This is a genomic window from Streptomyces sp. NPDC037242 (assembly GCF_055604165.1).
In genome coordinates, this window is record NZ_JBVJUY010000002.1 from 83,314 (window position 1) to 196,369 (window position 113,056).

Sequence of the window (113,056 nt, forward strand, 5' to 3'; positions counted from 1 at the left end):
CCGGCCCACGAACCCCGGCCCCGGTGAGGAGGCTCGGCATGGCACGGGCCAGAGCGAACGGCGTCGACCTCTTCTACGAACTCCACGGGCCCGGTGACGGCGAGGACGGCGGTGACGGCGCCGAGCCCCTGGTGCTGGTGCACGGTTCCTGGATCGACCACCGCACCTGGCGGGACCTCGTCCCGCACCTCGCCCGGTCGTTCCGGGTCCTCGTCTACGACCGGCGGGGCCACGGCCGCAGCGAGAGCCCGCCGGGTCGGGGCAGCCGCAGGCAGGACGAGGACGACCTCGCCGCGCTCATCGAGGCCCTGGACCTCGCCCCGGCCCACGTCGTCGGCAACTCCTTCGGCGCGGCGACCGCGCTGGGCCTCGCCGCCCGCCGCCCCGAGCTGCTGCGCAGCCTCGCGGCGCACGAGCCCCCGCTCGTCGGCGTCGTGCCGGGGCGTGACCTCCACGTGCAGGGCGCCAGGGACAGCCTCGCCGCCGTACGGGCCGCCCTGCGCGCGGGCGAGAGCGAGGCGGCCGCACGGTGCTTCGTGGAGGAAGTGGCCCTCGGGCCGGGCGTCTGGCCCCAGTTGCCGCGGGCCCTGCGGGAGCTGTTCGTCGCCAACGCCCCCACCTTCGCGGACGAACTGGCGGACCCGGACTGGTCCGACCTCGACCTCGCCGCCCTCGCCGGCTACCCCGGCCCCGCCCTACTGACCTCGGGCAGCCTCAGCCCGTCATGGTTCCCCCCGATCATTGCCGAACTCGCACCCGCCCTCGACCGCGCCCGGGTCCGCACCCTGGAGGGCGACGGCCACGACCCCCACGTCGCCCACCCGGCGCGCTACGCCGACACCCTCACCGCCTTCATCCACGACTCCGGCCGCACCACCGCGCCGTAGGAGCCCGGTCGGGTTCATCTCCTGGTCGCCCCCATGCCGATCAGGGCCTGGGTGACGAGGTCGGCCTGGTGGGTGGCGCCCCGCAGGTTGGGGTGCAGGACGGTGCAGGCCTCGCCCCCGGCGGGGATGGACCGGCACGTCTCGGAGGGCGGATCGCTCTGGCCGCCCGGGCCCGTGAGGGTGTCCTTGATGCCGTACATCCAGCGTTGGCCCGCCGGCGCGCACACCCCGTGCCCGGTGCTGGAGGTGTACGTGTCGACATACACCGCGCCGCCCTGCCGCGCCTGCTCGCGCAGGACGGTGTTCACCCGCCGCTCCAGGCTGTCGAGCAGCGGCATGTCCCCCTTGGTGACCGTGCCCAGCTGGTGCCAGGCGCCGAAGTCGCAGCCGGCGCGGTCGTCCACGAGGGCCGGGTATCCGACGACCGCGACCTTGGCGTGCGGGGCTCGCGAGCGGATGTCCTTCAGTGCCGTCGCGAAGTCGGCCTCCAGGGCGCTGAAGCGGGCGTCGAGGCGGGAGGCGGCCTCGCCGCGCGTGTAGTGGGTGGTGCAGGGGCTCCCCAGTCCGAAGGCGCCGAGGCCTTTTCGGACGCAGGTCTCGACGATGTCGGCGAAGCCGACGGAGTTGCCGCCGATCCCGAGCGTGACGAGGTCCGTTCCGGTGGAGAGGGACTCGACCTGCGCCCGCTTGGGGGACCAGCCGCCCGGCGGCGGTACGGAAGGCGGCCCCATCAACTCGGACTGGGGCGCCAGGACCCCGGCTCTGACCTCGGCGGCGGAACAGGTGACATCGGTGAGCCGCACCTTGAGCCGCCGGGCGCTCTGGCGCGGGTAGTTCTGCTCGGAGCGGCCGCACCCGTCCTCGGACCACGGGCGTACGAAGGAGCCGGCGCTGTAGGAGTCGCCGAGGGCGACGTAATCGAGATCGGCGGCCGCGGCCCGGGCGGGCGCGGGGGCGATGGCGGTGGTGGCGACGAGCGCGGCGGTGGCGAGGGCGAAGCGGAACATGGCTGGTCCTTCGGCTCAGGCGCCGGCGGCCTGCCCGACCAGCGCACATCACCAAAAGTAGCCGCGATTGTTACGGAGAGTAGTCGCTCCTGTCCCAAACCCCCGGATCGGGTGAACCCGGACCCCGGACCCCGGACCCGGACCCCGCTACGACTCCTGGTGCGCCTGCGTGATGAGGTCCGTGGCGACCTCCAGGGCCGCCTGCCGGGTCTCCTCCGGGTCGCCCTCCACGTGCTGGAGGAACATCATTCCCGCGTGCAGCGTGAACAGCGCGCTCACGCACCGCACCTGGTCGGCCAGTGGCCCGCCATCCGTGCGGAGCAGGTCCGTCAGGGCGAACAGCCGCTTCTTGACCGTCTCGCCGATGGTCAGCTCGCGCATCGTCGCCTGGTTCTCCTGCATGAAGCGGTACAGGGACGCGCCGCCCGCCATCGCCTCGCTGTAGCGCCGCAGGACCTCGCGCTTCATCTCCAGTGTGCGCGGCTGCTGTTCCGCCCATTCGATCAGCTCGTCGATCGGACGCGTGACGTCGTCGAAGATGCTGATGATGATGTCTTCCTTGGTCTTGAAGTGGTAGTAAAGCGCCGCCTTCGTGACCTCCAACCGCTCCGCGATCTCGCGCAGCGACGTCTTCTCGTACCCCTGCTCGGCGAAGAGCTCCAGCGCGACGTCCTGGATGCGCTGACGCGTGTTGCCACGGCGCTGCTGCGGACTGTTGCTGGACATCGGCTCTCCCAAAAAATACTTACTTGACGCCCGGCTAGTTACGGGTCTACCGTCCCCAGTGTAGTGAACTAGCCGGGCGACAAGTAAGTCCCGGCGCGGTGTGTGCAGGGGAGCGGAAGATGGTCGAGATGACGAAGGCGGCGGAGACCTCGGAGGAGGTGAAGCCGCGCAGCGTACGAGTGGTCCTGATGGCCCTCATGATCGCGATGCTGCTGGCCATGCTCGACAACATGATCATCGGCACCGCGATGCCCACGATCGTCGGCGAGCTCGGCGGTCTGGAGCACCTGTCATGGGTGGTCACCGCCTACACGCTGGCCACCGCGGCCTCGACCCCCATCTGGGGGAAGATCGGCGACATGTACGGGCGGAAGGGCTCCTTCCTCACCTCCATCGTCATCTTCCTGATCGGCTCCGCGCTCAGCGGCATGGCCCAGGACATGGGCCAGCTGATCGGCTTCCGCGCCATCCAGGGCCTCGGCGCCGGCGGTCTGATGGTCGGCGTGATGGCGATCATCGGCGACCTGATCCCGCCCCGTGAGCGCGGCAAGTACCAGGGCATGATGGCCGGCGTGATGGCCCTCGCCATGATCGGCGGACCGCTGGTCGGCGGCACCATCACCGACCACATGGGCTGGCGCTGGTCCTTCTACATCAACCTCCCGCTCGGGGCCGTGGCCCTCGCTATGGTGACGGCCGTTCTGCACCTGCCCAAGAAGAGGGCGCAGGGCAAGATCGACTACCTCGGCGCGGCCCTGCTGACCATCGCGATCACCTCCACCGTGCTCGTCACCACTTGGGGCGGCACCGAGTACGCCTGGGGTTCGGGCGAGATCATCGGCCTGATCGTCGTCGGCATCGTGTCCATCGCGGCGTTCCTCTACGCCGAGACCAAGGCCGCCGAGCCCGTCATGCCGCTGCACATCTTCCGCAGCCGCAACTTCACCCTCATGTCCGTGATCGGCTTCCTGGTCGGCTTCGCGATGTTCGGCGGCGTGCTCTACCTGCCGCTCTTCCAGCAGTCGGTGCAGGGCGCCTCCGCCACCAATTCCGGTCTGCTGCTCCTGCCGATGCTGCTCTCGATGATGGTCGTCTCGCTGATCGCGGGCCGCGTCACCACCAACAGCGGCAAGTACAAGATCTTCCCGATCGTCGGCGGCGCGCTCATGGTCGTCGGGCTCTTCCTGCTCGCGTCGATGGACACCGGCACCAGCCGCCTGATGTCCGGCGTGTACATGGCCATCCTCGGCGCCGGTCTCGGCTTCCTGATGCAGATCACCATGCTGGTCGCGCAGAACAGCGTCGAGATGAAGGACATGGGCGTCGCGTCCTCCTCGGCCACCCTCTTCCGCACGCTCGGCGGCTCCTTCGGCGTCGCCCTGATGGGCTCGCTCTTCACCACCCGGGTCACGGACACCATGTCCGAGCGCCTCGGCCCGGAGGCCGCCGGCGCCGCAGGTTCGGCCCAGTTGGACGCGGCGAGCCTGGCGAAGCTGCCGGAGGCCGTACGCGACGCCTACCAGCACGCCGTCGCCGCCGGTACGCACTCGGCGTTCCTGCTCGGCGCGGGCGTCGCCGTACTGGGCTTCCTGGCGGCCTGGTTCGTCAAGGAGGTCCCGCTGCGGGGCGCCGGACCGGCCCAGGCCGGCGGCGCACCGGGCGAGGAGCAGGCGGCCCAGGCCCCGCAGGCCTCGGTCGCGCACTGAGTCACCCCGACCCGCGAGGCCCGGCCCCGATGGACGACACGTCCGCCGGGGCCGGGCCTTTTCCGTTCCGGGGTGGGTGCGAGGTTCGTCCCGTTTCAAATGGGCCGGAATTCGGGACACTTAGGGACTAAGGTCCCATTACCTGGAATTTATGGGGGAATTGGCTGGAACCCCTCCGTGGCATGACGCGTCCTGACCTGCGAGGCGCTCACAAAGCGGATGGGGAGTGGACAGCTGATGACCCGTACGAACACGAACACGGACACCGACACCGACACGCACGCGGACAAGCCCGGCGCACTGCGCGCGTACACGCGGAGCGCCAAGGCCCGAATAGCCATCGCGGCAGCGGCCGCGGCCGTGGCGGCGACGGTGTGGGGAGTGGCGGCCGTCGTCGATCCGGGCCACCACCCCAGGCACGAGAACGCCGCCCGCCACACGGACGACCCCGCGAACGGCGGCGGCGGATCCCCCCGGGCCCCCGGGGCACGGCAGGTGCCCGAGGGGATCGCCCACGACTCGGAGGCCGGCCAGGGCGCCGTCAACATCACCATCGACGACGGGCCGGACCCCACCTGGACCCCGAAGGTCCTCGACCTGCTGAAGCAGTACGACGTGAAGGCGACCTTCTGCATGATCGGCCCGCAGGCCAAGGACCACCCCGACCTGGTCAAGAAGGTCGTCGCGGGCGGCCACCGGCTGTGCGACCACACCATGGACCACAACACGGGGATGGACAAGAAGCCCGTGGAGTACCAGCAGCAGCAGATCCTGGACGCGAAGAAGCTGATCGAGGAAGCCGCGGGCGGCGGCGCCAAGGTGGAGTACTACCGCGCCCCCGGCGGCGCGTTCACCCCCGACAGCCGCCGCATCGCCGCGGCGAACGGCATGCGCCCGCTCGGCTGGAACGTCGACAGCAAGGACTTCAGCAAGCCGGGCGCGGCGGCCATCGTCAACACGGTCAAGAGCGAGATCAAGAACGGTGCGACCGTCCTCTTCCACGACGGCGGCGGCAACCGCTCCCAGACCGTCGAAGCCCTGGAGCAGGTGCTGACCTGGCTCAAGGCCGAGGGGCGCGCGACCGGGTTCCCGGTCGTCACCGGCCCCTCGTCCTGACACGCCGTCCGGCGGCGAACGGGTGATGGTCGCCGCCCCGGCCCGGCCGGAGGTGTTCCCTGGTCGCGCACCCAGCACCGTACGCCCGACCAGGAGGCACCCGTGGCCATCAGCCCCGACCGACTGTCCGACGCCACCGTCGGCGCCCTCGTCGCCGCCGTCAACGCACACGACAGGGCGGCCTTCCTCGCGCTCCTGACCCCGGACGCGACCATGTCCGACGACGGCTCGGACCGTGATCTGCACGACTGGATCGACCGGGAGATCTTCGACTCCGGCGGCCACATGGACGTCCAGAAGGAGACCGACGGCGGGCGCGCCCTCGTCGTCGACTACCGCAACGACACCTGGGGCCAGATGCGCACCGCCTGGCGGTTCGACGTCACCGGCGACGGCCGCATCAGCCGCTTCGAGACCGGTCAGGCCTGAGCCGGGGCCCTCACAGCCCCCGCGCCACCGTCAGCACCGCCGCCGTCAGACCCGCGTTCTCCGGGGCCAGCCCGCCCGGGAAGCGGAAGCGGCGGCGCGTGTACCCGTACGCGATCCCCGTCGCCGGGTCGGCGAAGCCCTGCCCGCCCGCCGCGCCGGAGTGCCCGAAGGCCTGCGGACCCACGGCCGGCTGCTGCTCGAAGCCCAGCCCGAAGTGGTCCGGCTCGCCCGTCACCCGGTCCTCGCCCGCGAGCTGGAGCCGCGCGAACTCGGCCGCCGTCTGCGGCTTCAGCAGCGGACCGAGCCCGCCCAGCCCGCTGATCGCCGCCGCGTAGAGCCCCGCCACGCCCCGCGCCGAGCCGGTGCCGCCCGCCGAAGCCGGACCGAGCTCCCGGACCCGGGGGTGGTTCGCGTACGCCACCAGGTCCATCGGGGGCTCCCGGTGCAGGTTGAACCCCACCGGCAGCAGCACCGGCGGCGTGGCCGCGGCCGCCTGCGCGGCGAGCTGTCCGGGGGTCGGCCGCATCTCCAGCACCGGTGCCAGGCGGTCCGCCAAGGCCGTGTCCGCCGGCAGGCCCAGGTACAGGTCGAGCCCGTACGGGGCGCGGATCCGCTCCTCGTACACCTCCTGCAGTGAGCGCCCCGTCGCCCGCCGGACCACCTCGCCGGTCAGTGCGCCGATCACGTAGGCGTGGTAGCCGTACGCGGTTCCGGGCTCCCAGTACGGCTTCTGCCGTGCGAGGCGCGCCGCGATCACCGCGTCGTCCGCCATCTCGTCGTAGTCGAAACCCGCGTCGGTGTTGACCAGACCGGACTGGTGGGCGACCAGCTGGCGTACCGTCAGCCGCTCCTTGCCGTCCCCGGTGAACTCGGGCCAGTACGCCGACACCGGCCGTTCCAGGTCCAGTACGCCCTCCTGCACGAGCAGCGCCACGACCAGGTGGGCGGCGCCCTTGGTGAGGGAGAAGACCGGGCTGAGGGTGTCGGGCCCGGTGCTCTCGCCCGCGGACAGGTCGACCACGCGCCGGCCGTGGTGGTGCACCGCCAACTGGGCCTCGGGCGAGACCTCCTCGGCCGCGACGAAGGCCGCGAACTCCTCGCGTACGGGCTCCCAGCCCGGGGCCACCGTGCCGTTCACGCCCATGCCGTCCCCCTGACGATCGTGCTGCCGTGTCGTGATCACCAACGGGAGGGTCCGGGACGGATATTCCGCGGCCGCACGCGCGTCTCCCGTACGGGTGAAAGCGCGCCCGGCGTCGTTCCGGCCCGCCGGAGCGTCCCGTTGGACCGGCATGAACCGCACCCGCACCGCCGCAATCGCCCTCGCCGCCGCAGCGGCGGCCCTCGCCCCAGCCCTCGGCCAGAGCGCCGCCACCGCCGCGGACGGTACGACGTACCTCCAGGACCCGGGCGGCGGGGAGAAAGCGATGAAGTCGATGTGGACCAAGGACGAGATGCACAAGGTGGAGGCGCAGTTCCGCCTCCAGCCCTCGATCCAGTACAAGACGGTCCCCGGCCCGGGTCCCAAGGGCGCCGAGAGCTACGAGCGCCAGGTCCCCGACCCGAAGACGCTGGCCTGGCAGCCGGTGTTCGAGTTCGCCTGGTCGGTGTCGGACTCGACGGTGGTGAAGAAGGCGCTGACGACCAAGGACGGCAAGCACCCGATCGTCGTGCACGCGGTGCTCGTCCGCCGCGACGGGACGAAGGCCGCGGAAGTGCGCCAGGAGCTGGCCGACCGCCCGGCGACGGGCCGTACGAAGGTTCCGGGCGGCAAGCGGATCGCCTGTGACACCGGTGCGTACACGGTGAAGTGGGACGTCACGCGCACGGGCTACGGGACCCTCAGCGGCTCCCTGCCCTGGAACTCCAGCTGCGAGCAGTACCGCACGGCGTTCTCCCAGGACCTCGGCAAGCAGTCCTAGCGACGGGCGCGGGGCGCAGACCTAGGCGCGAGGCCGGTCAGGAGGGTGGGCCGGCCGCCCCGTGCACCTTGTGGGTGCTCGGCGGGCGACTGGGCCGCGGCCTTGGATCAAGTGCCGTAGCAGCCATGATGCCGCAAAGGATGCTGTGCGACAGGGGCCGAAAGTCCTCGGTTCGCAGGGCCGTTCAGTGCTTCTTGGCCGCTTCGTTCGCCTTGGAGGCGATCTCCTCCAGGACGGCCTTGGGGTCGCCGGACGGTTCCACGGCGCGCCCGATGTTGCGCTTGATGGTGTCGCTGACCGTCACCCAGGACGGGTCGTTCACCGGGTAGAGCTGGGCACCGCGCAGGGCGGTGAGGAACTGCTGGTCGTGGTGGTCGATCCCGCCGCCGCCGGCCGGCGAGCGGGAGGCCGAGACGGTGGACGGCAGCAGGTGGTAGCGGCCGGCGAACTCCGACAGGTTCTTGTCCTGGTAGACGAAGTCGAGGAACTTGCCGATCTCGGTGCGGTGGCCGTTCTGCTTGAACGCCATCATCCAGTCGGCCACGCCCACGGTCGGCGGGGTCTCCCCGGAACCGAGGTTGTCGGCGACCGGCATGGAGACGGTGCCCACGCCGATGCCCTTGGCCCGCGCCTCGTGGGCGAGCGACGGGTAACCGTTGAGCATGCCGACCTCGCCGCGCGTGAAGGCGGCGAAGGCGTCCGCGCGGTTGAGCTGGGCTGGCGGGACGGGGCCGACCAGGCCGGGGGCGACCAGGTTGTCCTTGATCCAGCGCAGGGTCTGGATGTTCTGGTCGGACGCCAGGTTGTAGTTGCCGCTGCTGTCGGCGTAGCCGCCGCCGTTGCTGAGCTCCCAGATCATCGCCTCGGCGTGCGCCTCCTCCGGGCCCAGGGGCATGGCGTACGGGTACTTCACGCCCTTGTCCTTGAGCGCCTTGGCCGCGGCCTTCAGGTCCGACCAGGTCTTGGGGGCGGAGAGGCCGGCCTTCGAGAAGAGGCCCTCGTTGTAGAAGAGGAGGCGGCTGCTCGCCACGAACGGCAGCCCGTAGAGGGTGTTGCCGACGGATCCGGCCTCGGCGAGCGGCTGGAGGAAGTTCGCCTCGGCGGTGACCGAGAGGAGTTCGTCCGCGGAATAGAGCTTGCCCTGCGCCGCGAAGTCCGAGTAGGAGCCCATCAGGGCCATGTCCGGCGCTTTGCCGGCCTTGACCATACGGGAGACCTCGCGGTCGATGTCGGCCCAGGCAATGAGCTCCACCTCGACCTTGACGCCCGGGTTCGCCGTGGTGAAATCGCCGGTCACCTTGTCCCAGAAGGCCTTGGAACTGGTGGCCGGGGTGTCGCCGTATTCGGCGGCGACGAGGCGGAGCGTGCCGCCACCTGCGCCGCCGCCCGTGGAACCGCATCCGGCCAGTGGTGCCAGCAGACCGAGCACGACCGCGGTGGCGGCCGTGCCGAAAATTCTTCGTCGCACGGGTGTATTCCCCTGATTTTCTTTTGAGTCCCGTTACTACTTATGAGTTGCTCCGGGCGGCGGTGTCCCTCCTTGGCCCGTTGGCCGGAATTCTCTCCTGAACGCGGGTGGTTGATTCCATTGGGTCGGCACTTGTGTTCAATGCTCCAAGTGCGGCTTTTCCGGATGGTGTTTTCCGATATGTGATCAACAATTCGGACGCGCGTAGACATACCGAAAAGCCCGTTTCCGGCCACGAAAGGGCCGGGAACGGGCTGAGGGGAGGAAGGGAGGGGGAGGGGGCGGAGGGGCCGTTGTCGGTCAGTCGGCGAAATCGCCGGCGTACGGGTCCGGCTCGCCCGTCTCGGGGTTGCGGCCCTCCTGCCAGCGGCGCTGGGCCTTGCGCCAGTGCACGAAGCTGAGGTGCCCGCCGTCCCAGAAGGTGATGCTGACGGGGCTCATGTCGAACTCGTCCGAGCAGAGCCGGTAGAGGAATTCGGCCATGCCGTACGGGTACACGGCGAAGGAGTCGGCGGTGTGCCGCCCGACGACCAGCACCGGCCAGCGGTCCGGGTCCGGGTCGGTGGTGAGCCAGCACAGGATGTCAGAGCCGCCGGTCACGCCCCAGGCGATGATCGACTCCGGGTCCACGTCGAAGGCGGCCCGACCGCCCTCCGATCCCCAGACCTGGCGGGCGTTGCCCGTCTCCTCCGCCATCCCGGCGGGGTCCCACTGGAGCCCGGGCTTGGGCAGCGGCAGCAGGATGCTGGCCTCGCCGTTGATGGAACCCGCGCCGAAGCGGCCCATGAAGGCGACGAAGTCGGCAGGGAAACGGGTGCCCCAGGCGGCCTCCGCCGCCCGCCAGTCGACGTCCTCGTCGGCGCCGTGCGTCGCCGGCATGATCTGCTCCAGCGCCTTGATCCGCGCGTTCTCCGTCATGCCGCTCCCCTGACACCCCAGCTCAACCGCCCCAACCTACCGCCCGCGCGCTCCGCCACCTAGGTCGTCTCGCGGTTCAAGCCGGGCCCCGCCCCGAGTGCGGCCCCCACCTCAAGCCGGGGCCACCTCAAGCCGGGGCCACCTCAAGCCGGAGCCACGTCGAGGCGGGTCCCGACCCGCAGGCCCCAGGCGGCCATCGCGCCCGCCTCGGCCTCCAGGACGTGCCGGGACCGCAGGCGCGGGCGCCCGAGGCGGCCCGGGTGCATGGTGGTCAGCGCGATGACGCCGAGGTTCCGGTCCAGGTACGCCACGTCGATGGCGAAGCGCATCCGGAACGTGTGCACGCTGCCCGCCGGGGTCAGCAGCAGCGCCCCGTCGATGCCGTCCCGCCCGAGCAGCCCGCGGGTCCGGGCCCGGTACGAGGCGGCGATCTCCAGCGGCACCGCCACCGGGCCGGCCCTGAGCACGGCCGTGCCGTCCTGCCAGTTCGCCATGCGGGCCACCCTAGGGCCGCCGGGCCCCCAGGCCCATCCCCTGGGATGCCTCCCTCCCGGGAGGGAGGCGGCGTCAAGGCGGCGCGCCCGTACGGGGTCCCTCTTGGGTGGTACGGGCGGGGGGTATGGCCGCCCGGTGTGTCCGCGGGCCGTCGCCACGGCCTCCGGCGCGGGCTCGCCCTTGTGGCGCCCGGCATCGGAGGGTCCGGGAGGGGCTCGCGCCCCCGCCCCTGGAGACCGCCCGGGCGCTCACCGAAGCGCTGCCGGATGACTTCGGAGCGTAATCATCACGCGCCAATGCACACATCACGCTTTACGAAGGGTTATGGTGGAACCCCCCCCTCGGGCCGGTCCGTATCCCCCCCACGGACCGGCCCGTTTTTTGTCTCCCCGCCCCCTGGGCCGACCCTCTCGCCAAAGGCGCAGGTCAGCCCCGCTGGGCCCAGATGTTGGCACCGGGGGTGGACACCGCGAAGGAGTCGATCTCCTTCAGCTCCTGCTCCGACAGCGCCCCGCCGGACAGCGCGGCCACGTTCTCCTCAAGCTGCTTCACGCTCGAAGCGCCGATCAGCGCCGAGGTCATCCGCTCGTCGCGCAGCACCCAGTTCAGCGCCAGCTGCGCCAGGCTCTGCCCGCGCCGGACCGCGATGTCGTTCAGCCCGTTCAGCCGGCGGAGCACCTCGTCGGAGAGCAGATCCGGGTTCAGGGACTTGCCCTGGGTGGCCCGCGAGCCCTCCGGGATCCCCTTCAGGTACTTGCCGGTCAGCAGCCCCTGCGCGAGCGGCACGAAGGAGATGCAGCCCATGCCGGCCTCCTCCAGGGTGTCCAGCAGGCCGTCCTCCTCCGTCCAGCGGTTGATCATGGAGTACGAGGGCTGGTGGATGAGGGGACGTACGCCCATCTCCTTGAGCAGCCGGGCCGCCTCGGCCGTCTGCTCCGCGGTGTACGAGGAGACGCCGACGTAGAGCGCCTTGCCCTGCTGGACCGCGGACGCGAGCGCGCCCATGGTCTCCTCCAGCGGGGTCTCCGGGTCGAAGCGGTGCGAGTAGAAGATGTCGACGTAGTCCACACCCATCCGCTTCAGCGAGGCGTCGAGCGAGCCGAGCAGGTACTTGCGGCTGCCCCATTCGCCGTACGGCCCGGGGTGCATCAGGTAGCCGGCCTTGGTGGACAGCACCAGCTCCTCGCGGTGGGTCGCGAAGTCCTGCGCGAAGATCTTGCCGAAGTTCAGCTCGGCCGAGCCGGGGGGCGGGCCGTAGTTGTTGGCCAGGTCGAAGTGGGTCACGCCGAGGTCGAAGGCCCGGCGCAGGATCGCCCGCTGGGACTCCAGGGACTTGTCGTCACCGAAGTTGTGCCAGAGGCCGAGGGAAATGGCGGGGAGCTTGAGGCCGCTGCGGCCCGTGCGGCGGTACTCCATGGAGTCGTAGCGCGAGGGCTCTGCCCGATAGGGATTGGTATCAGTCACGATGTCCTCCCTATCACGGACTTGTGACATCCCGAGTTGGGTACCGGATCCCGCCGAGCAGTAATGTGGCGGACTCGGGGGAGGGACCGCAATTCGCACGGGGGCATTGCTCGGAGGGGCTGGAAGATCGTGAAGCTGCGCGACCTGGTGTACAGGCTCTACGCACGCCGGGTGGAAGGCCGCCTCGACCATGACGCGGCGCCCAAGCACATCGGCGTCATCCTGGACGGGAACAGGCGCTGGGCCAAGGCGTCCGGAGGTACGACGGAGCAGGGCCATCAGGCCGGGGCCGACAAGATCTCCGAGATGCTGGGCTGGTGCACCGAGACGGACGTCGAGGTCGTCACCCTGTGGATGCTCTCCACGGACAACCTGGACCGGCCGGAGGTCGAGCTCCGCCCGCTCCTCAACATCATCGAGAACACCGTCCGGGGCCTCGCCGCGGACGGCCGCTGGCGCGTGCACCACGTCGGCAACCTCGACATCCTGCCCGCCGGGACGCAGAGCGTGCTGAAGGAGGCCGAGGAGGCCACCCACGGCATCGACGGGATACTCGTCAACGTCGCCGTCGGATACGGCGGCCGCCAGGAGATCGCCGACGCGGTCCGCTCGCTGCTGCTGGAGCACGCCTCGAAGGGCACCTCCTTCGAGGAGCTCGCCGAGATCCTGGACATCGACCACATCGCGGAGCACCTCTACACGCGCGGCCAGCCCGACCCGGACCTCGTGATCCGCACCAGCGGCGAGCAGCGCCTGTCCGGATTCATGCTCTGGCAGAGCGCGCATTCCGAGTACTACTTCTGCGAGGTCTTCTGGCCGGCCTTCCGCAAGGTCGACTTCCTGCGGGCCCTGCGCGACTACGCGGCCCGCCACCGGCGCTACGGGACCTGATTCCCCGGCCGTCGCCAAACCCCTGCTCTGACGCCCTTTCGGCAATTGCCCCGGCACCACCCGCGGCGCGCCCCGGTCCTTCCGCGGCGCGCCGCTGCCGTGTCCGCGGGTGCCCCCGGAGACCTTCCGGCATCCCGGCACCCGCTCCTCGCAAGGCCTTCACCAGGGATTCACCGAGCGTCCGTCATATGCCATGGCATGGCTGGACCCATTCGGGGAATATCCCTTGCAGGTCGATGCCCGATCCACGGGTGTCGAGTCTCAGCGGACGGCATGGGGCCGTCCGCCCGGGAGGCCCTTTGCACCAGGACGAACGTGCGGTTCGCACGGACGGAGTGGAGGGCCGGAAATCGGCCCTGGCATGGGTGCCGATGACCGGTCCGGTCTTCATGGCCCGACCTCTTCCGAGGGGGTACGTCCTTCCGTGGTGACCAGCACAAAGCGCCGCCTGCCCGACAGGCGGACCTACGTCCTCGACACCAGCGTCCTGCTGGCAGACCCCAACGCGATCTCCCGCTTCGACGAGCACGAGGTCGTGCTCCCGATCGTGGTGATCACCGAGCTGGAGGCAAAGAGGCACCATCCCGAACTCGGCTACTTCGCACGGCAGGCCCTGCGCCTGCTCGACGACTTCCGGGTCCGGTACGGACGCCTCGACGCCCCCATCCCGCTGGGCGATCTGGGCGGCACCCTGCGCGTCGAGCTCAACCACTCCGACCCGAGCGTCCTGCCCGCCGGCTTCCGACTGGGGGACAACGACTCGCGGATCCTCGCGGTCGCCCGCAATCTGCAGGCCGAGGGCTACGACGTCACGGTGGTCTCGAAGGATCTCCCACTGCGCATCAAGGCCTCCTCCGTGGGGCTGATCGCCGAGGAGTACCGCGCCGAGCTCGCGATCACCGATGCCGGGTGGACCGGCATGAGCGAGCTCGCCCTCTCCGGCGAGCAGGTCGACCTCCTCTACTCCGAGGACCGGCTCTACGTACCGGAGGCCGCGGAACTGCCCGTGCACACCGGACTGGTCCTGCAGTCCGAGCGCGGCAAGGCGCTGGGCCGGGTCACCGCCGACGGGAACGTGCGGCTCGTGAAGGGCGACCGGGAGGCCTTCGGGCTGCACGGCCGCAGCGCCGAGCAGCGCATCGCGCTGGACCTGCTGCTCGACCCGGAGATCGGCATCATCTCGATGGGCGGCCGGGCCGGTACCGGCAAGTCGGCGCTGGCGCTCTGCGCGGGCCTGGAAGCGGTGCTGGAGCGGAGGCAGCATCAGAAGGTCATGGTCTTCCGGCCGCTGTACGCGGTGGGCGGCCAGGACCTCGGGTACCTCCCCGGGGACGCCTCCGAGAAGATGAGCCCGTGGGCCCAGGCGGTCTTCGACACCCTCTCGGCGGTCGCCGGGCGCGAGGTCATCGAGGAGGTGCTGAACCGCGGGATGCTGGAGGTCCTGCCGCTCACGCACATCCGCGGGCGCTCGCTGCACGACGCCTTCGTGATCGTGGACGAGGCGCAGTCGCTGGAGCGCAATGTCCTGCTGACCGTTCTGTCCCGGATCGGGGCCAATTCGAGGGTTGTCCTGACTCACGACGTGGCCCAGCGGGACAACCTGCGGGTCGGCCGGTACGACGGGGTCGTCGCCGTGGTCGAGAAGCTGAAGGGGCATCCGCTCTTCGCGCACGTGACCCTGACCCGCTCCGAGCGGTCCCCGATCGCCGCGCTGGTCACCGAGATGCTGGAGACCCTGTAGGGCCGTACGGCATGCAGAAGCAGCCCAAAACACCCATAACGGGAAGGTGAGTTGACGCCGCCCGGCAAAGGCCCAGGAGCCTAGCCGGGCGGCGTCGCGCTGCACAGGGATTTCGCGGAATCAACGGCGACCGTGCAGGTGTGACCTTTCCCACGCAACGGAGAATTGCCCTGTGGCGTGGCGGTCCGGCAGAGTCTGTTTTCCGTCAGGCCCCGCATACGGCACACCTGTATCTCCCTTGAGATGCGCGCAGCACCACAACTCCACAGTCGTTCGCCGTATGCCGCCCGAGCATCACGCGGCGCTCCCGCAAGGGAGTTGCCCACGGGCCCGCGCCTCCAGTGACCGTAGAACCGTGGAGGCCAGTGTCGAGGGGCACTCTTGCGCCGCGCGGTCACTGCGGACGCTGCTGGAAGGACACCGTGTGAGCCGGATCTCGGTCCGGGGATTCGCAGTTGCTTCGGCCACTGCGGTCACCACCGTTGGCGCAGTCGTGGGCGTTGCCACTGGCGACCCCGCCTCGAACGATCTTGAGACGACCGCGTCCGGGACGACTCTCCTCACTGACATCCCGGTCGGCGACTCCGCTCAGGTCCAGAACGCGTCCCTGACGCAGCAGGCCGACGCCATCGCCCACGCCGCCGACGCCGACGCCAAGCGCTCGGCCGAGGAGGCTGCCCGTATCCAGGCCGCCCAGGACGCCAAGTCGAAGAAGGCCGAGGCCCAGAAGGCGGCCGACGAGAAGGCGAAGAAGGAGCGCGAGGCGAAGGAGCAGGTCGCCAGCCGCTCCGCCGCCCGCGACGGCTCCGACTTCGAGGTCCAGGCCTCCTACACGGTCGCGCAGGTCAAGGCGATCGCCCAGCAGATGGTGCCGGCGGGGCAGTTCCAGTGCTTCTCCAACATCATCAACCAGGAATCCACCTGGAACTACCTGGCCGTGAACAAGTCCTCGGGCGCCTACGGTCTCGTCCAGGCCCTGCCCGGTTCGAAGATGGCCTCGGCCGGTGCCGACTGGCGCACCAACCCCGCCACCCAGATCGAGTGGGGTCTGAACTACATGAACGGGCGCTACGGCAGCCCGTGCGGAGCCTGGAACTTCCACCAGGCCAACGGCTGGTACTGACCGGCTCCGCCGCACAACCTCGAAGAGCCCCGCACCGTCCTACGGTGCGGGGCTCCTCGCGTGTACGGTCTTTCGAGGGGTGTCCAACGGGCGGGGGGAAGGGATCGACATGGCGAAGAGGTCAGGCTGGCTCGGCCGGCTCGGGAGCAGGCTGAGCCGGATGGAGGCCCGCCTCGACGAGCGGCGGGCGGAGGTCGAGGCCGAGACCTCCGGCGACCTGCCCGCGCCCGCTCCCGCACCCGCGCCGGCGGCGCCCGCACCGGCCGCCGCCGTGACGGCGCCGGCACCGACGCAGGTCCTCGCGCCCGCCGAACACCCCGTCATCCCCGAGCGCCCCGCCCCGGCGAGCGTGCTCCCGTGGGGGCTGCGGGTCGCGGCCGAGGCCAGCTGGCGGCTGCTGCTGCTCGCCGGGATGCTCTGGGTGCTGATGAAGATGATCAGCGAAGTCCGCCTGGTCGTCCTCGCCTTCGCCGCCGCCCTGCTCGTCACGGCCCTGCTCCAGCCTTTCGTGGTCCGGCTGCGCAGGCTCGGCCTGCCGCGCGGGCTCGCCACCGCGGTCACCGCGGTCCTCGGGTTCGTGGTCATCGGGCTGGTCGGCTGGTTCGTGGTCTGGCAGGTCATGGAGAACCTCGACGACCTGTCCGACCGCGTCCGCGACGGCATCAACGAACTCAAACTCTGGGCACTGGACAGTCCGTTCCACGTGACCGAGAAGCAGATCAACGACATCGCGAAGAACCTCAGCGAGACCATCGGCACCAACACCGAGCAGATCACCTCCGCCGGCCTCCAAGGCGTGACGGTCCTCGTCGAGGTGCTGACCGGCATCCTGCTCGCGATGTTCTCCACGCTCTTCCTGCTCTACGACGGCAAGCGCATCTGGAACTGGGTCCTCGGCCTGGTCCCGGGCGCGGCCCGCCCCGGAGTCGCCGGCGCCGGACCCCGCGCCTGGCGGACCCTGACCGCGTACGTGCGCGGCACGGTCCTCGTCGCGCTCATCGACGCCATCTTCATCGGACTCGGCCTGTACTTCCTGGACGTGACGATGGCCGTGCCGCTGGCCGTGTTCATCTTCCTGTTCGCCTTCATCCCGCTCGTCGGCGCGGTGGTCTCCGGCGCCCTCGCGGTGGTCGTGGCGCTGGTGACCCAGGGGCCGTTCACCGCGCTGATGGTGCTGCTCGTGGTCCTGGCCGTGCAGCAGATCGAGGGGCACGTGCTGCAGCCCTTCATCCTGGGCCGGGCCGTACGGGTCCACCCGCTCGCGGTGGTGCTCTCGGTGGCGGCCGGCGGGATGATCGCCGGCATCGGCGGAGCGGTGGTGGCCGTGCCGCTGGTCGCCGTCACCAACACGGTCGTGGTCTACCTGAGGGCGTACTCGCGCGACCGGCAGCGGCACGGCGCCTCGCCGGTCGGGCCCGCGCCGCACGGGGCGACCGCCGTGGGTTCGGCCGCCCGGGAGGCCGCGCATGATCAGCGAGCCTGAGCTGGAGGGGGAGTGGCCCCCGCTCTCGCCGGACCCGGACCCGGACTCCCCGGCCGGGCCGGCGCAGGAGCCGCCCCAGGCTGGCGGCTCCGTACGCGGCCCGGCCCGGCCGTGGTTATGGGCCCTGGGCGGTGCGGTGCTGGCGTCCGCGGTGTGGGCGGCCGCGTGGATGCTGGAGGATCGTTTCGCTGACGCCGGGCCGCCCATCGCGTACCGGCACTCCCAGGACCTGTGCGCGGACGCGAAGATGGAGGCGCTCGGCAAGCTGGTCGGGGGGTTCGACGGCGGCGGCATTCCGCACCACGCCGAGACCCCGGCCGTGGACTGGTCGTACTGCTCGTACGCCATGCGGTGGGGCGGGGACCGGCTCAACTACCAGGTGCAGGCCGCCGTCGAGGCGCACCGCGAGACCGACCCCGAGCCGGAGTTCGGCACGGGACCCGGGTTCGACCCGGACCTGCGCATGAGGATCGCCGCGGCGGAACTGGTTCCCGGACTCGGCGAGCGGGCGCTGATCGCCGAGTACGCGGGCGCCTGCCGGATCGACGTGCTGGACGGCGGCGTGGTCCTCTCGGTCGTCGTCCAGTGGTTCGGGCAGGAGGGGCAGCCCGAGCCCGACGGGGACGCGCTCAAGGCGGCGCTCATCGAGGACGCGCGCGAGCTGATGGCCGCGCTCAGGAAGTGAGCGAAGCGAAGGACCCCGCGGCCGGGAACGGCAGCGGGGTCCTTCGTCGTGCGGGGGTGCTACTCGGCGGCGAGGGCGGCCTCGGCGTCGAGGGTGACGGCGACGGCCTGGATCACCGAGGCGATCTTGAAGGCCTCCTGGACCGTCTCGCGGCCGACACCGGCCTTGCGCAGGACCTGCTCGTGCGAGTCCAGGCACTGGCCGCAGCCGTTGATGGCGGAGACGGCGAGCGACCACAGCTCGAAGTCGACCTTCTCCACGCCCGGGTTGCCGATGACGTTCATCCGCAGGCCCGCCCGCAGGGTGCCGTACTCCGGGTCGGAGAGCAGGTGCCGCGTGCGGTAGAAGACGTTGTTCATCGCCATGATCGCCGCGGCGGACTTGGCGGCGGTGTACGCCTCGGGAGAGAGGTTCGCCTTCGCCTCCGGCTCCAGCTCACGCAGGACGCGCGGGGAGCGGGCGGCGATCGCGCAGGACAGGACCGTGCCCCACAGCTGCTGCTGCGGGAGGTCGCTGTTGCCGATGACCGAGCCGAGGTTCAGCTTCAGGTCCTTGGCGAAGTCCGGTATGGCGGACTTCAGGGCGTCGAGGGACATCCGTCACTCACCGGCCAGCAGCGCGCCGGCGTCCAGGGTGCCCTCGCCCTTGTTCCAGTTGCAGGGGCACAGCTCGTCGGTCTGCAGGGCGTCGAGGACCCGCAGGACCTCCTTGGGGTTACGGCCCACGGAACCGGCGGTCACCATCGTGAACTGGATCTCGTTGTTCTGGTCGACGATGAAGACGGCGCGCTGGGCGAAGCCGTCCTCGCCGCGGACGCCGCACGCCTGCATGAGCTCGTGCTTGGAGTCGGCCAGCATCGGGAAGGGCAGGTCACGCAGGTCGGCGTGGTCCTTGCGCCAGGCGTGGTGGACGAACTCGGAGTCGCCGGAGACGCCGAGGATCTGCGCGTCGCGGTCCTGGAACTCCTCGTTCAGCTTGCCGAAGGCGGCGATCTCGGTCGGGCAGACGAAGGTGAAGTCCTTCGGCCAGAAGAACACCACGCGCCACTTGCCCTCATAGGTCTTGTGGTCGATCTGGGCGAACTCGCTGCCGGCCTCGAGCGAGACGCAGGCGGTCAGATCGTAGGTGGGGAACTTGTCACCGACAGTGAGCACGTGCTCTCCTTGCGGAATGGAAACTGACCCTTTTGGGGGTTTCCGAGGGGGTTGGACGTATCTCACATGCTGGCACAGCTGCATTGATTACAGAAATAGCTACTGTTGTGCCGGGTGATCGGAGGTACCTATCAGTGGCTATCGGTAATAGAGGAGCGAAGCAGGCGACGCTCGCGCAGCTGCGCGCCTTCGCCGCCGTCGCCGAGCACCTGCACTTCCGCGACGCGGCCGCCGCCATCGGGATGAGCCAGCCGGCGCTCTCCGGCGCCGTCTCCGCACTGGAGGAAGCCCTCGGGGTGCAGCTGCTGGAGCGCACCACCCGCAAGGTGCTGCTCTCCCCGGCGGGCGAGCGGATCGCGGCCCGGGCGCGGGCCGTGCTCGACGCGATGGGCGGGCTGCTGGAGGAGGCCGAGGCGGTACGGGCCCCCTTCACCGGGGTCCTGCGGCTCGGGGTGATCCCGACCGTGGCCCCGTACCTGCTGCCGACCGTGCTCGGGCTCTTCCACCGGCGCTACCCGCGCATGGACCTCCAGGTGCACGAGGAGCAGACGGCCTCGCTGCTGGAGGGGCTCGCCGGCGGGCGGCTCGACCTGCTGCTGCTCGCGGTGCCGCTCGGCGTGCCCGGCGTCACCGAACTACCGCTCTTCGACGAGGACTTCGTACTCCTCGCACCCCGGGAGCACCCCCTGGCCGGGCGCAAGGACATCCCGCGCGAGGAACTGCGCGGCCTGCAGCTGCTGTTGCTCGACGAGGGGCACTGCCTGCGCGACCAGGCCCTCGACATCTGCCGCGAGGCCGGCCGCACGAGCGGCGCCGACGTCACCACGACCGCCGCGGGGTTGTCCACCCTCGTACAACTGGTCGCCGGGGGACTGGGGGTGACGCTGTTGCCGCGGACCGCGCTGCGGCTGGAGACCGCCCGCAACGAGTACCTGGCCACCGGGTACTTCGCGGAGCCCGCGCCCTCGCGGCGGATCGCGCTGGCCATGCGTACGGGGACGGCGCGGCAGGAGGAGTTCAGGGCCGTCGCGGCCGCCCTGCGCGAGGCCGTGCGCCCGCTCCCGGTGTGGCCCACCGACTGACGGGGGCCGCGCCGGGAGCGGGCGGGGCGCGCTCACTCCGTACGCAACCCGTCCGGGCGCATCATCCGCAGCAGCGGCGGCATGCTGAGCAGGGTCACCAGGACGACCACGCCCGCGCCGGAGCCGACCAGCGCCAGCACCGCGCCCCAGTCGACGCTGACGGGCATCTCGGCCATCCGCAGCAGCACCGACCCGAGGGCCAGGCCCGTGGCGCTCGCCAGCACCATGGCCACCGTGATCGGCAGCGCGGTCTGCCACAGCACCGACAGGCTCAGCGTCCGGCGCGGGGTGCCGAAGGCGGCCAGGGCGGACAGCAGCTTCCTGCGCTCGCGCAGCTGCTCCAGCTGTGCGACGAGCAGGCTCAGCCCGATCAGTACGAGCACCAGCGTCGCGCCGATGAACAGGCCGCTGCGGATCGCCCCGTACTGGGGGTCCAGCCGGGTCGGGGAGAGCGAGCCGACCATGGCTGCCGGGGCGGCCCGGAAGGCCGCGGTGCGCGCGAGCTCGATCGCGTCCGGCACGGCCGGGTCGAGCTGCACGAACACGTGCCGGTAGGCCTCGACCCCTTGCGGCGCGGCGGAGGGGGTGACCAGCAGACCGGAGCGCACGCGGCCGTCCGGGTCCGGACGGGCGGGCACGGTACGGGCGTTCGCCGGGACGGTCCACTCCACGGCGGCCGGATCGACGGCGTAGCCCGTGCCACCGCCGGCGAGGAGCTTCTCGCCGGGCCGGGCGGTGGCTCCCGGGATCCCCCAGTCCGCACGGGGGTCGTCGGCCAGCACGAAGACGTCGCCCTCGGCGCAGGCCGCCAGCCGCGCCACCTCGCGCAGGGCCTCGCAGGTGCCCACGGTGAGGTGGACGGGGCGGTCGGCCGAGGGCACTTGGGCGGCCGCGGCGAGGTTGCTCAGCGAGGTCGTCCTGGCGACCCCCCGGGTCCGGGCCAGCTCGGCGGTCACCGCCTCCAGCGATCCGGTGCCGCTCGACGGGTCGACCGTCACCGACAGCGCGGCCCGCGCCGGATCCGCGCCGGTCTCCAGGGTGTAGCCGGACTCCGTACCCGCGAAGAGGATCTGCAGGGCGATGGCTCCGGCCACCGCGACCGCGATCCCGTTGACCAGCCGGGAGGCCGTGCCGCTGGCGACCTGGAGCCGGCGCACCGCGAGCTGCCAGGACACCGGACCGCCGGACAGCAGCCCGGCCGTACGCTCCAGCAGCCAGGGCAGCAGGGCCGTGATGCCGACGAGCAGCAGGACGACGCCGGCGCTGACCTGCACCTGGTTGAACTCGCCGCTGACGGTGCCACGGCCCATCAGCGGTGCGAGCAGGCCGAGTCCGCCCGCCGGCAGCAGCAGCCGCCACCAGATCCGGCGCCTGACCGGCCCGGCCGCCCGTACGACGCCCAGCGGTTCGACGAGCACGCCGCGCAGCGTGAACAGGGTGACGGCCACGGCGGCGGCCGGCACGGCGAGGGCGACGAGCGCGGCCAGCCACCAGCTCGGATCGAGGTCGGCCGGGAAGACGCTGCGCTGGGACAGCGCGAAGCTGCCGACGAGCTGACGGGCGACCAGGAAGCAGGCGGCGCCGAGCACGAGCCCGGTCAGGGCCCCGGCCAGCGCCTCGCCCGCCGCGATCCGGCGGACCATCCGGTTGTCGGCGCCGACCAGGCGCAGGGCGGCGAGGCGGCGGTCGCGGCGCTCCCCGCCGAAGCGGACGGCCGCCGCGACGAACACCACGACCGGCATGAGCAGGGCCACGAAGGTCAGGACGACCATCAGGGCCAGCACCGGGTCGAGCGCGTCGGGTTCGGGATCGCCGCCGAACGCCCGGGACCGGTGGACGATGCCGAGCTTCGTGCCGGGCGGCCTCTCCAGATCGGCGTTGCCCGCGTAGAAGTAGAGCTCGCCCGGACCGAGCAGGCCGGCGTCGCCGATCAGCTCGGTCACCTCGCCGCCGAGGCGCTCGCGCAGCAGCGCGCCCTCGTCGGACTTCATCAGGCGGTCGAGGGCGGGGGAGACCGCGAGCCGGCCCGGGGCGGGGATCCGGCTGAGCCCGGGCGGGACGGGGGCGTCGGGGCCCTCGACCTTGATGAGGACGCCCTCGATGCTCTTGCCGCGGTAGTCCTGGTCGGCGGACGCCGTGAGCAGGGTGTCGGACCCGGGGCGGTCGGCCTCCGTCCCGACGGCGAGCCGGGCGTCGCCGCGGTCGGTACGGGCGGTCAGCGCGCTCGGCAGGGCGGTGGTGACCAGCAGCAGGGCGACGCCGAGGCCGACGCCGACGCCGGTGAACAGGGTGCGGATCCAGCTCTCGCGGCCGCCGCAGAAGGCGAAGCGGACGCCCATGGCCAGGTCGCGGCACCAGGCCCGGCCGTTCTCGGTCAGGCTCATACGACGTGTTCCATGTCGCGGGACCTGCCGTCGCGCACGAGGATCTCGCGGTCGGAGTACGCCGCCACGCGCGTCTCGTGCGTGACGAGGACGACGGCGGCTCCGGCGGAGCGGGCCGCCTCGGTCAGCAGCCGCATCACCAGCTCGCCGTTGAGGGAGTCCAGGGCTCCGGTGGGCTCGTCCGCGAAGATGACCCGGGGCCGCGTGACGAGCGCGCGGGAGATGGCCACGCGCTGGCCCTGACCGCCCGAGACCTCGCCGGGGCGCCGGCCTGCGACGTGGTCCACCTCCAACTGGACCATCCACTCCAGGGCGGTGGCCTCGGCCGCCTTGCGCTTGACGCCGCTCAGGCGCAGCGGGAGCGCCACGTTCTCCAGACAGGTCAGCTCGGGGACGAGCCGGCCGAACTGGAAGACGAAGCCGAACTCGGTGCGGCGCAGGGCGCTGCGCGCCGCATCGCTCATCCCGGCGATCTCGCGGCCGTCGTAGGTGATGGAGCCGGAGTCGGGCGGGACGATCCCGGCGAGGCAGTGCAGCAGGGTCGACTTGCCGGAGCCGGACGGGCCCATGACGGCGACGATCTCGCCGGGGTGGATGGTGAATTCGGCGCCGTCGAGCGCCCGGGTGGTCCCGTACGCCTTGTGCAGGTCCTGGGCGGCGAGCAGGGTGCCGGGCGGGATCCTCATCGGCGTATCTCCTGGGCGAGCTGGTCGAGGCGGGCGGCGGCGAGCTCCAACCACCGGAGGTCGGCCTCCAGATGGAACAGGGCGTGGTCGCAGATCAGTTGGTCGGTGAGGTCGCCCTTGCGCTTGCGGGAGGTCAGGGTGCGCATGAGGCGCAGGTGTTCGGAGCGCTGGGAGTCCAGCAGCTCCTGGGCGCTGCGGCCGGTGAGCAGCGCGAGGACGACCTTGGTGTAGAGCGTCGAGTGGAGGTAGGGCTCCGGCTTCTCGGGGGTGGCCAGCCAGGCCGCGACGTCGGTGATGCCGGCTTCGGTGATGGCGTACCGCTTGCGCTCGGGGCCGCCGTCGCTCTCCACCCCGTCGACCTCGACGAGGCCGTTCTTCAGGAGGCGGGACATGGTCGAGTAGACCTGTCCGTAGGCGAGCGGGCGGTCGTGGCCGAATTTCTCGTCGAAGGTCCGCTTGAGGTCGTAGCCGTGCCGGGGGCCGGCCTCCAGCAGCGCGAGGAGCGTGTGACCGATGGACATGACAACGACTATACACACAGTGTATACGCGCGGTGTATACACGCCGTGCTGAGGGTGCCGGGCACGCCGATGGGGGCCATTCGTAGGGACTCGGGCCCTCCTGGAAGCCGCTCGGCGCAGGGGTCGCAGGCGGCTGGCAGGTTGAGGGAGTCGGCCCCGCTTTCCGAAAGGCGCGCCATGCAAGCACCCCCCTCCGACGTCGCCGCCACCCTCCCCCCGCAGCAGTCCGGACCCGCGGGCCGGACGGAGCCGGAGCCGTCCGCCGAGGCTCGGTACACGACCCCGTGGTGGATCTGGACCCTCGCCGGCGGGCTGCTCCTCTGCTACCTGGCCCTGTCCTTGCGGATCCACCACCGGTTGCTCTCGCACAGCTACGACCTCGGCATCTTCGACCAGGTGGTGCGCTCCTACGCGGTGGGCCGGCTGCCCGTGTCCGAGCTCAAGGCCCCGAACTTCCCCGTCCTCGGGGACCACTTCTCGCCGGTACTGGCCCTCCTCGCGCCCCTGTACCGGCTGTGGCCCTCGGCCCAGACCCTGCTCGTCGCGCAGGCGGTGCTCGTCGCCGCGAGCGTGGTGCCGCTCGCCGGCTGGGCGCACCGGTCGCTGGGCCGGGTGCCCGCCGTGGTGATCGGGCTCTGCTACGGGCTGTCCTGGGGCATCGCGAGCGGAGTCGGCTTCGACTTCCACGAGGTGGCCTTCGCCCTCCCGCTGCTCGCGTGCTCGCTCGCGGCCCTCGGCTCCGGGCGGCTGCGGGCGGCCGCGTACTGGGCGGTGCCGCTGGTGCTGGTGAAGGAGGACCTCGGGTTGACGGTGGCCGTCATCGGCCTGGTCATCGCCTGGCGCGCGGGACCGGGCGGGCGCAGGCTCGGGATCGTCACCGCCGTGGTGGGGGTGGTCGGGGCACTGCTGGCCATGCTGGTGGTGCTGCCCGCCTTCAACCCGGGCGGGGAGTACGCCTACACGTCGTACCTGGGCGGCTCCGAGGGCGGCGGGGCGGGCTTCTGGTCCGGCGCCGGGGACCTGCTGCACCGGGCCACGGTGGGGCTGGTCACCCCCGAGGCCAAGGTCTCGACCCTGATGCTGATGCTGGCGCCGACCCTGTTCCTGGCGTTGCGCTCGCCGATCGCGTGGGTGGCCCTGCCGACGCTGCTGTGGCGGTTCGTCTCGCAGAACCCGCCCCATTGGGGCACCGGTTACCACTACTCGCTGGTGCTGATGCCGATCGTGTTCGCGGCGTTCGTCGACGCCCTGGTCCGGCGCGGCACCACGGTGGCCGGTCTGCGCCGGTACCTCGCGGGCGCGGCCGGGATCTGCCTGTTGCTGCTGCCCGGCTTCCCGGTGTGGCAGCTGGTCCAGCCGGACACCTGGCGGGCGGACCCCCGGGTCGCCGTGGCGCAGGAGCTGATGGACAAGATCCCCGACGGGGCCACGGTCCAGGCCTCGGACGGGCTGGTGCCGCACCTGACCAACCGCACCAGCACCAGCCTGTACGGCTGGCCGCAGAGCCGGCCCCGACCCGAGTGGATCATCGTGGACACGCAGGTGGCCTCGGACCGGCGCTGGCCGCTGTCCGTGATGGATGAGGCCATCGCCCTCGACGCGGCGAAGGCCGACGGGTACCGGACGGTGGCCCAGCAGGACGGGTTCGTCCTGCTGAACCGCCGGTCCTGAAGTTCAGGAGTCCGGAGAGGCGCGGGGGCGGCCGCGGGGCGGGATCGGGCCGGCCCCGCCCGGGAGCCGGCCGGCCTCCGCCAGGGCCCGCCGGAGCAGGAACTCGATCTGCGCGTTGGCGCTGCGCAGCTCCTCGCCGGCCCAGCGCGCGAGCGCGTCGTGCACCTGCGGGTCGAGCCGCAGCAGCACCTGCTTGCGCGCCTGCCGCTTGGCCCCGGGGGCCGGGGCGGCGGCGTCCTCCTCTGCGGGGCTCACTGGTAGAGGGTGCCCGTGTTGACGACCGGCTGGGCCGCGCGATCACCGCACAGGACCACCATCAGGTTGGAGACCATGGCTGCCTTCCGCTCGGGGTCCAGCTCCACGATGTCCTGCTCGGCCAGGCGGGTCAGCGCCAGTTCGACCATGCCCACCGCGCCCTCGACGATCTGCTTGCGGGCCGCCACGACCGCGCCCGCCTGCTGGCGCTGGAGCATCGCGGAGGCGATCTCCGGAGCGTACGCGAGGTGCGTGAAGCGGGACTCGATGATGTGCACGCCGGCCGCCTCCACCCGGGCGTGCAGCTCGACGGCCAGCTTCTCGGTGATCTCCTCGGCGTTCCCGCGCAGCGACAGGCCGCCCTCGTCGTGGGAGTCGTAGGGGTACTCGATCGCGATGTGGCGGACGGCCGCCTCGGTCTGGGTCTCGACGAACTCCGTGAAGTCCTCGACCTCGAAGACGGCGCGCGCGGTGTCCTCGACCCGCCAGACCACGACCGCGGCCAGCTCGATCGGGTTGCCGTAGGCGTCGTTGACCTTCATGACGGCGGTCTCGTGGTTGCGGACCCGGGTGGAGATCTTCTCCCGCGAGGTCAGCGGGTTGACCCAGCGCAGCCCGTCGGTGCGGATCGTGCCGCGGTAGCGGCCGAACAGCTGGACCACGCGGGCCTCGCCGGGGGCCACCGTGTTCAGCCCGCTCATCGCCGTGATGGCGGCCAGGATCGTGGCGATGCCCGCGAATATCAGGCACACCTTGAGGGCGGTGGCCGTGGCCGCGGCGCCGAAGGCGATCAGACCCGCACCGGCCGCGATGCCCACGAGCCCGAGGAGCAGCGCCAGCCCGCCGCCCACGCTGCGTGCCGCGAACTCCCGTGTGACCGCGCTGGTACCCGACTCGATCTCCGTTGCCGTGTCTGTCATGATCTGCCCCGTTTCGCTTGGTGGCGGCCGGTCGGACCGTCTAGCAAAGTGATATCACTTTTTCGGCGGGCCGCAACCCTTACGGCTTTGCGTGCGTCGGTTCCATTGGTGTGGGTGCTGATTCTCACGTCTGAATTGACCGGTTTTGAGCATGGTTAGTCAACCTTTGTCACAGCCTGCGGTGTTAGCTTTCTGAGCTGATGTCGGGGGGGTAATCGAGCGGAGCGGGAGCGATGGGCCGAGCAGAAGCGCGACGGGCGCAGCAGCAGCGCGGTGCGCGGCGGGCGCCGCGCGAGCGCGCCAAGGGGAAGGGCGGCGCGGGCAAACCGACCGGCATACGCCGCTTCTTCACTTGGAAGAAGATCCTGGGCACGTTCCTCGGGCTGATCCTGCTCGGCATGGGCGCCCTGATCGCCCTCTACTTCTACGTGGAGGAGCCCGACCCCAACGCCGACGCGCTCAAGCAGAGCAACATCTACAAGTACTCCGACGGCTCGGTCATGGCGCAGGACGGCAAGCTCAACCGCCAGATCCTGCCCATCAGCAAGATCCCGACGGACGTACAGACGGCCTTCATCGCGATCGAGAACAAGTCCTTCTACAAGGACAGCGGCGTCGACCTCAAGGGCATCGCCCGCGGTGTGTGGAACACGGCCACCGGCAGGGGCAAGGCCGGCGGCTCGACCATCACCCAGCAGTACGTCAAGAACTTCTACCTGACGCAGGACCAGACGGCGACCCGCAAGCTCAAGGAGCTGGTGATCTCCCTCAAGGTCGACCAGCGCATGGAGAAGCCGGACATCCTCGCCGGTTACCTGAACACCAACTTCTACGGGCGCAACGCGTACGGCATCCAGGCCGCGGCCCAGGCGTACTACGGCGTCGACGCCGAGAACCTGACCCTGGAACAGGGCGCGTACCTCGCCGCCCTCCTCCAGGCCCCCAGCCAGTACGACTGGGCGACCGCCGGGGAGAACGGCAAGAAGCTGGTCATGATCCGCTTCAACGCCGTCCTCGACAACATGGTCGAGATGGGCAAGCTGGACGCGGCCAAGCGCAAGGAGCTGAAGTTCCAGGAGCCCATCAAGCCCAAGGCCGCACCGGGCATGGAGGGACAGAAGGGCTACCTGGTCCAGGCCGCCGACGCGGAGCTGAAGAAGCAGACCGGGATGACCGACGCCGAGCTCAAGGCCGGCGGCTGGGAGATCACCCTCAACATCGACCCGAAGAAGCAGGCCGAGCTGGAGAAGGCCGTCCAGGACGAGCTGGAGTCCAAGCTCGACCGCAAGGGCCGCGCCGTCGACGGCGCCGTCCAGGCGGGCGCCACCTCGGTGGACCCGAAGACCGGCGCGGTCGTCGCGATGTACGGCGGCACCGGCCTGTCCGACCAGTGGGCCAGCAACGCGCTGCGCACCGACTACCAGCCGGGCTCGACCTTCAAGCCGATCGTGCTCGCCTCCGCCCTGGAGAACAAGGCCACCACCCAGGACGGCAAGCCGATCACCCCGAACACCCTCTACGACGGCACCAGCAAGCGCCCGGTGGTCGGCAGCAAGGTTCCGTTCAAGCCGCAGAACCAGGACGACAAGGACTACGGCGACCCGATGATGACGGTGCAGTCCGCCACCAACTCGTCGGTGAACTCGGTCTACGCCCAGATGATCGTGGACACCAAGCCGCAGAACGTGAAGACGACCGGCCTCGCCCTCGGCATGAAGGACCGGGCCGGCTGGCCCGAGGACCAGCCGGCCATGGCACTCGGCACGATGAGCGCCAACACCCTGGAGATGGCGGGGGTCTACGCCACCCTCGACAGCCACGGCAAGAAGATCACGCCGACCGTCATCAAGTCCGCCGTGCACGCCGACCGGGAGTACAAGCCCGTCCGCCCCGTCGGTGACCAGGCCATCAGCCGCGAGACCGCTGACACCGTCACCAAGGTGCTCACCGGAGTCGTCGAGGACGGCTCGGGCAAGGCCGTGAAGAGCTCCGCCTACGAGGCGGCCGGCAAGACCGGTACCACCGAGAAGAACGTCGCCGCCTGGTTCACCGGGTACACCCCGGAACTGGTCACCGTCGTCGCCATGTTCGGTACCGACCCGACCTCCCACGAGCAGGTCAGCCTGACCGGTACGGCGGGCGGCGGCCGCGCGGGCGGCTCCAGCTTCCCCGCCGCCATCTGGAAGGCGTACACGCTCGCCGCGCTCAAGGGCGAGAAGACCGACTCCTTCGACTTGGAGGAGGCCAAGATGGGCCCGACCCAGACGCCGTCGCGGAGCAACTCCCCGTCGAACACGCCGAGCCAGGCGCCGAGCACGCCGGTGTACACCCCGCCGACGCAGAACAGCCCGGACCCGACCGGCTCCAACTCGCCGGACCCGACGAAGAGCACGACGAAGTCGCCGGACCCGACGAAGAGCCCGACGAAGACCCCGACGAAGACCCCGGACCCGCCGGTGGTGCCGCCGAACCAGGTGCCCCAGCAGTAACCGGACGAGAGCCGCCCCGCAGCCTTCAGGCTGCGGGGCGGCTCTCGTTCACGGCGTGCGCGTCAGCGCCGCTCGGCCGCCCCCGGCAGCGCGAGCTCGAACCAGACCACCTTGCCGCTGCTGAGGCGGGTGGCACCCCACCGGCGGGCCATCCGGTTGACCAGGAACAGGCCCCGGCCGCCCTCGTCGGTGTCCCGGGCCCGGCGCTGGCGGGGCAGCTGCGGGGAGTCGTCACCGACCTCGCAGCGCAGTACGTCCGTACGCAGCAGGCGCAGGGTCACGGGCCGCTCGGCGTACCGCACGGCATTGGTGACCACCTCGCTGACCAGCAGCTCCAGGGAGTCCTGGAGCTCCTCCAGGCCCCACCGGGTCAGGGCGCGGCGGGCGAACCGGCGGGCCCGGCCCGGCGCGGTCTCCTCCGGGTCCAGGAACCAGTACGCGACGTCGCTGGGCGCGATCCCGTCGAACCGGGCCGCGAGCAGCGCGATGTCGTCGTCCCGGTCGCCCGGGCCGAGCATGTCCAGCACGTCGTCGCAGAGCGCCTCCAGCGGCGGCGGGTGGTCCAGGCCCGTCAGCTGGGCGGTGGTGGCCAGGCGCTCGCGGAGCTGCTCGATGCCGGTCCACACGTCGCGCAGCCGGGACTCCACCAGGCCGTCGGTGTACAGCAGCAGGGTGGCCCCGGCGGGCGCGTCCAGCTCCACGGCCTCGAAGTCCACGCCGCCGACGCCGATCGGGGCGCCGGGCGGTACGCGCAGCACCTCGGCGCGGCCGCCCAGGTGCAGCAGCACCGGCGGCGGGTGGCCGGCGTTGGCGATGGTGATCCGGTGCGAGACCGGGTCGTAGACCGCGTAGAGGCAGGTGGCCATCCGGTCGGAGCCCAGGCGCTGGGCCTGCTCGTCCAGGTGGTGCAGGACCTCGGCGGGCGGCAGGTCGAGCTGGGCGAGGGTCTGCGCGGTGGTGCGCAGCTGGCCCATGATCGCGGCGGAGGTCATGGAGTGGCCCATGACGTCGCCCACGACGAGCGCGACCCGGCTGCCGGGCAGCGGTATCGCGTCGTACCAGTCCCCGCCGACCCGGGCCGTCTCGGCGGCCGGCAGGTAGCGCGAGGCGAGGCGGACCCCGGTGGGCTGGGGGAGGCTGTCGGGGAGCATGGTGCGCTGGAGCTCGTCGGCGATGTACGCCTCGCGGCCGTAGAGCACCGCCTTGTCGATGCCGAGCGCGGTGTGGGTGGCCAGCTGGGCGGCGACCAGCAGGTCGTTCTGCTCGAAGGCGGGCCGGTCCGGGGTACGCAGGAACACCGCCGCGCCGATCACGCGCCGGCGGCCGCGCAGCGGCGCCAGGATGGCCCGCTGCCCGCGCGGTACGGGGTGCTCCGCGCCCAGCAGCTCCGGCAGCGCGGCCCGGGCGGCGGCGGAGGACCCGAAGACGGGCCGTACGCCGCGCAGCACCTCGGCGAGGGCTCCGCCGGGGCGGATCTCGCACAGCTCGGCGGCCGGCAGGTCACCCTGCGGGCCGACCATCGGGAGCTGGCTGAAGTCGAGTTCGCCGCCCGGGGCGAGGGCCGCATGGGCGGCGGCGGCCGCGTCGGTGGCGGCCATGGCGCCGCTCACGCCGCCCGTGAGGTCGTCGATCGGACGGAGCCGGTCGGTGCGCCGCAGCCTTAAAACGACCGGGCCGACCGGGCGCTCGTCCCCGACCGGGAGCGGGTCGCGCAGGTAGACCAGGATGGCGTCCGAGAAAGTGGGCACGGTGGCCCGGCACAGGCCGAGCACGATCTCGTCGAGGTCGATCCCGCGCGCGATCCGGCGGGTGGCGGCGCCGACGAAGCGCAGCCGGTCGCCCTCGCGGCGCGCGGCCGTGGCCTCACCGGCCGCGCCGCCCGGTATCGCGCCGCCGCCGTGTCGGCCCGCGCCGCCGGCCGCGGTGGCCGGGGCGCCGGATGCGGGGGCCCCGGAGGGTGCCGGGCCCGCGCCCGCGGCCCGGACGGGGTCCTGGAGGGCGTCACCGGGCGTCTCGCCGCCCGTCGCCGCGGCCTTGCCCCGGGCGGCCTCGCCGCCGCGCGCGTGCGGCAGGCGCCCGCCGGGCGTGCCCGCGCCCGTGCCGCGTACGGCCTCGGCGGCCGGGACCGGGGCCTTGCCGTGGCCCGGTTCGTCGCTTCCGCCGCCGGCGGCGCCGGAGGCGACGGCGACCTGGCCGAGCCCGCCGCGGGCCGTACCGGAGGAGGGCGCGCCGGAGCCGCCCGGGGCCGGTGTCGCGGCGGCCGTGGCGGGCTGCGGGCCCTCCTGCGAGGTGGGGTACTCCGTCACGCGTGGAATTCCGTCCGTTTGCGCTCGATGTGCGCTGCACTCAACTCGGTCAGTCGCGGTATACCCGCTCAGCGGCGGGGACACCATCACCCCGCGGTTCCGCGTCCCGCTCGTTACCTCATCGTCTCGCGTTGACCTCCGGTCAAGTCCGGCTCACGGCACGACATTTACGGATGGACGACCTCGCGGCGGCGCCGCGGGGAACCCGGCGGAGGACGATCCTATGTTTGCCCCCCGGGGGCGCATCAAGGGTCTCATGAGGTCATATGCGCCGGAGTGCGGTCCCAGTTCCCGGGCAGGACCGGAACTCCCCAGGCCGGGTCCGGTCGCCAGTCCTGCCAGCCGTCGCGGAACGGCGTGCCCCAGTCCTTGATCACGTCCACCGCCGCGCGCCCGGCGGCCTGGACCCGCAGCGCCTGCTCCCGGTCCATCAGGCCGGACCGCTGGGCCTGCGCGAACTCGTCCTCGTCGCGCCACTTCCACGTCCGGTCCGGATAGACGGAGATGTCCAGGAAGTGGTCCTCCGAGTCCACCCCGCCCGACCAGCGCGAGCGGGGCTCCTCAAGGTTCACGTACCAGCTCTTGAACCGCCAGCCGTGCTCCCAGAACAGCCACACCGACCACGGTTCCCCGGGCCGCGCCAGCTTCAGCACGCCCGCCCCGAACCAGCGCGAGCGCACGGTGGTCCGCGGCGCGGTGTAGCGGGTGGCGAGCGGCTCCTCGTGCACGGGGCTCCCGTCGGCGAGCACCGGCTTGACGCACTCGGTGCCCGGGGCCATCCACACGGCGAGCAGCTCGTCGGTGTCCTGCACCACGGTCACCGGGCGGCAGATGTGCACCTGGCCCTTCAGGCCCGGGGCGTGGTCGCGGTACCGCCAGAGGATCTGCTCCCCGGGCGACCAGTGCGTGCCCCGCGCCCCGTCGTGCGCCACGCCGCCCCCGCGGCCTCCGGTACCTGTCATGCGCAGATCTTAGGGCTGGGGCCCGCGGCCCCGCTGCGGTGCAGGTCACGGAGGTGTTCGGGGACGGGAAACGACCGAATCCGGCCCCCGCTCAGGGCCGGGTCATACGCAGCACGTCAAGGGCCTGATCCAGTTCCTCGACGGTCAGATCACCGCGCTCGATGTAGCCGGACTCCAGCACGACCTCCCTGATCGTCTTGCGCTCCGCGAGTGACTTCTTGGCGACCTTGGCGGCCTCCTCATAGCCGATGTACCGGTTCAGCGGGGTCACCACGGAGGGCGAGGACTCGGCGTACTCCCTGGCCCGGGCCGTGTTGGCGGTGATCCCGTCGACCGTACGGTCGGCCAGCAGGCGGCTCGCGCTGCCCAGCAGCCTGATCGATTCGAGCAGGTTGCGCGCCATCACGGGGAGCATCACGTTGAGCTCGAAGTTGCCGGCGGCGCCCGCCACCGCGACCGCGGCGTCGTTGCCCATCACCTGCGCGGCGACCATCAGGACGGCCTCGGGGACGACCGGATTGACTTTCCCGGGCATGATCGAGGACCCAGGCTGGAGATCCGGGAGGTTGATTTCGGCCAATCCTGTGCGCGGTCCGGAGGCCATCCAGCGCAGATCGTTGGAGATCTTGGTGAGCGAGACGGCGACCGTACGGAGCATCCCCGAGGTCTCCACGAGCGCGTCCCGAGCCCCCTGGGCCTCGAAGTGGTCGCGGGCCTCGGTGAGCGGCAGCCCGGTGGCCCGGGCCACCTCCGCGATCACGGCGGCGGAGAAGCCGGGCGGCGTGTTGATGCCGGTGCCGACGGCGGTCCCGCCCAGCGGCAGCTCGGCCAGCCGCGGCAGCGCGGCGCGCAGCCGCTCCACGCCGTAGCGGAGCTGGGCGGCGTACCCGCCGAACTCCTGGCCCAGGGTGACCGGGGTGGCGTCCATCAGGTGGGTGCGCCCGGCCTTGACCACGTCGGCGAACTCCGCGGACTTGCGCTCCAGCGAGGCCGCGAGGTGCTCCAGTGCCGGGATCAGCGCGCGCGTGACGGCGGCGGTCGCGGCGATGTGGATGGAGGACGGGAAGACGTCGTTGGAGCTCTGCGAGGCGTTGACGTGGTCGTTGGGGTGCACGTCGCGGCCGAGCCGCTCGGTGGCCAGGGTGGCGATCACCTCGTTGGCGTTCATGTTGGACGAGGTGCCGGAGCCGGTCTGGAACACGTCGACGGGGAAGTGCTCGTCCCAGCGGCCCTCGGCGACCTCGGCCGCGGCGGAGCGGATCGCCTCGGCGACGTCCCGGTCCACGACGCCGAGCTCGGCGTTGACCTTGGCGGCCGCGGCCTTGATCCGGGCCAGTGCCTCGATGTGGGCGCGCTCCAGGTGCTGCCCGGAGACGGGGAAGTTCTCCACCGCGCGCTGGGTCTGGGCCCGCCACTTGGCGTGCGCGGGGACCCGTACCTCGCCCATGGAGTCGTGCTCGATCCGGTAGGCGTTCCCGGTTGCTGCGGCCTGCTGATCTTCTGTCATGTTCGTGGCCTCCTCAAAAAGTTGAGCAATTGTCTTGTTCGAAGTGTTCCCAACTCCCCTACCGACCAGTAAATACCGGGGGTAACACCGATCTCGGGGAGGCCTTCATGGCGCGCATACGCACGAAACCAAGGCTCAGATCTACCTTCGCCGCCGTCGCGGCGATCGCGGCCGCCCTCGGGGGCGTCACCGCCATCACCCCCATGGCCCAGGCGGCAGCCCCCGCCACGGCCGTCACCCCCCTGTCGCCCGAACTGGAGGCCATCCGCGCCGCGGAGGCCACCAGGATCTACGGCGACCCCGCGATCCGCCCGGCGGCCGAGCGCAAGACCGGACTCATCTCGCTCGGCGACAGCGAGATCTCGGGCGAGGGCGTGGGCAACTACGACCCCGCGACCAACACGCCCTCCAACCAGTGCCACCGCTCGCCCGACGCGGCGATCCACCGCACCGGCATCCCGGCCGACCTGACCTTCAACGTGGCCTGTTCCGGCGGGTACACCGGCAACATCAGGATCGGCGGCAGCAAGCAGTACGCCGACGAGCTGGTGCAGAGCGACAGCCTCGCCATCAAGGCCCGCAACACCAGGATCAAGATGGTGCTGCTGGTCGCCGGCGCCAACGACGACCTGCAGTTCGGCCCGGTCATGACCGACTGCGTGACCCGCTGGGTGCTCAGCCAGGGCACCTGCGAGCCCAAGTACGGCCCCGGGTGGCAGGCGCGCGTCGACGGCCTGAAGCCCAAGGTGGAGTCCACCGTCGCGGACCTCAAGACGGTCATGCGCGACGCGGGCTACGCCGACTCCGACTACAAACTCGTCGTCATGGGCTACCCCAGCCCCATCGGGCCCGACTTCTACGACAACCCGAGCTTCCCCGGCAAGCTGCCCGGCGGCTGCGCCGGATACGACTCCGACGCCACCTGGGGCCGCAACTACGCGGTGCCCACCTTCGAGAAGGGCATGCGCGCCGCGGCCCGCGCGGCCGGCGCCACCTACCTGGACAACTCGCGGCTCTTCAACGGCCACGAGGTGTGCATGGAGGACACCTGGGCCCGCGGCCTCTACCTGGACCTCGGGGACCACTTCCCGTGGGACGAGAACACCGCCCGCCAGTCCTTCCACCCCAACTACCGGGGCCACGGCGCGTTCGCGTCCTGCCTGACCCAGCTCTACGACTCCGGCCTGCGCGAGGCGTCCTGCGCGGACCCGGCGAGCACCGGCACCCCCGTCCTGCAGGCCGGGGCGTGGGACGACCTGTACAAGCCGCTCAAGAACGAGGCGACCGGCAACTGCCTCGACTCCCTCGGCGGCGCCAGTGCCAACGAGACCAAGGTCGTCGGCTGGGACTGCCACGGCGGCCGCAACCAGGGCTGGTGGTACGACGCGGCCCGCAAGTCGATCCACATCGAGCTGACCCACGACCGCTGCCTCGACGCCCCCGGCGCCAACTACGGCAGCGGCACCGGCCTGATCATCTGGAACTGCCACGGCGGCGCGAACCAGCAGTTCGTCCGTGACGGTGCCACCATCCGCCCCGCGGCCGCCCCGGGCATGTGCCTGACGGTGTCCGCCGCGCACGAGCCGCTGCGACTGCAGACCTGCAACGGCTCGGCGAACCAGCGCTTCGTGTAACCGCCGGGCCAGAACCGAACCGCCAGATCCGAACCCCCCACACCCGGCCGGCGCACCCCGGCCGGGTGTCACATGTCGTTCAGCAGCTTGCGCACCTCGCGCGGCCGGTTGGTGATGAGGGTGTCCACCCCGAGCCGCACGCACAGCTCCACGTCCTCGGGCTCGTCCACGGTCCACACCCGTACCGTCAGCCCTCTGGCCCGGAGCCGGCCCACCAGCCCCGGATCGCGCCGTACGAGGTCGATCCCCGGGCCCGCGTGCGTGGCGTACGGCGGCCGGACCGGCCTGACCCGGCGCTCGATGAGGTACACGGAGGGCAGTCCCGGCGCGAGCCGGTGCATCCGGGTCAGCGCGGCGCGGGAGAAGCTCATCACCTCGACGCGCCCGGCGGCCCCGTCGGCCAGCCCGTACTGCCGCAGCATCCGCACCAGTTCGGCCTCCAGACGGCCGCCCGCGCGGGTCGGGTGCTTGGTCTCCACCGCGAGCCCGACCGGGTAGGGCGCGGCCAGCGCCTCCTGGAGCAGGTCCTCGAAGAGCAGCACCCGGGCCCCGGCGTGCCCGGCCCCCTTCCACGCCCCGAAGTCCAGGGCGCGGAGCTCCTCGTACGTCATCTCGGAGACGACCCCGCGCCCGTCGGAGGTCCGCTCGACGCGCCGGTCGTGCACGCACACGAGCTTGCGGTCGGCGGTGAGCCGCACATCGCACTCCAGCGAGTCGGCCCCGTCGGCGATGGCCTGCCGGTAGGCCGCGAGCGTGTGCTCGGGGTGCTCGTGGGAGGCCCCGCGGTGGGCGACCACGCGCGTGGCGCGGGCGGTGGGCAGCAGCTGCGTCATGGGGGAGACGTTAACCGGGTGCGGTGGAGCCCCGGGTACCGCATCATCCACGGATGGTCGAATTCTCCGTGACATTGCATGGCGAACCCTGCGGATCCTGCCACAACCGGGTCTGGCAGCGGGTCATCGACGGCCGGCTGCGCTGGGACGAGGTCTCGCACTGCACCGACCGGGCGAACGGGTACGAGACCAGCGGCGGTGGCTGGGGCCCGCCGCCACCGTGGATCCGCGAGCGGATCATGGCCGAGCGGGGCATGGTCCGCCTCGCCGTCGGCGGGCCGGACGGCATCCCCGTCGCGGTCGTCCGCGAGCTGTACGCCCTCACGCTCCCGCAGCTGCGCGAGGCACGGGAGCACGGCCTGGCCGCGACCCCGCTCGAGGCGGAGCTGCTGCGGGGGACGCACAGCGGGCCCCGGGGGCGATGACCACTCCCGGGGCCCGGAGCGCCCGGACCGGTCCCGACCGGGACCGGTCCGGGCCGGGGCGTTACGCCAGGCCCGGGCCGCGGACCGGGATGTGGGTGAACGTCGGCTCCGGGGCCGGGTTCTGGAAGAAGTCGTTGCCCTTGTCGTCCACCACGATGAAGGCCGGGAAGTCCTCGACCTCGATCTTCCAGACCGCCTCCATGCCGAGCTCCTCGTACTCCAGGACCTCGACCTTCTTGATGCAGTCCTGGGCCAGGCGCGCCGCCGGGCCGCCGATCGAGCCGAGGTAGAAGCCGCCGTGCGCACCGCACGCGTCCGTCACCTGCTGGGAGCGGTTGCCCTTGGCCAGCATGACCATGGAGCCGCCCGCCGCCTGGAACTGCTCGACGTACGAGTCCATCCGCCCGGCCGTGGTCGGGCCGAAGGAGCCCGAGGCGTAGCCCTCGGGGGTCTTCGCGGGGCCGGCGTAGTAGACCGGGTGGTCCTTCAGGTACTGGGGCATCGGCGCGCCCGAGTCCAGCAGCTCCTTGATCTTGGCGTGCGCGATGTCGCGCGCCACGACCAGTGGACCGGACAGCGAGAGCCGCGTCTTCACCGGGTGCTCGGTGAGGGTCGCGAGGATGTCCGCCATCGGCCGGGTCAGGTCGATGGAGACGACGTCCGAGGCCTCGTCCAGGTGCTCGTCGGTGGTCTCCGGCAGGAAGCGGGCCGGGTCGCGCTCCAGCTGCTCCAGGAAGACGCCCTCGGCGGTGATCTTCGCGGTCGCCTGGCGGTCCGCCGAGCAGGACACCGCGATGGCCACCGGCAGCGACGCGCCGTGGCGGGGCAGGCGGACGACACGGACGTCGTGGCAGAAGTACTTGCCGCCGAACTGCGCGCCGATGCCGATCTTCTGGGTCAGCTCGAAGACCTGCTGCTCCAGGTCGAGGTCGCGGAAGCCGTGGCCCAGGGCGGAACCCTCGGTCGGCAGCTCGTCCAGGTAGTGCGCCGAGGCGTACTTCGCGGTCTTGAGCGCGTGCTCCGCCGAGGTGCCGCCGACCACGATCGCCAGGTGGTACGGCGGGCAGGCAGCGGTGCCGAGCGAGCGGATCTTCTCCTCCAGGAACTTCATCATGGAGGCCTCGTTGAGGACCGCCTTCGTCTCCTGGTAGAGGAAGGACTTGTTGGCCGAGCCGCCGCCCTTGGCCATGAAGAGGAACTTGTACGCGCCGCCGTCGGTCGCGTACAGCTCGATCTGCGCGGGCAGGTTCGAGCCGGTGTTCTTCTCCTCCCACATGGTGATGGGGGCCATCTGCGAGTAGCGCAGGTTCAGCCGCGTGTACGCGTCGTAGATGCCGCGGGACAGCGCCGCCTCGTCACCGCCCTCGGTCAGGACGTTCTGGCCGCGCTTGCCCATCACGATCGCCGTGCCGGTGTCCTGGCACATCGGGAGCACGCCGGCCGCCGCGATGTTCGCGTTCTTGAGCAGGTCGAGGGCGACGAACTTGTCGTTCGCCGAGGCCTCGGGGTCGTCGATGATGCGGCGCAGCTGCGCGAGGTGCGCGGGGCGCAGGAAGTGCTGGATGTCGTGGATCGCCTCTTCGGCGAGCTTGCGCAGCGCCTCCGGCTCGACCTTGAGGAACGTACGGCCGTCGGCCTCGAAGGTGGAGACGCCTTCGGAGGTCACCAGCCGGTAGGGGGTGGCGTCCTCGCCCAGGGGCAGCAGGTCGGTGTACGCAAACTCTGGCATGACGGCAGTCATTCCTCACTCGGCAGACAGCGCTGACGACCAATTGGCAGCGCGGTTAACCAGCGTAGGACCTCCGCCGCGGGCTGTGTCTGTGAGGTAAGGCTCACTGGCCAGTATCGCGATCTATCGTGTCTCGCTATGCTGGGTGCCGTGGACCTGGAAAAGCACCCCGCCGCCCCTGCCGCTCCCGCCCCGCCGGCCCCCGCCGCGCTGCGCGCCTCCGACGCCGACCGGGACCGGATCGCCGCGATCCTGGCCGACGCCCTCGCCGAGGGCCGGCTCGACGCCGAGGAGCACTCCGAGCGTCTGGACTCGCTGTACGCCCTGAAGACGGTCGGCGAGCTGGAGGTCCTCGTACGGGACCTGCCCGCGCCCGGCGGCGCCCCGCAGCCGGGCGTGTACGGGGCGGCCGCGGCCGCCGGGGTCCCCGCGGGCGGGCCCGCCGAGACCGTCGTCGCCGTGTGCAGCAGCTCCGCCCGCAAGGGCCGCTGGCGCCCGAGCGCGCACACCCGTGCCGTGTCGGTCATGGGCGACATCACCATCGACCTGACCGAGGCCGTCTTCGAGCAGCAGGTCACCGAGATCAACGTGACCTGCGTCCTCGGCAACGTCGAGGTCCTCGTCCCGGAGAACGTCACCCTCCGCGGCTACGGCAGCGGGGTCCTCGGCAACTTCGAGGTGCGCGGCGAGGCCCGCGCCGTGACCGACCCGCAGGCCCCGGTCGTGATCGTCCGCGGCTTCGCCCTGCTGGGCAACATCGAGGCCCGCCCCAAGCTCGGCGCCAGGCTGGTCGACCTCGCGCTGAAGATGCGCAAGCGCCTGGAGGGCCAGGGCCAGGGCCAGGGCCAGGGCCAGGGCCAGGTCTGAGGCCGGAGTGTCCGGGGGCAACGCGCCCTGGAGCAGCGGTATTTGGCCGCAGAGGGTCCGTAGGGTCCGGACCTCGGCATCCCAGTGGGGACCACTCGACCAGGCGCACGCGGCGCCGGGCGCCGGCGGGGGCGTGAGGACGGCGCGGGGTATGCACAGGGGCGTCGGATTTCGGTCGATCCTCCCTCGCCTCGCGGCACGCAGTGCATAGGGGGGCGCACAGCGGGTAGGGACTGGTGCATCGTCTCTCGCTCGCGTATACGTCGTCAGGAGTAGACCGTGCCGCATCCGCCGCATCAGTCCCTGCAGGTAGCCGCCATAAAAAGCCTCCAGGGGCTCGGGGCGCGCCCCTCAGCCGTGCCGAAGCCGCGGGTGCCGGCGAGGGAAGAGGACGGCCCATGGCACGCGGAGGCGGTGTGCCGGAGGGACGAGGCGGGACTCTTCTTCGCCCCCTCCAAGGAGCCGACCGCGGCCAGGCTGTCGCGCGAGGAGGCCGCCAAGCGGGTCTGCGCCCGCTGCCCCGTGATGGTCGCCTGCCGGGAGCACGCGCTGCTCCAGCCCGAGCCGTACGGGGTATGGGGCGGGCTCACCGCCGCCGAGCGGCGCGTGGTGCTGGCGCGCAGGCGCCGCCGGGCCGCCGAGCTGCGCCAGGGGCCGGCGACGGGACCGATCGCCGCCGCGGGCTGAGCCGGACCGGGCCGGACCGGGTCGGGCCGTACGCCCGGTGCCCGTACGCGGAGCCCGCAGGGGCGCGGCCGCGCAAAGACACGCCGAAGGGGCGCTTCCCCCGCACAGGGAAGCGCCCCTTCGGCTTCGGGCGGGGTCCTACAGGGCGCGGTCGAAGTCGATCGCGCTGTAGGCCCGGAGCTTGGAGAGCCGGTGGGTCGAGTCGATCTGCCGGATCGTGCCCGACTTCGAGCGCATGACCAGCGAGGACGTGGTCGCGGTCTCGGAGCGGTAGTGGACGCCGCGCAGCAGCTCGCCGTCCGTGATGCCGGTGGCGACGAAGAAGACGTTCTCGCCGGAGACCAGGTCGTTGGTGTGCAGGACCCGGTCCAGGTCGTGGCCCGCGTCGATGGCCTTCTGGCGCTCGGCGTCGTCCTTCGGCCACAGCTTGCCCTGGATGGTGCCGCCGAGGCACTTGATGGCGCAGGCCGAGATGATGCCCTCGGGGGTGCCGCCGATGCCGAGGAGCAGGTCCACGCCGGTGCCCTCGCGGACCGCCATGACCGAGCCCGCGACGTCGCCGTCCGAGATGAACTTGATCCGGGCGCCGGTCTCGCGGATCTCCTTGACGATGCCCTCGTGGCGGGGGCGGTCCAGGATGACCACGGTGACGTCCTCGACGGCCATCTTCTTGGCCTTGGCCACCCGGCGGATGTTCACCGAGACGGGGGCGTTGATGTCGACGAAGTCGGCGGCCTCGGGGCCGGTGACCAGCTTCTCCATGTAGAACACCGCGGACGGGTCGAACATGGTGCCGCGGTCGGCGGCGGCCAGGACGGCGATGGCGTTCGGCATGCCCTTGGCGTTCAGCGTGGTGCCGTCGATCGGGTCGACCGCGATGTCGACCTCGGCGCCGGTGCCGTCGCCGACCCGCTCGCCGTTGAACAGCATGGGGGCTTCGTCCTTCTCGCCCTCGCCGATGACGACCACGCCGTTCATCGAGACGGTGGAGATCAGGGTCCGCATCGCGTTGACGGCGGCGCCGTCGGCGCCGAGCTTGTCGCCGCGCCCGACCCATCGGCCCGCGGCCATGGCGGCGGCCTCGGTGACCCGTACGAGTTCCAGGGCGAGGTTGCGGTCGGGGGCCTCCGGAGAGACTTCGAGCTGGGGCGGCAGGTTGTGCTCGGTCATCGGAGCGCACCTTTCTGTACGGCGACGGCCGGGAAGTGAGGGTGCTGGAACTCTATCGGTACGTCGACAAATTGAGCAGAGCGGGTCACGTATGAGCGGAATATCGGTCAGGCGATTGGCCTGAGCGGACAGATCCGGGTGCTGTTCGGTCCGCCGCGCCGACCCCGGCGATGATCGCCGCCGACCATGCGGGACGATGGTGCGATGGCAGGCATGAAGGGCAAGCAGACGGTCTGGGACATGGTCCGGTCGCTGGTCGTGATCGGTCTTCTTGTCGGCGGGATCTACCTGTGCATCCCGCACGACGACAAGGCCGACCCGACGCACGTCGTGGACTACCGGGTCGAGGTGATCACGGCCCGGCGCGCCGCGCCGTATCCGGTGGCGGCGCCCGTGGGACTGTCGGACTGGCGGGCGACCTCGGTGGACTTCGTCCGCAAGGACGGCAACAGCTGGCACCTGGGCTTCCTCGACCCGCAGAAGCAGTACGTGGCGGTCGAGCAGTCCACGGACACCTCGGACAAGTACCTCGGCAAGGTCACCCAGCGCGCGCAGGCCACGGGCCAGACGCAGCAGGTGGGGGACACGGCCTGGGAGCGCTGGGAGGGCGAGAAGTACGACGCCCTGGTGCGCCGGGAGCAGGGTTACGTCACCGTCGTGACGGGCACCGCCTCCTACGAGCAGCTCGGCGTGATGGCGGCGGCGCTGGAGTTCAAGCAGGGCGACAAGTAGCTGCCGCTGCTGCGGACGCGCAAAGGCCGCGCCCCCGGAATCCGGGGGCGCGGCCTTTCGCGTGTGCCTGCGGGCACCGCCGTCAGTGTCAGACGGTGGTGATGACCTGCTCGGAGGTCAGGCGCGGGCTGCGCGGGAACCAGGCGTCCTCGCCCGGCTTGCCGATGTTGACGACCATCAGCGGGGTGTGGTCGTCGTCCAGGAAGTCCTTCTGGAGGCCGGCGAAGTCCAGGCCCGTCATCGGACCGGCGGCCAGGCCGGCGGCGCGGATGCCGACGATGAAGTAGGCGGCCTGCAGCGAGGCGTTCACCAGGGCGGCCTGCTCGCGGACCGGGCGCTCGGAGAAGAAGGCGTCCTTGGCCTGCGGGAAGTGCGGCAGCAGGTGCGGGAGCTCCTCGTGGAACTCGTTGTCCGCGGAGAGGATGGCGACCAGCGGCGCGGAGGCGGTCTTGGCCTTGTTGCCCTCGGCCATGTGCTGCACGAGGCGCTCGCGGGCCTCGGGGGAGCGGACCAGGGTGATGCGCAGCGGGGTCGCGTTGAAGGCGGTGGGACCGAACTTCACCAGGTCGTATATCGCCTGGACCTGCTCCTCGGTCACCGGCTCGTCGGAGAACGAGTTGGCGGTACGGGCCTCGCGGAACAGGAGGTCCTGAGCGGCGGAGTCAAGAACGAGAGACATCGGAAAGCCTTCTTCCATACAAGAGGTGAAGCGATGTCCCAGACTCTACGGGGAAAGTAGATGAATTTTCAACTAAATCCCCGGGGGCGTGAGCGACCTCACTCCTCGTTCGCTCCGGCGCCGGTCTCCGCCCCCGTGTCGCGGGCCGCCAGTGCCGAGTCGAGCCGGGACCGGGCCCCCTCCAGCCAGTGCCGGCACACCTTCGCGAGCTCCTCGCCGCGCTCCCAGAGCGCCAGTGAGTCCTCCAGCGAGGTGCCACCGGCCTCCAGCTTGCGGACGACCTCGATCAGCTCGTCCCGAGCCTGCTCGTACCCCAGCGCCGTATCGGTCTCGGCCATTCCCGCTCCCACCTTAAATGTGTCGTACGAAGAAATTGTTGCGGCAGTGTGTCGTCTTCCGGGGCCCCGCGAGGGCCCTGGGCGAGGCCTCTAGGCCGGGTCCGCGCCCGGGTCGGCGCCCTGCGCGTCGGCCGCCGCGACCCGCACCGCGAACTCGCCCTCCGCCACCCGCGCCCGCAGCTCGTCGCCCGCCGCCACGTCCCGCGGCGACCGCACCACGTGTCCGTCCGCCCGCTGGAGCACCGCGTACCCGCGCTCCAGCGTCGCCGCCGGGGACAGCGCCACCACCCGGGCCAGGGTGTGCGCGAGCTCCGAGTCGGCCCGGTCCAGCAGGTGCCCCAGCGTGCGCCGGCCGCGCGCCAGCAGCGCCTCCACCTCGGCCTCGCGGGTCTCCACCATGCGCTGCGGATGCACGAAGACCGGCCGCGCCAGGGCGTGCGCGAGCCCCCGCTCCTCCCGGTCGAGCAGCCCCCGCACCGCGCGCAGCCCCCGGCCCTGGAGCTGGCGTACCCGCTCCAGCTCCTCGCCCACGTCCGGGACCACCTTCTTCGCCGCGTCCGTGGGGGTCGAGGCCCGTACGTCCGCGACCAGGTCCAGCAGCGGGGAGTCCGGCTCGTGGCCGATCGCGGAGACCACCGGGGTGCGGGCCGCCGCGACCGTGCGTACGACCTCCTCGTCGGAGAACGGCAGCAGGTCCTCCACGCTGCCGCCGCCGCGCGCCACGATGATCACGTCCACCTCGGGCAGGGCGTCGAGCTCCTTGACCGCCTCGATCACCTGGGGCACGGCATTGACCCCCTGGACGGCAACATTGCGCACCTCGAAGCGGACCGCGGGCCAGCGGCGCCGCGCGTTCTCCAGTACGTCGCGCTCGGCCGCCGAGGCCCGCCCCACCACCAGCCCGATCAGCTGCGGCAGGAAGGGCAGCGGCTTCTTGCGGTCCAGTGCGAACAGCCCCTCGCCGGCGAGCGACCGCTTGAGCCGCTCCAGCCGGGCCAGCAGCTCGCCGATGCCGACGGGCCGTATCTCCGTGGCCCGCAGGGACAGCTGGCCGCGCGGGGCGTACCACTCCGGCTTGGCCAGTACGACGACCCGCGCGCCCTCCGTCACCGAATCCGCGACCTCGTCGAAGACCTGGCGGAAGCAGGTCACGCTGAGGGAGATGTCGTGGGAAGGGTCGCGCAGCGTCAGGAAGACCACCCCCGCCCCCGGCCGCCGCGAGAGCTGCGTGATCTGCCCCTCCACCCACACCTGGCCGAGCTTGTCGATCCAGCCCCCGATGAGCCGGGACACCTGGCCGACGGGCAGTGGCGCCTCCGCCGATGTATTCAGACCCATGCACGCAGGCTAGGGGATGTCTGACGGATCTCCGTGGCGTCGCGACGCCCGGCACGCGCTCTCGCCGCACCGGCCGGAAGCCCGAGTACGTCCAGTACGCGAACTTCCGGCCGGCCCGCCGAGAGCACGCACCGGACGCCGCTCCTTCCCCACGGACATCCCTAGCCCCCGGCACCGACACCGGAGCCGGGCCCGGCTCGTCCGTCGCTCGCGCGTCGGCCGCGCTGGGACACCAGTACCCCCAGGCCCACCGCCAGCCACACCGCCCCCACGACCTGCGCCGTCCAGGCCGCCTCGACGATCACGGCCACGGTCACGGCGGCTCCGAGCACCGGGACGACCAGGTGCCTCCACCAGTTCGGCGGCCCCTCCATCCGCTTGGCCACGAACCAGCCCACCACCGAGGCGTGCAGCAGCGTGAACGCGACCAGCGCCCCGATGTCCACGACGGAGACCAGGTGGTCGAGCCCGTCGTCGCGCCGGGCCGCCCACACGGCGGCGATCAGCGTGACGGTCGCCGCCACCAGCAGCGCCGGGCGCGGAGTCCCCTGCGAGGTTGCGGCCAACGCGCGGGGCAGCCGGCGCTCCCGGGCCATCGCGAAGAGCAGCCGGCCGGCGGCGGCCTGCCCGGCCAGCGCCGCGAAGGCCGCGCCGATCGCCTTGCTGACCGCGACCAGGTCGTGCAGCCAGGGCCCGACGGAGGACTCCACCGCGTTGTAGAAGGCCGGGCCCTGGCGCGCCGGATCGGCGGCCAGCTCGGCGGCGGACACGGGCATCAGCAGCGCCGCCAGGTAGGTCTGCGCGATGAAGAGCACCCCGGTCAGCGCCAGACAGAACAGCACCGCCCGGGCCACCCGCGCCGAACCCCCCGTCACCTCCTCGGCGAAGGAGGCGATGGCGTCGAAGCCCAGGTACGAGAGCACCGCCACCGACACCGCGCCCAGCACGGCGGCCGTAGAGAAGCCGAGGGAGCCGTCACCGGTCAGCGGCGAGAGCCAGCCGCGCCGGGCCCCGTCCCGGACCAGCACGGTCACCGCGGAGACCAGGAACACCAGCAGGACCAGGATCTCCATGGCCAGCACGGCGAAGCCGACGCGCGCGGCCGCCCGTACGCCCCACAGGTTGAGCAGGGTCGTGATCACGACCGCCAGCGCCGTCCACACCCACCGGGACACCTCCGGGACCAGGGCGTTCATCGCGATCCCGGAGAAGAGGTACGCCACCGCCGGGATCAGCAGGTAGTCGAGCATCGCCATCCACCCGGCGATCAGCCCCGGACCCTCGCCGAGGCCCTTGCGGGCGTACGTGAAGACCGAGCCGGCCTGCGGGGCGACCCGCACCATCTGCGCGTACGAGAAGGCCGTGAAGGCCATCGCGACCGTCGCGGCCAGGTAGACGAGGGCGACGGCGCCGTGCGACTTGGCGTCGAGCGTGCCGAAGACCCCGACGGGGGCCATGGGGGCGATGAAGAGCAGTCCGTAGACCACCAGGTCCCGGAATCCAAGGCTCCGCCGCAGTGCGGGCGCCGTCGCGGGATCCGTGTCCGTAACGGACGCCATCCGTCCTCCGGGTGATAGGGGTGAGGGGCGGTGCAGGGCGGGGGTGACAGGTGGGACAGGCTTTCGCCCCAGTCTGTGCCGAACGGGGGACGGCGGGCCTCCTGGAGACCCCCGTACGATGGAGCCTATGACTGCTCCCGCTTCCCGCCGTGTCCTGCTCGCCGCCCCGCGCGGCTACTGCGCGGGCGTGGACCGAGCCGTGATCGCTGTCGAGAAGGCTCTCGAGCAGTACGGTGCGCCGGTCTATGTCCGCCACGAGATCGTGCACAACAAGTACGTCGTCCAGACGCTGGAGAAGAAGGGCGCCATCTTCGTCGAACGGACGGAGGAGGTCCCCGAGGGCTCCATCGTGATGTTCTCCGCGCACGGCGTGGCGCCCGTGGTGCACGAGGAGGCCGCGCGCGGCAAGCTCGCGACGATCGACGCGACGTGCCCGCTGGTCACCAAGGTGCACAAGGAAGCCATCCGGTACGCGAACGAGGACTTCGACATCCTCCTCATCGGCCACGAGGGCCACGAGGAGGTCATCGGCACCTCCGGCGAGGCCCCGGACCACATCACGATCGTGGACGGCCCGGACGACGTCGCCAACGTCGAGGTGCGTGACGAGTCGAAGGTCGTGTGGCTGTCGCAGACCACGCTCTCGGTCGACGAGACGATGGAGACGGTCGACGCGCTGAAGAACAAGTTCCCGCTGCTGGTCTCGCCGCCGAGCGACGACATCTGCTACGCCACCTCGAACCGGCAGGCCGCCGTCAAGGTGATGGGCGCCGACTCCGACCTGGTCATCGTGGTCGGCTCGAAGAACTCCTCGAACTCGATCCGGCTGGTCGAGGTCGCCCTCGACGCCGGTGCGCGCGCCGCGTACCTCGTCGACTTCGCGAGCGAGATCGACGAGGCCTGGCTGGAGGGCGTCACCACCGTGGGCCTGACCTCGGGCGCCTCGGTGCCGGAGGTCCTGGTCGAGGAAGTCCTGGAGTGGCTCGCCGTGCGGGGCTACGCGGACGTGGAGATCGTCAAGACGGCCGAGGAGTCGATCGTCTTCTCGCTGCCGAAGGAGCTGCGGCGCGATCTGCGCGCCGAAGCGGCCGCACTGGTCGCCGAGAAGTAGCCCCTTTCGTACGGTGTGTCCATGCAGATTTTCGGCGTGGACATCGGCGGTTCCGGGATCAAGGGCGCTCCCGTGGACCTGGACCGTGGCGACCTGGCGCGCGAGCGCCACAAGGTACTGACACCGCAGCCGGCCACCCCGGAGGGGGTGGCCGGCTGCGTCGTCGAGGTGGTTCGCCACTTCGACTGGGACGGCCCCGTGGGGGTGACCTTCCCGGGGGTGGTGACCGGCGGCGTGACCCGTTCGGCGGCCAACATGGACAAGTCGTGGATCGGCGTCGACACGGCGGCCCTGCTCTCGCGGGAGCTGGGCGGCCTGCCGGTCACGGTCCTGAACGACGCGGACGCGGCGGGGATCGCGGAGAGGTCGTACGGGGCCGGGCAGGGGCGGGACGGCACGGTCATCCTGCTGACCCTGGGCACCGGGATCGGCAGCGCGCTGTTCGTCGACGGGAAGCTGGTCCCGAACACGGAGCTGGGCCACCTGGAGCTCAAGGGCCACGACGCGGAGACCCGGGCGTCGGTGAAGGCCAAGGAGGACGGGGACCTGACGTGGGAGCGCTGGGCCCACCGGGTCCAGAAGTACCTGGCCCACGTGGAGATGCTGTTCTCCCCGGACCTCTTCATCATCGGCGGGGGCGTCAGCCGCAAGCCGGAGAAGTTCCTGCCGCTGATCGAGGGCATCCGGGCCGAGATCGTCCCGGCGAAGCTCCAGAACAACGCGGGCATCGTGGGGGCGGCGATGGCGGCGAGGCCACTGAAGGGCCGTCGGAGCTAGTGTCGCGTTTGGGTGGCTCTGGGTAGCCTGCGCCTGCCGATCAGCACGGCCTTGCGTACGACCGCGATCAGCGCGGCGATCAGTGTCCCGGCGTACAGCCAGCCGGCGTGCAGGGACAGCGCGGACACCAGACCCATGAGCTGGCCGCCGACGCCGCCGGAGCCGCCCGCCACGGGCCACACTCCGGCGGCGAAGGCGATCGGGGCGGAGATCGGCGCGGTGATCAGGTCGGCGGGCCGCACCCACAGCGCGGTCGCGGCGGCCACGGGCAGGAACAGCAGCCCGTACACGAACAGCGAGGCGCCGAACAGCAGCCAGGAGATCCCGCCCGCCAGCCCCATGGCGGCGCACGCGAAGAGCCCGCCGCCGAGGCCGGTCAGGCGGGGCCGCGGCAGTTGGCGCGCGGGGGCGGGCCGCCGGGCAGCGGCGCCCTGCTCGGGCACGGCTGAGCCCGCCGCGGCCCCGGGCGCCGACGGGCGGCCGCGTTGCGCCGGGGGTCGCTGCGGGTGAGCCGCCGGTCGCGTCCTGTATCGCTCCACCCTCCCAAAGTAGGCGGGAGGGCGGCCGGATCGGGCCCCGGACACGCGTACATCCAGCGCGGCTCCACGGAAAGTAAACTGTCCGGTGGCCCGCACCCGGGCCGCCGCCCCCTCCAGCTACGGGAAGTCGCCAACGTGTCGCTCACGATCGGAATCGTCGGCCTGCCGAATGTCGGCAAGTCGACCCTTTTCAACGCCCTGACCAAGAACGACGTGCTGGCGGCCAACTACCCGTTCGCCACCATCGAGCCGAACGTCGGCGTCGTCGGCGTCCCGGACAAGCGCCTGACCGTCCTGGCCGGCATCTTCGGCTCGCAGAAGCTCCTCCCGGCGACGGTCGACTTCGTCGACATCGCGGGCATCGTGCGCGGCGCGTCGGAGGGCGAGGGCCTGGGCAACAAGTTCCTCGCGAACATCCGCGAGTCGGACGCGATCTGCCAGGTCATCCGCGCCTTCCAGGACGAGAACGTCGTCCACGTCGACGGCAAGGTCTCGCCCAAGGACGACATCGAGACGATCAACACCGAGCTGATCCTCGCGGACCTCCAGTCCATCGAGAAGGCGGAGCCGCGCCTGACGAAGGAGTCCCGCCTCCAGAAGGAGAAGGTCGCGGTCCTGGCGGCGGTCGTCGAGGCCAAGAAGATCCTCGAAGCGGGCGACACCCTCTTCTCGAAGGGCATCACCAAGGGCACGGAGAAGGGCGACCTCCTCCACGAGCTGCACCTGCTGACCACGAAGCCCTTCCTCTACGTCTTCAACGTGGACGAGGACGAGCTGACGGACGAGGCCTTCAAGGCCGCGCAGAGCGCGATCGTCGCCCCGGCCGAGGCGATCTTCCTGAACGCCAAGCTGGAGTCGGAACTCGTCGAGCTCGACGACGACGAGGCCCTCGAACTCCTCCAGTCGGTCGGCCAGGAGGAGCCGGGCATGGCCACCCTGGGTCGCGTCGGCTTCGACACCCTGGGCCTCCAGACGTACCTGACGGCCGGCCCGAAGGAAACCCGCGCCTGGACGATCAAGAAGGGCGCCACCGCCCCCGAGGCGGCCGGCGTGATCCACACCGACTTCCAGCGCGGCTTCATCAAGGCGGAGGTCATCTCCTTCGAGGACCTGGTCGAATGCGGCTCGGTAGCCGAAGCCCGCGCCAAGGGCAAGGCCCGCATGGAAGGCAAGGACTACGTCATGCAGGACGGCGACGTAGTGGAGTTCCGCTTCAACGTCTGAGCGGATGAAATAACACCACGTCACTGACGTGGCAAACATGCAGGTCAGAAGGGGTCGGACTCTGTTGAGTCCGACCCCTTCGCCGTCACCGTGCTGGATGGGCGCTGGATATTCTGACGTGGGGTCAGCGGCAATCAGGTCTCGTAAACGGTGGAGCGATGCCCGACGTGCACGACCCACACCACCAGCTCACCGTTGTCGATCGTGTAGACGACCCGGTAGTCGCCGACTCGCAGCCGACGGCGTTCCGGCTGAGACACGAGCGCGGTGGTGTTGAACCCGAGGGGATCGCTCTCCAGCTCGGTCAGCTTCGCCAGGATGCGCAGCGCCATGTCGCGAGGGATCTTCCGAAGCTCGGCCTGCGCCTCGGGGCGGAAGACGGTCCGGTACTCACTCACGCGGTGCTCATTCACTGCGTGCCAGCGTCTCCCTCATGATGTCCTCGATCGGGATGCCGGGTGCCGGGTTGGCCATGCGCTCGTCGATGATCCGGTTGATCTCGCGCTCTTCCCATTCCTGGTACTTGCGCAGCACCTCGATGGAGACCACGGCGGCGACTTCCTTGCCCCGGCGCGTGATCACCGTGGGTACGTCGTCGCGGTCCGCGCGCTCCACGACCTCGGCCAGATGTGCGCGCACGTCGCGGATGGACTCTATGGGCAGCGGCTGCGTCATGCGCTCAAGCGTACCGAGTGTGCCATGTGTACACAACCTTGCGTCGGGCCGCGTGGTGCTGGATGTGTTGGATGAACTCGCACCGTGCTGGATGGGTGCTGGACAACCACTTCCATAACCGTGTTTTTGCAGGTGAGAGCTCTGTGCTGAACGTTCCGCTTCAACGTCTAGTCATCTGTGCAGGTCAGAAGGGGTCGGACCCTGACGAGTCCGACCCCTTCTGCATTCTCGTGCTGACGTGGTGCTGACTTTTCAGCCGCTTCGGGGCGGCGTGAGCTTGTCGAGGTCCAGGCTGATCGCGAAGGGCACCGGGCGCTTGAGGGTGCCCCGGAAGATGCCGGCGGGCGCGTAGGCGCCGGTGGGTTCGTCGAGCTCGTAGACGTGGACGACGGGAGCCCCGTCCTCGTCCTCGATGCACCAGTAGTGCGGGATGCCGGCCTCCGCGTACTTGCGGAGCTTTACTGTGCGATCGCGATGGGCGGACTCCGGGGAGACGACCTCGATGACGAGCTGGACGTCCTCCGGTGCGAACCAGGTGCGGTCGCCGTCGAAATCGGCCGTCGTCACCAGCAGGTCCGGTTCGGGACGGTTGCGCGGGTCGAGCTTGATGGTCATTTCGCGGCCGACTCTGGTGTCGGCGGGCACCTGCTCCATGAGTGCGACGGTGAGCATGGTGACGAGGTGGCCGTGCCACCACCTCTGGGGCGACATCATGAAGACGAGGGCTCCGTCGATCAGCTCGGTGTGGCGGGGCGCCTCGGGGAGGCGGTCGAGGTCCTCCGCGAACCAGCCTTCCGCGCGCGGCGGGCGCATCCAGTCGGGCAGTGCGGTCATGGCTTCACGGTAGCGGCCCGCAGCTCAAGCTGGGGGCGTTCAGACCTTGACGATCTCTACGGCGGGGCCGTACAGGATTGTCAGGTCCTCGGGGTCGGAGGTCAGGACGGTGACCGGCCGGGGTGCGCTGCGGGCGATGACGGCGAAGGCGGCGTCGATGGCGTACTTGTGGCCGTGGAGACGGTGGGTACGCAGGAGGGTCGCGGCCTGGTCGGCGATCTCCTTGGTGACGTCGTGAACGTCGAGGCGGGAGAGCTGGTGGCCACGCGGACTCCCTCCTCTGATGCCGCTTGGACCATTGCCACGACGGTACGGTCCTTGCGGTAGAGCTTCGAGAGGCCTTCGCTGTCGAGCATGAGGGTGCCAGGCATCAGGCGGCGGCCCCGCCGACCGGTCGGTGGTCATGACGCAGCAGCGCGCGGGCGGCCTCGACCTCCTCGCGGGTGAGCTCGTCATTGTCGGTCTCGAAGTCGGCGACGATCTCCCGGAGCTTGTCCATGGCGACGCGTTGTTCGAGGGCCTCGGCAACGTAGGCGGAGAAACCGCCGGGTCCGACGTGGGCGCGTACGGCTTCGGCGAGGTCCTCGGGCAGGCTGATCGAGTACTTCTTACTACCGCTCATGGTGTCGATGCTGCCGGTGGTCGCATGACTTCGGGGCCCTGCCTGCTGGGCATCGGCGGCGGCCGGGCAGGGGCATCGGCCGGTTCGTGGGGCCCGGGCTGCGTTGTTCTTGGGGGTGCGGCAGGGTGGGGGTGTGAGTGATGGTGTGGGTGAGGCGATTGCGGGGGAGTTGCGGCTGATGGCTCCCGAGGTGCGGGTGTCGCGGGCGTTGGCCGAGGGGTTGCTGGATCCGGAGTTCGTGGAGGTGGGCGCCTCCGGGCGGCGGTGGGACCGGGAGGCGATGCTCGCGGCGCTGGCCGGGATGGCGGGCGCGTCCGAGGACGGGCCGCGGTACGAGGCCGGGCCCATGACCGGCGTCGTGCTGGCACCGGGCCTCGTGCACCTGACGTACGAGACCCGCATCGGCGGGAGCCGGGCCCTGCGGAGCTCGATCTGGCGGAAGTCGGACGAGGGCTCCGGATGGCGGATGTACTACCACCAGGCCACGCCCGCCCCGGGCGAATAGGGGCCGCTCAGCCCCGCCAGCTGTGTGCGGCGCGGAAGCCCGGGGTGCGCCAGGCCGCCCGGGGGCGGGAGGTCGGGCGGGGTTCGGGGGTGGCGGCCGCGCGGGCCAGGAGGATCGCGGTGATCGCCGCCAGTTCCTCTGGGGCCGCGTCGCCCTTCTCTATGCGCAGCAGGGTGTCGGTGTTCATACGGGTCGGTTCTCCTGTTACTGCGGCGGGTTGCCGTGCTTGCGGGACGGCAGATCGGCGTGCTTGTTGCGGAGCATCGTGAGGGCGCTGACGAGCACCTCGCGGGTCTCGGCGGGGTCGATGACGTCGTCGACGAGGCCGCGCTCGGCCGCGTAGTACGGGTGCATCAGCTCGGTCTTGTATTCCTTGATCTTCTGCGTGCGCATCGCGTCGGGGTCGTCGGCCCCGGCGATCTCGCGGCGGAAGATGACGTTCGCCGCGCCCTCGGCGCCCATGACCGCGATCTCGTTGGTGGGCCAGGCGTAGGTGAGGTCGGCGCCGATGGACTGGGAGTCCATGACGATGTACGCGCCGCCGTACGCCTTGCGCAGCACGAGGGAGATGCGGGGCACGGTGGCGTTGCAGTAGGCGTAGAGGAGCTTGGCGCCGTGGCGGATGATGCCGTTGTGCTCCTGGTCGACGCCGGGCAGGAAGCCGGGAACGTCGACCAGGGTGACGATCGGGATGTTGAAGGCGTCGCAGAGCTGCACGAACCGCGCGGCCTTCTCCGAGGCGTGGATGTCCAGGACGCCCGCGTAGCTGGCGGGCTGGTTGGCGACGACCGCGACGACCTGGCCGTCCATCCGCGCCAGGGCGCAGATGATGTTGGTGGCCCAGCGCTCGTGGATCTCCAAGTACTCGCCCTCGTCGACGAGTTCCTCGATGACCTTGCGCATGTCGTACGCCCGGTTGCCGTCGGCGGGGACCAGGTCCAGCAGGACGTCGCCGCGGCGGTCGGCCCGGTCGCGGCTCTCGACCGCGGGCGGGTTCTCCCGGTTGTTCTGCGGGAGCAGGGACAGCAGGTAGCGGACCTCGGAGATGCAGGTCTCCTCGTCGTCGTACGCGAAGTGCGCGACGCCCGAGGTTCCGGCGTGGACGTCGGCGCCGCCGAGGCCGTTCTGGGAGATCTGCTCGCCGGTGACGGCCTGGACCACGTCCGGGCCGGTGATGAACATCTGCGAGGTGTCGCGGACCATGAACACGAAGTCCGTCAGGGCGGGGGAGTAGGCGGCGCCGCCCGCGCACGGGCCGAGCATGACCGAGATCTGCGGGATGACGCCCGAGGCCTTGGTGTTGCGCTGGAAGATGCCGCCGTAGCCGGCCAGCGCGGAGACGCCCTCCTGGATGCGGGCGCCCGCGCCGTCGTTGAGCGAGACGAGCGGGGCACCGGCCGCGAGGGCCATGTCCATGATCTTGTGGATCTTCGTGGCGTGGGCCTCGCCGAGCGCCCCGCCGAAGATCCGGAAGTCGTGCGCGTACACGAAGACCGTGCGCCCGTCCACCGTGCCCCAGCCGGTGATCACGCCGTCCGTGTAGGGCTTCTTGTCCTCCAGGCCGAAACCGGTCGCCCGGTGCCGGCGCAGCGGCTCGACCTCCTGGAAGGAACCCTCGTCGAGCAGCAGCGCGATGCGCTCACGGGCGGTCAGCTTGCCCTTCGCGCGCTGCGCTTCGGTCGCGCGCTCGCTGGGGCCGCTGTGCGCCTGCTCCTTGATCTGCCGCAGCTCCGCCAGCCGGTTGAGTGCTGATTGCTCGCTCGTGGTCACGTCGGTTCCTCGGTGGGGTCGATAGGGGGGAGGCGCCCGGTTGCAGGCGCCCGGTCGGACGCGGGCGGTCAGCGGCTGCCGACCGCTGCGGGCAGGTCGGCCAGTTCCGCCAGGACCTCGGCCGGGAGGGTGACCGCGCCGGCCGCGAAGTTCTCCTCCAGGTACTTCGGGGTCTTGGTGCCGGGCAGCGCCATGACCCCCGGACCCTGGGCCAGTACCCAGGCGATGGCCAGCTGCGGAACGCTGATCCCCAGGCGGGCCGCGATCCTGCCGGTGGTCTCGGTGATGGCCTGGTTGGCGGCGATGGCCTCCGGCTGGAACCGGGGGATCCCGCGGCGGGCGTCGACGCGCGGCAGGTCCTCGACCGTGGTGATCCGGCCGGAGAGGAAGCCGCGGCCCAGCGGGGCGAAGGCGATGAAGGTGATGCCCTGCTCCGCGCAGTACGGGACGACGTCCCCGGTGGCGTCCGGGCTCCACAGGGAGAGCTCGGACTGGACCGAGGCCACGGGGTGGATCGCGTGGGCGCGGGAGATCTCGTCGACGGAGGCCTCGGAGAGGCCGATCGCCTGGGTCAGGCCCGCCTGGACGAGCTCGGCCATGGCGCCCCAGCTCTCCTCCACGGGGACGGCCGGGTCGACGCGGTGGAGCTGGTACAGGTCCACGTGGTCGGTCCCGAGCCGCAGCAGGCTCGCCTCGCACGCGGCGCGCAAGTGCTCGGGGCGGCCGTTGCGGTGGGTGCGGCGGGCCCCGTCGACGATCAGACCGCCCTTGGTGGCGAGCACGACCTCGTCGCGGCGGTCGCGCAGCGCCTTCCCGACGAGCCGCTCGTTCGTGAACGGGCCGTACTGGTCGGCGGTGTCGAAGAAGCGGACGCCCATGTCGATGGCCCGGTGGATGACGCCCACCGAGGTCGCGTCGTCCCACCCCTCCTGGTCATAGCCCCAGGACATGCCCATGCAGCCCAGTCCCACCCGACCCACGGCAGGTCCTTCGGTTCCCAAGTTGATGGTGTGCACGGTGGCCTCCAAGGGGCTTGCTGCTGGCGGTAGATGCAGATTCACATCGGATCGAAGGTTATCGCAGATGTCTGACACTACTGTGAGTCCTACCATGCGTCGCATCCGATGTGACCTGTGATGATGCCCTCAGCTGGTTAACGGTGCGTGTCGTTCAAATGATTGATCAAACCCCTTGACGGTGGGGTTGATGGCGCATAGCGTCCTGCCTCGTGCCAGGACCCTGACACTCGTCCGGGGTCGAACGTTCATCGTGGCACCGCCCGTGCAGCGCCGCCGGGCCGCCGAGGATCCGACCGGCCGACACGGCCGCGGTCAGGACCTGTCTTCTTGGTGAGGGCCGCCGTACGGGCGGGCCGTCGCCCCTAATGCTTCGGGTGGTGTCAGGGTGGGGATCGATCGCTTTGAGTCGAACGCGAGTGTCATTTCCGAGGAGCTTCCGCTCTCCTACGTACGGACCGTCGACCGGACGCTGCTGCACCGCAGCGCGCTGTCCGAGGTGTTCCTGACGGACTACCGCCACCAGGCCCCCTCCCGGTTCCTCGCCGCCGCCCAGCTGCCCGCCTCGCACGCCTACTACACCGACCACCTCAGCCAGTCCCGGGTCCTGGACCCGCTGCTGCTCCTGGAGTGCTGCCGACAGGCGGAGACGTACGCCGGGCACGCCCACTTCGACATCCCGCACGACCAGAACTTCATCCTGAAGTCCTGGTCCATGACCTACGAGCCCACCCCGGCCCCCGCCCCCGGCACCCGGCCGGCGGAGCTGCGCATCGAGGTGGAGACCGCCAACGAGCGCCGACTGCGCGGGCAGTTGCGCGGTGTGACGTACGTGATGGCGATGCTGCTGGGCGCCGAGCGCATCGGCGAGGTGCGCATGGACGTCGGCTACCTGCCCTCCGAGGTGTACCGCTCGCTGCGGCACGGCCGCCGCCCCGACGCCCCGGCGCTGTCGGACCTCCTGCCGCCGCGCCCCGTCGACGCCCTGGCGGAGGCGGCCTCGGTGGACCGTGCGGACCGGCGCAACGTCGTACTCGGCAGGGTCGACCGGACCGGCCCGCTGACCGGGAGCGCCCTGCTGCTGGCCCCGTTCGACAACCCCAGCATGTTCGACCACCGCCAGGACCACATGCCCGGCATGGTCATGATGGAGGCCGCCCGCCAGCTCGGCCTGTACGTCATGGCCGAGGGCGCGCCGGCCCCCGCGGCGGTCATGACCGGCTTCACCGCGGACTTCTTCCAGTACGCCGAGCTGGACCGCCCCACGCTGGTGACCGCTCGCCCCGGGCGCGGCACGGACGGGACCGACACCGTCCTGGAGATCTCCTTCGAACAGGAGTCGACGGTCGTGGCCTCCGGCGAGATCACCCTTCGGGCCGCCGACGGCCTGCCCGGCTGACCGCCCACCCCGACGCAGACACGGCGTAGGCGAACACGGCGTACCTGAACACGGCGTACCCGAACACCGCGTACACGAACACGGCTTATACGAAAGGACTCGTCATGGACCTGAGGGACGGGCTGGGGATCAAGGCCGTACGCGTCTGGCTGCCCGAGCGGGCCGACACCGCGCACGAGGCCGTCGCCGCCGGCCGGATCGACACCGAGGAGCAGGCCACCGCGGGCATCCGGCAGCTGCCGGTCTCCGACCTGGCCGCACCCGACATGGCCGTACGCGCCGCCCGCGCCGCACTGGCCGCCGCCGGACCGGACGCGCCCGCTCCGGACCTGCTGATCCACGCCTGGATCCACCACCAGGGCCACGACTTCTGGTCCCCGGCGCACTACGTCGCCCGCGAACTGGGCGCGCTCCACACGCTTCCGGTCGGCATCCAGCAGATGTGCAACGGCGGCGCCGTCGGCCTGGAGCTCGCCGCCGCGCGGCTCCTGGCCGACCCCGGCTGCCGCAGCGCGCTGGTGACCACCGCGGACCGCTTCGCCGACGAGGGTTTCGACCGCTGGCGCGGCGACTACGGGGTCTGGTACGGGGACGCCGCCACCGCGGTCGTCCTGCACCGCCCCGACGGCAGCGCCGACGAACTGCTCCTGCGCTCCCTGGCCACGGCCACCATCCCCGAGGTGGAGGCGCTGCACCGGGGCCGCGACGCCTTCTCGCCCGCGCCGCGCTGGCACAGCGACCGGGTCGACGTCCGACGCACGAAGAAGGCGTTCATCGAAGACACCGGACTGGACGTCTTCTACGGGCGCGTCCACTCCGTACTGCACGACATCGTCCTCGGGGCGCTGGCCGACGCCGGGCTGGAGCCCGGCGACCCGCGCGTGAAGCTGATCGCCTTCCCCCGTGTGGGCGACAAGGTGCTGAACGAGACCTATTACCCGGGCGTCGCCGGCCTCACCAAGGCGCGGAGCATCCGCCTCGGCGCCGACACCGGACACCTCGGCGCCGGCGACATGGCGGCCAACTTCGAGGAGATCAGGCGGCGCGGGCTGCTGGACACCGGCGAGATCGCCCTGGTGATCAGCGCGGGCGGCGGATTCACCTTCTCCTGCGCCGCGGTGGAGATGCGGCAGTGACCGACCGCAGGACCCGCACGGCCCCCAATACACGCCCCACCGAACCGACGACCCCGACCCGGAGCGCAACGATGACCCCTGAACAACGACGCGAGTCCGCACCCGCACCCGACGTGCTGGTCGTGGGCGCGGGCCCGGTCGGCCTGGTGGTCGCCTGCGAACTGGTACAGCAGGGCATCCCCGTCCGGCTGGTCGACGCCTCCGTCACCTCGCCCGAGCACTCCCGGGCCGCCATCGTCTGGCCGCGCATCCTGGAACAGCTGCGCCGCATCGGCGCGGCCGCCCCGCTGATCGACGCGGGCCACCAGGTGGACGGGGTGAGCTTCTACTCCGAGGGCAACCGCCTGGGCTCGGTGTCCATGAACCACCTCCCCGGCACCCCGTACCGCTTCGCGCTGACCGTCCCGCAGAACGTCACCGAGTCGGTGCTGGAGAAGCGCCTCCTCGAACTCGGCGGCAGCATCGAGCGCGGCGTCACCCTGGAGCGCCTCACCCAGGGCCCGCAGCAGCGGACGCGGGTGAGCCTGCGCACCGCCGAAGGGGCGCTGGAGGAGGCCGAGTACGGCTGGGTGGTCGGCGCGGACGGCGCGCACAGCACCGTACGCAAGCAGCTCGGCATCGCCTTCGAGGGCTCGGCGCCGGACCTGACCTTCGCGATCGCCGACGCCCCCGTCGAGGGAGGGCTCTCGCACCGCATGCTGCACTACCTCTACTCCGCCCGGGGCGCCTTCGGCCTCGCACCGCTGGACGGGGTGAACTTCCGGCTGGCCGTCAGCGTGCCGCACCAGGAGGAGGGCGCCGCCGCGCCGTCCCGCGACCTGTTCCAGGAGCGCCTGGAGCAGGTCGCGCCGGGCGCGGGCACCATCGGCGAACTGCACTGGAGCACCACGTTCCGGCTGCGCTGCCGTACGGCCGCGACCTTCCGGCAGGGGCGCTGCTTCCTGGCCGGCGACGCCGCGCACATCATGAGCCCGGCCGGGGGGCAGGGCATGAACACCGGCCTCATCGACGCGGTGAGCCTGGGCTGGCGGCTCGCCGGGGTCATCCGCGGCCGGCTGGCCGACTCCGTGCTCGACGAGTACGACGCCGAACGCCGGGCCGCCGCCCACCGGATCACCCGTACCACCGGACTGCAGACCCGCTGGGGCCTGGTGAGCGGCCGGGCACGCACCGCCGCCCGCGACGGCATCGCCCGCGTCGCCGACCGCACCGGACTGCTCCAGCGCGTCGCGGCCCCGGTGATGAGCCAGCTCGACATCGGCTACGCCCCGCCGCAGGACCGGTGGTCCGCCGTCAAGGGCGCCGCCACCCGGCTGGCCGGCGTCTCGGGGGCGCGGCCGGGCACCCGGCTGCCCGTCTTCGTCGCCGAGCCGGGCGACGCGGACCGGCGCACCGGCCGGCCGCGCATCGCGGGGGACCTGCCGAGCGTGCTGCTGTGGCCCGGCGTCCACCGGGGGCCGGGCTGGGCCGAGCGCGCCGCGGCCGCCCGCGCGGCGATACCCGCCGGGACACCGGTGGTGGACCTGGCCGAGGTCGTCTCGCCGGACCTGGAGCGGAGCTTCCCGCGCGACCCGGTCGCGGCGGTCGTCCGCCCCGACGGGCACCTCGCGGCCTTCGTGCCGCTGACCCGGCCCTGGGAGATCGCGCCCGCACTGCGGCGCGCCGGGCTGCTGCCCGCCGCCGATACCGCCTTCGGGACCTCCCGCGAGGTGACGGCATGACGCGCGTCGCCGTGGTCCGCGGCATCGGTGCCTGGCTGCCCCCGACGGTGGTCACCAACGACATGCTCGCCGCCCGCCTGGACACCTCGGACGAGTGGATCCGCAGCCGCACCGGCATCGGGCAGCGCCATGTGGTCGACCCGGGCATGAGCACCGGCGACCTCGCGGTCGAGGCCGGGCGGCGGGCCCTGAACTCGGCCGGCGTCAACTCGGTCGACATGGTCGTGCTGGCCACGACCACCCCGGACCGGCCCTGCCCGGCCACCGCGCCGAACGTGGCGTACCGGCTGGGGCTGACCGGCGTACCGGCCTTCGACGTCTCGGCCGTGTGCAGCGGATTCCTCTACGCGCTGTCCACCGCGGCCGCCATGATCGGCGCGGGCCAGGCCGACAGCGTGCTCGTCATCGCCGCCGAGGCCTTCACCACCCTGCTCGACCCGCAGGACCGCTCCACCGTGGCGATCTTCGGCGACGGCGCGGGAGCCATGGTGCTCGGCGCCGGCCAGGAGGGCGACCCCGGCGCGGTGCTGGGGATCGACCTCGGCAGCGACGGGGCGCTGGCCGACCTGATCACCGTACGGGCGGGCGGCTCGCAGCAGCCGCTCGCGGCCGACCCGACGGCCGGCGTGACGGCGGACCCCGCGGACGCGTGGTTCAGCATGCGCGGCCGCGAGGTGTTCATGAACGCGGTCGTCCGTATGGACGCCTCGGCCCGCGAGGTGCTCGGCAAGGTCGGCTGGAGCGCCGACGACGTGGACCTCTTCGTCGGACACCAGGCCAACGCCCGCATCCTCAAGGCCCTGGGGGACCGGCTCGGCGTCCCCGGGGACAAGGTCTTCTCCCACATCGAGCACGTCGGCAACACCGCCGGCGCCTCGATCCCCGTGGCCCTCGCCGACGCGGTGGCCACCGGCCGCCTGCGCGGTGGCGACAAGGTGCTGCTCAGCGCCTTCGGCGGCGGCGCCACCTGGGGGAGCGCCGCCCTGAACTGGCCGGACCTCGTGGCCGGCTGACACCACCCCCTTCCTTCTCACCTCACGGCACGACACACAGGAGCAAGACGACCATGACCACCACCACCGACACCACCACCGACACCTTCACCCGCATCGCCGCCGTCCTCGGCCGCCACTTCGGCGTCGACAGCGCCGAGGTGCAGGCCGGCACCACCTTCGAGGAGCTGGAGTTCGACTCCCTCGTCCTGGTGGAGTTCGCCCTGACCCTTCAGCAGGAGTTCGGCGTCGACGTCTTCGACTACGAGCTGCTGGAGTGCCCCACGGTCGCGGACGTCGAGAAGCTCATGCTGACCAAGGCCGAGGCGGCGGTCTGACGATGGGCACAGCGCAGCGAGACGGCATCGCGGTCACCGGCCTGGGCCTGGTGACCCCGGCCGGCATCGGAGTAGACGAGAACTGGCGACGCGTCCTCTCGGGCCGCAGCGCCGCCGCCTGCGACCCGGAACTGGAGGGCGGCAAGCCGGACTTCTCCTGCCGGGTGCCCGGATTCGACGCGGCCGCACTGCTGGGCCGTACCAAGGCGTGGCGCTACGACCGCTTCGTCCAGCTGGCGATCGCGGCCGCACGGGAGGCGGTCGCGGACTCCGGACTGGATCCGAAGCAGTGGGACGGCGCCCGGGTGGCGGTCGTCATCGGCAACTCCCTCGGAGGATCGACCACCTTCGAGCGGCAGTGCCAGACGATGGGCGAACAGGGCCCGGGCATGGTCTCGCCCATGCTGGTCCCGATGTCCATGGTCAACATGGTCGCCGGGTACGTGGCCATCGACTGCGGGGCCAAGGGGCCGAGCCTGGTCACCGCCACGGCCTGCGCCTCCGGCACCACGGCCGTCGGCTACGCGCAGGACCTGCTGCGCAGCGGCGCCTGCGACGTGGTGATCGCCGGGGGTTCGGAGTCGGCGATCAGCCCCACCGTCATGGCGGGCCTGAACCAGATGGGCGCGCTGTCCAAGCGGATGGACTACCCGGAGCTGGCCTCGCGGCCCTTCGACGCGAACCGTGACGGCTTCGTCGCCGCCGAGGGCGCCGGCATCCTGGTGCTGGAACGCGCCGCCGACGCCCGGGCCCGGGGTGCCTCCGTGCACGCGTACGTGAGCGGTTACGGGGCCTCCTCGGACGCCCACCACGCCACCGCGCCGGACCCGCAGGGCCACGGCGTCGAGCGGGCGGTGCGCGCGGCACTGGCCGACGCGGGACTCGCGCCCGAGGACATCGGCCACGTCAACGCGCACGGCACGTCCACGCCGATGAACGACGTGACGGAGGCGCGCGGCCTGTACCGCGTGTTCGGCGAGGGCGCGGCCGTCTCCTCCACCAAGGGCGTCACCGGCCACCCGCTGGCGGCGGCCGGAGCGATCGAAGCCGCGTACACGGTCCTGGCCGTCAAGCACGGCCGGATCCCGCCGACGGCCAACCTGACCGAGAGGGACCCGGACATCGCCCTGGACCTGGTCGCCGGCGCGCCGCGGCAGACGCGGCTGCTCGCCGCGATCAGCAACTCGGCGGGCTTCGGCGGCCACAACGCGGCGCTGGTCGTGACCGCCGCCTAGGGGGTGTCTGCCGGGCGTCGCGACGCCGCGGACATCCGCCAGACACCCCCTAGCGTTCCGGTCCGCCATCGCCGCGACCCCTCGAACGGGTGCCGGCCGGCGCGCTGTGCCGACGCGCCGGCCGGCACCGACCATCCTTCTTCCCCCCTCGTGCTTCCCTCCCCCCGCCCCTTGAACGACACATCGTGAGGTACCGCCTTGAAGACGCGCCAACTGGGTTCCGCAGGACCGGACGTGAGCTCCATCGGGCTCGGCTGTATGGGAATGAGCTGGGGGTACGCCGAATCCCAGCGCACCGACAGCACCTCCGTGGAGGTCATCCGAACCGCCCTCGACCTGGGCGTGACGTTCCTGGACACCGCGGACATCTACGGGGACGGGCACAACGAGTCCCTCGTCGGCGAGGCCCTCCAGGGCCGTCGCGACGAGGTGGTCCTGGCCACCAAGATGGGCCTGGTCGTCGACGACCTGGCCACCAAGCAGATGCACCGGGACGGCTCCCCGGCCCAGGTGCGCCGGGCCGTCGAGGCGAGCCTGAAGCGGCTGCGCACCGATGTCATCGACCTCTACTACCTGCACCGGGTCGACCCCGCCGTGCCGTTGGAGGACACCTGGGGCGCCCTCGCCGAACTGGTCGCCGAGGGCAAGGTGCGCCACCTGGGGCTCTCCGAGGTGACGGCGGGCGAGGCCGCCCGGGCGCACGCCGTGCATCCGGTGACGGCCATCCAGTCGGAGCTGTCCCTGTGGACGCGCGACGCGCTGGAGGGCGACGACGTCGTCGGCTGGTGCGCGGCGAACGGCGCCGCCTTCGTCCCCTTCGCCCCCCTGGGCCGGGGCTACCTCACCGGCAGCATCGACACGTCGACGCAGTTCGAGGACGACGACTTCCGGGCCACCAACCCGCGGTTCTCCGACGCCGCCCGGGCCGCCAACCAGCGGATCGTGGACACCGTACGGGACGTGGCCCAGGCGCACGGCGCCACGCCCGCGCAGGTGGCGCTGGCCTGGGTGCTGGCGCGCGGCGAGCACGTCGTACCCATCCCGGGCACCAAGCGGGTCGGGTACCTGCGCGAGAACGTGGCGGCGGTCGACGTGCGGCTCAGCCCCTCCGACCTGGACCGTCTCACGGGTCTGCCGTCCGCCGTCGGCACCCGCTACTGATTTGAAATCAGCCAAGTAGCAGAATCCTGATACAGCTCAACCGACGTTCTGAGTAAGAACCCTGATACTGTTCCGACTGGTCCTGGCCGCCGCGGCCCCCGCCGCGAGCGGCCCCTGGGACCCCCCCTTCCGCATGCCTTCACCCCCTGCCGAAACCCCGAGGAGGTACTCCCGGTGAGTACAACCGCACAGCCCATGGACCGAGCACCCTCCCGAGCGGGCATCACGCTGCTGGCGGCCTGCCTGATCGCCGCGCTCCTGCCCACCTCGATCACCGGAACCTCCGTCACCCTCCCCGCCATGGGTGCCGACCTCGGGGGCGACCTCGCCGACCTCCAGTGGGTCGTCAACGCCTACGACCTGACGTTCGCCAGCTTCCTGCTCGCCTGCGGCTCGCTGTCCGACATCATCGGCCGCCGCCGGATGTTCCTCGGCGGCATGACGGTCTTCGCGCTCTGCTCGCTCATCGCCGGCGCGGCCACCGACATCACCCTGGTCGACATCGTCCGCGGCATCGCCGGCATCGGCGCCGCCGCCGTCATCACCAGCGCCAGCTCCGCCCTCGCCAACGCCTTCGACGGCGCCGCCCGCGCCCGCGCCTTCGGCTTCTACGGCACTTGCTTCGGCATCGGCCTCGCCTTCGGCCCGCTGGCCGCCGGCGCGCTGACCAGCGCACTCGACTGGCGCTGGTTCTTCTACGCCCAGGCCATCGTCGCCGTGGTCGTCGTCATCGCCGCCCTGCGCATCCCCGAGGGCCGCAACCCCGAGGCCCCCAAGGTCGACTGGGCCGGCACCCTCACCTTCACCTCCAGCCTCTTCCTGCTCATCCTCGCGCTGGTCGAAGGCCCCCAGATCGGCTGGGCGCACCCGGTCGTCCTGCTCTTCCTCGTCGGCTCCGCCCTGCTGCTCGCCGGCTTCGTCCTCGTCGAATCGCGTTCCGCGCACCCCATGTTCGACCTGGGCCTCTTCCGCCAGCCGCAGTACGTCGCCCTGTGCGTGACCCCGGTCGCCCTCGCCTTCGGCTTCGTCGCCCTCCTGGTCTTCCTGCCCTCGTACTTCATGGCCGTGGACGGCATCTCCGCCGCCGACGCCGGTCTGCTCCTGCTGCTCCTCACCGCTCCCACGCTGGTCATGCCGGCCATCGCGGGCTACGCCTCCAAGTGGCTCTCGCCGCGCGCCCTGCTGGTCACCTGCATGACGCTGGTCGCCGCCGGTACCGCCTGGCTGACCGTCATCGAGGCCAACATCGGCGTCCTGGCGCTGGCCGGACCGCTGGTCGTCATCGGTATCGGCTTCGGCATCTCCAACGGCGTGCTGGACGGCGCCGCCGTCAGCTCCGTGGAGCCGCACCGCGCCGGCATGGCCGCGGGCATGTTCAACACGATGCGCATCACCGGCGAGGTCATCGCCATCGCCGCCATGGGCTCGCTGATGGTCAGCGTCACCCGCTCGCAGCTGGCCGACGGCATCGGCGACTACGCCGCCGCGGGCTCGGCCGGCGACGTCGCCAACCAGCTCGCGCAGGGCGACCTGGCGACCTCCGCGACGAAGGTGGAGGAGTCCCTCCGCGGCGCCTACACCGAGTTCGCCTCCACCGCCTACAGCGGCGCCATGCACGAGATCCTCTGGGTGCTCTCCGCCATCTGCCTGGTCACCGTGCCCTTCCTGTGGGTCCTGTGCCGTCCGCGCAAGGAGGAGGCCGCCCCGGAGGCGACCGCTCCGGGCACGGAGACCGAGTCCCCGGAACCCGCCCTCAGCGGCGCGGCCAACTAGTCCGGCCGTCCGACCCCGTCGCCCGGGGGCGGGCAATCCCCCGCACCGCCCCCGGGCGGCGGCCCGGCCGCCGCCGTCACCACCGAACACAGCTCCCGGAGTACCGCATGAACGACCAGGCCCGGCGCACGGCCTTCTTCGACGTCGACGAGACCCTCATCACCGTCAAGAGCATGTTCCGCTTCCTGCGTTTCCACCTGCGGGCCCAGGGCGCGCCCGACTCCGCCTACGAGGAGGCCGCCGCCAACCTGCGCCGGCGCGCCGCCGAGGGCATACCGCGCGAGGTGACCAACCGCGAGTACTACGGCCTGTACGCGGGCTGCTCGGTCGAGGAGGTCGCCCGGGAGGGCCGCGCCTGGTTCGCGCAGGAACTGGCGTCCGGCGGACTGTTCCACCCGCCCGTGCTCGACGCCCTGCGCGAGCACCAGCGCGCGGGTGACCGTACGGTGCTGGTCTCCGGCTCCTTCCCCGCCTGCCTCGACCCGGTGGCCGCCTACGTCGGCGCGGACGTGGTGCTGTGCTCCCGGCCCGAGATCAAGGACGGGCGCTACACCGGCGAGTTGACGGTCGCGGTCATCGGCGACGCCAAGGCCGTCGCGGCCGAGGCCGACATGCGCGCCGCCGGGGCCGATCCCGCGGACTGCCACGCGTACGGCGACCACGCCTCCGACCTCCCGCTGCTGACCGCCGTCGGCCACGCGCACGTCATCGGCGAGGACCCCGTCCTCGCGGAGCGCGCCGAGGACAGCGGCTGGCACCGGATGAAGGGCATCGCCGGGCACCCCCCGGCGACGGCCGCTTCCCACCCGGCTGCCGACGTTGCCGCCCCTGCCTCTTCAGACGACCCGGCCGCCGCTGCCCGGGCCGGCGACCCGCTCGGCGAACTCGCCCGCCGCAGCGGCCTGCCCGGCACCCCCGAGGAGCCCCACTGGCGCACCGGGGCCGAGCTGCTGCTGCGCTACCTGGGCCGCGCGGCCGCCATGGTCGCCGACGGCTACGCCGCCCCCGAGGACGTCGACACCGCCATGCGGCTCGGCTGCGGGATGCGCGGCGGCCCCCTCGAACTGCTCGCCTCGATCGGCCCGCACACCGCGCAGGGCGCCTCCGAAGCCCTGGGCCTGCCCGCCGGGGCGTTCGCGCGCCTGCACCGGGCACCCGTGGCCGCGGCCCCGGCGTCGCTCGCCGCGGGGGCCGAGCCCCGTACCGTGCGCGAGGTCGGCGTGGTCGGCTCCGGCACCATGGCGACGGGCATCGCGGCCGTGTTCCTGGCCTCCGGCCACCCGGTACGCCTCCTCGCGCGCTCCGAGCAGCGCGCCGAGGCGGCCCGACCGGCCGTCCACCGGGCCCTGCTGTCCACGCGGATGCCCCGCGACGAGGCCGACCGGGTCCTGGAGGGGTGCGCCACCGTCCTTTCGGCCGACGCGCTCGCCGGCTGCGACCTCGTCGTCGAGGCGATCGCCGAGGACCTCGACGCGAAGCTCGACGTCCTGACGCGTCTCGACCGCGCCTGCGGACCGGGCACGGTCCTGGCCACGACCACCTCCAGCCTGCCCGTGGCCCGGCTCGCCGCGGCCGTGAGCCGCCCGGCCGAGGTCATCGGCCTCCACTTCTTCAACCCGGCCCCCGCGATGAACCTCGTCGAGGTCGTCCGGACCGACACCACCGCGGCCGAGGTCGTCGCCACCGCCGACGCCCTGTGCCGCGGCCTCGGCCGGACCCCGGTGCACTGCACCGACCGGGCCGGATTCATCGTCAACGCCCTGCTGTTCCCGCTCATCAACGACGCCGCCCGGATCGTCGGCGAGGGCCGCGGCACCGTGGAGGAGGTCGACGCCGCCGTCACGGGCGGCTGCGGCTTCCCCCACGGCCCGTTCCGCCTGCTCGACGTGGTCGGCACCGACGTCGCCCTCGCCGTACAGCAGGGGCTGCGGCGCGGCCTGGGCGGCTCGGAGCTCGATGTGGCGCCGCTCCTGGAGGAACTCGTCCGTGACGGGGTCCTCGGGATGAAGGCGCGCCGCAGCGTCCGGCAGCACCTGCGGACCCCCTAGGGGGTGTCTGGCGGATGTCCGCGGTGCCCGCCACACACCCGCTAGCCCGCGACACCCCCTGCACCTGACTTCCAGCTCGTCCCTCTCGTCCCCCTCTTCCCTCACACCATCGATCTCCCCCCGGAGGTGGCCATGCGCGCCGCACGTTTCGCCGAATTCGGCGACCACAATGTCCTGACCGTCGTCCACGACGCCCCCGAGCCCGAGGCCGCGCCCGGCCGCGTGGTCGTCGAGGTCACCCACGCCGGCGTGAACTTCGCCGAAGTGATGTTCCGACGCGGCCAGTTCCCCGTCGGCCTGCCGCACGTGCCCGGACTGGAGGCCGTCGGCACCGTCCGCTCCGTGGGCGAGGGCGTGACCGGCCTGCGTCCCGGCCAGCGGGTCGCCGCGCTCACCCTCGACGGCGGCGGCAACGCCGAGTTCGTCTCGGCCCGCGCCGAGCTGACCGTACCGCTGGAGGGCGAGCTCGCCGAGCTGCCGTCCGCCCTGGCGGCGGCCGCCCTGTGCAACGGCGCGACCGCCTGGGGCGTCGTGCACGCCGCGGCCCGCGTCGAGCAGGGCGACACCGTACTCGTCCTGGCCGCGGCCGGGGGCGTGGGCACCGCGGCGGCCCAGCTCGCCCGGGCCGCGGGAGCCGCCCGCGTCATCGGCGCCACCAGCTCGCCGGAGAAGGCCGCGCAGGCCCTGGAGTTCGGCTACGACGCGGTCGTCACCTACGACCGGCTGGAGGATGAGGTCCGGCGGCTGACCGACGGCGCCGGGGTCGACGTCGTCCTCGACTCCATCGGCGGCGACACCCGCGGCACGGCCAACGGCCTGCTCGCGCCGCTCGGCCGCCACGTCATCTTCGGCGACGCGGCCGCACAGGACACCTCCTACCAGGCCAACCACGTCTGGTTCACCGGCACCGCCCTGGTGGGCTACAACCTCGGCGGCCTGGCCAACAGCCGCCCGGCGGTCCTCGGCGACCACCTGCGCAGCGCCCTGCGCGCGGTGGCCGACGGCTCGGTCCGCATCGAGGTCACCGAGCTGCCGCTCGCGGACGTGGCCAAGGCCCACGAGCTGCTGGAGTCGCGCGCCTCCGTCGGCAAGTACGTCGTCACCGTCGACGGCCGGTGACGTGACGTGCTGGTCCTCGGATTCCCGGCAGGCTCCTTCGGTACGAACTGCTACGTCCTGGCGGCGGGCCCCGACGGCCCGTGCGTCGTCGTGGACCCGGGGCAGGACGCGACCGCCCAGGTACGCGCCGCCCTGGCGCAGCGTGGTCTCCAGGCGGAGGCGGTCCTGCTGACCCACGGGCACATGGACCACACCTGGTCCGTGGCGCCGCTGTGCGAGGAGCTCGGCGTACCCGCGTACATCCACCCCCTGGACCGGGAGATGCTGGTGCGCCCCGAGGCGGGGCTGCCCGCGGACTTCCCCGCGGCGGTGCTGCGGGGCTTCCCGCGCTCGGAGCCCGAGCTGGTGCGCCCGCTGCCCGACGAGGGGCTGCTCAGCCTCGCGGGCCTGGACATCGAGGTGCACCACGCCCCGGGCCACACCCCGGGATCGGTGGCGTACTCGCTGCAGGCCGGCGAGGACTCGCTGCTGCTGACCGGGGACAGCCTGCTCGCGGACGGCCTCGGCCGGGCGTTCCCGCCGGTGGGGGACCCGGACGTACTGGCCGGCTCGATGTCCCGGGTCTGCGGTCCGCGGCGGGACCGGACGACGGTGCTGCCGGGCCACGGGGGCACCACCACGGTGGGCGCGGTACGCGGGTTCCTCCCGCTTTCCTGAGCAGGGCTCCGCTGCCGTGCAGACGGGACTCCGGTCCTTCCGGGCGACTCCACAAGTCGCCCTGGAGGGCCGGAGTTTCGGCATGCCGGGGGCTGTGTGGACGGGCCCGGAAATCAGTCCGGCCCCGACCCTTGGCGGGTCGGGGCCGGACTTCTTGAATCCCTGCCGGAAGGCTACGGGGTTTCCTCTTCCGTCAGAGCGGTGATGCACCGTTCCAGAAGATCCCGCAATTGCTTCTGCTCATCGGCCGACAAGGCATTGGAGAGCTTCGCCTCCACCTTGCGGGCGACGGTGTCGGCTTTCTTGACGAGAGCGCGTCCGGCCGGCGTCAACTTGGTGACGAGCACCTTTTGATGAAGATCGGAAGTCTGTCGCTCGATCAAGCGCTTCGACTCGAGATTGGCCAGCACGGTGGCCATGCTCTGCGGTGTCACCAGGCAGACGCGCGCCAGCTGAGCCCCTGACATGCCCGGCGAATAGGAGAGCGCCATCAGTGCTGCATACTGTGGAACTGTCAGGCCGAGATCACGGAGAACCCTGCTCTTCTCTCCGATCAATGCCTGTTCGGCACGCTTAATGACGTGTCCTACTCGAGCAGCCACTTCCTGTTCGAATTCGGCCACTCTGGACGACCGGCTCATGCCGCTCCTTTATTTACAGAGACAGGTAATCCCCCCGCTGAGGCGTATATAAATGTGCCGAGCTAAGCCTCATGGCAACGCTACCATGCATCTCATAGAAGGCAATACCCTGTTCAGTGACAGGGTTCTGTTAACTCGGTGGAGGGAATCCGCCGCCGATACGATCTCCCGATGAACCAGGACCCGACCGAGTCGACCGCCGAGCGTGTCCGCGCCTTCCACCGCGCCTTCGGACTCGACTGCCCCGCCGTCCCCACGCAGCCCTCGCCCGAACTGGCCCTGCACCGCCAGGACCTGCTCCACGAAGAGGTCGCGGAGCTCGCCGAGGCGACGGCCGCTGGGGAACTCGCGCACATCGCCCACGAGTTGGCCGACGTGGTGTACATCGCCTACGGCACCGCCGCGGCGTACGGCATCGACCTCGACGCGGTGATCGCCGAGGTCCACCGCGCCAACATGAGCAAGCTGGGGCCGGACGGCCGCCCCGAGCTCCGCGCCGACGGCAAGGTGCTCAAGGGCGACTCGTACGTCCCGCCGGACGTCGCCTCGGTCCTCGGCAGGAGCTAGCGTCGACGCGGCCCTAGAGCCCGCGGACCGCGGCGACCGTGAAGGCGGTCGGGGCCCCGGTGCCGGGAGGCATCGGGCCGCCCTCGCGGTCGAACTGGGAGCGGACCACCAGGGTGCGGCCCGGGGTGCGGACCAGCGTGGTCGGAATCTGGAGCGAGGGGTCCGTGATCGTACGGATCAGCCGGGCGCGGGTCCCGTCCCCGTCGAGCCGCCAGCTCGACACGGTGTTGACCGTGTTCAGGGCCACGCGCAGGGTGCCGTCGGGAGCCAGGTCCAGGCCGTCGGCGTGGACGAGCCGGGCGCCGGGGCCGCCCGCGGCGCTGCCGTCGGGGCCGGGGCCGGCTTCGAGGGCGACTCGGGTGATCGCGCCCGTGCCGAGGTCGATGCGGTGCAGGTCGCCCGCCGTCATGTCCACCGTCAGCAGGTACCGGCCGGCCCGGTCCGAGGTGATCCCGTTGAGGCTGAAGCCGCCCGCCGGGGACGGGGTGAGGTGCCCGCTCAGGTCGTACGCGGGGAGCAGCGGCCCGGAGCCGGCCGCGAGCAGGTCGGGGGTCACGCGGTAGACAACGGCGCGGACGCTGTCCGTCAGGTACGCCGTGCCGTCGGGGGTGATGGCCAGGTCGTTGACGAAGAACGGCGCGTCCCCGGTCACCTCGAAGCGGGCCAGCCGGGCGCCGGACGCCTGGTCGTAGACCGAGACCCCCGAGGTGGAGTCGATCACCCACAGCCGGCCGCGGGCGTCGACCCGCAGGCCGTTCGCCGTGCGCCTGCCGTCGGTGCCGGACGGCAGGAAGACCTCGGCCGTGGTCCGGCCCGGGCGGGCCCGGTAGATCGTGCCGTCCGTGTACGAGCCGACGTACACGGTGCGGGTGCGGGGGTCGGCGGCTATGCCCTCCGGGAAGACCTTCGCGCCGGGGAGTGTGAAGGCCGTCGTGATGCGGGGGTCCGAGGCCCGGGCGGCGGGCGCTGCGCCGAGGGTGAGGGTGAGGGTCGCGGCCAGGGTCAGGGCCAGGAAGGCGGCGGGCAGGGCGGCGGGCGGTGCGGCAGGCAGGAGCTTCACGTCAGACGTCCTCTTCTGAGTGGGTGGCTGCGAATGTAAGTTAGAGCTCTAATTCGTACAAGGCCCGTAGGATGCCGCAATGACCTCCATGCCCGTCGAGGAGCGCATCGGCTCCCACATCAAGCGCGCTGAGCAGGCGCTCCTCGCGGCCAAGAACGCCGCCGTGAAGTCAGCCGCAGTAACGGTTCCGCAGTACACCGCGCTGCTCTGGCTCTCCGAGAAGCCCGGCATCTCCGCGGCCGGGCTCGCCCGCCTGTGCGGGGTGACGCCGCCGACGATGAACACCGTGCTGAAGAACCTCCAGGAGCGCGGGCTCATCGAGCGGACCCCGCACGAGCTGCACGGCAACGTGCTGGAGACCCGGCTCACGGACGAGGGGCGCGCCGTGATGGAGGTGGCGGACGCGGGGGCGGTTGCCGTGGAGCGCTCCCTCGCGCAGGAGTTCACGGGGGAGGAGCGGGAGCTGCTCGTCCGGCTGCTGGGCCGGTGCGTGGAGCGGCTCGACGCGCGGACGTGAGTCCGGAGCCGGTCCGCACGGAGGACATATGAGATCTTGTTCGGGTTTTTGCCGGGATTGCCCGCCGTGCTGTCCCCCCGGGGCAGTCGTGACCGTTCGGAGCGAAGTTCGTGAACCAGTACCCGCAGCCCCCGGCCCCGCCCCGGCGCCCCCGGCGTGCGGTGTGGATCAGCGCCGTGGTCGCGCTCGTGCTCCTCATATCCGGTGGATTCGCCGCCTGGAAGCTGGACTGGTTCTCCGGCGACGGCGAGTCCGTGAGCTTCGGCAAGACCCCGTCGCAGCCCCGGCCCCAGCCGCCGACGGGCCCGGCCGAGGAGAAGCCGTCCGCCCCGCAGCCCACCCCCCAGCCGAGCGGCGACCCCGACGTGCTCATGCCGTCCGGTCCGAAGTCCGACTTCAAGCAGACCACCAGGCTCGACGACGGCACGGTGATCGCCAAGGCCCGCCTCGCGGGTGCCAAGTCCGGCTTCGAGGGTGACGTCTGGGTGTGGGCGCCCAAGGAGTACGAAGACCCGAAGTACGCCAAGAGCGCCTTCCCGGTGCTCATCGCGCTCCCCGGCGGCAACGGATTCCCGGCCAACTACTGGTCCGACCGCAGCCTCGGCCTCCAGAAGGCCATCAGCGAGGGCGTCCGGGCCGGCACCAGCCTGCCGTTCGTCGTGATCATGCCGGTGCTCAACCCCGACAACAAGTACTACTACGACGGCTCGGACATACCCGGTCAGCCGAAGATGGGCACCTGGATCGCCGAGGACGTCCCGGACTTCGCCCGGGCCAATTTCCGTACGTACAAATCCCGTGACGGCTGGGCCTTCATGGGGTCCTCCTCCGGCGCCTTCGTGGGCATGAAGACCCTTCTGGAGCACCCGGACAAGTTCAAGGCCGTGATCGCCAGCGGCGGCGAGATCGTCCCGGACTCCCCGCTCTGGAAGGGCCACCAGGCGGAGATGGCGGCGAACAACCCCGAGACGCTGGCGCAGAAGCTGATCGACACCAACGGCCCCGAGGTCTTCATCAACTTCCAGGTCGGCACGAAGGAGTCCGGCAAGGACCGGATGCTGAAGTTCCAGCAGCAGTACGGCAAGGGTCCCGTGAAGACGACCATCTACGACATCCAGAACGGCGAGCACAACGGCTGGCACTACGTGCGAGGCATGAAGGAGAGCTCGCTGGAGTGGATCAGCAAGGTGCTGAAGGGCCCGAAGCCCGAAACCGGCTGATCCACGTGGTTCGGGCCACGTCTCACCCGTCCCAGGCAACCCATCCGGTCGTTCACACCTCTGTTAAGGATGTAAGAGGGGGACCAATCGGTCCGGCCCGCGCTCCTCTGACGAGCGCCGGAGTAGGAACGGGACACATTCCGTGCAGCATGACCAGCCGGGCGACGGCAGCGCCACGACCAAGGCCCGCCGTCGACCCAAGCACCTGCGCCTGATTCTGATCAGCGGTGGACTCGCGTTCGCCCTGGCCGCCGGGGGTGCGGCCGCGTACAAGTACGGATTCTTCTCGGACATAGGGGATCCGGTCTCCTTCGGGAAGGTCCAGCAGCAGAAGGCCTCCAAGGCCTCCGACGACACCCGGCCGGGGGTACGCATGCCCTCCGGACCGGCCGCCAAGTTCATCCGTACGCACCGGATGCCGGACGGTACGCAGATCGGCCGGACCACGCTCACCGGGAAGAAGTCCGGCTTCACGGGTGACGTGTGGGTGTGGGTGCCCAAGGAGTACGACGACCCGAAGTACGCCAAGAGCGCCTTCCCGGTGCTGATCTCCCTGCCCGGCGGCCGCGGCTACCCCACGAACTACTGGGGGACCGGCCCCGGCCTCGGCCTCCAGCAGGCCGTGAGCGACGGGGTGAAGGCCGGCACCAGCCTGCCCTTCATCCTGATCATGCCGGTGCACAACGCCGACACCCAGCACCACTTCGACGCCTCGGACATCCCCGGTGAGCCCAAGATGGGCACCTGGATGGCCGAGGACGTCCCGGATTTCACGAAGGCCAATTTCCGGACCTTCACCTCCCGCGACGGCTGGGCCTTCATGGGCTCCTCCGCGGGCGGATTCGGCGCCTTCAAGCACGTCCTGAAGTACCCCGACCGGTTCAAGGCGGCCATCGCGAGCGGGGTCGACATCGTCCCCGACTCCCCTTTGTGGAAGGGGAACACGCAGGCCATGGACGAGAACAACCCCGAGAGGCTCGCCGAGAAGCTGATCAAGGACGGCGGCCCGGACGTCTACATCAACTTCCAGATCGGCACCAAGGAGGGCGGCCGCGACAAGGCCGAGAAGTTCATGAACGACTACGGCAAGGGCCCCGTGCACACCACGCTGCAGGTGATCCAGGATGGTGAGCACAACGGGAAGTCGTACGTCCGGGGCATGAGGGAGGGCTCGCTGGAGTGGATCAGCAAGGTGATGTCGGCGCCTACCCCCGAACCCGTCGTGCGATGAGCCCGGCGGTGAAGGGGGTCGCCTCCGCGGCCGTCGCCGGGGTCGCCGCGGTGCTCGCCGTGGTGTTCCTCAAGACCTCGGCCTCGGGAGACAGGCAGGCGCTCCCCTTCCCCACCGTCGGCGTGCTCATGGCCAACGGCGAGCACTGGTGCACGGCGAGCGTCGTCGACAGCCCCGAGGGCAACGTCGTCGCGACGGCGGCGCACTGCGTGGCCCCGGCGGGCGAGGACGGCCTGCCGGGCGAGGTCGCGCACGACGGCATGGCCATCGGCGAGCTCGCCTTCGCCCCGGCCTTCTCCGGGGAGGGCTCGGGGCGCCAGCCCCTCGGGGTGTGGAAGGTGCGCTCGATCCAGGTGGACGAGCGCTGGACGAAGTGGGGCGAGGACACCGCCGACTTCGCCTTCCTGACCGTCGAGCCGGACGGGGACGGGCGCAGCCTGCAGGCCGCCGTCGGCAGGGGCGAGGCCCCCAGGCCCGACTGGACCTCCGGCTACGAGCGCGACGTGACGGTGGTCGGCTACCCGGAGTCGCAGCACAACCCGGAGAACAAGCCCGTCGCCTGCACCACCCAGTCCCGGCACGACGAGAACGACCCGGACATGCTCTACATCAGCTGCGCGGGGTTCTGGACCGGCACCAGCGGCAGCCCCTGGGTCGCGGACCGGGGCGGCCCGAACCAGCCGGGGCGGCTGATCGGGGTGCTGAGCGGCGGGGACACCGACGTGGACTCGACGGCCGCGCTGTTCGACGAGCGGGCGAAGGCCCTGTACGAGCGCGCCTCGAAGTCCTGAGCCCCGCCCCCGCCCTCGCCCTCGCCCCAGGCGCGGCTAGCTGCGGCGCTCGGTGCTCACGATCACGCACACCGCCGCGACGACGATCGCACCGCCGAGCAGGATCGGCCAGGTCAGCGCTTCGTCGAGGATGAGCCAGCCGAGGGCGACGGCCACGACCGGATTGACGTACGCGTACGTGGAGACCAGCGACAGCGGCGCCGCCCGCAGCAGCCACACGTACGAGGTGAAGCCGATGAGCGAGCCGAAGACGACCAGGTAGCCCAGCGCCAGCCAGGACGCGGTGGAGAAGCCGCCCGGGTCGAGGCCGTGCTGCTCGCCGCGGCACAGGCCGACGACGACGCCGCCGACCCCGCCCGCGAGCATCTGGTACGCGCTGCCGGTGAAGGGGTTGTCCGGGAGGGTCAGCCTCGCCGCGGAGAACGAGCCGAGCGACCAGAGGGCCGAGGCGCCCACCACCAGCAGTACCCCGCCGAGCCTGACCTCGCCGGTGATGCCCGGAGCGGTCAGGACGGCGAGCCCGGCGAGGCCGAGGAGCACCCCGCCGAGCGTGCGCAGCGGCGGCCGGTCCCCGGTGGCGGCCCGCAGCAGCACCAGCCACATCGGCACCGCCGCCACCAGCAGCGCGGCCAGGCCCGAGGGCACCGAGGTCTCGGCGAGCACGACCAGGCCGTTGCCGCCGAGGATCAGCAGCAGCCCGACCAGGACCGCCGAGCCGAGCTGCCGGTGGCTCGCCCTGAGCGCCGCCGGGCCCTGGCGCCAGGCGACGACGGCCGCCAGCAGGAGGCCGGCGGTGATGAAGCGGGCTCCGGCGGACAGGAACGGCGGCATGGTCTCGACCACGATCCGGATGCCGAGGTAGGTCGAGCCCCACAGGACGTAGACGAGGGCGAGGGCGGTCCAGATGCGAGCCGATGAGCGGGACATGATCAGAGCCTAGATCGCTGCCGTCTACATCTTTTGGTGCGTCTCAGCCCTTGAGCAGGCCGTTGAGGTCGCCGTACGGGAGGGAGCCCGCGAGCGAGCCGTACGTACCGCCCGAGATCAGCTCCTCGGCGGCGCGGCGGACCACGGCGTACGCGGCTTCGGCGACCCAGGACCCGAGGCTGACGCGGGCCACGCCGAGGGCGCCCAGCTCGGCGACGGCCGGGGCTCCGGGGCCGACGAGGATGTTGAGCGGGGCGTCGATGCCCTTGACGAGCTCGGCGATGGTGGCGGGGTCGGTGACGCCGGGCACGAAGATGCCGGTGGCTCCGGCGTCGAGGTAGGCGGCCGCGCGGGCCAGGGTCTCGTCGAGGCGGGTCTCCTCGGCGCCGAGGCCGAAGAGGTAGGTGTCGATACGGGCGTTGATGTAGAGCGGGATCCCGGCGGCCGAGGCTGCCGCGCGGGCCGCGGCCAGGCGCTCGGCGTGGTCGGCGGGGGCGCGGGTGCCGTCCTCGATGTTGATGCCGACGGCGCCGGCGGCCAGCACCCCGGCCACGGTCTCGCCGACCCCGGCGGGGTCGGCGCCGAAGCCGCCCTCGATGTCGGCGGTGACGGGCACGGAGACGGCGCCGGCCACCCGGCCGACGAGGTCGAGCGCGCGGTCCCGGGCCAGCGCGTCCCCGTCGGGCGCCCCGAGCGACCAGGCGACTCCGGCGCTGGTGGTGGCGACGGCGGGAGCCCCGGCGGCCTCGACGAGGCGGGCACTGGCCACGTCCCAGGCATTGGCGAGGGCCAGCGGCGCGGCCGGGTCGTGCAGTGCGGCGAACTGGCGGGCAAGGTCAAGGTGACTGGTCATGGGGCCAGTTCACCAGACGTCCGCACCGCTCGGCTGGCGATTTTCCGACGTCTGCCCCGGCCCGGCGGAGTGCTGTGCCAGGCCCGTCTTGGCGCCCGCTCCGCAGAGGGGGACCACCGCCGTGCGGCCTTGCAGGGGGTCCCCGGGGGCGGCGGGGCCCACCGCCGCCCAGCAGGCGGCGGCCGTCGGCTCCACGAACAGGCCCCGGCGGGCCAGGTCGTGCTGGGCCGCGCGCAGCCGGTCGTCCGGGACCGTCAGGAAGGTGCCGCCCGACTTGCGGACCGCCGACAGGATCTGCCGGGCCCGCGGCGGCGCCGGGATCGCGATGCCCTCGGCCAGGGTGGGGAGCGCGGGCGCCGGCTCCGCGTCCTCGGCGCCCGCCGCGAAGGCGGAGGCCAGCGGGGCCACCGCGGCCGACTGGACCGCGATCAGTGCGGGGGGCCTGACCCCGCGCCGGGCCAGCTCCTCCACGGCCAGCGCGGCCCCGAGCAGCAGGGTGCCGTTGCCCACCGGGACGACCAGCGCCTCGGGGAGGTGGCCGCCGAGTGCCTCCCAGATCTCGTACACGTAGGTCTTGGTGCCGTGCAGGAAGTACGGGTTGAACACGTGGCTCGCGTAGAACACCCCGGGCAGGTCCGCCGCCGTGCGCGCCGCCCGCGCGGCCGCCTCCCGGCCGCCCGGGACCACCCGGACCGTCGCGCCGTGCGCCCGCATCTGCTCGGTCTTCTTCTCCGAGGTGCCCTCCGGCACAAAGACTTCACAATTCAGTCCCGCCCGCGCGCAGTACGCGGCGAAGGCGGTCCCCGCGTTGCCGCTGCTGTCCGCCACGACCCGCTTCGGGCCCAGCCGCCGCGCCAGTTCCGCGAGCATCACCGCGCCCCGGTCCTTGAACGACAGCGTCGGCATCAGGAAGTCGAGTTTGGCGTGAACCCGCTCCGCGAGCGGCACCAGCGGAGTGTTCCCCTCCGCCAGCGTCACCGAGAACGCCCCCGGCAGCGGCAGTGCGGACCCGTACCGCCACAGCGAGTTGGGGCCCGCGGCCGGCTCCAGGGGGCTGGCCGGATCCGGTGCGAAGTCGAGGTCCCAGGGCCCGCCGCAGACCGGGCAGCACCACGGCGCCGTCCGGGCGTCCGCGCCCGTGCCGTCCTCGGGGCAGACGTAACCGGGGAGTGCGTGCGTCATGTGCGGAGCGCCTTTGCTCGTTCATGGCCGGTGTATGGCAGGGATGTTACGCGTCCGCAGTCCTCTTGTGGGGAGTCGACGGGGTGGGTCAACCTTTTCGGAGGCGACGGTCCCTCGGGCCGAATGTCTTGTCATGAGCATGGCTAAATCTGCCCGTGCGTCGCCGCTCACCCCCCGCAGCGCACCACCTATCAGAAGGACCCCCACATGTCCGTGATGCGTCACACCCGCCGGAAGCTCGCCGGCCTGAGCGCGACCGCCGTCGCGGCCCTCGCGCTCGGCGCGGCCGCCGCGTTACCCGCCTCGGCGGCCGAGTCCGCCCCGCAGGGCGTCATCGAGAACGCCGGCGCCGCCGGCACCGTCTCCGGCAGCTACATCGTGACCCTGAACGACTCGGCCGCCCGCTCCACCGCGGACAGCGGCAAGGCCGTCGCCAAGCGGTACGGCGCGAAGATCGACCGGACCTACAGCGCCGCCCTCAACGGCTACTCCGTCGAGGTCTCCGAGGCGCAGGCCAAGAAGCTCGCGGCCGACCCGGCGGTCAAGTCGGTCGTGCAGAACCGGACCTTCACCGTCGACGCCACCCAGCCCAACCCGCCGTCGTGGGGCCTGGACCGCATCGACCAGCGCGCGCTCCCGCTCGACAAGAGCTACACCTACCCGGACAAGGCCGGCGAGGGCGTCACCGCGTACATCATCGACACCGGCGTCCGGATCACGCACCAGGACCTCACCGGGCGCGCCTCCTACGGCTACGACGCCATCGACAACGACAACACGGCCCAGGACGGCCACGGCCACGGCACGCACGTCGCCGGCACCGTCGCGGGCACCTCGTACGGCGTGGCGAAGAAGGCGAAGATCGTCGGCGTCCGCGTGCTCGACAACAACGGCTCCGGGACGACCGCCCAGGTCGTCGCGGGCATCGACTGGGTGACGCGCAACGCCGTCAAGCCGGCCGTGGCCAACATGTCCCTCGGCGGCGGCGCGGACTCCGCGCTGGACACCGCCGTACGCAACTCCATCGCCAGCGGCATCACCTACGGCGTCGCGGCGGGCAACGAGTCCACCGACGCCTCCTCCAAGTCCCCGGCGCGCGTGGCCGAGGCCATCACCGTCGGTGCCACCACCAGCACCGACGCCAAGGCGAGCTACTCCAACTACGGTTCCATCCTGGACATCTTCGCGCCGGGCTCCTCCATCACCTCCTCGTGGGGCACCGGGGACACCGCCACGAACACCATCTCCGGCACGTCGATGGCCACCCCGCACGTCGTGGGCGCGGCGGCGCTGCACCTGTCGCAGAACCCGGCCAGCACCCCGGTCCAGGTCCGCGACGCTCTGGTCGCCGCGGCCACGCCGAACGTCGTGACCGGCCCCGGCAGCGGCTCCCCGAACCGCCTTCTCTACGTGGGCGCCGGCACCACCCCGCCGAACCCGGGCACCCGCTTCGAGAACACCGCGGACTACGCGATCAACGACAACTCCACCGTCGAGTCGCCGATCACCGTCAGCGGGATCTCCGGCAACGCCCCGGCGACCCTGAGCGTGCCGGTCGACATCAAGCACACCTACACCGGTGACCTGAAGGTCGACCTGATCGCCCCCGACGGCTCGGTCTACACCCTGCACAACCGCTCCGGCGGCAGCGCGGACAACATCATCAGGACCTTCACGGTCAACGCCTCCTCCGAGGTGGCCAACGGCGTCTGGAAGCTCCGCGTCAACGACAACGCGAACATCGACACCGGCAAGATCGACTCCTGGGCGCTGCAGTTCTGAACCGCACGGGCTGAAGGCACGTTGAACTGATCCGCGAACCGCGGGGGCGACCGACTGACCGGTCGCCCCCGCTGCGTACTATTCGCGCATTCGTTCGCGCCGTTTGCCGCCGCCATGTCCTTCGATGGAGCACCTCACCCCGTGAGCACCCAGCCGCCCCCCTTCTGGCCCGTTCCGCCGCAGCAGCCGCAGGCGTACGGGAAGCCCCCGCTCAACGGGTTCGCGCTGGCCTCGCTGCTCGTCGGGCTGCTGTGCCTGCCGCCGCTGGGTGTCGTCTTCGGCGTCGTGGCCCTCGTACAGATCGCGAAGAAGCGGGAGCGGGGACGGCCGTTGGCGGTCGCCGGCCTCGCGGTCTCGCTGGTGATGACCGTGGCCCTCGTCTCCGTCGCGGACCGGTTCACGGAGGGCTTCTTCGACCGGGTCAGCGCGCTGGAGCAGTTCGAGAACGTCGAGGGCGACCTGACCGACATCGACGAACTGCGGGTGGGCGACTGCTTCAACGTGCCGGGCGGGGACCTGCTCGACGAGGACCCCTTCGTGTACCGGATCGACTGCGCGCAGGTGCACGACGCGGAGGTCACCTCCTCCGCCCTGCTGACCCAGCCGGGCTATCCGGGTACCGAGCCGCTGCGCAAGTCCTCCGCGGACGACTGCTGGAAGGCGCAGGACGCGTACGCGATGGACACGTGGGCGCTGCCCGACTACGCGGAGATGTTCTACTTCTCGCCCTCGCGCGCCTCGTGGCGCGAGGGCGACCGGCGGCTGCTGTGCGTCATCGGCACGGCCGAGGAGGAGCACCGCGGGAGCCTGCGCAAGGACGCCGGGATGCTGACGCCGGAGCAGGTGGCGTTCCTGCGCGCGGTGAACGACGTCGACCTGGCGATGGGCCGCGTGCCCGACTCGGACGTCGAGGACGCGACCCCCGAGTACCGGGAGTGGGCGCGGGAGGTCGACCGGGCTCTGGAGGGCGAGGCGCGGGTACTGGGCGAGGCCGCGCAGCGGCCGGACGTGGCCGCGCAGGCGGGGGCCCGGCTCAAGGAGGTCGAGGCGGCGCGCAAGGAGTGGCAGCGGGCGGCCCGGGAGGTGACGGCCGAGGGGTTCGACCGGGCGTGGAGCCGGGCGCTGGACGCGATGTCGGTGGAGACCGAGAAGGCGCTGCGCGGCGCGTACGGGCTGGCGACGACGGTTCCGGAGTGGCTGGCGGAGTACCCAGGTGACTCGGAGGATCCGGACGGCGGCTCGGGCGGCGGGGCGGGCGAGGGCCCGTCGACCGGCTCGGCTTGAGCGGCTCTGGTGTGACACGCGGTAACGGGTTTGAGTGACCTGGCTTCATCACTTCGGGTGAAACTCTGGCCCTTGCTTGCGATGTACAACCGTCGGTTGCCAGGGTGTAGCTGTCTGTCAACCTGATGGGAGTGGCCAGTGACTTTCGGTGAGCAGCCGGCCTATCTGCGCGTCGCCGGGGATCTGCGACGGAAGATCGTCGATGGGTCCCTGCCCCCGCACGCCCGGCTCCCCTCGCAGGCCCGGATCCGCGAGGAGTACGGGGTCTCCGACACCGTGGCGCTGGAGGCGCGCAAGGTCCTCATGGCGGAGGGGCTGGTCGAGGGCCGGTCCGGCTCCGGTACGTATGTGCGCGAGCAGCCGGTGCCCCGGCGGGTCGCCCGCTCCGGGTACCGCACGGGCGGCGCCTCGACCCCCTTCCGCCAGGAGCAGGCGGACGCCGGCGCGCGCGGCACGTGGGAGTCGAGCAGCGAGCAGGCGCCCGCGCCCGCGGAGATCGCGAAGCGGCTCGGCATCGAGCCCGGCGAGCGCGTCATGCGGACGCGGTACGTCTTTCGCGACGCGGGGGAGGCGATGATGCTGTCGACCTCCTGGGAGCCGCTCGCCGTGACCGGGCGGACCCCGGTGATGCTGCCGGAGGAGGGTCCGCTCGGCGGTTCGGGGGTGGTGGACCGGATGGCCGCCATCGACGTGGTCGTGGACAACGTCGTGGAGGACGTCGGCGCCCGACCCGGCCTGGCGGAGGAGATCGGCCTCCTCGGCGGGGTCCCGGGCCATGTGGTCCTGGTGATCGGCCGCACCTACTTCGCCTCCGGCCGTGCCGTGGAAACGGCCGACGTGGTGGTCCCCGCGGACCGCTACCGCCTCTCCTACCACCTCCCGGTCCGCTGACCGCACCGGAGCGCGGACGGGGTGTCCCGGGGGTGCAACCCCCGTGCGGCTCCCTGGAATGACGGGCCGTCACGCCGTGAGCCCGTGATCGCGACGCCCCGCTCTGCGCCGGGTTCGAACCGGCGCGCACGGCCCACTCGTACGCGTGGCCGGATGCGTACGCCTGGGAGGTACCTCTTCGTGAAAAACCGTATCCGCTGTGTAAAGGTCGGGCGTAAGCTCGGGCATATGCGCAATGCGGTTTCCCGGGCAGGTACATCGGCGGAGGGTGAAACGCGATGAACGACAGCGGTGCCCTGCTCCAGTGGCTTGTCATACGGCAGGACGACAACGGCAACCGCTACCGGGTGGGCCGGTACTCCACCCGGGCCGAGGCCCAGAAGGTCGTCGACAAGCTCGACGACCGAGGACACAAGCAGCTCTACTGGGTCGAGCGGATCGGACAGACCGCCACTACGAACTGAGCGACGAACTGAGCGACGACCGAACGTCGCAGCGCTCGCGACGCTGCCATTAGGCTCCGCCCATGACTGTACGAGTGGTCGTGGGCGGAGCCCTTTGTCATGAGGGGCGCCTGCTGGCCGCCCGCCGCAGCGCACCCCCGGAGCTGGCCGGCCGCTGGGAGCTGCCGGGAGGCAAGGCCGAGCCCGGCGAGACCGTACCCGAGGCGCTCGTGCGCGAACTGCGCGAGGAACTCGGCGTGGAGACCGAGGCGCTGGAGCGGATCCCGGGCGAGTGGCCGCTGCGGCCCGGACTCGTCCTGCACGTGTGGACCGCCCGGCTGCTGTCGGGGGAGCCTGCGCCGCTGGAGGACCACGACGAGCTGCGCTGGCTCGGGCCGCACGAGCTGGACTCCGTCGACTGGCTCGACCAGGACCGCCCGGCGGTCGCCGAGGCCGGGCGCAGGCTGGGCGGCTGACCGCCGGGGCCGCTGAGGAACACCGCCGCCGCACCCGTGGGGCGGCACGGCCCGGCGCACGGGGGCGCGTGACGCTCGCGCTGTAGGCCGTATGCGCCACAGTGCGCCGGTGCGTGGGGGATCGAGTGGTACGACGCCGCGAATATCGGGTATGTCGCTATTAATCCCTATCTCGTCCCCCTCTCGCCTCGGGCGAACCGGACTGGGGTCGCTGCTGGCCCGGGAAGTGATCGGCGTGATCGACACAGACGGTGAATGCGCCGAATGGGCCTTCCCCGCCGAACCGGGTGCGGTCCGCACCGCCCGGCACGCCGTGCGCGGCAAACTCCGCTCCTGGGGCCTGGACTCCGTCGGCGACGTCACCGTCCTGCTGGTCAGCGAGCTGGTCACCAATTCGCTGCGTTACGCCTCCGGCCCGATCGGAGTCCGCCTGGTACGGCGGAATCCGGCCGCCGGAGGGCCGCCGGGGGGCCCGGCGCTTCTCGTGGAGGTTTCCGATCCGCTTCCGGATCCGCCCCGCGAGCGCATCGCGGCGCCGGACGACGAGGGCGGCCGGGGACTGCACCTCGTGGCCGCCTCGGCACAGCGCTGGGGGACCCGGCACGGGAAGTCGGGCAAGACGGTGTGGTTCGAGTTGGCTCTTCCTGGTGAGTAACAAGGTGAAGGGGTGCCACCGATCACACGGCATGGCCGGAAACTAACGGGACCTTTTCGTGATCGTGAGCGCCGTGCCGTCAGGGGCCGTGGTGCTGAATACTTCGGTCATGGCCGGTCCGGTTGCGGTGAGCTGGAGGGGACGGTCGCGTGAGCGAGATACCTGCGCAGGCACATCAGGCCCATGTGCCCGGGGAGACATGGCACGACTCCCTGTGGCACAGCAGCCCGCCTGGCTCGATATATGACTACATAAAGGTCGCTTCGTTCTCGATCGGCCCCGACGGGCTCATCGACCAGTGGAGCCTGCGCGCGGAGGAACTGTTCGGGCTGACCGCCGCACAGGCCGTCGGACGCGACCCCGTCGACGCCTTCATGCCGCCCGAGCTCCGCGCCGACGGGCACCGCCGGGTCGCCGAGATCCTCGACGGCAAGGAATGGACGGGCCTGATCCCCTTCCGGATCCCCGGAGGCGATGGCGGTGGCGGTGCGCACGGCCTGGCCGAGATCTATGTGATGCCCACCCAGACCGAGGCCGCCGAGCGGGCCGCACTGTGCGTCGTGGTCGACGTCCGCGCCCTGCGGCGGATCGAATCCGATCTGGCCGCCTCGCAGGCCATATTCGGCCAATCTCCCTTCGGCTTCCTGCTCTTTGGTACGGACCTCACCGTGCAGCGCGCCAACCGCCGCTTCGCGACCGTCTTCGGCGGCGCCGCGGAGGAACACCGCGGCCGCACCGTCCACGACTACCTCCCGCCGCACGAGGCCGACCGCATGGCCGAGGCCCTGCGCCGGGTCCTGGAGACCGGCGAATCCGTCACCGACCTCCAGATCACCGGGGCCGCCCCCGGCAGCCGCGAGCACCGCCACTGGTCCATCAACCTCTACCGCGTGCACGGCGGCACCGGCCGGCCCATCGGCGTGGCCGGGCTCGGCACCGACGTCACCCGCCGCCACCTCGCCGCCCGCGAGGCCGCCGGGGTCCGGCGCAACCTCGCCCTGCTCAACGCGGCCGGCCACCGGATCGGGAACTCCCTCGACCTGGAGACCACCGCGCGCGAACTGCTCGACGTCACCGTCCCCGGCTTCTGCGACCTGGCCGCCGTCGACCTCTACCAGGGGCTGCTGCTCGGCGACGACGACCGGCCCGCCAGGCCCCAGGGGCCGGGCGTACCGTCCCTGCCGCCCGGCCTCGGTGCCGGTCGGGCGCCGTCCGCGCCGCTGCGGCGGGTGGCCTTCGCCTCGGCGGTCTCGGACGCCCCGCTGTCGGGTCCCGGCGCACTGGTCTCCGTAGGCGATGTCCACCGGTACCCGCCCGCCTCGCCCGGCGCGCTGGCGCTGCGGACGGCGCGGCCGCGGCTGATCGAGGGCGGCGGGAGCGAGGACCTCGTGCAGTCCACGCTCGTCGTACCGATGGTGGCCCACGACACCGTCGTCGGACTCGCCCAGTTCTCCCGCACCAAGGGCAGCGAACCCTTCGGCGAACGCGACCGGGCGGTCGCCGTGGAGCTGGCCGCCCGGGCCGCCGTGTGCATCGACAACGCACGGCTGTACCGGCGCGAGCACGAGCGGGCCCTGATACTCCAGCGCAGCCTGCTGCCCCCCGGCGACCCCGAGGCCGCCGGCCTCGACATCGCCTGCCGGTACCTGCCGGGCAACGCGGCGACCGAGGTGGGCGGCGACTGGTTCGACGTCATCGAACTGCCCGGCCACCGCACCGCGCTCGTCGTCGGCGACGTGATGGGCCGCGGACTGCGGGCGGCCGTCGCCATGGGCGAACTGCGCACCGCCGTACGGACCCTGGCGCTGCTGGACCTGGAACCGGCGGAGGTGCTCACCGCCCTGGACGAGATCGCCCGGGGGCTGGGCGCGCCCGGCGGCTCCCAGCAGGCGTCGCGGGCCGCGCTGCACTCGCGCGACGCCGACCGGTCGGAGGTGTACCTCGCCACCTGCGTGTACGCCGTCTACGACCCGGTCACCCGGCGCTGCACCATCGCCAACGCGGGCCACATGCCGCCGGTGCTGGTGGAACCCCCGGACGAGGGCGGGCGGCCGCGGCCCGCGCTGCTGCTGGAAGTACCGCCCGGGATGCCGCTCGGGGTGGGCGGGGAGCCCTTCGAGGAGGTCGAGGTGGAACTCCCCGAGGGCGCGCTGCTCGCGCTGTACACCGACGGCCTGGTCGAATCCCGCGACCATCCGCTGGAGGAGGGGCTGCGCGGACTGCGCGAGGCCCTCGCGGATCCGGTCCGCCCGCTGGAGGACGTCTGCGACCACGTCCTGAACACGCTGGACACCCGGCACGGCGAGGACGACATCGCCCTGCTGATGGCCCGGGTGCAGGGGCTCCCGGTGGACGCGGTCGGCGACTGGCAGCTGCCGCGCGAGGCCCGGTCGGTGGGCAGGGCCCGGGAGCTGGCCCGGGCCAAGCTGCCCGCCTGGGGCCTGGAGGGCCTGCTGGACACCACGGAACTCCTGGTCAGCGAGCTCGTCACCAACGCCCTGCGGTACGGGGAGGGCGAGATCCGCCTCCGCCTGCTGCTGGACCGGACCCTGGTCTGCGAGGTCTGGGACGCCAACCTCGCCCAGCCCCGGCGCCGTCGCGCCCGCGACACCGACGAGGGCGGGCGGGGCCTCCAACTGGTCGGCCTGCTGTCCGCCGGGTGGGGCACCCGCCGCACCCACCGGGGCAAGACGGTCTGGTTCGAGCTCCCGCTGCCGGGCGCGGCGGTGGAGGCCGTCGCCGAACTGTCGGCGGAGCAGCTGCTGAGCATGTACGGCTGACCGGCTGACCGGCTGACCGGCTGACCGGCCAGCGGCGCCGCACGGCAGGGGCGGGAGGGTCAGGCGGCCTTGCCCGCCTTCAGTGCGGCGAGCCTCGCCTCGATCTCCGAGGTCTTGCCGAGGTCGTCCAGGGACTCGAACTGGGCGTCCAGGGAGGAAGCCGCCAGTTCCTGCTTGCCCATCGCCATGGCCTCCTCGCGGCGGACCTTCTCCTCGAAGCGGTTCAGGTCGCTCGTCGGGTCCATGACGTCGATGTTCTTCACCGCGTCCAGCATGGTGTTCTGTGCCTGGGCCGTCTTGGCGCGGGCCACCAGCTCGTCGCGTTTGGCCTGGAGCTCCGTCAGCTTGTTCTTCATCGAGTCCAGCCCGGCCTTGAGCTTGTCGACGACCTCGGTCTGCGCGGCGATCGTCGGCTCCGCCGTCGCCGCCTCCTTCTCCGACTGCATCTGGCGGCCCAGCGCGACCTTCGCCAGGTTGTCGAACTTGTCCGCGTCCGCCGCGGCTCCGGACGTGCGCAGCTCGTCGGCCTTCCGGCTCGCCGCGAGGGCCTTGCCGCCCCATTCCCCGGCCGCCTCCACGTCCTCCTTGTGGTCCGCCTCCAGCAACCGCAGGTTGCCGATGGTGGTGGCGACGGCCTGCTCCGCCTCCGCGATGTTGTTCGTGTAGTCGCGGATCAGCTGGTCCAGCATCTTCTGCGGGTCCTCCGCCTGGTCCAGCAGCGCGTTGATGTTGGCCTTGGCGAGCTGGGTGACACGGCCGAGGACGGTCTGCTTGCTCATGGTCGATCTCCCTGGGGTGAGTACGGGTGGGGGTGCTCTGGAGGTGCTCTTGGGGCCCCGCGGGTGCCCCGGGGTTTCAGAAGCGGCCGCCGCCGCCCATCCGGCCGCGCGTGCCGCCGCCGCCGAAGGAGCCCGGGCCGCTGCCCCCACCGCCTCCGCCGCCGCCCCTGCTGAAGCCGCCCCCGCCGAAGCCGCCGCCGAAGCCGCCGCCGAAGCCGCCCCCGCCCCGGAGGATCTCGCCGAGGATGATCCCGCCGAGCACCGCGCCGCCCTGGCCGCCGCCGGTGCGCCGGCCGCCGTAGGGGTCCTGGTACGCCCGTACGTCCTGCTCCGCGAGCTGCTGCGCCTGCCGCGCCAGCGAGTCCGCCTGCTGCGCCTCCGCGAGCGCGCCCGGCGGGTCCGTCGCCGCCAGGGCCGACGACCGCTCCAGGTGCCGCTGCGCCTCGGCCAGCCGGGTGCGGGCCTGGCTGCCGACCGCTCCCCGGCTGGTGGTGACGTAGTCCGTCGCCGCGCCGATCGCGCTGCGGGCCGAGAGCAGGGCCTGGTCGAGGAGGGCTGCCGCCCGCTGCCGGCCCGTCTCGCGCTCGCGCGCCCCCGCCAGGGCCTCGTCCAGGGCCGCGTCGGCCTCCTCGACCCGGCGCAGGGCGTCGATCGGGTCGTACCGGCCGGCCGTCTGCTCCTGCCGTACGTCGGCCAGGACCGCCTCCGCCCGGCTGATCCGGCCGCGCAGGTCCGCCGTCGAGGTGCCCTCCGCGGTGCCGGTCAGCAGCCCGCGGGCGTCCGCGAGGTCCGTGTCCGTCTCGTTCAGCGCGCCGGTCAGCTTCCCGGCCGCCTCCGCCAGTTCCTGCGCCCGCCGCTCCACCGCGTCGACCAGGGTCGCGGCCTGGTCCACCGCGCCCTCGGCGGCCCGGACGTGCACGGCCGCCTTCCCGTTGTCCCCGCCGTCGATCGCGGCCCGGGCCTCGCCCAGGTTGCTCGTCGCGAACAGCAGTCGGTCCTCGGCCTGTTCGGGGTTGGAGGCCACCGGCGCCGACGCCGAGTCCGCGTACCGCCCGGCCAGCGCGGTCAGCGTCGCCTGCGCCGTCGTCGTACGGCCCGTCAGGGACCGGAAGTGCGCCTCGACCGTGGCGAGGGCCTGCGGGGCGTTCTTCTCCAGGTCCCGCAGCCGGTCGAAGTCGGCCGACTCGGCGTCGAGCCGCCGGTTCGCCTCGGTGCAGCGGGCCACGATCTCGTCCAGCATCCGCCGCCGGGTGGCGTCGTCCTCCGGGTACGCGTCGTCGAGCTGCTGGCGCAGCCGGAACGCGGCCGTCAGCTCGCCCTTCGCGTACGCCACCGCCTCGGTGAAGGTCGCGATCGCCTCGTCGCCGAACTGGGCGGAGGCGAAGCCGAGTTCCTCGGTGCTGGTGCGGATCGCGTCGTCGGTCTCCACCAGCAGCGCCTTGGCCCTGGCGTCCAGCTCGGGCAGCGGGAGCGGGGCCGGCGCCCCACCCGGCTCGCCCCAGCCCGTGGTGCCCCTGCCCCTCTCGCCCCTGCGCTTGCGGCGGGTGTACGCGTACACCCCGAGGGCGCCGGCCGCGCCGACCGCGACCACCGGGAGGACGAAGTCCCCGGCGCCGCTCTCGCCGCCCGCCCCGCCGCCGGGATCGGCCTCGCCGGGGGTGATGGCGGGCACGGGCACCGGCTGCCCGCCGAGCACGGCGTCGTACCCGTCGGCCGCGCCGATCGCGGCGCCCGCCCAGTCGTTCTGCTTCAGCGCGGGCTCGATGGCCGTCTGCGCGACGGCCGCGAGCTGGTCGCTGGTGAAACCGGAGTCCACATCGGCCGAATAGGCGTACTGCCGGGCGCCGGTCCCGACGGCCAGCAGGACGTCGTTCTGGCCGAGGCCGTTCTTCTGCGCGGTCGCGTCGGCCCAGCCCTGCGCGGAGCGGCCGGAGAAGTCCCGTACGTACGCCACGAACAGCTGGACCTTCCGGTCGACGTACAGCTTGTCCAGCGCGGCGGCGACGGCGGCCTTGCGGTCGCCCAGCGCCCCCACGCGGTCGGTGATCTGCCCCTGCTGCGACAGGGTGACCGGATCGTCGGCCCGCGCGGACGGCGCCCCGGCCGCGCCCCAGCCGCCGAGCGCCAGCAGCGCGGCGGCCAGGGCGAGCCCGGCCCGTGCGGACCGAACGGATATCCCGGCGGTGGTCAGTCTCTTCGGCCTGCTTCTCGGCGGAATCACATTTGGGAGCGTATGGGCGGTTCTACGCCCCCGCACCCGGAGATCGCCCCCGCCGGGTCGCCCGTCAGGGCACCGTGATGGCCGTCAGCAGCACGTCGGGGAGGACCACGTGGTCCCCGATCAGAACCGCCCCGCCGTCGCCGGAGGCCGGGTACTGCCAGCGAGGTCTGCCCGTCGCCAGGTCCAGCGCCGCGACGAACGGCTCGGCGACCTTGCCGAGGAGCCCGCGCCGGCCCGGGCGCGCGGCCCTCACGTACAGCCCGCCCGGCCGGACACCGAGGAGTTCGAGGGCGCAGTCCGGCCCGTCGCGCCGGATCAGCGGGCGCTTCCAGCGCGCCTCGCCCGTCTCCGCGTCCAGCGCGAACACCGTGTCCCATCCCTGTTCCGGGCGGTACGCGGCCACGTACACCGTGTCGTGCCACGCCAGCACCCGCGCCGCCGGGGTGCCGATCTGCACGTGCCACAGCTCCCGGCCGGTCGACTGCTCCAGGGCCCGGACGGTGTCCCCGTCCAGTACGTGCGCAAGTGGACCGGAAGACCACGCGTCCCCGCGCGCGAGGCCCGCGCCCCGGGGCCAGGACCACAGCGGCTCCCCGTCCGACAGGCGCAGCCCCTGCCGCAGCGGGCCGTCCACGAGGACCACGCACTCGCCGCCGACCGTCAGCACCCGGGCCGGATCGTGCGGAGACTCGCGCGTCCACACGGTCTTGCCCGTCGCCGCGCTCAGGGCGGTCAGCCGCTCCGGCCCGCCGTGCAGCACCATGCTCCCGGCCGGCCGCAGCAGCCGCGCGTCCGGCAGGTCCCGCCACCAGCGCACCCGCCCGTCCCGCGGATCCCGCGCCACCAGCCGCACCGCGGGGGCGGGAGCGGCACCGGCACCGGCACCGCGCCACACGGCCACGTACACCGTCCCGGCATCGGCCCGGCAGGCCACCCTCACCGGCCGACCGGGCGGCGGGGCGCCGGTGCCCTCGTCGGCGAAGGCCGTCCAGCGGGTCGCCCCCACGTCGGCCCGTACGCAGCCCACCTCGACCCTCGACCGCCACACCACCCCGTCCCCGGCGGCGTACAGGGCGTCCGGCCGGTCACCGCTGCGCCAGGCGTGTGCGCCCGGTGCGCCCGTGACCCAGGCGGGCCGCCGGACCCGGGACTCGGCGCTCTCCACGACCGCCGCACCGTGCGGCGGCGGGCTCCCCGGGTCGGCCGCCGCCTCGGGCAGCCACGGCGCAGTGCCCGAGGCCGCGCACTCCCGGGCGATCCGGGCCAGCGCCCCGGCCCGCTGCGCCGCGTCGGGCAGGCTCCTGGCCCGCTCGGCGTGCTCCCGCGCCCGCGCCGGGTCCAGCGGCGGCCGGGTCCCCCGCTCGACGGCCGCCCGGGCCGCCGCGACCGAGGCCAGCGCGTGGTCGGCCTTCTCGTCGCCCGCCGCCTCCAGCCGGCCGGCGAGCAGTCCCGCGGCCCTGGCGCGCAGCCGCTCCGACTCGGCGGGCTGCCCGCGGCCGTCCAGCTGGGCCGCCTCCTCCCGCAGCCACGCGGCCCGCTCCTCCAGCACCCGGGGGAGCTCCTCCTCGGCATGCGCGAGCGCCTGCGCCGCGCCCGCGAAGTCCCCGACGGCGCTACGGTCCTGCGTGATCTGGCACAGGGCCAGCAGCCGGGCCCCCGCGGAGCCGATCCGCTCGCTGAGCCGCAGGGCGACGGACAGGTCCCGGGCGGCCAGGGCGAGCACGGTGTCGTACGTCGCGGTCGCGCGCCGACCGGCGTCCTCGATCAGCGACAACTCCTGCTCGGCCCGCCCGGGGTCGGCCACGGCGACGGCCGTGTCGATCCGGGCCCGGAGCCTGCTGCCGACGGGGCCGCCCAGGTGGTGGTACCCGGTGAGCTGCGCGGCCTGTTCCGGCGCGAGCCCGGCCAGTTCCTGCGCGACCGGGAGCAGCGCGCTGCGCCGGTCGGAGCCGAACACCGTGAACAGCGCCTGCTGCGCGTCCGTCAGCAGCCGCAGGGACCGGGCCGGGGCGTGCGGGGCGGTGTCCTTGGCCAGGGAGGTCAGCAGCCGGGCCACCCGGGCCCCGTCGCCGTCGCCGCCGGTCCAGGCGGCGAGTTCGGCGTCCGCGAGCAGTCGGCGCGCGAGGCCCGTGTCGAAGCGGGCCGCGGCGTCCGCGGCGACGGCCAGCACCTCCACGCGGGTGTTCGCGGCGGGCGGCAGGCCCTCCAGTTCCGCCTCCGCCTCCTGGAGGAGGTCCCGTACGAACTCCCGTACCGCGGCCGGTATCCCGCTGCCGCCGGTCGGCGCCGGATCGTGGGGGGCGCCGACCGCCCGCGGACCCGTACGCGGCTCCACGTCCGGCGCCGCACCGCCCGCAGCGGGCGCGCCCGACAGCGACCGCAGGGCCTTGCCGACCGCCTGCGCCGACTCGGGCCGGTCCGCCGGGTCCTTCGCGAGCAGTTCCCGCACCAGCCGCTCCAGCTCCGGGGCCACCGGCGCACCCGCCTCGCGCAGCGGGAGCGGAGCCTCCTCGATGTGCCGGCGCATCAGTACGTACGGCCCCTCGGCCTGCCCGAACGGCGGCTCCCCGGTCAGCAGCGCGTACAGCACGCCCCCCAGCGCGTACAGGTCGCACCGGGCGTCCACCCGCTCGCCCCGCCACTGCTCGGGGGCCATGTACGGGGGGCTGCCGAAGATCCGGCCGGTCACCGTCCAGCCCGCCGTCGCGTCCGAGGAGTGCGCGATGCCGAAGTCGCAGATCTTCAGCCGCCCCCCGGGCTGCAGGAAGAGATTGGCGGGCTTCAGATCCCGGTGGATGACGGCCTGCTCATGGGCGGCGGCCAGCGCCTCGGCGGTCTGCGCCGCCAGCTCGACCGCGACGTCCTGCGGCAGCCCGCCCGCCGCCCGTGCCAGCACCGACGCCAGGTCCTCGCCCGCCAGCAGCTCCATCACGATGAAGAGCCGCCCGTCCTGCTGCCCCACGTCGTGCACCACCGTGATGCCCGGGTGCTGGAGCCGCGCCCCGATGGTGGCCTCCCGTCTGAAGCGGGCGACCAACTCGTCGTTCGTGGCCGCCTCCAGCAGCACCTTGACCGCCACGGCCCGGTCCAGCGTGGTGTCGTGCGCGCGCCACACCTCGCCCATGCCGCCCTGCCCGAGCCGCCGGTCCAGCCGGTAGCGCCCGGCCAGTTGATCCCCCACCCGCACCGCGAAGCCCCCTGACATCACGTCAATGACGTATCCAGGGGGCATTGTCCACCGCGAAGTGAACTACAGGGGGTCGCTACGTCGCCGGATCTTGTTGCCCAGCCAGACGAGCGGGTCGTACTTGCGGTCCACGGCCCGCTCCTTCAGCGGGATCAGCGCATTGTCGGTGATCTTGATGCCTTCGGGGCAGACCTCGGTGCAGCACTTGGTGATGTTGCAGTAGCCCAGCCCGTGCTCCTCCTGGGCCGTGCGCTTGCGGTCCAGACCGATCGAAGCCGCCGCGTCCAGGGGGTGCATGTCCAGCTCCGCCACCCGCATCAGGAAGCGCGGACCCGCGAAGGCCGTCTTGTTCTCCTCGTGGTCGCGCACCACGTGGCAGGTGTCCTGGCACAGGAAGCACTCGATGCACTTCCTGAACTCCTGCGAGCGGTCCACGTCCACCTGCTGCATCCGGTACTCGCCCGGAGCCACCCCCGCCGGGGGCACGAAGGCGGGGACCTCCCGGGCCTTCTGGTAGTTGAACGACACGTCCGTGACCAGGTCCCGTACGACCGGGAAGGCGCGCAGCGGCGTGACGGTGATCGTCTCGGCCCGGTCGAAGGTGGACATGCGCGTCATGCACATCAGCCGCGGCCGGCCGTTGACCTCCGCGCTGCACGAACCGCACTTGCCCGCCTTGCAGTTCCAGCGCACCGCGAGGTCCGAGGCCTGGGTGGCCTGGAGCCGGTGGACGATGTCCAGGACCACCTCGCCGTCGTGCACCTCGACGGTGAAGTCCCGCAGTTCCCCGCCCTCCGCGTCGCCCCGCCAGATCCGGAACGCGGCATCGTAGGTAGTCACTCGTAGAGCTCCTCTTCGGCGAGGTACTTGACCAGCTCTTCCTTCTCGAAGAGCGCGAGCAGGTCGGGTCGGATGGGGTCGGTACGGACCCGGGTCAGCTCGATCCGGTCGGCTGCCGGGTCCGCGGGCGCCGGGTCGACCGGCCGGCACAGCAGGTTCACCGGGCGCCAGGACCGCTCCATCGACGGGCAGTCCTCCCGGGTGTGGCCGCCCCGGCTCTCGGTGCGCTCCAGGGCCGCGCGGGCCACGCACTCGCTGACCAGCAGCATGTTCCGCAGGTCCAGCGCCAGGTGCCAGCCGGGGTTGAACTGCCGGTGCCCCTCGACCCCGGCCCGGGAGGCCCGCCGGCGCAGGGTCGCGAGCTTCTCCAGCGCCTCGGCCATCTCGCCCTCGCGGCGGATGATCCCGACGAGGTCGTTCATGGTCGTCTGGAGTTCCTGGTGGAGGCTGTACGGGTTCTCCGCGCCCTCGGCCGCGTGGAAGGGGGCCAGCGCCTCCGCCGCCGCCTCGTCCACCAGGGACTGGTCCACCGGGTTGCGGGCGGTGTCCGAGGCCGCGTACTGCGCCGCGTGCAGCCCGGCCCGGCGGCCGAAGACCAGCAGGTCGGAGAGGGAGTTGCCGCCGAGGCGGTTCGAGCCGTGCATGCCGCCCGCGACCTCGCCCGCGGCGAACAGCCCCGGGACCCCGACCGTGGCGGCGGTGTCCGAGTCGACCGCGATGCCGCCCATGACGTAGTGGCAGGTCGGGCCCACCTCCATCGGCTCGGCGGTGATGTCCACGTCCGCCAGCTCCTTGAACTGGTGGTACATGGAGGGCAGCCGCCGCTTGATCCGCTCCGCCGGCATCCGGGTGGACACGTCCAGGAACACCCCGCCGTGCGGGGAGCCGCGCCCGGCCTTGACCTCGGAGTTGATCGCGCGGGCCACCTCGTCGCGGGGGAGCAGCTCGGGCGGGCGCCGGTTGTGGTCCGGGTCCTCGTACCAGCGGTCGCCCTCCTCCTCCGACTCGGCGTACTTCTCCTTGAAGACGTCCGGCACGTAGTCGAACATGAACCGCTTGCCCTCGCTGTTGCGCAGCACCCCGCCGTCGCCGCGCACCGACTCGGTGACGAGGATGCCCTTCACGGAGGGCGGCCAGACCATGCCGGTCGGGTGGAACTGCACGAACTCCATGTTCAGCAGGGGAGCGCCCGCGAGCAGCGCGAGCGCGTGGCCGTCGCCCGTGTACTCCCACGAGTTGGACGTCGTCTTGAAGGACTTCCCGATCCCGCCCGTGGCCAGTACGACGGCGGGGGCCTCCAGGACGAAGAACCGGCCGGACTCGCGCTCGTAGCAGAAGGCCCCCGAGACCCTCTGGCCGTCCTGCGGGCCGCGGTCCTTCAGAACCCTCGTGACCGTGCACTCCTGGAAGACCTTGAGCCGGGCCTCGTAGTCCCCGTACTCCTTGAAGTCCTCCTGCTGGAGCTGGACGATCTTCTGCTGGAGCGTGCGGATCAGCTCCAGGCCGGTCCGGTCGCCGACGTGCGCGAGGCGCGGGTACTCGTGCCCGCCGAAGTTGCGCTGGGAGATCTTCCCGTCGGGCGTGCGGTCGAAGAGCGCGCCCCAGGTCTCCAGCTCCCAGACCCGGTCCGGGGCCTCCTTGGCGTGCAGCTCGGCCATCCGCCACTGGTTGAGGAACTTCCCGCCGCGCATGGTGTCGCGGAAGTGCACCTGCCAGTTGTCGCCCTCGTTGACGTTGCCCATGGAGGCGGCGATCCCGCCCTCCGCCATCACCGTGTGGGCCTTGCCGAAGAGGGACTTGCAGATCACGGCCGTACGGGCGCCCCGCTCCCGGGCCTCGATCGCGGCCCGCAGGCCGGCGCCGCCCGCGCCGACGACGACCACGTCCCACTGCTGCCGTTCCACTTGAGCCATCTCAGAAGATCCTCGGGTCGGTGAAGGCGCCGCTCGCCAGCAGGTACACGTACAGATCGCACAGGGCGACGCTGATCAGCGAGGCCCAGGCCAGCAGCATGTGGCGGGAGTTGAGCCGGCTGACCCAGCCCCACAGCCGGTAGCGCACCGGGTGCTTGGAGAAGTGCTTCAGGCGGCCGCCCATGATGTGCCGGCAGGAGTGGCAGGACAGCGTGTACGCCCAGATCAGCACGATGTTGGTGACGAACAGCAGGGTGCCGAGGCCCATGTGGCCCCACTCGTACCGGTCGTTGCGGAAGGTCAGCACGGTGTCGTAGGTGAGGATGCCCGCGACCGGCAGCGCCGCGTAGAAGAAGTACCGGTGCATGTTCTGGAAGATCAGCGGGAAGCGGGTCTCACCGGTGTACGAGGAGTGCGGCTCGGCGACCGCGCAGGCCGGCGGCGAGGCCCAGAAGCCCCGGTAGTAGGCCTTGCGGTAGTAGTAGCAGGTCAGCCGGAAGCCGAGCGGGAAGATCAGGATCAGCAGGGCGGGGGACAGGCCCCACCAGCTGCCGAACAGGTCGAGGTTCGGTCCGCCGCGCATCGTCTCGCAGTTCTCCGCGAGACACGGCGAGTAGAAGGGCGAGACGTACGGGGCGGCGTAGTAGTCGGCGTTCGCGAAGGCCCGCCAGGTCGAGTAGACGATGAAGGCGAGCAGGCCGGCAGCGGTGCCGGCGGGGGCCAGCCACCACCTGTCGGTCCGCAGGTGCCGGGCCGCGATGGCGGCCCGGGAGGCGTCGTGGACGCCCGCGGGCCGCTGCCGGGGCCGGTTGGAGGGTGGCAAGTCCGTGCCTGTGGCCAAGAGGGACTCCGGGTGGAGTGATGAGGGGTGGACCGGGAGACCCCGCCGCGGACGGCGGGGCCTGACGGGCCTGATGGGGGTTGTTCGGTCGGGTTACGGGTTACGGGTGCCGGTTCCGGTGCCGGGGGGTACGGGGCGTGCGGCCGGCCGTGCCGCCCGGGTCAGGGGGCGCGGCGGTCGCGGGCGCCGAGGCCCTCGTCGTCGGAGTCCGTCCACAGCGAGCTGTCGTACGGGGTGTCCGGCACCGTCACCATCCGGGACGGATCCGGCGCGGCCGCCGGCGGCTTCTGCCGTTCGGCCCGCTGTTCCAGCTGCTCGACCTTGCGCGTCAGCTCGTCCAGGTTGCGCCGTACGGCACTCAGATCGTCTTGCAGGGACATGATTTGCCCTCACTTCCGCAGGTGCGGTGGCAACGCTCATGTGCGCCTGCGAGTGTCGCGCTTCCCGTCCCCGGTTGTGAAGGGACGTGCAGCAATTGCGGGCGCGCAGGCGTGAATCGTGCGCCCCTCCCTGCACCCCATTCTCATCCCTCTCCCGGGGGAACGCCCGCTCGTGGCGCAAGCGGGATTGGTCCGCACGGGTGGGGTTCGCGGCGTGGCGCGGGGCCGCTGCGAGGGGTGCGGCGGGGCGTCGATTTCAGTGGGTTTCCGCACCCAGTGTGATCAGCTCCATATACCGCCGAACGTGATCAAACTCCCCCTTTGTCCTGCCCCGGAGGTACCACCCATGTCCCAGAGAAGGCGCAGGTCCTTGGCGCTCCTCACCTCGGGAGTCCTCGCACTGCCGCTGCTCGCGGGCTGCGGTGCGGGCGAAGAGGAGGGCGGCCCGGCCGCCGCGGGCCAGGACATCGCGACGACGGTCCGCGAGAAGGTCGCCGACGGCGGCGTGGTGCGCTGGGCCGTGGACACCCTCCCGGACACCCTGAACACCTTCCAGGCCGACGCGGACGCCGCCACCACCAAGATCGCCGGGGCGGTGCTGCCCCAGCTGTTCGTGCTCGACGCCAAGGGGCGGCCGGTGGCCAATCCCGACTACCTGGAGAAGGCGGAGGTCGCCGAGCGGGAGCCCAAGCAGGTCGTCGTGTACAAGCTGAACCAGCAGGCGGTGTGGAGCGACGGCCGCGAGATCGGCGCGGCCGACTTCGTGGCGCAGTGGCGGGCCCTGAACGGCAAGGACTCGGCGTACTGGACGGCGCGCAACGCCGGATACGACCGGATCGAGAAGATCGAGCGGGGCAAGACGGACCTGGAGGTCAAGGTCACCTTCGTCAAGCCGTACGCCGACTGGCGCTCCCTCTTCAGCCCGCTCTACCCCAAGCAGGTCACCGGCACCCCGGACGCCTTCAACGAGGGGGCGCGCGGCACCCTCAAGGTCACCGCCGGGCCCTTCGGCCTCGGGGCCATCGACAAGAAGACCGGTACCGCGGCCCTGACCCGCAACCCCCGCTGGTGGGGCCAGCCGGCCAAGCTGGACACCCTGATCCTGACGGCGGTGCCCCGGGCCGAACGGGCGGCCGCGCTGGCGGCCGGGAAGGTGGACCTGGCGGAGATCGACCGCTCGGGCGCCGACCGGATCGCACTGGCCCACCGGGACGCCGCCCCGGGGAGCGGCTCGCACGGCCCGGCCGCCTCCGTGACGGCGGCGCAGGCCACGCTGTCCTGGGCGCGCGCCTTCGGCGCGGACGAGGCGCTGGCCAAGACGGAGCAGGAGACCCGGCAGAAGAACGCCGAGGCGGTGAAGAAGTACGCCGACGAGCAGAAGGCCCTGCGCGCCTTCACCGTGCGCAAGTCCCTGGAGCCGGCCTACACGCAGCTCGCCATGAACGGGGCCTCCGGGCCGCTCGCCGACGAGCGGGTGCGCCGGGCGGTGGCCCGGGCGCTGGACCGCCGGGCGCTGGCCGAGATCGTACTGAAGCCCCTGGGCCTGCCCGCCAAGCCCGTCGGCAGCCACGTGGCGCTGGCCGGGCAGCGGGCGTACGCCGACAACAGCGACGCCCTCGGCGGCCAGGACACCCAGGCGGCCCAGGCGCTGCTCGCGGACGCGGGCTGGCGCCGGGGCGGCAAGCTCACGGAGCCGGCCGGCGCGAAGGCGGGCCCGGAGGGCGAGGAGGCGACGGACGACTCGAAGACCCCGGCGGGGCCGGGCACGGGCAACGACGGCCTGTACATCGTCGGCCAGGACGACAAGCCGCCGGCGAAGCCGGGCGCCAAGCCCGCCGCCGGGCCGCTCGCAGGACCCGCCGCCGGCCTGCTCGCCGCGCGGGGCGTCCGCATCGGCGACCACGAGGCCACGGAGAGCCTGGTCGGCTCGGAGCTGCCCGAGGGGTTCTACCTCCCCGACGGGGAGATCGTCGACGCGGACCGCTTCGCCCACGGCGCCCGGCCCTCCCCGGTGCTGGCCCCCGCCCCGCTGGCGGCCCAGCAGCAGGCCCTGATCCTCACCCAGGCCGAGACGGCGGCCGACGCCGCGGCGGACGGCGCCGCCGACGCGGTCGACGACGGCAAGCGCAGCCCGGCCCGCGACGGCGAAGCGGCGGCGGAGGCCTCCCCGGCCCCGGCCCCGGCCAAGCAGGCCGCCCGTACCTCGGGTTCGATGCTCGCCAAGGACGGCAAGCCGCTCACCCTGCGCTTCGTCCTGCCGGCGGGTCCCGGCTCGGAGCCGCTGCGCACGGTCGCCGAGCGGATCTCGCAGATGCTCCACAAGGTCGGGGTGAACACCGAGCTGACCAAGGTGGCCGACGAGAGCTTCTTCAAGGACCACATCGCCTCGGGCCAGTACGACCTGGCCCTCTACTCCTGGCCGGCGACCGCCTACCCCGCCACCGACGCCCGGCCGATCTTCGCCAAGCCGGAGCCGGCCGCGGACGGGTCGCTGCTCGTCGAGCAGAACTACACCCGCGTCGGCACCGACCACATCGACCAGCTGTTCGACGAGGCGGTCGGCGAGCTGGACGAGGACGAGGCCCGCGAGCTGATGCGCAAGGCCGACGCCCGGATCTGGGCCGCGGCCGGCTCCATCCCGCTCTACCAGCGTCCCGAGCTGGTCGCCGCCAAGCCCGCCCTGGCCAATGCCGGCGCCTTCGGCCTCGGCGCCCCCCGTTTCCAGGACATCGGCTGGAAGAAGCCGCCGACGGCGGCGAAGGACGCAAAGAAGAAGAAGTAGCGACAAACAGGTGCCGCGGAGATTGAGCTTCGGCGCGGAACCTCAGATGTGACTCAAGTCCCTTGCCCGCCGGATCCCCGGCGGGCAAGGTCGTGGATACCCGTTGACCCGCATGTTTCAAGGCTCTCGCACAGGCCGGGACTCCCCACCCCGTATCCGGCCGTGCTCATTCGTCCGGCCTCTTGACAGACCCCCCGGCAGGCGGTTCCCGCCACTCGACGTACGATGGGGTAAGGCCGTGGCAGGTTTTCGCCCGGTCGAGGCGCGCGTGCCAGGCCGTACGCGACGCCATCCACGATCCCGGGAGAAGCGCCGAAGTGCCCACGCGCCACGACATCCGTAACGTCGCCATCGTCGCCCACGTCGACCATGGCAAGACGACCATCGTCGATGCCATGCTCAAGCAGGCCGGTGCCTTCGCCGCCCACCAGCAGCTCGACGACCGCATGATGGACTCGAACGACCTGGAGCGTGAGAAGGGCATCACGATCCTCGCCAAGAACACGGCGGTGAAGTATCACCCCAAGGACGGCGGGGCCCCGATCACGATCAACATCATCGACACCCCCGGCCACGCCGACTTCGGTGGTGAGGTCGAGCGCGGTCTGTCGATGGTGGACGCCGTCGTTCTGCTGGTGGACGCCTCCGAGGGTCCGCTGCCCCAGACCCGCTTCGTCCTGCGCAAGGCCCTGCAGGCGAACATGCCGGTCATCCTCTGCATCAACAAGACCGACCGCCCGGACTCCCGGATCGACGAGGTCGTCAACGACACGTACGACCTCTTCCTGGACCTGGACGCCACCGAGGACCAGATCGAGTTCCCGATCGTCTACGCCTGCGGCCGTGACGGCATCGCCTCGCTGACCAAGCCCGAGGACGGCACCGTCCCCGCGGACAGCGACAGCCTGGAGCCGTTCTTCTCCACGATCCTGGAGCACGTCCCCGCCCCGGTCTACGACGACGAGGCGCCCCTCCAGGCCCACGTCACCAACCTGGACGCCGACAACTTCCTCGGCCGCATCGCGCTCCTGCGCGTCGAGCAGGGCGAGCTGCGCAAGGGCCAGACCGTCACCTGGATCAAGCGTGACGGCAGCCAGTCGAACGTCCGCATCACCGAGCTGATGATGACCGAGGCGCTCACCCGCAAGCCGGCCGAGGTGGCGGGCCCGGGCGACATCTGCGCGGTCGCCGGTATCCCCGAGATCATGATCGGCGAGACCCTGGCCGACCCGGAGAACCCGATCGCACTCCCGCTGATCTCGGTCGACGAGCCGGCGATCTCCATGACCATCGGTACGAACACCTCCCCGATGGTCGGCCGCGGCGGCACGGGCAAGGGCGCGGACGCCAAGGCCGCGGTCAAGGACCGCAAGGTCACCGCGCGCCAGGTCAAGGACCGCCTCGACCGCGAGCTGATCGGTAACGTCTCGCTCCGCGTGCTCGACACCGAGCGTCCCGACGCCTGGGAGGTCCAGGGCCGTGGTGAGCTCGCGCTCGCCATCCTGGTCGAGCAGATGCGCCGCGAGGGCTTCGAGCTGACCATCGGCAAGCCGCAGGTCGTCACGCAGGAGATCGACGGCAAGGTGCACGAGCCGGTCGAGCGCATGACGGTCGACGTCCCCGAGGAGCACATGGGCGCGGTCACGCAGCTCATGGGCGTCCGCAAGGGCCGCATGGACAACATGTCGAACCACGGCTCCGGCTGGGTCCGCATGGAGTTCGTCGTCCCGTCGCGCGGTCTCATCGGCTTCCGTACGGAGTTCCTGACGAACACCCGCGGTACGGGCATCGCCCACTCGATCCACGAGGGCCACGAGCCGTGGTTCGGCCAGCTGGTCACCCGTAACAACGGTTCGCTGGTCGCCGACCGCGCCGGTGCCGTCACCCCGTTCGCGATGATCAACCTGCAGGAGCGCGGTGTCCTGTTCACCGAGCCCGGCACCGAGGTCTACGAGGGCATGATCGTCGGTGAGAACTCGCGCTCCGACGACATGGACGTGAACATCACCAAGGAGAAGAAGCTCACCAACATGCGTGCGGCTTCCGCGGACAACACCGAGAACGTGGTGCCGCCCCGCAAGCTCTCCCTGGAGCAGTCCCTGGAGTTCTGCCGCGACGACGAGTGCGTCGAGGTGACCCCGGAGGCCGTCCGCATCCGCAAGGTCGTCCTGGACCAGAAGGAGCGCTCGCGCACCGCGTCGCGCGCCAAGTCCGCCAAGTAGCATCCGGGCCGCTCGGCGGCCTGGCTTGAATGAACAGCCCCTCCTCGTACGAAGATCGTGCGAGGAGGGGCTGTTCGCTTCTGTCAAGCGGATTGTTGCGTTCTGGTGTCCGGATACCGACCGTGACTCACCGGATGGTGAGCTAACCGTCCGTTTCGCACGTGTCTGTCTCCTATCTGTTTGTCCGGATTTCGGGTTTTCGACCTGCGGTGATGTTGTGAAAACGAGACCACTTAAGTGTGGTTTACGGTCTGGGTGTCCCCGAGGATGGCTCCATTGAGCTCGGGTCAATGGGTCACACGCTGTGGGGAGCGTCGACTCACGAGCACACACGACGGGTCCGGATTTCGCTGTCAGGGGTGTCAGCGAGGCCGGTTCCCTCACGTATCGACAGTGACTCCTGAGGAGGCAATTACCCATGCGCGGAGCAACGAGCGCCAAGTGGGTCGCGGGTGCCGTCATCGTGGCGATGGCCGCGACGGCTTGCAGCACCAGCAGTGACTCGAAGTCCGACGGCAAGGCCGGCGGCAACATCACCGTGGTGCTCGGCGAGCCGCAGCACGGTCTGGTGCCGCAGAACACCGCCGAGACCGAGGGCGCCGAGGTCCTCAACGCGGTCTTCACCGGCCTGGTCAAGTACGACAACAAGACCAACGAGCCGAAGCTTGCGGTCGCCGAGTCCATCGAGACCACGGACTCGAAGACCTGGACGATCAAGATCAAGGACGGCTACACCTTCCACAACGGTGAGAAGGTCGACGCCAAGTCCTTCGTCCGTGCCTGGAACTGGGGCGCCAACCAGGACAACGCCGCTGAGGGCCTGCCCTTCTTCGACAAGATCGAGGGCTCCGACGAGCTGGCCCCGGGCAAGGACAAGAAGCCCACGGCCACCGAGCTCAAGGGCCTGAAGATCGTCGACGAGAAGACCTTCAGCGTCACGCTGAAGAACCCCTTCTCGCAGTTCAAGACGATGCTGGGCTACACGGCGTTCTACCCGCTGCCCGCCGCCTTCGACGCCGACCCGAAGAAGTTCGGCGAGTCGCCGATCGGCAACGGCCCCTTCCAGATGGACGGCGCCTGGGAGCACAACAAGCAGATCAAGGTCAAGAAGTACGACAAGTACCCGGCCGAGGGTCGCGCCAAGCTCGACGGCGTCACCTTCAAGGTGTACGACAACCTGGACACGGCGTACAACGACCTGCGCGCCGACACCATCCAGATCGTCGACAAGCTCCCCGTCTCGGCGCTGGCCACCGTCTCCCAGGAGTTCGGCGACCGCTACATCTACAAGCCCGAGTCCGGTGTCGGCTACGTCGGTCTGCCGATCTCCACCAACCCCGAGGCCTTCGGCAAGGTTGAGATCCGCAAGGCGATCTCCATGGCGATCGACCGGGAGACCATCGCCAAGACGATCTTCAACGGCACCCGCAAGCCGGCTGACGACTTCATCAGCCCGATCATCCCGGGCTACCGCAAGGGCGCCCTGGGCGACGCCGTGGTCTACAACCCGACCAAGGCCAAGGAGCTGTTCACCCAGGCGGGTGGCGTTCCGGGCAACAAGATGGAGATCGGCTACAACGCCGACGGCGGCCACAAGGAATGGATCGAGGCCGTCGCCAACCAGCTGAAGGCGAACCTCGGCATCGAGGTCACCGCCAAGCCGTTCACCAAGTTCGGTGACATGCTGGACGACCTCCAGGCGCGCAAGTACAAGGGCGCCTTCCGCATGGGCTGGTCCATGGACTACCCGGCCGCGGAGAACTACCTGCGTCCGATCTTCTCGAAGGTCGCGATCGAGAACGGCTCGAACTACGGCGGTTACGTCAACGAAGAGTTCGAGAAGCTGATGGACCAGGCCGACACGGCGACCGACGCCGCCGAGGGCCTCAAGCTGTACCAGAAGGCCGATGACGTGCTCATCAAGGACCTTCCGTACATCCCGGTCTTCTCGTACATGTCTTCTTCGGCCTACTCCAAGACCGTGAAGAACGTCGAGGTCGACGCGCAGGGCCGCATGGACCTGGCGAACGTCGAGCTCAACTAACACCCCTCTTCACTAAGGGGACACCGGGGGCGGGCAGGCGGAATCAGGTTTCCGCCGGCCTGCCCCTTCCCCCTGTTCTTCTGCTGGAGGTCTGATGGGCCGCTACCTCATCCGCCGCCTCATACAGGCAATCCCTGTACTGATCGGCGCCACGCTCCTCATTTACTGGTTGTGCTTCTTCCTGCCTGGCGACCCCATTCAGGCGCTCGCGGGCGACAAGAAGGCCGACCCGATCGTCGCGGCGATGCTGCGCGACAAGTACAACCTCGACGACCCGTTCCTGCTCCAGTACTGGAACTACTTCACGGGTCTGTTCCGGGGCGACTTCGGTGAGACCCTCCAGGGCCGCAAGGTCCTCGACCTCATCACCGAGGCCTTCCCCTACACGATCAACCTCGCCCTGATCTCGTTCGTCATCGAGGCCCTCGTCGGCGTCACGGCGGGCGTCATGGCGGCTCTACGCCGGGGCAAGTTCATCGACCAGCTCGTGCTGATCTCGACGCTGATGGTCATCTCGATCCCGGTCTTCGTCACCGGCTTCGTGCTCCAGCTGACGCTGGGCGTCCAGCTCAAGAACAGCTGGGGAATCGACTTCTTCCCCGTCTCCTTCAACGAGTCCGACGGAATCCGGGCGTACCTCCTCCCGGCATTCGTGCTCGCCTCGACCTCGCTCGCGTACGTGGCCCGACTGACCCGTACCAGCCTGATGGAGACGATGCGCGCCGACTACGTGCGCACCGCCACCGCGAAGGGCCTGCCCCGTCGCCGTGTCGTCGTGAACCACGCGCTGCGCAACGCGCTGATCCCGATCGTCACCTTCCTCGGTGCGGACCTCGGTGCCCTCATGGGCGGCGCGGTCATCACCGAGAAGATCTTCAACATCCACGGCATCGGCGGCACGCTGGCGATGTACGTCTACCAGAAGCAGGGCGTGGTCGTCGTGGGTGTCGTCACCCTCCTCGTCCTCGTGTACCTCCTTGCCAACCTGGTCGTGGACCTGCTCTACGCCGTGCTCGACCCGAGGATCCGCTATGCGTGACACGACTACGGTGGGGGACGAGTTGACCGACACCCAGACCGCCGAAGGGACCTCCTCCGCGAGCGCCGCGCCCGCCAAGGAGCCCAAGCGTGGCAAGAAGAAGGACCGCGAGGCCAGCCTCTGGTCCGACGCCCTGTACGACCTGCGCCGCAACCCGATCTTCCTGATCGGTTCGTTCCTGGTGCTGGTCATGCTGGTGCTGTCCGTCGTTCCGCAGTGGTTCACCGACGGCAGCCCCTTCGAGGGCACCGCCTGCACCCTGCAGAACTCGCTCAAGACCCCGAGCGCGGACCACTGGTTCGGCTACGACATCCAGGGCTGCGACATCTACACGCGCACCGTGTGGGCGGCCCGGAACTCGGTCATCGTCGGTATCACCACCACCACCCTGGTGATCCTCGTCGGTGGCGCCCTCGGCCTGGTGGCCGGCTGGGCGGGCGGCATCGTGGACAGCATCCTGTCCCGCTTCACCGAGATCTTCTTCGCCATCCCGCTGCTGCTCGGCGGCATGCTGATCATGTCCGGCCTCAAGGGCAACGCCTGGACCGTCTCCCTGGTCCTCGCCACCCTGGGCTGGCCGCAGATCTTCCGCATCATGCGGTCCTCGGTCCTGGCGAACAAGAACAACGACTACGTGATGGCCGCCCGCGCCCTCGGCGCCGGCACCCTGCGTATCACGACCCGCCACATCCTGCCGAACGCCGTCGCCCCCGTCATCGTGGTCGGCGCGATCAGCCTGGGTGTGTACATCTCCGCCGAAGCGGCCCTGTCGTACCTCGGTATCGGCGTCCAGCCTCCGGAGATCTCCTGGGGCCTCATGGTCAGCGACGCTTCCGTCCGCTGGCTGCAGGCTCCTCACGTGCTGCTGTTCCCGGCCGCCGCGCTGAGCATCACCGTGCTCGCGTTCATCATGGTCGGCGACGCGGTCCGCGACGCCCTCGACCCGAAGCTGCGCTGAGGAAGGGCGTACGTTGACCATCATCGACAAGACCTCGAACGTCCCCGCGCCCCGTTCGGCGCCGGAGGGGACCCCCCTGCTCGAAGTGCGCGACCTGCACGTCGAGTTCCACACCCGCGACGGTGTCGCCAAGGCCGTCAACGGAGTCTCGTACTCCGTGAACGCCGGCGAGACCCTCGCCGTCCTCGGCGAGTCCGGCTCCGGCAAGTCCGTGACGGCGCAGGCCATCATGGGCATCCTCGACATGCCCCCGGGCAGGATCCCGTCCGGCGAGATCCTCTTCCAGGGCACCGACCTGCTGAAGCTGCCGGCCGAGGAGTTCCGCAAGGTCCGCGGCCAGAAGATCGCCATGATCTTCCAGGACGCGCTCTCCTCGCTGAACCCGGTGCACACCGTGGGCGCCCAGCTCGGCGAGATGTTCCGCGTCCACCGCGGGATGTCCAAGAAGGACGCCACGGCCAAGGCCGTCGAGCTCATGGACCGCGTGAAGATCCCCGCCGCCAAGGCGCGCGTGGGTGACTACCCGCACCAGTTCTCCGGCGGTATGCGCCAGCGCATCATGATCGCCATGGCGATGGCCCTGGAGCCCGACCTGATCATCGCCGACGAGCCCACCACGGCTCTCGACGTGACGGTCCAGGCCCAGGTCATGGACCTGCTCGCGGAGCTCCAGAGCGAGATGAACATGGGTCTGATCCTGATCACCCACGACCTCGGCGTGGTCGCCGACGTCGCGGACAAGATCGCCGTCATGTACGGCGGCCGGATCGTCGAGAACGCCCCGGTCCACGAGATCTACAAGCGCCCGGCGCACCCGTACACCCGCGGTCTGCTGGACTCGATCCCGCGCCTGGACCAGAAGGGCCAGGAGCTCTACGCCATCAAGGGCCTGCCGCCCAACCTGCTGAACATCCCCTCGGGCTGCGCCTTCAACCCGCGCTGCCCGAAGGCGCAGGACATCTGCCGTACCGAGGTGCCGGTCCTGCACCCGGTGTCCGAGCAGGACGGCACCGAAATGGCCGGCCGCACCAGCGCGTGCCACTTCTGGAAGGAGCAGATCCATGGCTGAGCTCACCAAGAACGCCGTCGAGCGCGAGCCGATCCTCCAGGTCCGCAACCTGGTCAAGCACTTCCCGCTGACCCAGGGCATCCTGTTCAAGAAGCAGATCGGCGCGGTCAAGGCCGTCGACGGCGTCTCGTTCGACCTCTACCGGGGTGAGACCCTCGGCATCGTCGGCGAGTCCGGCTGTGGCAAGTCCACCGTCGCCAAGCTGCTGATGAGCCTGGAGAAGGCCACCGCCGGCGAGGTCTTCTACAAGGGCCAGGACATCACCAAGCTGTCCGGCAAGGCCCTCAAGGCCGTCCGCCGCAACATCCAGATGGTGTTCCAGGACCCGTACACCTCGCTGAACCCGCGCATGACGGTCGGCGACATCATCGGCGAGCCGTACGAGATCCACCCCGAGGTGGCCCCCAAGGGCGACCGGCGCCGCAAGGTCCAGGAGCTCCTGGACGTGGTGGGCCTGAACCCGGAGTACATCAACCGCTACCCGCACCAGTTCTCCGGCGGCCAGCGCCAGCGCATCGGCATCGCCCGCGGCCTCGCGCTCAACCCGGAGATCATCATCTGCGACGAGCCGGTCTCCGCGCTCGACGTGTCGGTGCAGGCCCAGGTCATCAACCTGATGGAGAAGCTCCAGGACGAGTTCGACCTCTCCTACGTCTTCATCGCGCACGACCTGTCGATCGTCCGGCACATCTCGGACCGCGTGGGCGTCATGTACCTCGGCAAGATGGCCGAGATCGGTACCGACGCGCAGATCTACGACCACCCGACGCACCCGTACACGCAGGCGCTGCTCTCCGCCGTCCCGGTCCCGGACCCGGACGCCCGCGAGGGCCGCGAGCGGATCATCCTGACCGGCGACGTGCCCTCCCCGGCCAACCCGCCGTCGGGCTGCCGCTTCCGCACCCGCTGCTGGAAGGCCGAGGAGCGCTGCTCCACGGAGGAGCCGCTGCTGGCGATCCCGACGCGCTTCCAGGGTGTGGACACCCTGGCCGCGCACGAGTCGGCCTGCCACTTCGCGGAGGAGAAGGCCATCCTGGCCGTCTGATCCCGCACAGCGGTACGCACTCCCGGAACGCCCGGGCCGGATCCGTCCGGCCCGGGCGTTCCGGCGTCCCCGCGCGGGGCGTCGGCGGCGTCCTGAAAAAGCCGGTTGCGGCCGCCCGGCGCCCCGGCCGAGAGTGGCCGGATGACCGAGAACCAGCGCGACCGGCGAGGCCGGCGCATCACCCTTCGCCCGGTGGACGCGGAGAACTGGCGCGCCGTCGCCGACATCGCCCCGCGCGACGACCAGCGGGAGTTCGTCGCCGCCCTGGCCGCCCGCTACCTGCTGCTCTCCGAGCGCGAGGGGGAGTGGACCTCGCTCGGCGTCTACGCGGACGACCTCGCGGTCGGCCACATCATGTGGGCCCACGACGAGGAAGAGAAGGCCCACTGGGTCGGCGGGATGGTGGTGGACGCCGCCGAGCAGGGCGCGGGCGTCGGCCGGGCCGCGCTCACCCTGCTGATGGGACGGCTCGCGGCGCTGCCCGACTGCCGGGAGATCAGGCTGTCCTACGACCGGGCCAACGGCGCGGCCGCCGCCCTGTACGCCTCCCTCGGCTTCGTCCCCACCGGGGACACCGAGGGCGAGGAGATCGTCGCGGGGTTCGTGTGCTGACCGTACGGCCCGCCGGGCCCGGGGACGCCGCGGACGTGTGCGCCCTCCTCAACGCCGTCGACGTGATCGAGATCGGCCGGCCCGAGACCGACCTGGGCACCGTCGAGGCCGACCTCCTGCACCCCGGCGTCGACCTCGCCAGCGACTCCTGGCTCGCCTTCGCCGACGGGCAGCTCGTCGCCTACGGCCTGGTCTGGGCCGACTCCGGTCCGGGCCGCGTCGACTGCGACCACTACGTACTGCCCGGCCACGACGAGGCCGCCGTCCGGCTGCTGGAGCTGATGGAGGCACGGGCCCACCAGATGAACGGCGGCGAGCGGGAAGGCCGGCTGCGGCTCCAGCTCAACGTGAAACCCACCCTGGATCTCGGCCTCCTCGCCGCCCGCGGCTACCGCACCGTGCGCCACTACCAGGTGATGACCCGGCCGCTCGACGAGACCGCCGACACCGCCCCGGCCGCGCCCCCCGGGCTCACCCTGCGCGACTGCGCCGCCGACGAGGCCGACCGGACGCGGGCCCACGCCCTGGTCGAGGAGACCTTCGCCCAGCACTTCGGCCACGTGGAGCGCCCGTACGAGACCTGGCTGGACCACATCGACGGGCGCGGTCTGGACTGGTCGCTGGTCTGGATCGCCAGCCTGCCCGGCCACGGCGACATCGGGGTCCTGCTGACCCGGGACGACCGCACCAGCATGGGATGGGTGAGCCACATCGGCGTCGCCCGGCACCTGCGCGGCCGGGGCATCGGCTCGTACCTGCTGCGCCACGCCTTCGCCGCCTACGCGGCGCGCGGCCGCGACACCCTGGGCCTCGGCGTGGACACCCACAACGAAACCGGCGCACTCGCGCTGTACGAGGCGCACGGCATGGCCGTGCACTACGCGGTCGACACCTGGGAGCTCCCTTTGCACTCGCAGGGGTGACAGGGGCTCGGCGCGCGGGTGCAATCGGTCCAACCGGGAGTGCGAAGAACCCCATATGGGGTGACATTGGCCCCAAGTGAGTCTTGGGATCCATAGGAGGCACTCCATGCGCGGAGCCACCCACGCCAAGTGGGCCGCATGTGCGGTGGCCGTCGCCCTCGCGGCGACGGCCTGCGGCGGCGGAAGCGACAGCGGCGGGGGCGGTGGCGCGGGAATCATCAGCTCCTCGTGGGGTGACCCGCAGAACCCGCTGGAGCCCGCCAACACCAACGAGGTGCAGGGCGGCAAGGTCCTCGACATGCTCTTCCGGGGTCTGAAGCGGTACGACCCCAAGACCGGCGAGGCCAAGAACATGGTCGCCGACAAGATCGAGACCGCCGACAGCCAGAACTTCACGGTCACGCTGAAGGACGGCTGGAAGTTCAGCAACGACGAGCCCGTGACCGCCAAGTCCTTCGTGGACGCGTGGAACTACGCGGCGGACGTGCGCAACAAGCAGAACAACTCGCCGTTCTTCTCCGACATCGTCGGCTACGAAGACCTGCACCCCGCCTCCGGGGACCCCAAGACCAAGACCATGTCCGGTCTGGTCGTCAAGGACGACAAGACCTTCACCGTCGCCCTCAAGTCGAAGTTCTCCACCTGGCCCGAGACCCTCGGCTACCAGGCGTTCTCCCCGCTGCCCCAGAGCTTCTTCACCGACCACGCCGGCTGGCTGAACAAGCCGGTCGGCAACGGCCCGTACACGGTGGACTCCTACACCAAGGGCACCGGCATGAAGCTGCGCAAGTGGGAGGCGTACACCGGCGAGGACAAGGCGCAGAACGGCGGCGTCGACCTGAAGGTCTACACCGACAACAACACCGCCTACACCGACCTGATCTCCGGCAACCTCGACCTCGTCGACGACGTCCCGGCGCAGCAGCTGAAGAACGTCAAGAACGACCTCGGCGACCGTTACATCAACCAGCCCGCGCTGATCATCCAGACCCTCACCTTCCCGCTGTACGACCCGCAGTGGAGCAAGGAGGGGATGGACAAGGTCCGCCGCGGCATCTCCATGGCGATCAACCGCGACGAGATCACCAAGCAGATCTTCCGCGAGACCCGCACCCCGGCCAAGGACTGGACCTCCCCGGCCCTCGGCGAGAAGGGCGGCTTCAACGCCGGACTCTGCGGCGACGCCTGCAAGTTCGACCCGGCGGCGGCCAAGAAGCTCATCCAGGAGGCCGGCGGCCTGCCCGGCGGCAAGGTCACGCTGACCTCCAACGTGGACACGGGCTCGCACCGCGACTGGATGGACGCCGTCTGCAACAGCATCAACAACGCGCTGGGCGAGGGCCCGGTCTGCACGGTCAACCCGGTCGGCACCTTCGCCGACTTCCGCAACCAGCAGAGCTCCTTCAAGCTGACCGGCCCGTTCCGCTCCGGCTGGCAGGCCGACTACCCGCTGATCCAGAACTTCCTGGAGCCGCTGTACTACACGGGCGCCTCCTCCAACTACGGGAAGTTCAACAACAAGGACTTCGACAAGCTCGTCGACGAGGCGAACCAGGAGAGCGACGCCGCCAAGGCCATCGGAAAGTTCCAGGACGCCGAGAAGATCCTCGCCGAGCAGATGCCGTCGATCCCGCTCTGGTACCAGAACGGCAGCGCCGGCCACTCCGAGCGGATCTCGGACGTGGCGCTCAACCAGTTCAGCGTTCCGGTCTACGACCAGATCAAGGTCAGCTGACCCACCGACGGATCGATCCTGGAGCAGTCCATGGGACGTTATGTGATCCGGCGGCTGCTCCAGATGATCCCGGTGTTCATCGGCAGCACGTTCCTGATCTTCTTCATGGTGTACGCGCTCGGCGACCCGGTCGCGGCCCTCTTCGGGGACAAGGCCCCCGACCCCGCCACCGCCGCGCGCATCCGCAAGGACCTCTACCTCGACCGGCCCCTGTGGGAGCAGTACCTCCACTACATGGGCCAGATCTTCAAGGGCGACTTCGGCACGGCCTTCAACGGCCAGAAGGTCACCTCCCTGATGTCCACGGCCTTCCCGGTCACCCTGCGCCTGACCATCGTCGCGATCGTCATCGAGATCATCGTCGGCATCACCCTGGGCGTGGTCAGCGGCCTGCGCCGCGGCAAGGCCATCGACACCACCCTGCTGGTGCTCACCCTCGTCGTGATCTCGGTGCCCACCTTCGTCACCGGCTACCTGCTGCAGTTCCTCTTCGGCGTGAAGTGGGGCTGGGTGCGGCCCACCGTCTCCCCGGACGCCCCCTTCGACGAGCTGATCCTGCCCGGCATCGTCCTCGCGCTGGTCTCCCTCGCGTACGTCACCCGGCTCTCCCGCACCTCGATCGCCGAGAACGTGAAGGCCGACTACGTGCGCACCGCCGTCGCCAAGGGCCTGCCGCGGCGCCGGGTCATCACCCGGCACCTGCTGCGCAACTCGCTGATCCCCGTGGTCACCTTCATCGGCACCGACATCGGCGCCCTGATGGGCGGCGCCATCGTCACCGAGCGGATCTTCAACATCCACGGCGTCGGCTACCAGCTCTACCAGGGCATCCTGCGCAACAACGCCCCGACCGTGGTCGGCTTCGTGACCATCCTCGTCATCGTCTTCCTGCTGGCGAACCTGCTCGTCGACCTGCTCTACGCGGTCCTGGACCCGAGGATCCGTTATGCCTGAGCCCGAGCGCCCCGAAGACCGCGGCGGCTACGACCCCGTCGGCCCCCGCCCGCACGAGGCGATGTCCCCGACCGGACAGGGTGGAGCGATGGACCTCGCCCTCCAAGAGGCGGAGAGCCTGGAGAAGACGCCAGGGCCGGGCGAGGGCCCGCGAGAGAAGGCCCGGTCCCTGTGGTCCGACGCCTGGCACCAGCTGCGCCGCAACCCCGTCTTCATCATCTCCGCCCTGCTGATCCTCTTCCTCGTCGTCCTCGCGATCTGGCCGCAGCTCATCGCGAGCGGCGACCCCCTCAAGTGCGACCTGTCCAAGTCCCAGCAGGGCTCCGCCCCCGGCCACCCCTTCGGCTACGACACCCAGGGCTGCGACGTGTACACCCGTACCGTCTACGGCGCCCGCGCCTCCATCACCGTGGGCATCTGCGCCACCCTGGGGGCCGCCCTGCTCGGCTCGGTGCTCGGCGGGCTCGCCGGCTTCTTCGGCGGCTGGGGCGACGCGCTGCTCTCCCGGGTCGCGGACATCTTCTTCGGCATCCCGGTCGTCCTCGGCGGCCTGGTGTTCCTGTCCGTCGTCACGAGCACCACCGTGTGGCCCGTGGTCGGCTTCATCGTGCTGCTGGGCTGGCCGCAGCTGGCCCGTATCGCCCGCGGCTCGGTGATCACCGCCAAGCAGAACGACTACGTCCAGGCCGCGCGGGCGCTCGGCGCCGGCAACGGCCGGATGATGCTGCGGCACGTGGCGCCCAACGCCGTCGCGCCCGTCATCGTCGTCGCCACCATCGCGCTGGGCACGTACATCGCCCTGGAGGCCACGCTGTCCTTCCTCGGCGTGGGCCTGCGCCCGCCGACGGTCTCCTGGGGCATCGACATCTCCAACGCGGCCTCGCAGATCCGCAACGCCCCGCACATGCTGCTCTACCCGGCGGGCGCGCTCAGCCTGACCGTGCTCGCCTTCATCATGCTCGGCGACGCGGTGCGCGACGCCCTCGACCCCAAGCTGCGCTGAGGAGCCCCGCACATGCTGCTCGAAGTCCGCGACCTCCATGTGGAGTTCCGCACGCGGGACGGAGTCGCCAAGGCCGTCAACGGTGTCAACTACTCGGTGGACGAGGGCGAGACGCTCGCGGTGCTCGGCGAGTCCGGCTCGGGCAAGTCGGTGACCGCGCAGGCCGTGATGGGCATCCTGGACATGCCGCCGGGCCGGATCGGGGGCGGCGAGATCCTGTTCAAGGGCAAGGACCTCCTGAAGATGAAGGAGGAGGAGCGCCGCAAGATCCGCGGCGCCGACATGGCGATGATCTTCCAGGACGCCCTGTCCTCCCTCAACCCCGTGCTCAGCGTGGGCGCGCAGCTCGGCGAGATGTACGAGGTCCACCGCGGGATGTCCCGCAAGGACGCCAGGGCCAAGGCCGTCGAGCTGATGGACCGGGTGAAGATCCCGGCCGCGAAGGAGCGGGTGGGCGACTACCCGCACCAGTTCTCCGGCGGCATGCGCCAGCGCATCATGATCGCCATGGCGATGGCCCTGGAGCCCTCGTTGATCATCGCGGACGAGCCGACGACGGCGCTGGACG

The 113,056-nt window shown here is 71.5% G+C and carries 102 protein-coding genes and 1 pseudogene (1 of these 103 cut by a window edge); 58 read left to right on the forward strand and 45 right to left on the reverse strand.

Annotated features, from left to right (window positions below):
* Positions 1–38: 38 nt before the first annotated feature.
* A complete protein-coding gene (locus ACZ7GJ_RS03205) occupies positions 39–887 on the forward strand; it encodes an alpha/beta fold hydrolase (RefSeq protein WP_470748904.1) in 849 nt (282 codons plus the stop codon).
* Between the two features lie 14 nt (positions 888–901).
* Here the strand turns inward: ACZ7GJ_RS03205 and ACZ7GJ_RS03210 are convergent, their stop codons facing one another.
* Together ACZ7GJ_RS03210 and ACZ7GJ_RS03215 are read right to left on the reverse strand one after the other, a co-directional pair.
* On the reverse strand, positions 902–1,894 hold the full coding sequence (locus ACZ7GJ_RS03210) for an SGNH/GDSL hydrolase family protein (RefSeq protein ID WP_470748906.1): 993 nt from the start codon (positions 1,892–1,894) through the stop codon (positions 902–904).
* A gap of 147 nt (positions 1,895–2,041) precedes the next feature.
* Positions 2,042–2,620 carry a TetR/AcrR family transcriptional regulator gene (locus tag ACZ7GJ_RS03215; RefSeq protein WP_470748908.1) on the reverse strand — a complete coding sequence of 193 codons (579 nt, stop codon included), beginning with the start codon at positions 2,618–2,620 and terminating at the stop codon, positions 2,042–2,044.
* 119 nt (positions 2,621–2,739) lie between these two features.
* Here ACZ7GJ_RS03215 and ACZ7GJ_RS03220 point away from each other — a divergent pair, with 119 nt between their 5' ends.
* The 3 genes from ACZ7GJ_RS03220 to ACZ7GJ_RS03230 all read left to right on the forward strand — a co-directional run bounded on the left by ACZ7GJ_RS03220 (position 2,740) and on the right by ACZ7GJ_RS03230 (position 5,871).
* Positions 2,740–4,326, forward strand: coding sequence for an MDR family MFS transporter (locus tag ACZ7GJ_RS03220; RefSeq protein ID WP_470748910.1), 1,587 nt, complete (start codon positions 2,740–2,742; stop codon positions 4,324–4,326).
* A gap of 237 nt (positions 4,327–4,563) precedes the next feature.
* On the forward strand, positions 4,564–5,442 hold the full coding sequence (locus tag ACZ7GJ_RS03225) for a polysaccharide deacetylase family protein (RefSeq protein ID WP_470748912.1): 879 nt from the start codon (positions 4,564–4,566) through the stop codon (positions 5,440–5,442).
* Positions 5,443–5,544: 102 nt separating this feature from the next.
* Positions 5,545–5,871 carry a nuclear transport factor 2-like protein gene (locus tag ACZ7GJ_RS03230; RefSeq protein ID WP_470748914.1) on the forward strand — a complete coding sequence of 109 codons (327 nt, stop codon included), beginning with the start codon at positions 5,545–5,547 and terminating at the stop codon, positions 5,869–5,871.
* A 10-nt stretch (positions 5,872–5,881) separates the two neighbouring features.
* Here the strand turns inward: ACZ7GJ_RS03230 and ACZ7GJ_RS03235 are convergent, their stop codons facing one another.
* Positions 5,882–7,015, reverse strand: coding sequence for a serine hydrolase domain-containing protein (locus ACZ7GJ_RS03235; protein WP_470749624.1), 1,134 nt, complete (start codon positions 7,013–7,015; stop codon positions 5,882–5,884).
* A gap of 148 nt (positions 7,016–7,163) precedes the next feature.
* Between ACZ7GJ_RS03235 and ACZ7GJ_RS03240 the strand changes: the two genes are divergently transcribed.
* Complete coding sequence (locus ACZ7GJ_RS03240; RefSeq protein WP_470748916.1) at positions 7,164–7,793, forward strand: hypothetical protein; 630 nt, start codon at positions 7,164–7,166, stop codon at positions 7,791–7,793.
* 184 nt (positions 7,794–7,977) lie between these two features.
* Here the strand turns inward: ACZ7GJ_RS03240 and ACZ7GJ_RS03245 are convergent, their stop codons facing one another.
* From ACZ7GJ_RS03245 to mgrA, 4 genes are all read right to left on the reverse strand, one after another.
* Complete coding sequence (locus tag ACZ7GJ_RS03245; protein ID WP_470748918.1) at positions 7,978–9,261, reverse strand: extracellular solute-binding protein; 1,284 nt, start codon at positions 9,259–9,261, stop codon at positions 7,978–7,980.
* Positions 9,262–9,561: 300 nt separating this feature from the next.
* A complete protein-coding gene (locus ACZ7GJ_RS03250) occupies positions 9,562–10,179 on the reverse strand; it encodes an SMI1/KNR4 family protein (RefSeq protein ID WP_470748920.1) in 618 nt (205 codons plus the stop codon).
* Positions 10,180–10,322: 143 nt separating this feature from the next.
* Positions 10,323–10,673 (reverse strand): DUF192 domain-containing protein, encoded by a 351-nt coding sequence (locus tag ACZ7GJ_RS03255; RefSeq protein WP_470748921.1) that lies wholly within the window; start codon positions 10,671–10,673, stop codon positions 10,323–10,325.
* Between the two features lie 427 nt (positions 10,674–11,100).
* A complete protein-coding gene (mgrA, locus tag ACZ7GJ_RS03260) occupies positions 11,101–12,168 on the reverse strand; it encodes an L-glyceraldehyde 3-phosphate reductase (RefSeq protein WP_470748923.1) in 1,068 nt (355 codons plus the stop codon).
* Between the two features lie 99 nt (positions 12,169–12,267).
* On the opposite strand from mgrA, the gene ACZ7GJ_RS03265 reads away from it, so the two are divergent.
* From ACZ7GJ_RS03265 to ACZ7GJ_RS03285, 5 genes are all read left to right on the forward strand, one after another.
* Positions 12,268–13,029: an isoprenyl transferase gene (locus ACZ7GJ_RS03265; RefSeq protein ID WP_365927038.1), complete on the forward strand. Its 762-nt coding sequence runs from the start codon at positions 12,268–12,270 to the stop codon at positions 13,027–13,029.
* A 424-nt stretch (positions 13,030–13,453) separates the two neighbouring features.
* Positions 13,454–14,770 (forward strand): PhoH family protein, encoded by a 1,317-nt coding sequence (locus ACZ7GJ_RS03270; protein ID WP_365927040.1) that lies wholly within the window; start codon positions 13,454–13,456, stop codon positions 14,768–14,770.
* 424 nt (positions 14,771–15,194) lie between these two features.
* Positions 15,195–15,893 (forward strand): aggregation-promoting factor C-terminal-like domain-containing protein, encoded by a 699-nt coding sequence (locus ACZ7GJ_RS03275; protein WP_470748926.1) that lies wholly within the window; start codon positions 15,195–15,197, stop codon positions 15,891–15,893.
* A gap of 109 nt (positions 15,894–16,002) precedes the next feature.
* A complete protein-coding gene (locus tag ACZ7GJ_RS03280; protein WP_470748928.1) occupies positions 16,003–17,376 on the forward strand; it encodes an AI-2E family transporter in 1,374 nt (457 codons plus the stop codon).
* Positions 17,360–18,061, forward strand: a complete 702-nt coding sequence (locus ACZ7GJ_RS03285; protein WP_470748930.1) for a hypothetical protein — start codon at positions 17,360–17,362, stop codon at positions 18,059–18,061. The genes ACZ7GJ_RS03280 and ACZ7GJ_RS03285 overlap by 17 nt, the downstream gene beginning before the upstream one ends.
* A gap of 59 nt (positions 18,062–18,120) precedes the next feature.
* Here the strand turns inward: ACZ7GJ_RS03285 and ACZ7GJ_RS03290 are convergent, their stop codons facing one another.
* Together ACZ7GJ_RS03290 and ACZ7GJ_RS03295 are read right to left on the reverse strand one after the other, a co-directional pair.
* Complete coding sequence (locus ACZ7GJ_RS03290) at positions 18,121–18,657, reverse strand: alkyl hydroperoxide reductase (RefSeq protein ID WP_470748932.1); 537 nt, start codon at positions 18,655–18,657, stop codon at positions 18,121–18,123.
* 3 nt (positions 18,658–18,660) lie between these two features.
* Entirely contained in the window at positions 18,661–19,215 is a 555-nt protein-coding gene (locus ACZ7GJ_RS03295) for a peroxiredoxin (protein ID WP_365927048.1), read from the reverse strand.
* A gap of 134 nt (positions 19,216–19,349) precedes the next feature.
* Here ACZ7GJ_RS03295 and ACZ7GJ_RS03300 point away from each other — a divergent pair, with 134 nt between their 5' ends.
* Positions 19,350–20,297 (forward strand): hydrogen peroxide-inducible genes activator, encoded by a 948-nt coding sequence (locus ACZ7GJ_RS03300; protein WP_470748935.1) that lies wholly within the window; start codon positions 19,350–19,352, stop codon positions 20,295–20,297.
* Positions 20,298–20,329: 32 nt separating this feature from the next.
* Here the strand turns inward: ACZ7GJ_RS03300 and ACZ7GJ_RS03305 are convergent, their stop codons facing one another.
* Genes ACZ7GJ_RS03305 through ACZ7GJ_RS03315 form a run of 3 tightly spaced genes read right to left on the reverse strand, consistent with a single transcriptional unit; the run spans position 20,330 to position 23,888 of the window.
* Entirely contained in the window at positions 20,330–22,681 is a 2,352-nt protein-coding gene (locus ACZ7GJ_RS03305) for an ABC transporter permease (protein ID WP_470748937.1), read from the reverse strand.
* Positions 22,678–23,367: an ABC transporter ATP-binding protein gene (locus tag ACZ7GJ_RS03310; protein ID WP_470748939.1), complete on the reverse strand. Its 690-nt coding sequence runs from the start codon at positions 23,365–23,367 to the stop codon at positions 22,678–22,680. The genes ACZ7GJ_RS03305 and ACZ7GJ_RS03310 overlap by 4 nt, the downstream gene beginning before the upstream one ends.
* The gene (locus ACZ7GJ_RS03315) at positions 23,364–23,888 is read right to left on the reverse strand and encodes a PadR family transcriptional regulator (RefSeq protein WP_470748941.1); all 525 of its coding nucleotides are present in this window, start codon (positions 23,886–23,888) and stop codon (positions 23,364–23,366) included. Before ACZ7GJ_RS03315 ends, ACZ7GJ_RS03310 begins: the two co-directional genes overlap by 4 nt.
* Positions 23,889–24,065: 177 nt before the next feature.
* Between ACZ7GJ_RS03315 and ACZ7GJ_RS03320 the strand changes: the two genes are divergently transcribed.
* Entirely contained in the window at positions 24,066–25,559 is a 1,494-nt protein-coding gene (locus ACZ7GJ_RS03320) for a DUF2079 domain-containing protein (protein ID WP_470748943.1), read from the forward strand.
* A gap of 3 nt (positions 25,560–25,562) precedes the next feature.
* Here the strand turns inward: ACZ7GJ_RS03320 and ACZ7GJ_RS03325 are convergent, their stop codons facing one another.
* Together ACZ7GJ_RS03325 and ACZ7GJ_RS03330 are read right to left on the reverse strand one after the other, a co-directional pair.
* A complete protein-coding gene (locus ACZ7GJ_RS03325) occupies positions 25,563–25,814 on the reverse strand; it encodes a type II toxin-antitoxin system antitoxin (protein ID WP_470748945.1) in 252 nt (83 codons plus the stop codon).
* Positions 25,811–26,734 (reverse strand): SPFH domain-containing protein, encoded by a 924-nt coding sequence (locus ACZ7GJ_RS03330; RefSeq protein ID WP_470748947.1) that lies wholly within the window; start codon positions 26,732–26,734, stop codon positions 25,811–25,813. The genes ACZ7GJ_RS03325 and ACZ7GJ_RS03330 overlap by 4 nt, the downstream gene beginning before the upstream one ends.
* A 233-nt stretch (positions 26,735–26,967) precedes the next feature.
* Here ACZ7GJ_RS03330 and ACZ7GJ_RS03335 point away from each other — a divergent pair, with 233 nt between their 5' ends.
* Positions 26,968–29,223 carry a transglycosylase domain-containing protein gene (locus tag ACZ7GJ_RS03335; RefSeq protein WP_470748949.1) on the forward strand — a complete coding sequence of 752 codons (2,256 nt, stop codon included), beginning with the start codon at positions 26,968–26,970 and terminating at the stop codon, positions 29,221–29,223.
* Between the two features lie 62 nt (positions 29,224–29,285).
* Here the strand turns inward: ACZ7GJ_RS03335 and ACZ7GJ_RS03340 are convergent, their stop codons facing one another.
* The 3 genes from ACZ7GJ_RS03340 to ACZ7GJ_RS03350 all read right to left on the reverse strand — a co-directional run bounded on the left by ACZ7GJ_RS03340 (position 29,286) and on the right by ACZ7GJ_RS03350 (position 33,998).
* Positions 29,286–31,529 (reverse strand): SpoIIE family protein phosphatase, encoded by a 2,244-nt coding sequence (locus ACZ7GJ_RS03340; RefSeq protein WP_470748950.1) that lies wholly within the window; start codon positions 31,527–31,529, stop codon positions 29,286–29,288.
* 254 nt (positions 31,530–31,783) lie between these two features.
* Complete coding sequence (gene fomD / locus ACZ7GJ_RS03345) at positions 31,784–32,491, reverse strand: cytidylyl-2-hydroxypropylphosphonate hydrolase (protein WP_470748951.1); 708 nt, start codon at positions 32,489–32,491, stop codon at positions 31,784–31,786.
* 91 nt (positions 32,492–32,582) lie between these two features.
* A complete protein-coding gene (locus tag ACZ7GJ_RS03350) occupies positions 32,583–33,998 on the reverse strand; it encodes a class II fumarate hydratase (protein ID WP_470748953.1) in 1,416 nt (471 codons plus the stop codon).
* Between the two features lie 107 nt (positions 33,999–34,105).
* On the opposite strand from ACZ7GJ_RS03350, the gene ACZ7GJ_RS03355 reads away from it, so the two are divergent.
* Positions 34,106–35,632 (forward strand): ricin-type beta-trefoil lectin domain protein, encoded by a 1,527-nt coding sequence (locus ACZ7GJ_RS03355; protein ID WP_470748955.1) that lies wholly within the window; start codon positions 34,106–34,108, stop codon positions 35,630–35,632.
* A 68-nt stretch (positions 35,633–35,700) separates the two neighbouring features.
* On the opposite strand, the gene ACZ7GJ_RS03360 is transcribed toward ACZ7GJ_RS03355, so the two are convergent.
* Positions 35,701–36,465, reverse strand: a complete 765-nt coding sequence (locus tag ACZ7GJ_RS03360; protein ID WP_470748957.1) for a glycerophosphodiester phosphodiesterase — start codon at positions 36,463–36,465, stop codon at positions 35,701–35,703.
* Between the two features lie 53 nt (positions 36,466–36,518).
* Between ACZ7GJ_RS03360 and ACZ7GJ_RS03365 the strand changes: the two genes are divergently transcribed.
* Positions 36,519–36,890, forward strand: coding sequence for a hypothetical protein (locus tag ACZ7GJ_RS03365; RefSeq protein ID WP_470748959.1), 372 nt, complete (start codon positions 36,519–36,521; stop codon positions 36,888–36,890).
* Positions 36,891–36,951: 61 nt separating this feature from the next.
* Here ACZ7GJ_RS03365 and ACZ7GJ_RS03370 read toward each other — a convergent pair whose 3' ends face one another.
* Entirely contained in the window at positions 36,952–38,619 is a 1,668-nt protein-coding gene (locus ACZ7GJ_RS03370; protein ID WP_470748961.1) for a fumarate hydratase, read from the reverse strand.
* A 150-nt stretch (positions 38,620–38,769) separates the two neighbouring features.
* On the opposite strand from ACZ7GJ_RS03370, the gene ACZ7GJ_RS03375 reads away from it, so the two are divergent.
* Complete coding sequence (locus tag ACZ7GJ_RS03375) at positions 38,770–39,486, forward strand: DUF1707 SHOCT-like domain-containing protein (RefSeq protein ID WP_470748963.1); 717 nt, start codon at positions 38,770–38,772, stop codon at positions 39,484–39,486.
* Positions 39,487–39,765: 279 nt separating this feature from the next.
* A complete protein-coding gene (locus tag ACZ7GJ_RS03380) occupies positions 39,766–40,173 on the forward strand; it encodes a WhiB family transcriptional regulator (protein WP_470748965.1) in 408 nt (135 codons plus the stop codon).
* 138 nt (positions 40,174–40,311) lie between these two features.
* Here the strand turns inward: ACZ7GJ_RS03380 and glpX are convergent, their stop codons facing one another.
* Entirely contained in the window at positions 40,312–41,343 is a 1,032-nt protein-coding gene (gene glpX / locus ACZ7GJ_RS03385) for a class II fructose-bisphosphatase (protein WP_365927082.1), read from the reverse strand.
* A gap of 204 nt (positions 41,344–41,547) precedes the next feature.
* On the opposite strand from glpX, the gene ACZ7GJ_RS03390 reads away from it, so the two are divergent.
* Positions 41,548–42,075: a DUF4245 domain-containing protein gene (locus ACZ7GJ_RS03390; RefSeq protein ID WP_470748967.1), complete on the forward strand. Its 528-nt coding sequence runs from the start codon at positions 41,548–41,550 to the stop codon at positions 42,073–42,075.
* A gap of 88 nt (positions 42,076–42,163) precedes the next feature.
* On the opposite strand, the gene ACZ7GJ_RS03395 is transcribed toward ACZ7GJ_RS03390, so the two are convergent.
* The 4 genes from ACZ7GJ_RS03395 to ACZ7GJ_RS03410 all read right to left on the reverse strand — a co-directional run bounded on the left by ACZ7GJ_RS03395 (position 42,164) and on the right by ACZ7GJ_RS03410 (position 45,989).
* Positions 42,164–42,754, reverse strand: coding sequence for a malonic semialdehyde reductase (locus ACZ7GJ_RS03395; RefSeq protein ID WP_470748969.1), 591 nt, complete (start codon positions 42,752–42,754; stop codon positions 42,164–42,166).
* Positions 42,755–42,852: 98 nt separating this feature from the next.
* Positions 42,853–43,092: an exodeoxyribonuclease VII small subunit gene (locus ACZ7GJ_RS03400; protein WP_470748971.1), complete on the reverse strand. Its 240-nt coding sequence runs from the start codon at positions 43,090–43,092 to the stop codon at positions 42,853–42,855.
* A 90-nt stretch (positions 43,093–43,182) separates the two neighbouring features.
* Positions 43,183–44,430: an exodeoxyribonuclease VII large subunit gene (xseA, locus tag ACZ7GJ_RS03405; protein ID WP_470748973.1), complete on the reverse strand. Its 1,248-nt coding sequence runs from the start codon at positions 44,428–44,430 to the stop codon at positions 43,183–43,185.
* Between the two features lie 161 nt (positions 44,431–44,591).
* Positions 44,592–45,989: an APC family permease gene (locus tag ACZ7GJ_RS03410; protein WP_470748975.1), complete on the reverse strand. Its 1,398-nt coding sequence runs from the start codon at positions 45,987–45,989 to the stop codon at positions 44,592–44,594.
* Positions 45,990–46,107: 118 nt separating this feature from the next.
* On the opposite strand from ACZ7GJ_RS03410, the gene ACZ7GJ_RS03415 reads away from it, so the two are divergent.
* Complete coding sequence (locus ACZ7GJ_RS03415; RefSeq protein WP_470748977.1) at positions 46,108–47,100, forward strand: 4-hydroxy-3-methylbut-2-enyl diphosphate reductase; 993 nt, start codon at positions 46,108–46,110, stop codon at positions 47,098–47,100.
* Positions 47,101–47,121: 21 nt separating this feature from the next.
* A complete protein-coding gene (ppgK, locus tag ACZ7GJ_RS03420; RefSeq protein WP_470748979.1) occupies positions 47,122–47,877 on the forward strand; it encodes a polyphosphate--glucose phosphotransferase in 756 nt (251 codons plus the stop codon).
* Here ppgK and ACZ7GJ_RS03425 read toward each other — a convergent pair.
* Entirely contained in the window at positions 47,874–48,320 is a 447-nt protein-coding gene (locus tag ACZ7GJ_RS03425; protein WP_470748981.1) for a DUF6542 domain-containing protein, read from the reverse strand. The genes ppgK and ACZ7GJ_RS03425 overlap by 4 nt on opposite strands.
* Before the next feature lie 231 nt (positions 48,321–48,551).
* On the opposite strand from ACZ7GJ_RS03425, the gene ychF reads away from it, so the two are divergent.
* Positions 48,552–49,640 (forward strand): redox-regulated ATPase YchF, encoded by a 1,089-nt coding sequence (gene ychF / locus ACZ7GJ_RS03430; RefSeq protein ID WP_470748983.1) that lies wholly within the window; start codon positions 48,552–48,554, stop codon positions 49,638–49,640.
* Positions 49,641–49,774: 134 nt separating this feature from the next.
* Here ychF and ACZ7GJ_RS03435 read toward each other — a convergent pair whose 3' ends face one another.
* The 5 genes and pseudogenes from ACZ7GJ_RS03435 to ACZ7GJ_RS03455 all read right to left on the reverse strand — a co-directional run bounded on the left by ACZ7GJ_RS03435 (position 49,775) and on the right by ACZ7GJ_RS03455 (position 51,771).
* Positions 49,775–50,038 (reverse strand): type II toxin-antitoxin system RelE family toxin, encoded by a 264-nt coding sequence (locus ACZ7GJ_RS03435; RefSeq protein WP_099889685.1) that lies wholly within the window; start codon positions 50,036–50,038, stop codon positions 49,775–49,777.
* Between the two features lie 7 nt (positions 50,039–50,045).
* The gene (locus ACZ7GJ_RS03440; protein ID WP_007266282.1) at positions 50,046–50,315 is read right to left on the reverse strand and encodes a type II toxin-antitoxin system Phd/YefM family antitoxin; all 270 of its coding nucleotides are present in this window, start codon (positions 50,313–50,315) and stop codon (positions 50,046–50,048) included.
* A 252-nt stretch (positions 50,316–50,567) separates the two neighbouring features.
* Positions 50,568–51,149: a Uma2 family endonuclease gene (locus ACZ7GJ_RS03445; RefSeq protein WP_470748986.1), complete on the reverse strand. Its 582-nt coding sequence runs from the start codon at positions 51,147–51,149 to the stop codon at positions 50,568–50,570.
* Positions 51,150–51,188: 39 nt separating this feature from the next.
* Positions 51,189–51,520, reverse strand: a pseudogene (locus ACZ7GJ_RS03450) (PIN domain-containing protein).
* Positions 51,520–51,771: a hypothetical protein gene (locus tag ACZ7GJ_RS03455; protein WP_470748988.1), complete on the reverse strand. Its 252-nt coding sequence runs from the start codon at positions 51,769–51,771 to the stop codon at positions 51,520–51,522. Before ACZ7GJ_RS03455 ends, ACZ7GJ_RS03450 begins: the two are co-directional and overlap by 1 nt.
* Positions 51,772–51,949: 178 nt before the next feature.
* Here ACZ7GJ_RS03455 and ACZ7GJ_RS03460 point away from each other — a divergent pair, with 178 nt between their 5' ends.
* Positions 51,950–52,276, forward strand: a complete 327-nt coding sequence (locus ACZ7GJ_RS03460) for a nuclear transport factor 2 family protein (protein ID WP_470749626.1) — start codon at positions 51,950–51,952, stop codon at positions 52,274–52,276.
* Positions 52,277–52,283: 7 nt separating this feature from the next.
* On the opposite strand, the gene ACZ7GJ_RS03465 is transcribed toward ACZ7GJ_RS03460, so the two are convergent.
* The 3 genes from ACZ7GJ_RS03465 to ACZ7GJ_RS03475 form a co-directional block, all read right to left on the reverse strand.
* On the reverse strand, positions 52,284–52,463 hold the full coding sequence (locus ACZ7GJ_RS03465; RefSeq protein WP_470748990.1) for an acyl-CoA carboxylase subunit epsilon: 180 nt from the start codon (positions 52,461–52,463) through the stop codon (positions 52,284–52,286).
* Between the two features lie 17 nt (positions 52,464–52,480).
* Complete coding sequence (locus ACZ7GJ_RS03470; protein WP_470748992.1) at positions 52,481–54,046, reverse strand: acyl-CoA carboxylase subunit beta; 1,566 nt, start codon at positions 54,044–54,046, stop codon at positions 52,481–52,483.
* 68 nt (positions 54,047–54,114) lie between these two features.
* Positions 54,115–55,026, reverse strand: coding sequence for an aldo/keto reductase (locus tag ACZ7GJ_RS03475; RefSeq protein ID WP_470748994.1), 912 nt, complete (start codon positions 55,024–55,026; stop codon positions 54,115–54,117).
* Between the two features lie 424 nt (positions 55,027–55,450).
* On the opposite strand from ACZ7GJ_RS03475, the gene ACZ7GJ_RS03480 reads away from it, so the two are divergent.
* From ACZ7GJ_RS03480 to ACZ7GJ_RS03530, 11 genes are all read left to right on the forward strand, one after another.
* Positions 55,451–56,461 carry a ScbA/BarX family gamma-butyrolactone biosynthesis protein gene (locus ACZ7GJ_RS03480; protein WP_470748996.1) on the forward strand — a complete coding sequence of 337 codons (1,011 nt, stop codon included), beginning with the start codon at positions 55,451–55,453 and terminating at the stop codon, positions 56,459–56,461.
* Between the two features lie 104 nt (positions 56,462–56,565).
* The gene (locus ACZ7GJ_RS03485; RefSeq protein WP_470748998.1) at positions 56,566–57,597 is read left to right on the forward strand and encodes a 3-oxoacyl-[acyl-carrier-protein] synthase III C-terminal domain-containing protein; all 1,032 of its coding nucleotides are present in this window, start codon (positions 56,566–56,568) and stop codon (positions 57,595–57,597) included.
* A 71-nt stretch (positions 57,598–57,668) separates the two neighbouring features.
* A complete protein-coding gene (locus ACZ7GJ_RS03490) occupies positions 57,669–59,318 on the forward strand; it encodes an FAD-dependent monooxygenase (protein ID WP_470749000.1) in 1,650 nt (549 codons plus the stop codon).
* Entirely contained in the window at positions 59,315–60,331 is a 1,017-nt protein-coding gene (locus tag ACZ7GJ_RS03495) for a beta-ketoacyl-ACP synthase III (RefSeq protein ID WP_470749002.1), read from the forward strand. Before ACZ7GJ_RS03490 ends, ACZ7GJ_RS03495 begins: the two co-directional genes overlap by 4 nt.
* A gap of 53 nt (positions 60,332–60,384) precedes the next feature.
* Positions 60,385–60,648 (forward strand): acyl carrier protein, encoded by a 264-nt coding sequence (locus ACZ7GJ_RS03500; RefSeq protein WP_470749004.1) that lies wholly within the window; start codon positions 60,385–60,387, stop codon positions 60,646–60,648.
* A gap of 2 nt (positions 60,649–60,650) precedes the next feature.
* Positions 60,651–61,883 (forward strand): beta-ketoacyl-[acyl-carrier-protein] synthase family protein, encoded by a 1,233-nt coding sequence (locus tag ACZ7GJ_RS03505; protein ID WP_470749006.1) that lies wholly within the window; start codon positions 60,651–60,653, stop codon positions 61,881–61,883.
* Between the two features lie 234 nt (positions 61,884–62,117).
* Positions 62,118–63,044 (forward strand): aldo/keto reductase, encoded by a 927-nt coding sequence (locus ACZ7GJ_RS03510; RefSeq protein ID WP_470749008.1) that lies wholly within the window; start codon positions 62,118–62,120, stop codon positions 63,042–63,044.
* Between the two features lie 174 nt (positions 63,045–63,218).
* The gene (locus tag ACZ7GJ_RS03515) at positions 63,219–64,817 is read left to right on the forward strand and encodes an MFS transporter (RefSeq protein ID WP_470749010.1); all 1,599 of its coding nucleotides are present in this window, start codon (positions 63,219–63,221) and stop codon (positions 64,815–64,817) included.
* A gap of 107 nt (positions 64,818–64,924) precedes the next feature.
* A complete protein-coding gene (locus tag ACZ7GJ_RS03520; RefSeq protein WP_470749012.1) occupies positions 64,925–66,865 on the forward strand; it encodes an HAD-IB family hydrolase in 1,941 nt (646 codons plus the stop codon).
* A gap of 132 nt (positions 66,866–66,997) precedes the next feature.
* Positions 66,998–67,984, forward strand: coding sequence for a quinone oxidoreductase family protein (locus ACZ7GJ_RS03525; protein WP_470749014.1), 987 nt, complete (start codon positions 66,998–67,000; stop codon positions 67,982–67,984).
* Positions 67,985–67,990: 6 nt separating this feature from the next.
* Positions 67,991–68,641, forward strand: a complete 651-nt coding sequence (locus ACZ7GJ_RS03530) for an MBL fold metallo-hydrolase (RefSeq protein WP_470749016.1) — start codon at positions 67,991–67,993, stop codon at positions 68,639–68,641.
* A gap of 173 nt (positions 68,642–68,814) precedes the next feature.
* Here ACZ7GJ_RS03530 and ACZ7GJ_RS03535 read toward each other — a convergent pair whose 3' ends face one another.
* Positions 68,815–69,282, reverse strand: a complete 468-nt coding sequence (locus ACZ7GJ_RS03535; RefSeq protein ID WP_301370282.1) for a MarR family winged helix-turn-helix transcriptional regulator — start codon at positions 69,280–69,282, stop codon at positions 68,815–68,817.
* A gap of 171 nt (positions 69,283–69,453) precedes the next feature.
* On the opposite strand from ACZ7GJ_RS03535, the gene ACZ7GJ_RS03540 reads away from it, so the two are divergent.
* The gene (locus tag ACZ7GJ_RS03540) at positions 69,454–69,849 is read left to right on the forward strand and encodes a pyrophosphohydrolase domain-containing protein (protein WP_470749018.1); all 396 of its coding nucleotides are present in this window, start codon (positions 69,454–69,456) and stop codon (positions 69,847–69,849) included.
* Positions 69,850–69,862: 13 nt separating this feature from the next.
* On the opposite strand, the gene ACZ7GJ_RS03545 is transcribed toward ACZ7GJ_RS03540, so the two are convergent.
* Positions 69,863–70,909, reverse strand: a complete 1,047-nt coding sequence (locus tag ACZ7GJ_RS03545) for an SMP-30/gluconolactonase/LRE family protein (RefSeq protein WP_470749020.1) — start codon at positions 70,907–70,909, stop codon at positions 69,863–69,865.
* A gap of 79 nt (positions 70,910–70,988) precedes the next feature.
* Between ACZ7GJ_RS03545 and ACZ7GJ_RS03550 the strand changes: the two genes are divergently transcribed.
* The 4 genes from ACZ7GJ_RS03550 to ACZ7GJ_RS03565 all read left to right on the forward strand — a co-directional run bounded on the left by ACZ7GJ_RS03550 (position 70,989) and on the right by ACZ7GJ_RS03565 (position 74,668).
* Positions 70,989–71,426: a MarR family winged helix-turn-helix transcriptional regulator gene (locus tag ACZ7GJ_RS03550; protein ID WP_365918825.1), complete on the forward strand. Its 438-nt coding sequence runs from the start codon at positions 70,989–70,991 to the stop codon at positions 71,424–71,426.
* Positions 71,427–71,536: 110 nt separating this feature from the next.
* Positions 71,537–72,646: an alpha/beta hydrolase gene (locus ACZ7GJ_RS03555; RefSeq protein ID WP_470749022.1), complete on the forward strand. Its 1,110-nt coding sequence runs from the start codon at positions 71,537–71,539 to the stop codon at positions 72,644–72,646.
* A gap of 142 nt (positions 72,647–72,788) precedes the next feature.
* Positions 72,789–73,877: an alpha/beta hydrolase gene (locus ACZ7GJ_RS03560; protein ID WP_470749024.1), complete on the forward strand. Its 1,089-nt coding sequence runs from the start codon at positions 72,789–72,791 to the stop codon at positions 73,875–73,877.
* Complete coding sequence (locus ACZ7GJ_RS03565) at positions 73,874–74,668, forward strand: trypsin-like serine peptidase (RefSeq protein WP_470749026.1); 795 nt, start codon at positions 73,874–73,876, stop codon at positions 74,666–74,668. The genes ACZ7GJ_RS03560 and ACZ7GJ_RS03565 overlap by 4 nt, the downstream gene beginning before the upstream one ends.
* Positions 74,669–74,704: 36 nt before the next feature.
* Here ACZ7GJ_RS03565 and ACZ7GJ_RS03570 read toward each other — a convergent pair whose 3' ends face one another.
* The 3 genes from ACZ7GJ_RS03570 to ACZ7GJ_RS03580 are packed head-to-tail and all read right to left on the reverse strand — an operon-like array spanning position 74,705 to position 77,630.
* Positions 74,705–75,595, reverse strand: a complete 891-nt coding sequence (locus tag ACZ7GJ_RS03570) for an EamA family transporter (RefSeq protein ID WP_470749028.1) — start codon at positions 75,593–75,595, stop codon at positions 74,705–74,707.
* A gap of 43 nt (positions 75,596–75,638) precedes the next feature.
* Entirely contained in the window at positions 75,639–76,448 is an 810-nt protein-coding gene (locus tag ACZ7GJ_RS03575) for an isocitrate lyase/PEP mutase family protein (RefSeq protein WP_470749030.1), read from the reverse strand.
* A 9-nt stretch (positions 76,449–76,457) separates the two neighbouring features.
* A complete protein-coding gene (locus ACZ7GJ_RS03580; RefSeq protein WP_470749032.1) occupies positions 76,458–77,630 on the reverse strand; it encodes a pyridoxal-phosphate dependent enzyme in 1,173 nt (390 codons plus the stop codon).
* 207 nt (positions 77,631–77,837) lie between these two features.
* Here ACZ7GJ_RS03580 and ACZ7GJ_RS03585 point away from each other — a divergent pair, with 207 nt between their 5' ends.
* From ACZ7GJ_RS03585 to ACZ7GJ_RS03615, 7 genes are all read left to right on the forward strand, one after another.
* Positions 77,838–79,412 (forward strand): S8 family peptidase, encoded by a 1,575-nt coding sequence (locus ACZ7GJ_RS03585; protein WP_470749034.1) that lies wholly within the window; start codon positions 77,838–77,840, stop codon positions 79,410–79,412.
* 141 nt (positions 79,413–79,553) lie between these two features.
* Positions 79,554–80,696: a DUF4190 domain-containing protein gene (locus ACZ7GJ_RS03590; protein WP_470749036.1), complete on the forward strand. Its 1,143-nt coding sequence runs from the start codon at positions 79,554–79,556 to the stop codon at positions 80,694–80,696.
* Between the two features lie 138 nt (positions 80,697–80,834).
* Complete coding sequence (locus ACZ7GJ_RS03595; RefSeq protein ID WP_470749038.1) at positions 80,835–81,587, forward strand: GntR family transcriptional regulator; 753 nt, start codon at positions 80,835–80,837, stop codon at positions 81,585–81,587.
* A 278-nt stretch (positions 81,588–81,865) separates the two neighbouring features.
* A complete protein-coding gene (locus tag ACZ7GJ_RS03600; protein ID WP_365918806.1) occupies positions 81,866–82,051 on the forward strand; it encodes an SPOR domain-containing protein in 186 nt (61 codons plus the stop codon).
* 62 nt (positions 82,052–82,113) lie between these two features.
* The gene (locus tag ACZ7GJ_RS03605) at positions 82,114–82,506 is read left to right on the forward strand and encodes a (deoxy)nucleoside triphosphate pyrophosphohydrolase (protein WP_365918804.1); all 393 of its coding nucleotides are present in this window, start codon (positions 82,114–82,116) and stop codon (positions 82,504–82,506) included.
* A gap of 226 nt (positions 82,507–82,732) precedes the next feature.
* Entirely contained in the window at positions 82,733–83,161 is a 429-nt protein-coding gene (locus ACZ7GJ_RS03610; RefSeq protein WP_470749041.1) for an ATP-binding protein, read from the forward strand.
* Between the two features lie 158 nt (positions 83,162–83,319).
* Positions 83,320–85,941, forward strand: coding sequence for a SpoIIE family protein phosphatase (locus ACZ7GJ_RS03615; protein ID WP_470749628.1), 2,622 nt, complete (start codon positions 83,320–83,322; stop codon positions 85,939–85,941).
* A 59-nt stretch (positions 85,942–86,000) separates the two neighbouring features.
* Here ACZ7GJ_RS03615 and ACZ7GJ_RS03620 read toward each other — a convergent pair whose 3' ends face one another.
* From ACZ7GJ_RS03620 to ACZ7GJ_RS03650, 7 genes are all read right to left on the reverse strand, one after another.
* Positions 86,001–86,720, reverse strand: coding sequence for a PspA/IM30 family protein (locus ACZ7GJ_RS03620; protein WP_470749043.1), 720 nt, complete (start codon positions 86,718–86,720; stop codon positions 86,001–86,003).
* Positions 86,721–86,796: 76 nt separating this feature from the next.
* Positions 86,797–88,911, reverse strand: a complete 2,115-nt coding sequence (locus ACZ7GJ_RS03625) for a TPM domain-containing protein (RefSeq protein WP_470749630.1) — start codon at positions 88,909–88,911, stop codon at positions 86,797–86,799.
* A 94-nt stretch (positions 88,912–89,005) separates the two neighbouring features.
* Entirely contained in the window at positions 89,006–92,146 is a 3,141-nt protein-coding gene (locus tag ACZ7GJ_RS03630) for a protein kinase domain-containing protein (RefSeq protein WP_470749045.1), read from the reverse strand.
* Positions 92,147–92,191: 45 nt separating this feature from the next.
* Positions 92,192–92,968: a succinate dehydrogenase/fumarate reductase iron-sulfur subunit gene (locus ACZ7GJ_RS03635; protein ID WP_470749047.1), complete on the reverse strand. Its 777-nt coding sequence runs from the start codon at positions 92,966–92,968 to the stop codon at positions 92,192–92,194.
* Positions 92,965–94,881: a fumarate reductase/succinate dehydrogenase flavoprotein subunit gene (locus tag ACZ7GJ_RS03640; protein WP_470749049.1), complete on the reverse strand. Its 1,917-nt coding sequence runs from the start codon at positions 94,879–94,881 to the stop codon at positions 92,965–92,967. The genes ACZ7GJ_RS03635 and ACZ7GJ_RS03640 overlap by 4 nt, the downstream gene beginning before the upstream one ends.
* A gap of 1 nt (position 94,882) precedes the next feature.
* Positions 94,883–95,722 (reverse strand): hypothetical protein, encoded by an 840-nt coding sequence (locus ACZ7GJ_RS03645; protein ID WP_470749051.1) that lies wholly within the window; start codon positions 95,720–95,722, stop codon positions 94,883–94,885.
* Positions 95,723–95,883: 161 nt separating this feature from the next.
* Entirely contained in the window at positions 95,884–96,102 is a 219-nt protein-coding gene (locus ACZ7GJ_RS03650) for a hypothetical protein (protein WP_365918790.1), read from the reverse strand.
* Positions 96,103–96,448: 346 nt separating this feature from the next.
* Here ACZ7GJ_RS03650 and ACZ7GJ_RS03655 point away from each other — a divergent pair, with 346 nt between their 5' ends.
* From ACZ7GJ_RS03655 to ACZ7GJ_RS03715, 13 genes are all read left to right on the forward strand, one after another.
* The gene (locus ACZ7GJ_RS03655) at positions 96,449–98,884 is read left to right on the forward strand and encodes an ABC transporter family substrate-binding protein (protein WP_470749053.1); all 2,436 of its coding nucleotides are present in this window, start codon (positions 96,449–96,451) and stop codon (positions 98,882–98,884) included.
* A gap of 317 nt (positions 98,885–99,201) precedes the next feature.
* Positions 99,202–101,106 (forward strand): translational GTPase TypA, encoded by a 1,905-nt coding sequence (gene typA / locus ACZ7GJ_RS03660; RefSeq protein ID WP_470749055.1) that lies wholly within the window; start codon positions 99,202–99,204, stop codon positions 101,104–101,106.
* Between the two features lie 418 nt (positions 101,107–101,524).
* Complete coding sequence (locus tag ACZ7GJ_RS03665; RefSeq protein WP_470749057.1) at positions 101,525–103,150, forward strand: peptide ABC transporter substrate-binding protein; 1,626 nt, start codon at positions 101,525–101,527, stop codon at positions 103,148–103,150.
* A gap of 94 nt (positions 103,151–103,244) precedes the next feature.
* Complete coding sequence (locus ACZ7GJ_RS03670; protein ID WP_470749058.1) at positions 103,245–104,189, forward strand: ABC transporter permease; 945 nt, start codon at positions 103,245–103,247, stop codon at positions 104,187–104,189.
* Positions 104,182–105,147: an ABC transporter permease gene (locus ACZ7GJ_RS03675; protein ID WP_470749059.1), complete on the forward strand. Its 966-nt coding sequence runs from the start codon at positions 104,182–104,184 to the stop codon at positions 105,145–105,147. The genes ACZ7GJ_RS03670 and ACZ7GJ_RS03675 overlap by 8 nt, the downstream gene beginning before the upstream one ends.
* Before the next feature lie 13 nt (positions 105,148–105,160).
* Positions 105,161–106,216: an ABC transporter ATP-binding protein gene (locus tag ACZ7GJ_RS03680; RefSeq protein WP_470749061.1), complete on the forward strand. Its 1,056-nt coding sequence runs from the start codon at positions 105,161–105,163 to the stop codon at positions 106,214–106,216.
* Entirely contained in the window at positions 106,209–107,261 is a 1,053-nt protein-coding gene (locus tag ACZ7GJ_RS03685; protein WP_470749063.1) for an ABC transporter ATP-binding protein, read from the forward strand. The genes ACZ7GJ_RS03680 and ACZ7GJ_RS03685 overlap by 8 nt, the downstream gene beginning before the upstream one ends.
* A 141-nt stretch (positions 107,262–107,402) precedes the next feature.
* Positions 107,403–107,873, forward strand: a complete 471-nt coding sequence (locus tag ACZ7GJ_RS03690) for a GNAT family N-acetyltransferase (RefSeq protein ID WP_470749065.1) — start codon at positions 107,403–107,405, stop codon at positions 107,871–107,873.
* A complete protein-coding gene (locus ACZ7GJ_RS03695) occupies positions 107,867–108,796 on the forward strand; it encodes a GNAT family N-acetyltransferase (protein WP_470749067.1) in 930 nt (309 codons plus the stop codon). The genes ACZ7GJ_RS03690 and ACZ7GJ_RS03695 overlap by 7 nt, the downstream gene beginning before the upstream one ends.
* Positions 108,797–108,902: 106 nt before the next feature.
* Complete coding sequence (locus ACZ7GJ_RS03700) at positions 108,903–110,531, forward strand: peptide ABC transporter substrate-binding protein (RefSeq protein WP_470749069.1); 1,629 nt, start codon at positions 108,903–108,905, stop codon at positions 110,529–110,531.
* 30 nt (positions 110,532–110,561) lie between these two features.
* On the forward strand, positions 110,562–111,485 hold the full coding sequence (locus ACZ7GJ_RS03705) for an ABC transporter permease (RefSeq protein ID WP_365918774.1): 924 nt from the start codon (positions 110,562–110,564) through the stop codon (positions 111,483–111,485).
* Positions 111,478–112,488 (forward strand): ABC transporter permease, encoded by a 1,011-nt coding sequence (locus ACZ7GJ_RS03710; protein WP_470749071.1) that lies wholly within the window; start codon positions 111,478–111,480, stop codon positions 112,486–112,488. Before ACZ7GJ_RS03705 ends, ACZ7GJ_RS03710 begins: the two co-directional genes overlap by 8 nt.
* A gap of 12 nt (positions 112,489–112,500) precedes the next feature.
* Positions 112,501–113,056: the 5' portion of an ABC transporter ATP-binding protein gene (locus ACZ7GJ_RS03715; RefSeq protein WP_470749073.1), read on the forward strand. 419 nt of this gene lie beyond the right edge of the window; the window shows 556 of its 975 coding nt (coding positions 1–556); its start codon is at positions 112,501–112,503; the stop codon falls past the right edge of the window.

Bases quoted from the DNA above. Each gene is read 5' to 3' on its own strand.
- ACZ7GJ_RS03540 (WP_470749018.1), top strand. From the start codon at position 69,454: ATGAACCAGGACCCGACCGAGTCGACCGCCGAGCGTGTCCGCGCCTTC.
- ACZ7GJ_RS03605 (WP_365918804.1), top strand. From the start codon at position 82,114: ATGACTGTACGAGTGGTCGTGGGCGGAGCCCTTTGTCATGAGGGGCGC.
- ACZ7GJ_RS03525 (WP_470749014.1), top strand. From the start codon at position 66,998: ATGCGCGCCGCACGTTTCGCCGAATTCGGCGACCACAATGTCCTGACC.
- ACZ7GJ_RS03690 (WP_470749065.1), top strand. From the start codon at position 107,403: ATGACCGAGAACCAGCGCGACCGGCGAGGCCGGCGCATCACCCTTCGC.
- ACZ7GJ_RS03355 (WP_470748955.1), top strand. From the start codon at position 34,106: ATGGCGCGCATACGCACGAAACCAAGGCTCAGATCTACCTTCGCCGCC.
- ACZ7GJ_RS03550 (WP_365918825.1), top strand. From the start codon at position 70,989: ATGACCTCCATGCCCGTCGAGGAGCGCATCGGCTCCCACATCAAGCGC.
- ACZ7GJ_RS03390 (WP_470748967.1), top strand. From the start codon at position 41,548: ATGGCAGGCATGAAGGGCAAGCAGACGGTCTGGGACATGGTCCGGTCG.
- ACZ7GJ_RS03395 (WP_470748969.1), bottom strand. From the start codon at position 42,754: ATGTCTCTCGTTCTTGACTCCGCCGCTCAGGACCTCCTGTTCCGCGAG.
- ACZ7GJ_RS03225 (WP_470748912.1), top strand. From the start codon at position 4,564: ATGACCCGTACGAACACGAACACGGACACCGACACCGACACGCACGCG.
- ACZ7GJ_RS03490 (WP_470749000.1), top strand. From the start codon at position 57,669: ATGACCCCTGAACAACGACGCGAGTCCGCACCCGCACCCGACGTGCTG.
- ACZ7GJ_RS03400 (WP_470748971.1), bottom strand. From the start codon at position 43,092: ATGGCCGAGACCGATACGGCGCTGGGGTACGAGCAGGCTCGGGACGAG.
- ACZ7GJ_RS03280 (WP_470748928.1), top strand. From the start codon at position 16,003: ATGGCGAAGAGGTCAGGCTGGCTCGGCCGGCTCGGGAGCAGGCTGAGC.
- ppgK (WP_470748979.1), top strand. From the start codon at position 47,122: ATGCAGATTTTCGGCGTGGACATCGGCGGTTCCGGGATCAAGGGCGCT.
- ACZ7GJ_RS03240 (WP_470748916.1), top strand. From the start codon at position 7,164: ATGAACCGCACCCGCACCGCCGCAATCGCCCTCGCCGCCGCAGCGGCG.
- ACZ7GJ_RS03500 (WP_470749004.1), top strand. From the start codon at position 60,385: ATGACCACCACCACCGACACCACCACCGACACCTTCACCCGCATCGCC.
- ACZ7GJ_RS03290 (WP_470748932.1), bottom strand. From the start codon at position 18,657: ATGTCCCTCGACGCCCTGAAGTCCGCCATACCGGACTTCGCCAAGGAC.
- ACZ7GJ_RS03620 (WP_470749043.1), bottom strand. From the start codon at position 86,720: ATGAGCAAGCAGACCGTCCTCGGCCGTGTCACCCAGCTCGCCAAGGCC.
- ACZ7GJ_RS03210 (WP_470748906.1), bottom strand. From the start codon at position 1,894: ATGTTCCGCTTCGCCCTCGCCACCGCCGCGCTCGTCGCCACCACCGCC.
- ACZ7GJ_RS03460 (WP_470749626.1), top strand. From the start codon at position 51,950: ATGGCTCCCGAGGTGCGGGTGTCGCGGGCGTTGGCCGAGGGGTTGCTG.
- ACZ7GJ_RS03365 (WP_470748959.1), top strand. From the start codon at position 36,519: ATGGTCGAATTCTCCGTGACATTGCATGGCGAACCCTGCGGATCCTGC.
- ACZ7GJ_RS03415 (WP_470748977.1), top strand. From the start codon at position 46,108: ATGGAGCCTATGACTGCTCCCGCTTCCCGCCGTGTCCTGCTCGCCGCC.
- ACZ7GJ_RS03360 (WP_470748957.1), bottom strand. From the start codon at position 36,465: ATGACGCAGCTGCTGCCCACCGCCCGCGCCACGCGCGTGGTCGCCCAC.
- ACZ7GJ_RS03350 (WP_470748953.1), bottom strand. From the start codon at position 33,998: ATGACAGAAGATCAGCAGGCCGCAGCAACCGGGAACGCCTACCGGATC.
- ACZ7GJ_RS03520 (WP_470749012.1), top strand. From the start codon at position 64,925: ATGAACGACCAGGCCCGGCGCACGGCCTTCTTCGACGTCGACGAGACC.
- ACZ7GJ_RS03585 (WP_470749034.1), top strand. From the start codon at position 77,838: ATGTCCGTGATGCGTCACACCCGCCGGAAGCTCGCCGGCCTGAGCGCG.
- ACZ7GJ_RS03440 (WP_007266282.1), bottom strand. From the start codon at position 50,315: ATGACGCAGCCGCTGCCCATAGAGTCCATCCGCGACGTGCGCGCACAT.
- ACZ7GJ_RS03580 (WP_470749032.1), bottom strand. From the start codon at position 77,630: ATGACGCACGCACTCCCCGGTTACGTCTGCCCCGAGGACGGCACGGGC.
- mgrA (WP_470748923.1), bottom strand. From the start codon at position 12,168: ATGTCACAAGTCCGTGATAGGGAGGACATCGTGACTGATACCAATCCC.
- ACZ7GJ_RS03315 (WP_470748941.1), bottom strand. From the start codon at position 23,888: ATGTCCATCGGTCACACGCTCCTCGCGCTGCTGGAGGCCGGCCCCCGG.
- ACZ7GJ_RS03710 (WP_470749071.1), top strand. From the start codon at position 111,478: ATGCCTGAGCCCGAGCGCCCCGAAGACCGCGGCGGCTACGACCCCGTC.
- ACZ7GJ_RS03335 (WP_470748949.1), top strand. From the start codon at position 26,968: ATGGGCCGAGCAGAAGCGCGACGGGCGCAGCAGCAGCGCGGTGCGCGG.
- ACZ7GJ_RS03685 (WP_470749063.1), top strand. From the start codon at position 106,209: ATGGCTGAGCTCACCAAGAACGCCGTCGAGCGCGAGCCGATCCTCCAG.
- ACZ7GJ_RS03310 (WP_470748939.1), bottom strand. From the start codon at position 23,367: ATGAGGATCCCGCCCGGCACCCTGCTCGCCGCCCAGGACCTGCACAAG.
- ACZ7GJ_RS03675 (WP_470749059.1), top strand. From the start codon at position 104,182: ATGCGTGACACGACTACGGTGGGGGACGAGTTGACCGACACCCAGACC.
- ACZ7GJ_RS03705 (WP_365918774.1), top strand. From the start codon at position 110,562: ATGGGACGTTATGTGATCCGGCGGCTGCTCCAGATGATCCCGGTGTTC.
- ACZ7GJ_RS03535 (WP_301370282.1), bottom strand. From the start codon at position 69,282: ATGAGCCGGTCGTCCAGAGTGGCCGAATTCGAACAGGAAGTGGCTGCT.
- ACZ7GJ_RS03630 (WP_470749045.1), bottom strand. From the start codon at position 92,146: ATGTCAGGGGGCTTCGCGGTGCGGGTGGGGGATCAACTGGCCGGGCGC.
- fomD (WP_470748951.1), bottom strand. From the start codon at position 32,491: ATGACAGGTACCGGAGGCCGCGGGGGCGGCGTGGCGCACGACGGGGCG.
- ACZ7GJ_RS03320 (WP_470748943.1), top strand. From the start codon at position 24,066: ATGCAAGCACCCCCCTCCGACGTCGCCGCCACCCTCCCCCCGCAGCAG.
- glpX (WP_365927082.1), bottom strand. From the start codon at position 41,343: ATGACCGAGCACAACCTGCCGCCCCAGCTCGAAGTCTCTCCGGAGGCC.
- ACZ7GJ_RS03575 (WP_470749030.1), bottom strand. From the start codon at position 76,448: ATGACCAGTCACCTTGACCTTGCCCGCCAGTTCGCCGCACTGCACGAC.
- ACZ7GJ_RS03700 (WP_470749069.1), top strand. From the start codon at position 108,903: ATGCGCGGAGCCACCCACGCCAAGTGGGCCGCATGTGCGGTGGCCGTC.
- ACZ7GJ_RS03305 (WP_470748937.1), bottom strand. From the start codon at position 22,681: ATGAGCCTGACCGAGAACGGCCGGGCCTGGTGCCGCGACCTGGCCATG.
- ACZ7GJ_RS03250 (WP_470748920.1), bottom strand. From the start codon at position 10,179: ATGACGGAGAACGCGCGGATCAAGGCGCTGGAGCAGATCATGCCGGCG.
- ACZ7GJ_RS03285 (WP_470748930.1), top strand. From the start codon at position 17,360: ATGATCAGCGAGCCTGAGCTGGAGGGGGAGTGGCCCCCGCTCTCGCCG.
- ACZ7GJ_RS03455 (WP_470748988.1), bottom strand. From the start codon at position 51,771: ATGAGCGGTAGTAAGAAGTACTCGATCAGCCTGCCCGAGGACCTCGCC.
- ACZ7GJ_RS03205 (WP_470748904.1), top strand. From the start codon at position 39: ATGGCACGGGCCAGAGCGAACGGCGTCGACCTCTTCTACGAACTCCAC.
- ACZ7GJ_RS03670 (WP_470749058.1), top strand. From the start codon at position 103,245: ATGGGCCGCTACCTCATCCGCCGCCTCATACAGGCAATCCCTGTACTG.
- ACZ7GJ_RS03445 (WP_470748986.1), bottom strand. From the start codon at position 51,149: ATGACCGCACTGCCCGACTGGATGCGCCCGCCGCGCGCGGAAGGCTGG.
- ACZ7GJ_RS03235 (WP_470749624.1), bottom strand. From the start codon at position 7,015: ATGGGCGTGAACGGCACGGTGGCCCCGGGCTGGGAGCCCGTACGCGAG.
- ACZ7GJ_RS03485 (WP_470748998.1), top strand. From the start codon at position 56,566: ATGGACCTGAGGGACGGGCTGGGGATCAAGGCCGTACGCGTCTGGCTG.
- ACZ7GJ_RS03215 (WP_470748908.1), bottom strand. From the start codon at position 2,620: ATGTCCAGCAACAGTCCGCAGCAGCGCCGTGGCAACACGCGTCAGCGC.
- ACZ7GJ_RS03330 (WP_470748947.1), bottom strand. From the start codon at position 26,734: ATGACAGACACGGCAACGGAGATCGAGTCGGGTACCAGCGCGGTCACA.
- ACZ7GJ_RS03640 (WP_470749049.1), bottom strand. From the start codon at position 94,881: ATGGCTCAAGTGGAACGGCAGCAGTGGGACGTGGTCGTCGTCGGCGCG.
- ACZ7GJ_RS03655 (WP_470749053.1), top strand. From the start codon at position 96,449: ATGTCCCAGAGAAGGCGCAGGTCCTTGGCGCTCCTCACCTCGGGAGTC.
- ACZ7GJ_RS03665 (WP_470749057.1), top strand. From the start codon at position 101,525: ATGCGCGGAGCAACGAGCGCCAAGTGGGTCGCGGGTGCCGTCATCGTG.
- ACZ7GJ_RS03570 (WP_470749028.1), bottom strand. From the start codon at position 75,595: ATGTCCCGCTCATCGGCTCGCATCTGGACCGCCCTCGCCCTCGTCTAC.
- ACZ7GJ_RS03505 (WP_470749006.1), top strand. From the start codon at position 60,651: ATGGGCACAGCGCAGCGAGACGGCATCGCGGTCACCGGCCTGGGCCTG.
- ACZ7GJ_RS03650 (WP_365918790.1), bottom strand. From the start codon at position 96,102: ATGTCCCTGCAAGACGATCTGAGTGCCGTACGGCGCAACCTGGACGAG.
- ACZ7GJ_RS03600 (WP_365918806.1), top strand. From the start codon at position 81,866: ATGAACGACAGCGGTGCCCTGCTCCAGTGGCTTGTCATACGGCAGGAC.
- xseA (WP_470748973.1), bottom strand. From the start codon at position 44,430: ATGGGTCTGAATACATCGGCGGAGGCGCCACTGCCCGTCGGCCAGGTG.
- ACZ7GJ_RS03565 (WP_470749026.1), top strand. From the start codon at position 73,874: ATGAGCCCGGCGGTGAAGGGGGTCGCCTCCGCGGCCGTCGCCGGGGTC.
- ACZ7GJ_RS03220 (WP_470748910.1), top strand. From the start codon at position 2,740: ATGGTCGAGATGACGAAGGCGGCGGAGACCTCGGAGGAGGTGAAGCCG.
- ACZ7GJ_RS03465 (WP_470748990.1), bottom strand. From the start codon at position 52,463: ATGAACACCGACACCCTGCTGCGCATAGAGAAGGGCGACGCGGCCCCA.
- ACZ7GJ_RS03495 (WP_470749002.1), top strand. From the start codon at position 59,315: ATGACGCGCGTCGCCGTGGTCCGCGGCATCGGTGCCTGGCTGCCCCCG.
- ACZ7GJ_RS03370 (WP_470748961.1), bottom strand. From the start codon at position 38,619: ATGCCAGAGTTTGCGTACACCGACCTGCTGCCCCTGGGCGAGGACGCC.
- ACZ7GJ_RS03255 (WP_470748921.1), bottom strand. From the start codon at position 10,673: ATGGCGAACTGGCAGGACGGCACGGCCGTGCTCAGGGCCGGCCCGGTG.
- ACZ7GJ_RS03410 (WP_470748975.1), bottom strand. From the start codon at position 45,989: ATGGCGTCCGTTACGGACACGGATCCCGCGACGGCGCCCGCACTGCGG.